The following is a 114945-nucleotide window of genomic DNA, read 5'->3' as shown; positions in this document are numbered from 1 at the left end:
CCGGGCAGGACGGCAGCAACCCGAGCCTGACACCGGAGAAGGCGAGGACCTATTCGTTCGGCGCGGTCCTGACTCCTCGCTTCGCGGGCAGCCTGTTCAGCGGCATCAACCTGTCGGTCGACTACTACCACATCACCATCAAGAACGCGATCGGGTCGCTGCTGCTGTCCGACATCCTGCCCCGTTGCTTCAATTCGGATGGCGCCAGCAATCCAAGCTACTCGGCGAGCAACGCCTTCTGCCAGCGCATCGCCCGGGATCCGCTGACCGGCCAGATAGCGCTCGGCCAGCAAGGCCTGTTCAACTTCGCGTCCTACACCGTCGCCGGGATCGACACTCAGTTCAACTGGCGGATCGGGCTGGATGACTTGGGCATGGCCGCCGGAGCCGGATCGATCGAACTGAGCTCCACCGCATCCTACCTCAAGACATATCGGGTCGCCGGTCTGCTCGGCTCACCGACGCTCAACTACGCGGGCAGCGCGGGATATGGCGGTGTCGGCGGCGGGATCACGCACCCCAAGTGGAAGATCAACACGAGCCTGAGCTATCTGGGCGATGCCTTCAGGGCCACGCTCCTGTGGCGCCACATCTCCAGCATGATCCATTCGGACCTCGTGGCCAATCCGGCCTCGACCACACCCGGGATCAAGGCCTACAACTATCTCGACTTCAACTTCGAGTTCAACGTCGACAAGCGGTTCACGCTTGGTTTCGGGGTAAACAACCTGACGGACAAGGCACCACCCTTCATCAGCGCCTCCCCCCTGACCACCGACGCGGCCACCTACGACGTCATCGGCCGGGCATTCTACGCCACGGTGAAGGCGAAATTCTGAGCGGCCGGGCGCCGTCGTCGAGCGAAGACAAGGGATGAGGATCCTCGTCCTTCCCGGCGACGGTATCGGACGCGAGATCAGCAGCGCGGCGCTGACTGTGCTGCGCGCGGCGGACGCGCGGCTATCGCTGGGTCTCGAAATCGAGATAGCGCAGATCGGACTGGCTAGCCTGGCCACAGACGGCACGACCCTACCCGACGCCGTGCTCGAGCGCGTGCCTCAGGTCGACGGCGTCATCCTCGGGCCCGTGTCGCACTATGACTATCCGGCGCCGGAACGGGGCGGGATCAACCCGTCCGCGGCGCTGCGGACGCGCTTCGCGCTGAACTCGAACATCCGGCCCTGCCGCAGTCGCCCTGGCCTTGCCCGAATTGCCCGACCCTTCGATCTGGTTATCGTGCGCGAGGCGACCGAAGGATTCTACGCCGACCGTAACATGCACGCCGGCATTCCCGAATTCATGCCCGACCCCGACACCGCGCTGTCAGTGCGCAAGATCACCGCCGGTGCATGCCGCAAGGTTGCGCGAACCGCGTTCGACCTCGCCCGCTCCCGTCGACAACGCGTGACAGCGGTGCACAAGGCGAACGTGCTCAAGATGAGCGACGGACTGTTCCTCCGCGAAGTTCGCGCGGTCGCGGCGGACTTTCCCGAGGTGACGCTCGACGAGGTCATAGTCGACGCGGCCGCGGCGCTGCTCGTCCGCGACGCCGCGCGCTTCGACGTGATCGTGACGACCAACATGTTCGGCGACATCCTGTCGGACGAGGCGTCCGAACTGGCCGGTGGGATCGGCCTGGGCGGGGCGATCAACGTCGGTGACGAGATCTGCGTCGCCCAAGCGCAGCATGGCTCGGCGCCCGACATCGCCGAGCGCGGCATCGCCAATCCGGTCTCGCTCATCGTGTCGGCTGCTATGCTGCTCGACTGGCGCGGCCGACGCGACGGCGATCCACGCCTGGTCGAGGCGGCGAGGCAGATCGAGCACGCGGTCGACATCGCTCTCGAGGATGTCGAGGCGCGCACGCCGGATGTCGGCGGCACCGGCACGACCGAAGCCTTCGCGGCCAGGGTCGCGGTGGGAATCGCCCGAGCCTAGGCCGCCGCGGTGATCATGATCAGGAGATGTCGGGCCATTACCGGACGACCGTCATGGGTCCCCCTGCTCCTTCTCGATGGCGAGCCCCACTGGTGCCGTCGATCCAGGAACGCCCTTGCGCCTATCGGTCCCGCGGCGGACGTCCGCGCCGGCGCCGATGGGGATAACGCTTGAACAGTCGCAGGACCAGCAGCACCCATGTGGCCCCGGCCGCAAAAAAGAGGAAGAGACCGACGATCATTCGGGATCTTCGAGACTGAACTGGTCGCTGCCCTCGTCATAGGCGAAGATCTCCCCATAGCGCCCCCAGAGCGTGACCGTCCGCAGGGTCTCCTCAGCGTAATCAGATGACATATGATCTTCCAGTTCATCGCGGAAGCGGCGTGCCGGCGCGGTGTGGCTGATCCGCTCGTCGAGGATCCGGCGGATATGCTGGGCAATAGGGACATGCGCGACGAGCGCCTGGGCGAACAGCGCCTTGCGCTGATCGACATCTGCCTGTGCATAGTGGCGCGCGGCGGGCGTTAGGACGAGGTCTGCCCCCTGCAACTCGGCGAAGCGCAGCAGTTGCAGGGTCTCGGCCATCGGAAACAGATCATCGACTTCCAACTGAAGCGAGTCCGCGAGTTCGGCCAAGCCGGCGCGCCCCTCGAAGGGCGTGCCGTCCACCTCCTCCATCAAGCCGGCAAGGCTGTTGGTCGAGACGCGCGGCAGCACCATCGCGATGCCCGTGCCCGGGAACAGTCCGTCGCGCGTCGGCGTGGCGGGCGCGCGCGCCGTCATTCGCGCATAGATGGCATCTACCAGCGCGCGGAACGGCGGATCGAGCCGGTTGCGCGGTTGCGGCAGGTCGACCTTGATTTCAGCCGCCACGCGGCCCGGATTGGACGAGAAGACGAGAATGCGGTCGCACATCAGCACGGCCTCCTCGATATTGTGCGTGACGATCAGGATCGACTTGATCGGCATCCGTCCTTCCGACCACAGATCGAGAAGGTCGGTGCGAAGCGTCTCGGCGGTAAGCACGTCGAGCGCGGAGAAGGGCTCGTCCATCAGCAGGAGCGAGGGATTGACGACTAGCGCGCGTGCCAAGCCGACGCGCTGGCGCATGCCACCCGACAGCTCCTTGGGATAGGCGTTCTCGAAACCGTCGAGCCCGATGAGGTCGATCGCCGCGAGTGCACGCGTGCGGCGCTCGTCGACCGGCACCCTCTTCGCTTCCAGGCCAAGCTCGACATTCTGGAGCACGGTGAGCCAAGGGAACAGCGCGAACGTCTGGAACACCATGCTGACGGTGGGCGCGCGGCCAGCGTCGTCGGGCTGGAAAACCACCCTACCCTCCCGGGGTTCGATGAGCCCCGCGATCGAACGCAACAAGGTCGACTTGCCGGATCCTGACCGCCCTAGCAGGCCGACGATCTCGTTTTCCCTGAGCGTCAGGTTTACGTCGTCCAATACCAAGTGGCCACCGGGCGCTACCCCATAATAGTGACGCAGCGCATCAACATCGACGAGCGGACGGGGCAGGAATGCGACCATGGCAGGGCTCCGAAGCAAGGGTCAGGCGAGGCGGAGGCGGCGTTCGGCGAAGGCATACATCGGCCGCCACACGAGCCGGTTGAAACTGAGCACGAACAGAGACATCACCGCGATGCCGAGCGCGACACGCGGATAATCTCCGGCAGCCGTCGCCTTGGCGATGTAGGTGCCCAGGCCGTGCGCCTCCAGCCGTTGATTGCCCCATGAAACCGCTTCGGCAACGATTGAGGCGTTCCACGATCCACCGCTCGCGGTCAGCGCGCCGGTTACGTAGAACGGAAAAATTCCCGGCAACACCACCTGCCGCCACCATTGCAACCCGCGCACGCCAAACATGCCAGCGGCCTCGCGCAGGTCGTTCGGGATCGCGCTCGCGCCGGCGATGACGTTGAACAAAATATACCACTGAGTGCCGAGGATCATCAGCGGCGAGAGCCAGATGTCCGGACTTAGATTCCAGCGGACGATCACGATCACCGCGAACGGGAACATGACGTTGGCCGGGAAGGCTGCGAGGAACTGCGCCACCGGCTGCAACCGCTCCGCCCAGACCGGGTGAAGCCCAACCCAGACCCCGATCGGCACCCACACCAGACTGGCGAGCGCGATCAGCACGATCACCCGGAGCATCGTCAGGCAGGCAAGCCCGAACGCCTCGCCGACATCGCCGATGCCGAGCGTTGTGAACAGATAGCGCGCCGACCACCAGAAGGCTGCGACGACGGCAACCAGCACGGTCAACTGCCACGCCCGCTCGATGAACGGATTAGGCTTGGCGACCCGCGGTGAGCGCAAAGTTCTTGGTCCGGGATCCAGGGCAAGCAACAGCCGCCCGATCCCCGTGACCGGAGCGAACAGGAGCGGTAGCAATCGCGTGCGGCGCATCAGGTCGTAGGCCCAGGAGCTCGGGCGCTCGTTGCTCGCCGTCTGCTCGAACCGGAAGCGGTCGGCCCAAGCCAGGATTGGACGGAAGAAGAGTTGATCGTAAATCAGGATGACGGCCGCCATCATTGCAACGGCTTCGCCAATCGCCTGGAAGTCCTGCTGCTCGATGGCAAGCGCCAGCCACGAGCCGATCCCAGGCAGCGTTACTGTGGTGTTGCCGACCGTGATTGCCTCCGAAGCGACGACGAAGAACCAGCCGCCCGACATCGACATCATCGCATTCCACACCAACGCAGGCGTCGCGAACGGCAAGTCGAGTCTCAGGAAGCTGCGGATCGGCGACAACGCAAAGCCCCGGCTCACTTCCTCCAGGTCGGTTGGGACTGAGCGCAGCGACTGGTAGAAGCTGAACGCCATGTTCCACGCCTGACTGGTGAAGATCGCGAACACCGCCGCGCATTCGACGCCGAGGATATTGCCGGGGAACAATCCCATGAAGAAGGTGACGGTGAAGGTCAGAAACCCCAGGATCGGCACAGATTGCAGGATGTCGAGCGCGGGCACGATGATCTGCCCCGCCCGGCGGCTCCGCGCGGCCAGCGTCGCCACCACCAGCGTAAAGGCAGTCGAGGCGACAAGCGCTGCGAACATGCGGATCACGGTGCGAAGAGCGTAATAGGGCAGATAGACGGGGTCGAGCGACACGGGTTCGAGGTGGAGTCTGGCAAGCGGTTCAACCGCGCCCTCAGCGCCACGTAACACCAGCAACGCCAGCGCGGCGAGAATGACGAACGCGATGCCGTCGGCCCGATTGGGCTGGGTCAGGCGTAGCATGCGCGAGAAGGGCGGCAATGCGCGCGAGGGCTGCTTGTCTGCGCTCATCCCTCACCGCGTGAAGTTGGCTGCGGACCGTGGCATGGCGTAGCGGCGGCAGGTGCGCTCATCGCCCTTTGCCTCGCCGGAAGCGACATGAAAGAAAGCCGGCGCCATACAGCCGGGACGACAATCTCAGACCAGCGAATCTCAGCGCGGGCAATCGCAGGCGGGATCGGGATCATAGCGGCTTTTCCGTTTTCACGACTCGTTGCACCGAGTCCTGAAAGTCGCCGCCCGCTAGTCAGCCCCTAGGCAAACCCTCGAACAACGGCCTTTTGAGGACCCGGTCGTTATCGACAATGGCGAGCGTCGAAGACGGGCCTCGACTGTCGCCATCGCCGGACAGGGGCTGGATCGGCTGTTCACTCTCGTTCCTGTGCTAAGCGTTCGCCGCCGCCCACGCGGCACGGCCGGCTTGCTGTAGGCGACTCAACAGAGGGCCCGATATACCTTAGGGGGCTATATTATCAAGAGGGTATGGAAGTGGAACTATGAGCCACGTCATGAAAGAGAAACAGAAGCTGCTCAACCGGCTCAAGCGGCTGCGCGGCCAGCTTGAGGCAATCGAGCGCGCGGTCGAGGCCGACACCGAATGCGCGCGCGTTCTCCAGCAGGCCACTTCATGCCGTGGGGCGCTCGACGGGTTCATCGCCGAGGTGATCGAAGACCATATTCGCGAGCACATGCTCGATCCCGACGCATCGCGCGACGATCCGCGCACCCAGGCCGCCGAGGAATTGGTAGCCATCGTCCATGCCTATCTGACTTGAACAATCCGAGAGCCGCGCACTTCACCCACATAGCGATCGGCGCACAGACCTGAGCACGGACCTCCGGGCCAGTCATCCCCGCAAACCGGCACCACCAAGGGCCTTCGCGGCCAGGGTCGCTGTGGGGATCGCCGGAGCCTAGGTTCGCGTGACGTGCATGCTATGGAGAATGCCGAACGTCACCGAGGCCGCGGTTGCCCGCCGACTGTCCGGAATAGGCTTGGCAGCTACAGCTTACGAAGCTGGAGCCAGATGTGTCGAGCGACATGACGTTTGGCACGTCGTCAACCTAAGACGCAGAGCTAACGCAACACAGCGATCGCGTCACATTCGAAAGCCGCTCGACGGCCGATCCTTCCCGCGGAAGGACGATCTGCGATAGGCCGAGCCGCTGCGCGGAGCCATAGCTCGCCCATCTCGGCGTCGAGCGTCGGCGGGTCGAACGGGTCGAGCCCCGACCCGGGATAGAAGCTGATCTCGCCAAAGAGAGGCTGGCGTTCCGGTTGATAGAAATCGACACGGACGAAATCGAAGCCCTCGGCCAGCGTCTCGGCCGCGCTCAACATGTCGGAGAGCGCGGCCGGCTGGCGCACAGCTGACGCGTCGTTGGCCAACGGGCGCCAATCCCTGTCATGCAATATCCACCGGTGGCGGTGCTCTCGGTCGATGTGGACCTGGACGTGGGTCGCCCGACCACCGAACACGAAGATCTTGTAATCGAGCGGGAGGTCCTCGCCTGAGCCGATCATTGGCTCGATGAGCAGCCCGCGCGGAATTTGGCTGTAGAGCCACTCGTCGAGCCACCAGCCGTAGTCGCGCCGCATCCACCTGGCTGATGCTGCCATCGCCTGCCGCCAGTCGCTGGCGCCCGCGCGGACGAACGCGTTCTGATTGCAGCCATGCCGGGACTTGACGACCACCGGCCGATCCCAAGGCGAATTGGCGGGCAATTCATCACCGGACCACAGCATGGGAATGATCCAGTCGCGGCCCAGCTGGGAGGCGACTAGCGCCTTGGCCGCCACCTTGTCGGCCATTGCGGGCATGCGGGGGTTGCGGTCGCGTAATTTGCGAAGCTGAACGAGCTCTGTGAACAGGGTGGGATTCGAAAGGTCGGGCAAGCGACCGTGTCGCCACAGGTAGGTCAGGCCTATCCGCAGTCGCGCGGCTTGGTCACCGCGGACGGCCTGACTATTTCGATTTTCCATGTCAGCTAAAGCAGCGGCAACGTCCGCGGTTCCACGCTCGCATCGCACAGCGCTGACGAAGGCGCCCATGCGTATCTTAAGCAGGCCGCCACCGAGGCGCCGCGGGGTCAACCCGCGAGGTCGCGCCGCTCTAGGCCTCGCCGAACAACTCTCGCTGCGCCTTCTCCAGCTCCTCGGCATAGCGGCGGCGCACGAACGACTCCGATAGGATGCCGAGCACCCTGCGGTCGCCGTCCAACACCGCCAGTTCGTCGGTGCCCGACGCATCGAAGCGGGTCATCACCGCAGAGATGTCCATGTCAGGGGCCAGCGCTGCGTCGCGGTTCACGGCCAAGCTGCCGATGGAGGCCGATGGGTCGACCCCGTCCGCGTAGGCGGTCGGGGTCTGGCAGATGCCGGCATACCGGCCGGCCTCGTCCACAATCACCACGCGGCTCGTCGCCCCCAGCGAGAAGCGATGCCGGAACTCGGCGACCGTCAACGTGGCCGGCGTCGCGCGGGTCTCGCGGCGCATCATCCGACCTGCGGTCAGCGTCTTCACCCATCCGACGTCACGGGCGCTCTTGATGGTCTCACCGCGGAGATGCAGTCGCCAGGTCGAGAAGCTGTATCCGAACGTCTCCCGGACGATCGTCGAGGAGACGAGCGACGCCGCCAGCACCGCTCCGGTCAGCGCGAAGTCGTGGGTCGCCTCCAGCACGAGCATTGCCATCGTCATGGGTCCACCGACGATGGCGACGGCGAGCGCGGCCATCCCAACCAACGCGGCATTGTGCGCATCGACGGCCGCGACACCGGTGGCCGCGGTCAAGATGCCGGCGAAGAGATGGCCGACCAGCGTGCCGAGGAAGAGCGAGGCGAAGAACAGCCCGCCCCTGAACCCGAACCCCAGCGACACGACCGACGCGACCGACTTGGCGATCAGGATGGTCGCGATGAATCCGAGTGTCGCGCCCTCGGCGAGGTCGACGTGAAGCGCGCCGTGGCCCGACGACAGCACCTGCGGCGACCAGACGGCGATGCATGCGAGCAGCGCGCCGCCGATCACCGGCCGGCTCCAGCCCGGCACGGGTATGCGACGGGTCGCCTGCTCAACCAGCGCCACGGCGCGCATCAGCCCTATGCCAAGCGCGGCGCAGATCGCGCCCAGCCCGGCGTAGATCAGATAGTGATGGGTCTCGGTCACGCCGCCCGCGGCGGCGTTTATCACGTAGGGCTGCACGCCGAACGCCTGTGACACGAACACCGCGGTGAGTGTGGCGGCCACGACCGGGGCGATGGCGGACGGCGTGTAGGCGCCGATCACGATCTCGAAAGCGTAGAAGGCGCCAGCCAGCGGTGCCCCGAATGCCGCCGCGATGGCCGCGCCGGCCCCGGCGCCGACCAGATTGCGCAGGTCGGCCCGACGCAGACGCAGAGCACCGCCGGCGAGGGATGCGATGGCGCCGCCCATCTGCGCGTAGGCGGCCTCCAGACCAACCGACGCGCCGAAGCCGTTCGAGAGGACGGTCTGCCCGGAGATGACCAGACTGTCTGTTATCGACATGCGCCCGCCGTGCAACGCGTTCGCCTCGACCGCGTCGACCAGCCGTCGCCGACGAGACCGCACCAGCCAGGAGAAGGCGGCCAACGCCACCCCGCCAAGCGGAAGCGCGAGCAGCGCCCAGACCGTAAGGCCGGGCATGGCGCTCAGCCGAACGTCGCTCGGGAGCGCGAACAGCCAGTGCTGCAGGGTCCGCGCGACCGCACCGAGCAGGATGCTCGCGAGTCCCGCTCCCGCCCCGACCAGCACCGAAAGGGCGATGAATGCCCACTCGCTCGCACGAACGCGGCGACGGGCCCACGCCCAAGGCAGGATCATTCGGCGGAAGAGTGACAAGGTTGTTCTTCTGAAAAACGAGACGGTGCAGGGTCCCGTAAGCCCAGAGCCATGCAGCTTCCAGAGGGCATTGCGATGCCGGTCCCCGGTGGCACAAACCCGGCAGACCGGCACCGCGCCCGACGCATGATACTCGCGCGCCGGGCATCCAGCACGGGAGGTCGGAGCGGCTAGGCCCTTTCCTTCCGGCCGAATTCCTCGACTCTGTTACGTCCCTCCTGCGGGGCCAGGGTGATGCCCAACTCGACACGGTGGCGCCGCCGCTGCTGACCTGCGTCCGGCATCACGCGGCGTCCGCGATCAGGTCGTGATAGCGGCTCACGGCATGGCTCCGCGCGAGCCTCGCGACCGTAGTGGTGATGCTGCGCAACACCACGCGACTGGTTACGTCGCCAGGGTGGACGGCGACGCGCACCACCCGCGGAAGCGGGACGCGCCGCGCCAGTCCCGCGACGGCGAGGGAGGACGCCATCCGGACGGGAGTCCGGGTGGCCCAGGTGATGACGGGCGACCGCGCCAGCGTCTGGTCCAACGCCGGATCCCACACCCGCCAATGGTCCTCGACCATCCCGACCCCTGTATCGGACAGTGCGGCGAGTGCGCCGGGCCCGTAGAGCCACGCCGGCGCGACGAAGCCGCTGATCGCCTTGCCCGTCACATCCTCTACCAAGGAGCGACCGTCCGCGATGCGCCGCCGCGCCTCGCGAGCCGTCAGCCCGAGGAACTCGCCCTCGCCAGCCGTCATGCCACGGGCCTTCACCCTGTCGATCCATCGCGGATGCCGGCAGTCGTCGCGATGGCGGTAGCCATGCAGGAACATCTCGACGCCCTCGTCCGCCCAGTCCCGCAGGCGTGCCGCGAACGCGGAGCCCGGGAGAATGGGGGATTCGCCCCAGAAGTCGGGCACAACCAGCATGGCGACCTCGCTAGCCCCGATCTCTATCAACGCGCACCTCAGTTCCTCGATCGCCGCGGCGTGCAGCGGTGCCACGTCGTGGATCGCCACGAGGAGCCTGCGAGGACGGCCAGTGGGCGGCGCTCCAGGCGTCGGATCGAGGTTGTTGGTCACGGTGGTGGGACGCCGACCGGCAATCTAACCGCAGTCGTGTATGGTCAGCATTAAATTATCCCAATCTCCGCGCGGCGACGGCTTTGTAACAGAAGTGTCACCTGCGATGCATAGCCTTGGCGGACTCACAGGCTTCGCGAAGAGATGAGCGCGTTGATACCTCGCACCCAGCGACGCGATATGGCTCGCTTGCGACGATACCCCCTGCGCTCGCGTCGCTCCCCCCGACCGCGCCAGCGCCGGAGGCGCCAGTGCGAGAATGGTGCGGCTTCCTCCAGTCCGCCTCGCCAGTCTCGTCCTGCAAAGTGCTCCCCGCGCCCTGACCTCGGGTGACGGGGAGCACACCTGTTGCGGCCAACTCCCATCGATCGAGGGGGGGCGACACGGTCCGCCCAAAGATGGCGATGCTAGAGGGATGGCTTGTTCGCCGTGGGCACTCCACTGAACATGAATCGTGACTGCGGTTTTGAATTTATACAATATCCCAACCATCGCACGCTGACACACAAACGTCATCGCCCGCCGCAACAGGAGAAAGCGCGGCGAACGGCGCCGCCACTCTCAAAGGCGGATAAGCCATGCGCAGCGCGTTATTGTCGGCGACGGCCATGCCGATCTCGTTTTGGGCCGGGATTGCTACTGCCCAGACCGCTCCACGCCCGTCCTCAGACATCGTCGTCACGGCCCGCCGCGCCGACAGCGCACGCAACGAACAGAAACAGGCGCCGAACCTCGTCAACATCCAGCCTGCCGAAACCATCGCCAAATATCCCGACGTCAACGCCGCCGAAGCGTTGAGCCGGATCCCTGGTGTCGCCCTGTCGATCGACACGGGCGAGGGACGGTTCGTGAACATTCGCGGGCTCGACGGAAATCTGAACGGCGCGACCTTCGGCGGCGTGGTGCTACTCAACACGCAGCCGGGCGGAACCTATTTCAACGCGACCGGCCGCGCGGTCGAATTCGACACGGTGCCTATCGGCGCGATCGACCGGATCGTAGTGACCAAGACCGGCATGCCAGACCACGATGCCGAGGGGTTGGGCGGCTCGATCGAGCTCAGCCCGCGCACCGCGATCGGGCGAAACAAACTGTTCGTGGAGGCGACGTTCGGTGGCGGTCTGGAGACGCGCCAGAAGACCGGCTTGTATCGGGACGAAATCGTGCTGGGCGGTCCGCTCGGCGGCACCAATGCGCAGGGCAAGCCGGTCTTGTCGTTCGTGCTGACCCAGTTCCTCTACAACGACCGGCGCTCGTTCGACGACATCGAGGCTGCCTATGCCGATAACCAGCCCACCACGCCCGACAAGGCGTTCGCAGGGCTCGAGCTGCGCAAATATGCATATAATCGCAAGCGCTTCGGCTATAGCGGTGAGCTCGACTTCACGCCGGACGACGAAAGTCGCGTCTATTTTCGCACCAGCATGGCAGGCTATAACGAGAGTGCACAGCGCAACCGGCTGGAGATCGACGGGCTAGACACAGTTGTTCCAGATCCGGCCAATTCCAACGGCTTCATCGCACCCGATGCCTCGACCGTGAAGACACTGCGGCACTATGACGAAACGCACCGCAATATCGTCGCGCAGTTGGGCGGCGACCATAAATTCGTCGGGGCCAGGTTCGACTGGTTCGCCGCCTTCTCGCAGGCCAGCTACCGCAAGCATTACGACTATAACACGACCTTCGACGGGCCGGCGGGCCTGACCCTCGCCTACGACAACACCACCGATCCCGACTATCCGGCATTCCGGGTCGTCTCGGGGGCGAGCATCACCGATTCGGCGAACTACACACTGAAAAAGATCGGCAACGCGCCCGAATCGGATCGCGATCGCGAGTGGTCGGCCGCGGCCAATCTGGCCGTCCCGCTGAATTTGGGGACCGACGACGAATTCAAGGTCGGCGTCAAAGTGCGGTTCCGGCACAAGGTCGCTACGCCGCTCGGGACGACGTTCGTCTATACCGGCACACCGAAGGGGCTTGGCGACTTCTCGACCGACCAGACCGTAAACGACTTCTACGGCCGCTATGCGATCGGCGCGCTGCTCGACCCCACCAAGATCGAGACATTTCTCGCGGCAAATGCCAGCGGCGGCGGCCAGCCCGGAGCCGCGCCACCGTTGTTTGACGATAACGAGGACGTAATCTCCGGCTACGGGCAGTATAAAGCGACATTCGGCGACTTGGGCATCCTTGCCGGATTGCGCGTGGAGCAAACGCGCGCAGTCTATCGCGGGACGCGAACGGTGACTGACGCGAACGGGGCCGACATCTCGACGCCGGCCTCGCGGTCCAAGACCTACACAAACCTGTTTCCGACCGTGCAGCTACGATATTCGCTGGCGCCGGATCTGGTGGCACGCGGCACTTGGTCGACCGGCATTGCCCGGCCGGGCTTCTTTCAGACGATCCAGTCGTTGAGCGTCGATGTCGGGGGTGGAACGGTCAGCACCGGCAATCCGAACTTGCGGCCGATCACCGGCAACAATTTCGATCTGTCTCTTGAATACTATCTCCCGGGCAACGGCGTCCTGTCGGTCGGCGTGTTCGACAAGGAGTTCCGCAACTATATCGTCGCGCGGACGCTGCGCGGGACCTATCCCGGGATTACGGGCATCGCCACGATCAGCACGTATTCGAACGTATCGGGTGCGCGGGCGCGGGGAATCGAGGCGGCGCTCGACTATAAATTCTCGGGCCTGCCCGGCCTGTTGTCGGGGTTCGGCGTCGAAGCGAATGGCAGCTATGTCGATAGTTCGGCTCGGATTCGCGATGGCGAGGCCACCGTCGCCCTGCCGGGCACGTTCAAATACACGGCCAACGGTGCGTTGTTCTTCGAAAAATACGGGCTGCAGATGCGGTTGTCAGGCCAGTATGAATCGGCGGTCCTGTTCGGGGTGGGCGGGAGCCGCGCAACCGACATCTTTCAGGACAAGCGCTTCACGCTCGACTTCAACGGGAGTTACAAGGTCACGCCGCGCGTGTCGCTCTACGCCAACGCGAAAAATCTGACTAACGCGCCGCTGCGATTTTACGAGGGGGCGGGCAATCGGCCGATCCAGCGCGAATACTACAACTTGAGTTTAGAGGGCGGGATTAAGATCAGCTTGTGAATTGCGTCCCGGGCGCCTCATTCCCGTTATCATTGCCCGCCCTCGTTCGGGCGTCCGCCGAAGACCAGTTCTGGCCTAAGGGCGCTTGTCGGCAATCGTGGCAGCTGAGCCTTCCGCCCGTGGGTCTGCAATCCCGTCGACACTAGGCAGCATGCGGCGCAACAGGCCGTCCCGCCAGACGTAGTGATGGACCAAGGCCGCAGCCGCATGGAACAATGCCAGACCCAGCAATATGTTGGCCGCCAAACCGTGCCAGCCCGTGATGGGCTTGCGCCAAGCGCGATCGCCGATCTGGGGGAGGTGGGCGAGGTCGAACAGGTTGTAGCCCCGAACGAATGCGTTGACGACGCCAAGGGTCAGCGTGGTCAGAAGCAACGCGTATAGCGAAAAGTGCGTCGCCTTGGCGAATGCATGGAGCGTGCCCGTATCGGCGGGTGGTAGGCGACGGCCTCTCGAACCGCGCCACGCCATCCGCCAGCCGATGACCGCAGCTAGCGCGAAGCCGAGCACGACATGCACCGACCAGTAGCGCGTGTTGACGGGACCGTTCGGGATCCAGTCGGCGGTCTGGCCGATGATCCAGAGGACTACCACAAGGATCGCGGTAACCCAATGCAAGGAGATGGTCGTGGAGTCGTAGCGCTGATCGGAAGGGGGTTCGCTCATTCTCGTCATCCTCTATTCAGCCGATGTGGCTTCCGCCCGGAAGCCGCGAAACGTCGACGGACGCGGCGCCACTCACGGCGTGGCGCCCGCCAGCTTTCCGGCGAGCGCCGTCACGGCCATCGCCAGCCCCCCAGAACAGCACGCGGACGGCGGCCTTGAACGGAGGAGCGCCACCAGCCTGCGCTCCGATGACTCTTGGAAAGATCAGGAGCAGGAGCGACATCGTAGTGACTCCGACCGCGATGTATGGTGCGGGCACGGCGACCCGTTCATTCGGCGATCCCCTTTCGCCGTCTGCTGCGAACCTTTTCGGGCTGGGGTAGCTTGCGAACGAACACAGGCGAAACCACGGCATCCCCGTAGCACAGCCTGATGTCCTGATTGAGCATCCCACGCGCCCATGGGGGCCGCTGCCCCCTGCCCGTCAACGGCACGAACATGGCCCAGCCGAGCGAGCAGGTGTCGAGCGTGGTGGGCCCGGTCTTCGTCATGACGAGGATCTGCTCGCTGGCCCAGGTCGCCCCGACCGGCATCACGATGCGACCGCCGACCCGCAGCTGATCGACCAGCGCCTGCGGCACCTTGTCGCTTCCGGCGGCGACGATGATCGCGTCGAACGGCGCGCGGTCGGGCGCCCCCGCGTAGCCGTCGCCCGCACGCACCTCCACGTTCCCGTAGCCCAGGCGGGCCAGCCGCTCTCGCGCCGACGTCGCGAGCGGCTCGACGATCTCGATCGACGTCACCCGACGCGCGATCTTCGCAAGGACGGCCGCCTGGTATCCCGACCCCGTGCCCACATCGAGGACGTTGGCGTCGTCGGGAAGGTTCGCCGCGGCCGTCATCAGGGCGACCACGTAGGGGTCGGAGATGGTCTGGTCGTATCCGATTGGGAGAGACATCTGCGATTCATAGGCATAGCGGCGGTATTCGGGCGGGACGAACTCCTCGCGCGGCACCGCCGCGAGGGCGCCAAGGGCCCGCGAGAGCTGCGCGTCGTCGGCCTTGAGCGTCTCCGCGCGGACCTGCCGCCGAATCGTGACGACCAGCGCCGCGCGACGCTGTTCCATGGACCGTGCGACCGCCGGACCGCTGGAGACGGTGGTCGCGAGCAGGATCGCGGTGACCAGCTGGCGAAACTTCACGATCGCGTCAGTCAGCCGGACGCACGACCAGGACGTGGAAGCTCCCCGGCACCGCCGACGGCCGCGCGGCGGGTGACGCTGGAGCCGAGAACCTCGCCGTCGGCAGGTAGATCGTGCCGGTGGCGGGGTCGAGGGCGCCGGTCCGCGCGCCGACCTCGGTCGTCACTCGCCCGACGCGGGCGACCCCGCCGGGCGCATCCAGCGACAGGATCTCGAGCACGCCGTCCCGACCACAGGGAATGAACGCAAGGCGGCGGCGGTAATCCATGATCACCGCGTCCGGTCCCCGGCCGATGTCGATCAGCTTCACCAATCGGCGCGACTTCGCGTCGACGATCGCCGCCTTGCCGTTCGCGCATGCGGCTATCAGGGTGTCGTGCTGCGCGTCATAGGCGATGCCGGTCGGCCCCTCGCAACCGTTCAGAGCGATCGGAGCTATAGGCCGGTTGGCCGCGAGGTCGGTCACCTCGATCTCGTTCGAATCCTCGTCGTTGACGAACAGGGTCGTGCCATCGAGCGCGGCGTATTCGAGGCCAGGCTTGAGCTTGATCGTCCGCGTGACGCGCATGGCGTCCGCGTCAACGACCGACACGGTGCCGTCGGCCGAATTCATCACCAGGACGCGATGATGGATCATGTCGGCTATCGCGGCGTCCGGCTTCCTGCCCACCGCCACGCTTCCGGTCTGCTGGCCGGACTTGACGTCGAACCACCTGACCGTCGCGTCGTTTCCGCTCGTGACCAGGATGCGTCCGTCTCGCAAGGGAACGACGGCATGCGCGCGTGCGACGCCCTTCCACGACGTCGTGATCCCCTCCTTGAGATTGAACATCGTCACGCCGTCTCCGCGCGCGACGAACAGGCGCCCCGTCTGCGGATCGACGCTCGCATAGTCCCAGGAACCGTCCGGTCCCGCGATGGTATCGACCACCTTGTAATGCGGGACGGGGGTCGCCGCCGACGCGAGACCGGCGATCCCAGCGGCGAGGACGGCGAAGATAGCTGCGCGCATGGTATTCTCCTTCGTGCTGCGGCGCGGTCTGCGCCAGACGACCGGCCATCGCCAGCGCCGACGCGGCACATTGGGAAGTTTCAATGAAACGCCTGGGCAGCCCGGAGTGCACATCCCCGGTTGCCCGCCGTCCTCACGCAAGAAGGGAATCACTGCCCGTCCGGCCGGAAGGAAAGGCCGTGCCGGTAGTTCACGACGATACGCACGACGGTGATGCCTTGGGCGACCGTCGTGCTGGCGGTGGCGGCCTTGGGTTTGCCCCACCCCAGCCGCGGGTTGCCGGCGAAACCCACGCCGTCGCTCGAGATGTTGAAGCGGTGGTTGCCGTCCCTGTCGTGGAGCAGGCTGAGCGCATATCGTCCCGGGCCGGGCGCCCTGATGCACAGCACCGCAGGGCCGTTCTGCGGTGTCCGCACCTCCACGCGGCGGAACACCTTGCCGGCGGCGATCAGCACCGTGTCGTCCGCCAGAAAGTCCTGGTCGTTCGCGGGATATAGCTCGAGCTTCAGCAGCCCGGCGCGATCATGCAGGCCCACCACCTGGACGCGGAACGCGGGGCCCGTCTCCCCCGGTCGGCAAGCGGCGTTGGCCTTGCCGAGATCAGGCGAGGGCAGGACGGTGCGGTTCGCGACGGCGAGCCCGAAAGCGAGCAGGGTCGCGATCATCGCCGCGCCCCCGACGCGATCTCGCGCATGCCCGCGACAGCGCCGACGACGGCGTTCAGCCCCAGCAAGATCCCGGCGATCAGGGCGAGGGCGCCTGGCAGCACCGTGCCGTGGGAGCCAAGTGCGAGCACCGCCCCAGCGAACAGGGCATCCTTGCCAGGGACGAACGGTAGCCGGGAGATCATCATGCGGATCGTGGCGAGGCCCAGCAGCGAGCCGAAGGCGAGCCCGGGAACCGCGCAACTCCACAGGACGGCGCTCAATCCGAGCAGCGCAACCACGCGTATTAGATGGACCGCCAGCACCAAGCCGATCTGCCGACGCGAGAGGCTGAAGGCGAACAGGCGTCCCTGCGCGAGCGCGAGCGCGATGGCCGCGCAGACGATGGTCAGCACGGCCCATGCCGCGCCGCGCGCGATCGATCCGGTGATGATCCCGGGAATCCACATCCAGGTCACGCCCATCAGCGCCAGCGTGGCGACGTTGCCGGTGAAGCCCGACAGGATCGCCATGTCCCGCAGGGTGGCGAACGGCGCATTGCCGGGATCCACGTTGCGACGAGCCCACAGGTAGAACTGAGCGTCGCCGGAATACCCTAGCAGCAATTCGTTGACCGCCTGCTTTCGCATGAGCGGCACGATCGCGCCGGCCCGCAGCCCCCAGAGCCGCCGCAGGACCAGCCACTCGCTGACGGGCATCATAAGGAAGGCCGCGACGAGGGCCATCCAGAAGACCGGTGAGCTCGACAGGCGAGGCAGGCCGCTACCGTTGCCGAGCCTTCCCGCGATCATCGCGACTCCCGCGAGCGTCGCGAGCGTGATGGCGAGGCCGGCATACGACATCGCCCGCTGCCACGAGCGCGTCGCGGGGTCGAGGTCGATCGTGAACTGACGCCCGTCGCCTGGTAGCCGTTGCGCTGCCTGGACGCAGGCGGGGGAAGAAGCCATGTGATTCCCTTGTCTGAATGGCGCGGCCGCAGCCGCGACAACCGGTCGTTACCGGTCAGACGCCGCCGCGCGGCTCGACCTCAGCCCGCAGGTGGCCATGGTCTAAAAGTCGTGGGTCACGGCGACCGTCATCGTTCGTGGCCGAAGCGGCGTGTATTGCGGCAAGGCGCGAACGGTGAACGGATTGCCGTAGGCGTAGGTATCCGCGCGCAGGCCGAGGATGTTCGCGACATCGAGGCGGACGACCAGATCCTTCAGGTCGACCATCGCGCCCGCGTGCGCGTCGACGTATGCCGGCATGCGTCGATCGAGCCCGTCGTCGAAGCTCAACCGTGTCGCCCCGACGACGTTGATGGCGAAGGAGGGTTTCAGGGTGACCCCGCCGAGGTCGAACGACCGCGCGCCCGAAAGCCTGAAGGCGAGGTCGGGTGCCAGGGGAAGGCGGCGATCCTTCGGAAGGTCCGCGCCTCCAACGGCGCGGGTGAGCCTGGCGCGCTGCGCGGTCACACCGGCCGAGAACTCGAGCCGCGAGTCCGGTCGATACGTCGCGGTCAGCTCGACGCCGGTAACGTTCGCATCCCCGGCGTTCCGCGTGGCGATCAGCCCATCGGGCTCAAGATAGTCCGACTGGACGTCGCTCCAGCGCACCACGTAGAGGCTGGCGTCCAACGCGACGCGACCGCCGGCCGACCTGATCTTCGTCCCAATGTCGAGACTGCGGACCTCGTCCGCCCGGTAGCGTCCGGTCTGCGCGTTGCCGGGGTCGAGGCCACCGGGACGGAATGCGCTGGCCAGCCGAAGATACACGATGCCCGTCTCCCCGAGGTCGTAGGACGCCGACAGGTTCGGCGTAAAACCCGTCAAGGTACGCGCGGCGCTGCCCGGTGTGGAGGGTTCCTGCCTCTCGTCGTCGGTGGAAGAGCGGAAGAGGCGGAAGCCAGCCGACACGTTCAGCCTGGGCAGCACCGGATAGGTCCCGTCGGCGAACACGGCGGTCTCGGCGACGCCGCGATGAAGGGCGAAGTAGGGCAGGCGGGCGCCGTCAGCGAATTCGACCTGGCCCGTCGCCCGCGTCGAGGCCGACAGGTAGGAGGCACCGGCGGTCCACGAGAGGCGGCTTCCCGGCAGAGACGAGAGCCGGAGCTCCTGGTCGAACACCCGATACGCCCGCCGGTCCCGCCACATGCGGGCTCCTGGAAGCTGCAAGGCGTTCTGCGACGATGACAGGTCGTAGCGATCCTCCTGATCCTGCCAGCTCTGGCTCGTCGCCGCCACGATCTCCACGCCGCCAAGGGTGCCCGCGACCCGGGCCTGCGCCAGCCTGAACGCGGTGTAGCGCGGTTCGGGCGGGCCGTCGCGCGCCAGGTCCTCCGCGATGCGGTATACGTAGCCGCCGTTGCGCGCGTCGAGCCGTTGACCGGCGATCGTCACATCCACCGTCCAGTCGTCCGCCGGCACGACCCGGAGCGACGCGCGGCCACCCATGACGCGGGTCTGGTTCGATCGCCCGCCGAACGCCCCCTGGTCGATCCATCCGCCCTCGAGCGACGAATAGGCGGTGACGCGCAGCGCCGCGAGGTCGGGCAGCAGCGGGGCGTTGACCGTGGCCTCGGCCGATCCGCCGAGTCCGCCGGCGCCGACATCGGAGACCGAGAAGGTCGCGCTTCCCTGATACTCGCCGAGCACCGGCCGGTTCGTGACGACGCGATACACGCCGCCCAGCGCTCCTGTCCCATAGAGCGGTCCCTGTGGACCCTTGAGCACCTCGACGCGCGCCACATCGACCAGCCGCAGCCCGGGCTCGGGCGCATCGTATGTGATCCGTCCCTCGTCCAACTGCACGCTCACCGTGCCCTGGCTGAACCCGTTGAACGGACTGTCCGCCAAACCTCGGATGAATGCGCGATCCGCTCCGGCTCCCCGTCCTGCCACCAGCAGGCCGTCGATGGCGCGACCCGCATCCGCCTCCCCCGTCACCGCGCCGGGCAGGCCGCCGTCGGACGGCACATAAACCGCGATCGGCGCAGCCGTGCGCGACAGCAGTTCGGGCAGCTTGCGGCCGGTTATGACGATGTCCGGCGCCGGCCGGTCAGGGTCTGGCGACGAACGCGGGGCAGGGCGCGCGACCGGCGCGCGGGCGTCGAGGACGATCCGGAAGGTCGTAGGCCCGATGCGCACGGCGCGGATCCCCGTTCCCCGCAGAAGCCGATCGAGCGCACGCTCCGGCGCCATGCGGCCACGGACCGCCTTCACCTTCCTGGCAGGGATGGGGACCGCGTAGCCCAGCGATATGCCGGTCTGGATCGCCAGCGAGCTCAGCGCATCGCTCAGGTTGCCGGGGGCGGTGCTTACGTTCTGGGGTCGGTCGCGATCCCGGGCCGTGGCGGGGACCGCATGCAATGCGGCACTACCTGCGAGGATCGGGGCCCAGAAGTATCGCATCCCCCTCCCTTCGTGTTCGAACGCCGGCGAGCTGCCGAAGAGACTCGACCATAGAATCGCGGCTGCCCCGAGCCAACACGCCGGAGAAGGTCTGCCCGCCCACCGTTGAATCCGTCCGCACCGGCTCCCCCGTGAAGCGCGAGATGTCGGCCGCGACCAGCGACAGCGGGACGCGGTCATAGATGAAGCGGCCCGAGCGCCAGCCCCCGACGGCAGTGACGTCTGTCCTGACGAGGTGGACCTGGCCGTCCGCACCCCCGGTCGCCGCGTAACCCGCATCGACACGGACGGGGCTGGCCGAGCCCGGCGCGCGCAGCGACACGGCGCCCTGGGTGACGGCGACCCGGACGGACACGCCATCGCTCGCGACCTCGAACCGCGTGCCCACGTCGCGGATCTCGTATCCGGACACGTCGACCACGACGGCGCGCGATGGGTCGTGGCGGACGTCGAAGAACGCGCTCCCCTGCAGCGACAGGCGCCCCGCGCCCCGCACGGTGAGACGGCTACCTCCCGACACCGTGGCGGACAGTCCATCGGCGACGGCAACGTTCCGGTTGACGCCCGTCGCGGCCGCGTAGGTCACAGGTTCGACGACGGGTCTCGACAACCATGCGCCGCCGACCGCCAGGATGATTCCGGCCGCCGCGGCCGCGCCGCCCCAGCGCCACAACCGGCCCCGTCCGTGCACCGCGACACCGTCCACGTCACCGTCGAGGTCGTTGGCGGCGTGGTCGCGCGCGAATTCGTCGCGCAGCCCGTCGACCCGCTCGTCGAGCAGGGCGACGTCGTCAAACGCCTCCCGATGACGCGGGTCGGCCTCCAGCCACGAGGTGAAGGCCTGCCAGTCCATGTCGTCGCGGGCCTGAGCCTGAAGCCAGACCGCGGCCATCTCGTGGATGTCGTCGTTCATCGTCTGCACCGCGCCGGGCCGAGGCCCGACTTCCCCTGTTCGACAGTAGGACGCCGCGCGGGAGTCATACCTCAGTCCCCATCGCTCTCCGCAGGTGCGCCATGGCGACCGCGATGTGCTTCTCGACCCCGCTCCTGCTTATGCCAAGCCTCGCCGCGATGTCGGAATGCGACAGCCCCTCGAGCTTGTGCAGCCTGAAGACGCGGCCGGCACCCTCCGGAAGCCCTTCGATCGCACGTGCAAGCGCCACGTCGCGCTCGCGCTCGATCATCGCGTCCAACGCGTCCGGACCGGAATCGATGACCTCGCCGTCCGCGCTCGAGGCGGCCGCGGCGTGCCAATGCGCCTCGCGGGCCTCGCGTCTGCGCCGCTCGCGCACCTGGTCGAGGACGAGGTTCTGGGCGGCCCGGTAGAGATACGCGCGGCCGTTGCCTATCGGTCCGGGCTGCACGCTCTGGATGCGCAGCCACAGTTCCTGCGCGAGATCCTCGGCGTCGGCCGGGCTACCGGTGCGGGCCGCGAGGAACCGCACCAGCTCGGCGCGCAGTTCGGCGAACAGCAGGACGAGACCTGAGGGGGAAGTCGAGGCGGCGGGCTCCATCCGGCCGCGGCATGCCGCAACCGCCGCCAGCGGGCAACCCGCACGGATCACGCCGGGCGACTGCGGATCGGCCATGCGATGGCGTCACACCGGCATGAGGATAGTCGACGTATGCGCGTTCTACACGCCCCACGGTGGAGGGGTCCGCACCTACATCGAACGCAAGCTGGCCGTCGCGAGCGCCGCCGGGCACGAGATGATCATCCTGGCGCCCGGCGCCACAAACGAGGTCGTGGTCCGGGACACGAACGCGATCGTCGCGACCATTCCGGCGCCCCGCCTGATGTTCGACCGCCGCTACCGCTACTTCGGCGACGAACGCTCTCTCCACCGCGCGCTGGACGAATGGCGGCCGGACGTGGTGGAGGTCTCGTCGCCCTGGAGCAGCGCCTCGATGGTGGCGCGGTGGCAGGGCTCCGCGCGTCGATCGCTCATCATGCATGCCGACCCGCTGTCGGCCTACGCCTACCGGTGGTTCCGCCGGTTCGCGAGCATCCGCACGATCGACAGGGGCTTCGACCGCTACTGGCAGCATCTGCGCCGGCTGGATTCCTCCTACGACCTCGTGGTCGCCGCGAGCGCCGACCTGAGCCGGCGCCTCACCGCCGGCGGTCTCACCAAGGTCGTCACCAATCCGATGGGCGTCGAGCCAGGGGTCTTCTCACCAAGCCATCGCGACGAAGGCCTTCGCAGGCGGATGCTCGCCCAATGCGGGCTGGGCCCTAACGCGCTGCTGCTGCTCGGCGTGGGACGGCTCGCACCGGAGAAGAGATGGGGAATGGTCATCGACGCCGTGGTGGCCTCGGCCACCGAGCGTCCGGTGGGACTTCTGCTGATCGGTGAAGGACGCCAGCGGGGACGGTTGGAATCGCGGGCCGCCCGCGCTCCGCAGGTCGTCCTCGGCGGACAGGTGCGCGAACGGGGGTCGCTCGCGGCGATCATGGCCAGCTCGGACGCGCTGGTCCACGGCTGCGAGGCCGAGACCTTCTGCATGGCGGCAGCCGAGGCCAAGGCCAGCGGTCTTCCTTTGATCGTGCCCGACGCGGGCGGCGCGTCCGACCACGCCAGCGGTGCGGCCGACCGCCGCTACCGGTCCGCCGACGGAGCCTCGCTGCGCGACGCGATCCTCGCCGCTTCCTATGTCGCCGGCGCGCCGCGCAGGACGCCCCGCTCGATGGACCGTCACTTCGACGAACTGTTCGGCAGCTACGAGGGGCTGCTGTCGCGCCAGCCGCTTGCAGCCTGAGACCTCACTTCGGCGGCGCACCCGTGGGCGCGGCCGAAGGATCGGGCGCCACGGCCCCGCCGCCGCCGGCCGCGGGGCGAGCGGCCTTGCGTCGCCCGTGGAGATTGTCGATCTCGGCCTGCCGCCGGTGCAGATAGAAGTCGCGCGACGCCGCGTAGGGATCGTTGGATGCCCTGATCTTGCCAAGCTGCTCGTCGAACTCGGCGCGGCGGTCGAGCAGGCGCAACGTCCCGGTGACCGCGTTGAACGCCGGCTTGTTGAACGGGCTGCCGAGATAGAAGGGGACGGCGAGGCGATCGACGGTTCCACCGATCAGGTCGCGGAGCGTCGTGGGACCGATCAGCGGCAGGAAGAAGAACGGGCCCGGCCTCACCCCGTAGAAGCCCAGCGTGTCGGAGAAGCTGTTCTTGCGGCGCGGAAGCCGGAAGGGCTTGCGCTTCGCCATGTCGACGAGTCCGGCGCCACCGATCGTGCTGTTGATGAGAAAGCGCCCCGCGGTCTCGGCGGCCTTGCCGGGCTTCAGCTGCAGCATATAGTTGAAGAAGACCACGGGCTCGTGGAGGTTGTTGAAAAAGTTGCGGATGCCGCTGCGGATCGGGTCCGGCACGTTCCGCTCATAGGCGATCGCGACAGGTCCCACGACCGCCTTGTCGATGGCCTGGGTCGCGGCAAACGTCTGGGCGTTGACGCCCCTGAGCGGGTCGTCGGGGCCGTGGAGACGCCCGGTCACGATGATGTCGTCTTGGCTCGAGGCCGATTGATCCGCGGTGGGCGCCGGTCTGGACTCGGTTGCGGCGGGAGGTGCCGCGCCGGGAAGCGAACTGACAGGCATCGAGGCGGGACCCGGCGGGACAGGCTGGACGCCGGTCGCCTGCTGGTCGGCCGACGAGAAGAAGGTCTCCCCTCGACCCTGCCGCTCCGCGAGATCGCCGCCGGCCAACAACATCGCGGCCGCCAATACCGGAATCATCACAACACGCGCCTCCAAAACAGCCCGCCAGCAGCGCTGGTCGTGGACAGGTGCCGGGCATCCCGTGAACGGGCTGCCGACGTCGACGCTGTGACGCCGCCGGTTGACGCAACCGCAGTGGCGCCGAGGGGCGGCCGCGACGCGCCGACCGAGTGCGCTCCAAGAAGGCGCGAGGGTGGCGCGGATGATCGTCATCGATTCCGTTAATGAACATTGGGAAATCTAAAGTGACGCTCAACCGTGAGCCAATCTATGGTGTGCCATCGAGGCGGCGCGGTCGATCTGGACCGCCAGTCAAGGAGTTCGAACGATGAAGGCCCTTCTCTTGGCCACCGCCGGCGCCGCATTGGCGCTGTCGGGTGGCGCCGCGGTCGCCGCCGGCAAGGCTCCGAAGCCCAAGCTGTCGATGGCATCGGCGCGTGCGATCGCGCTGAAGCGCGCACCCGGCCGCATAAAGGACGCCGAATACGAGTTCGAGAAGGGCGGCTGGCGCTATTCGTTCGACATCGCGCAGGGCAAGCGGATCCACGAGATCGGCGTCAACGCGATGAACGGCAAGATCGTCGAGGATTCGTTCGAAGCCCCCGGCGGGAAGGACTGAACGTTGCGCGTGCTCCTCGCCGAAGACGATGCCGAGGCAGCCGCGTTCATCGAACGCGGCCTGATCGAGCTCGGTCATGTCGTCACGCATGTCGGCAATGGGGAGGACGCGCTGCATCTCGGCACCACCGAGACCTTCGACGCCATCGTTCTCGACCGGATGATGCCCGGCGCCGACGGTCTCGACGTGCTCCGCCGCCTGCGCAGCGTCGGGGTGCGCACGCCCGTCATGGTGCTGACCGCCAAGGGAGGCATCGCCGACCGCGTGGACGGCCTCGACGCCGGTGCCGACGACTATCTCGTCAAGCCGTTCGCGCTCGCCGAACTGGTGGCGCGGCTCAACGCGCTCATGCGCCGACCGCCCATCTCCGACGTCCCCACCCGGATCGAGGTGGGCGACATCGCGATCGACCTGCTGCGCCGCGAGGTCACGCGCGCAGGCCACGTGGTCCACCTCCAGCCGCGGGAGTTCGCGCTCCTCGACCAGCTGATGCGCAACGCCGGCCGCGTGGTGACGCGAACGATGTTCCTCGAGAACGTCTGGGGCTTCCATTTCGACCCCCAGACCAACATCGTCGAGACGCACCTCAGCAGGCTGCGATCGAAGCTGCGCGTCGGATCGCTGGACGACCCGATCGAGACGGTGCGCGGCGCGGGCTACCGGATGCGCGCGGATGGGTAGTCTGCGGTCGAGCGCCGCCTACCGCATCGCCTTCACCTACGCATGCGCCTTCATAGGCGCGGTGCTGCTGCTGGGCGTCGCCGTCTACTTCGCCGCGGACGCGGAGTTCCGCCAGCAGCGCGACCAGGCGATATCGGCCGAGGTCGCCGACCTCCTGCGCGAAGGCGGCGGACCGGAACTGCGAAGCGAGCTCGCAGAGCGCAGGGGCACCAGAGCGACCGGCGGATTCATGTATGCCCTGTTCGATCCAGGCGGGAGCCGGGTGGCCGGCACGCTAGACACCGCGATGCCGGCGCCCGGGTTCAGCATGATCATGTTCAACGACCCCAAGGAAGGCCCCGACGTCGCGCGCGCCGACACCAGGGTGCTAGCGGACGGGACAAGGCTGGTGGTCGCGGTCGATTCCGAGTCGGTCGAGGCGATCGACGCGACGATCCTCACGCTCTTCGGGGCGGTCTTCGTGGCGATGCTGGCAATCGGGCTAGTTGGGGCGCTGCTCCTCGGCCGCTACCTTCGCCGGAGACTGGACGCTATCACCGCAACCGCGAACGACATCATGGCCGGCGACCTGGCGCAGCGGATGCCGGTCGGCGGCAACGGCGACGAGTTCGATTCGGTGGCGTCGGCACTCAACGCCATGCTGGACCGCATCGCCGGCCTGATGGAGAACCTGCGGCAGGTCTCCAGCGATGTCGCGCACGATCTCAGGACGCCGCTGCTACGACTACGCGGGCAGCTCGAGCTAGTGGGACACGTCGATGGCGCGGCGCAGAAGTCGATCGAACTGGGAGACGAGCTGATGCGCCTGTTCGCATCGATCCTGCGCATCGCGGAGGTCGAGGGCGGGGGCATCGAACGGCAGTTCCAGCCGGTCGACCTATCGCTGCTCACGGAAGACGTCGCGGAGACATTCCTGCCGGCCATGGCCGACAGCGGCAGGTCGCTCGAATGGATCATCAGTCCCAACGTTCGGGTGCTCGGCGACCGAGAGCTGCTCGCCCAGGCCATCGCCAACCTTCTCGACAACGCCCGCATCCACACCCCATCGGGCACAGCGGTCGACCTAAGGCTCTACGCCGACCAGACCAATGTGCTGCTTTCGGTCAGTGACGACGGGCCGGGCGTGCCCGCGGAGGACCGAGCCAAGATCCTGCGACGCTTCTTCCGAGGCGAAGCGAGCCGGTCGACGCCGGGAAACGGGCTAGGACTGAGCCTCGTCGGTGCCGTCGCGCGATCGCACGGCGGCGAGGTGCGGATCGGCGACTCCGCTCCGGGCCTATGCGTGACCATCGAGCTGCCGAGATTGCAATGAAGAGACATGTCACCGTCGCGGCGGCGCTGCTGCTGTCCGCTTGCCAGAGCTACGCGCCGGCACCGCTGTCGAGCAGTCCCGGCCTGCTGGCCGGACCCGACGCGGCTGCGCTGTCGCGCGCATCGTCGGAGATCGACCGCCCCTACCTCACGCCGGTAGCGATCGATCTCAGCCGTCCACTGGACGCCAACGCCGTGGCGATCCTGGCGGTGATCGCGAACCCCGACCTCAAGGCGCTCCGCACACGGGCCGGCGTCTCGGAGGCGCAGGTGTTCGCGGCCCGGCTGATGCCGGATCCCACGCTCAACCTCGGCGTCAGCAAGGTCCTGAGCGGTCCCGACACGATGCTCGACCTGCTGAGCGCGCTGGGTCTCGACATCAATTCACTCAGGACCAGGGGCGCCCGCATCGCGCAGGCGCGGTCGGCTGCCGCGCAGGTCCGGCTCGATCTGGCCTGGAACGAATGGCAGGCCGCGGGGCAGGCCCGTCTGCAGGCCGCGCGGACCGTGCTGCTGGGGCCGAACGTGGCGCTGGCGAACGCGACGCGCGACAGCGCTCGATCGCTGCTCGACCGCACGCTGCGTGCCGCCGGTCGCGGTGACATCGCGGGCGGACAGGTCCAGGCGGCGGCCACCGCGCTGGCCGACGCGGAGTCCAAGGCGAGGACCGCGGAAACCGACCTCGGCACGGCGCGCTTCGCGCTCAGCCGCCTCCTCGGCCTTCCGCCGACGTATCCGCTCGCGCTCGCCCCGCCCATCACGGTCGACACGCCGCTCGACGGCGATCGTCTGTTCGCTCTCGCCCGCGTCAACCGTTACGACATCGCGGCGCTGCTGGCGGGCTACCAGTCGCAGGAGGCAGCGCTTCGCAAGGCGATCCTGGATCAGTTCCCGACGCTGAATCTCACGTTGACCTCCAATCGAGACACCGCAGGCAACCTTATCGTGGGTCCGTCGATCGACTTCACGCTGCCGCTGTGGAACCGGAACCGTGGCGGCATCGCGGTGGAGAAGGCGACGCGCGAGGCGCTCAAGGCCGAATACGAAGCGCGCCTGTTCCAGACGCGGTCGGATATCGCAGCAGCAGTCGCGGGAATCGAGCTAGCGCGGCGCCAGCGGAACTCGGCACTGCGGGATCTGCCGTCGGCGCAGCGCTACGCGGACGCCAGCCGCCGGGCCGCCCGGCGGGGTGACCTGGCCGCCGCCACCGCGGAGTCCGCCGAGCAGGTGCTCCGCGACAAGCAGATACTGCTCGCCCAGAGCGAGCAGGCGATCGCCGAGCAGATGATCGCGCTCGAGCTACTAACCGGAACGCCAAGGGAAGCATGGACGCAATGAACCGATGGTCTATTCTCGCCCCTCTGCTGCTGCTGGGCGCCTGCTCGGGATCCGGCGACGCGGGCGACACCGCCGCGCAGCCCGTGGCCCTCGTCAAGCTAGCGCCCGCCACGCAGGGGGCGGCTCCGCGGCAGCTCACGGTCTACGGCGCCGCCGAGCCGGGCCCCGCCGGCAAGATGTCCCTGGCGGCGCCGGCAGAGTCGAAGGTAGTCGCGATCGACGCGCCGCCGGGCACGGCGGTCCGTGCGGGCCAGACGGTTGTCCGCCTGGCGCCCTCGGCTGTCACCCGCGCCGACGCGGCGAAGGCCGCCAGTGACGCCGCGGCGGCGGACAAGGCGCTCGCGCGTGCCCTCCGGCTTAGAAGCGATGGGCTGTCCAGCGACGCCGATGTCGAAGCCGCGCGCGCGGCTGCGGCTTCCGCGAACGCCCTGAAGGCGAGCTTCTCCGACCGCACCGGCGGTCTCACCCTTCGGGCACCCGCCGCGGGCATCGTGGACGCGGTCCCGGTCGTCATCGGGGACCTTCTCCAGCCGGGAGCCGCAGTCGCCTCCGTCACCAGGACAGGTGACGTGCGGGTGAAGTTCGGCATTGACCCCGACGGTGCGCGCTCGGTTCGGCCCGGGATGCGCCTGCACATCGCCGGCGTGGGAAGCCGGCCGCCGATCGACGCGCTTGTCGAATCGGTCAGCGTCGCGGTCGACGCGCAAACCAGGCTGGCATCGCTCTACGCCCGGCTGCCCGCAGGCAGCGGCATCGTCGCGGGTGAGGCTCTCACGGCGACGGTCGAGCTCCCCGACACCTCGGCGGGCATCTCCGTCCCCTACGCCGCGCTGCTGGACGATGCCGGACAGCCATACGTGTTCGCGGTGGCGGGAGGGGTCGCGCACCGGCGCAATGTCACCGTGGCGCCGTCCAGCGGCGACCGCGTCACGATCACGCAGGGCTTGCGGGCGGGCGACCGCGTCGTCGTGGAGGGGGGAACAGCCCTCGAGGACGGGATGAAGGTGCGGACGCGATGAAAGACGCGCTCCAGCGGCACGCCCGCGCCCTCTGGCTGGCTGCCGTCCTCGTCATCGTCGGCGGCGTGTTCGCCGCGACGCGGATGCCGGTCAGCCTCTTCCCGCACATCGACTTCCCGCGCGTCGTGGTCGCGGTGGACGCGGGCGACCGCGATGCTCAGCAGATGGCCGCCGAGATCACCCGGCCGATCGAGATCGCGCTCCGCGCCGTCCCGGGCGTCACGCGCGTGCGCTCGACGACCAGTCGCGGCTCGGCAGAGGTGGCGGTCGACTTCCCATGGACCCAGGACATGGTGGCGGCGACCCTCGCGACGCAGACGGCGCTCGCGACCACGCTGCCCAATCTTCCGCCGGGCACCAAGTTCGAGGTCAGGCGGTCGGATCCGACCATCTTCCCGGTCATCGGCGTCGCGCTCACCTCGAAGACGCTAGACCAAAACGCGCTGCGTCAGATCGCGGAGCTGCAGGTGCGGCCGGCGCTGACGGCGGTCCAGAGCGTCGCCGGCGTGGACATCCTCGGCGGGGCACCCCGCGAGCTGGCGGTCGATGTCGATCCCGGCAAGGCGCAGGCGCTCGGACTCTCGCTGGATGCGATCGCCACGTCGCTCGGCAAGAGCAACGCAGTCAAGGGCGTCGGCAAGCTCGAGGACCGCCACCGCCTCTACCTCGTCCTGAGCGAGAACCGGCTCGCGTCCATCGCCGATCTCGCGGCGACGCCGGTGAAGGGCGGAACCACGGGCGGTGCCGGCCTGGTCACTCTCGGCCAGATCGCCACGATCCAACCGTCCGTCGAGCCGAGCTACACGAAGGTGACATCGGGTGGGCAGGAAGCCGTGCTCGTCAACATCCGACAGTCGCTCACCGGTGACACGGTGCGCATCGTCAAGGACGTGGACGCGCGATTGAAGACGCTGGGGCTTCCGCCCAGCGTTACCGTCACGCCCTTCTACGACCAGTCGGAGCTCGTGACCGGGGCGGCCAACGCCGTGCGCGACGCCATCCTGATCGGAGCCGTCCTCGCGGGCCTGGTGCTGTTCCTGTTCCTGCGCTCGGGAAGGCTCATGCTGATCACCGGCGTCATGCTGCCCGCCGTGCTCGCCTCCACCTGCCTCATCCTCTTCGCGCTCGGCATGAGCTTCAACATGATGACGCTGGGCGGGATGGCCGCGGCGGTCGGCCTGGTGGTCGACGACGCGGTGGTCATGCTCGAGCACATCATGCGGCGGCTCCAGGAGCGAGCCGGGTCGGTCCCCGAAGCTGCGCGCGAGATGTCGAAACCGCTGTTCGGATCGACCGCCGCGACGATCGTGGTGTTTACGCCCCTAGCGTTCGTGAGTGGCGTCACCGGCGGATTCTTCAAGGCGCTCGCGCTCACGATGGTCGGAGCCCTCGGCCTGTCGCTGCTGTTCGCCCGGTTCCTGCTCCCACTGATCGCGGAGCGGTGGGTGCGCGACAAGGACGTCGAGGCGGCTGATCGCGCCGGCAACTTCCTCAAACGGCTCGAGCGGTGGAACGGAAAGGCGACCGACCGCGCGCTGGCGCGGCCGCGCCTGTTCGCGGCGCTGCTGGGGCTGGGCATGGCGGTGCTTGGGTATGCGGCCTGGAACCACGTCCCGTCTGGATTCATGCCGGCGATGGACGAAGGTGGCTTCATCCTCGACTACAAGGCGCAGCCCGGCGCGGCGCTGACCGATACCGACCGACTGCTCCAACAGGTCGAGCAGATCATCGTCGCGACGCCCGAGGTCGCCAGCTACTCGCGGCGCACCGGCGTGCAGCTCGGCGGCGGCCTGACCGAGGCCGACGAGGGCGACTTCTTCATTCGCCTCAAGGGCGGTTCCAGGCGCTCGATCGACGCCGTCATGGCCGACATCCGACAGCAGGCCGAAGCGAAGGTTCCCGGTCTCCAGATCGAGACGGCGCAGCTGATGGAGGACCTGATCGGCGACCTGACGGCCGTGCCCCAGCCGATCGAGGTGAAGCTCTTCGGGGACGATCCCAAAGTCCTCGCCGACTCGGCCAAGCGCGTCGGCGAGACGATCGGGAAGATCACCGGCATCGTCGAAGTCGTCGACGGCCTTCGCGTCGCCGGCGACGCGCTGACCATCAAGGTGGACCCGGCGGCGGCCCTTCAGCAGGGACTGGATCCCGACGCCGTCTCGACCCAGGTCGAGGCGCTGGTCGCGGGGTCGGCGGCGACGAGGCTCCGCATCGGCGAGCAGCTCGTCACCGTCCGGGTCAGGGCGCCAACGGGTCTTCGCTCACGTGCGGTCGATGTGGCGGCGCTGCCGCTCGTCGCCCCGGACGGGCATCTCGTTCGCGTCGGACAGGTCGCCACGGTCTCCGTCACGCCGGGCCAGCAACAGATCACGAGGGAGGATCTGGCCCCGTTCATCGCGGTCACGGCGAGGCTCGAGGGGCGAGACCTCGGCTCAGGCATGAAGGACGTGCGCGCGGCGGTCGCCAGGCTGAATCTGCCCGCCTCGGTGCGCGTGGACTATGGCGGACTCTACGCGCAGCAGCAGCAGAGCTTCGCCGACCTCACGGTCGTGTTTCTCGCCGCCCTGCTCCTAACCGCGCTTCTCCTCACCCTCCTGTTCGAGAACATCGTCTGGACGGCCTCGGCGATCGCCACCGTCCTGCTCTCGGCGGCGGCGGTGCTGTGCGGTCTGTGGATCACCGGCATTGAGCTCGACATATCGGCACTGATGGGCCTGACGATGGTCGTCGGCATGGTGACCGAGCTCGTCATCTTCTTCCTGGCGGAACTGCCGCCGGGACAGCTGGCGGATCTGACGTCGCTTCGCGAGGCGGGAGAGAAGCGCCTGCGGCCGATCCTGATGTCGGCACTGATCGCGGTGCTCACCCTGGCGCCGCTAGCGGTGGGCATCTCGCGCGGCGCCGGACTCCAGCGGCCGCTGGCGACCGCGATCATCTTCGGGCTCACGGCGGCGGTGCCGCTGGTCCTGCTATTCCTGCCCGCGTGCATCGTCGCGTTGACGAGGTCTGCCGCAAGAAGTGCCACCGCGGCGCGGCCAGCCGATACCGCGTCCGCCAATGGCGGGAAGTAATCGAGACGCTGGTGGTGGGTCGGCATCAAGTGGTTTGAGAGGTGTAAGCAGTCGAGCTTGGTGTTCCGGCAAATCGGGTTGATCGGCAGCTGTCAGCGTAAGAACCGCTCCGACGTTTCAGGTTCAAGGCCCGCGGGGATGGATGAGTCGTTAACCCTGTCGGCGCAATTGATCCGATGTGATCCTGACCTGGACCTACCTCATACGCCCCACGCGCGCCCAGCACCGTCTGCTGGAGGCGGCGCTCGAGCGGGAGCGGCAGCTCTACAACGCGGCGCTCGAGGAACGGATCGGTGCTTGGCGCAAGGCGGGCAAGTCCATCACCAAGTTCGACCAGATGAAGTCACTGACGGCGATCAGGTCCGATGATCCATTGGGCCCTGGTGCCGGTCCGGTTACCATGGGACGCTGGACGCTCGCCGAGCTAGACAAGGCGATGCAGAGCTTCTTCGCGCGCGTGAAGAAGGGCGGCACCGCCGGATTTCCGAGGTTCCGGTCCTACGCTCGCTGGCGCACCTTCGGCTTGGCGGAGTGGCGCGGGATCCGAATCACGGGTGACCGACTGTCGCTCAAGGGGTTCGACCGCCCGATCCGGATCAACATGCATCGCCCGCTGCCATTGGACGCGGTTCCGAAGCGGGCATCGCTGACGCGCAAGGGGCGGCGTTGGTTCCTCAACATCGCGATCGAGACCGGCGCGGTAATCGAGACCCACTCCGGCACCGGCGGCGCGGTCGGGATCGACGCCGGCGTGGAAAGCCTCGCCACTCTGTCCGACGGCATTAAGTTCCTGAATGCCCAGCCGGGCAGGCGCAATGCTGCCGCCATGACACGTGCTCAGCGCGCCCTGGCGCGCTGCAGACGCGGCTCGCGCCGGCGACTGAAGGCGCGCGCGAGGCTCGCGCGACTGAACGAACGGGTCGCTAATGCCCGGGCGACGCATCTGCACAAGGTCACGGCCGTCGCGGCACGCTTCTACTCAACCATCGTGGTCGAAAATCTGGCGCTGCGGAACATGGTGCGTAGCGCAAAGGGTAGCGTTGAAAAACCGGGGGCCAACGTTAAAGCGAAGAGCGGCCTCAACCGCTCGATCCATGACACCGGGATGGGCAAGCTCATCCAGTTGCTGACTTACAAGGCGGAGCGATCCGGAGGTCGGCTGATCAAGGTGAACGCACGCTACACGTCGCAGGACTGCTCGGGCTGCGGCGCGCGCGTGCCAAAGACGCTGAGCGTCAGAACACATAGCTGCACCGCTTGCGGACTAGTCCTCGACCGCGACTGGAACGCGGCCAGGAACGTCCTGGCGCGCGGCCTTGCGAAGGCAAGCGAGGGGGTTTAATCCCTCGGGGAGCGCAACGTGGCCGGTCACGGCGTGCGTGCTCTCGGAACCCTCGTCATCGGGATCAACCCGATGCTCGAGATCTGGCACGGATTGCGCCGCAATGCGGATCACCGAGATTTGCCGGAGAACCAAGCAGGTCCACGATCTCGTCGGTTTCGTCGGCCTCGAGCCCACGGGACCGCGGTCGGCCTCCTCCAACTCTCCGCCGAGCTCGTTCGCGCCGGGGTGCTCGACGAGGCGGCGGTCGATCGCATCAAGAACGCCATCGCGAACGACCTCGCGCTCTCGAGGCCCGGATCGATCTCGAAGGAAGAGTTCAGGCGGACCACGCGTCTGCGGCTCGATCGATTGTTCTCCGGCGAGGACAGCCTTCCCCTCCACCAATCAACCCCCGACAAGTCGGACTAAGTCGCGGCTGGCCAGACCGGTCGGAACGCGGTCAGCATCATCTCCTAGGCCGAGACTTTCGGCTTGGTGAAACGCGCCTGCCCGGGCGCAGTTGATTGCGGTCAGCCGCCGGGTTCGTCAGGCGAGGCGACGCTGACGGGGGTCCGTCGTCCCGCCGTGCCGATCAGCCAGAGCCCGGCGACGACCATCGGGACGGTCAGCCACTGGCCCATGTGCAGCCCGGTCCGCGCGGCGAACTGGACAAGCTGCGCATCGGGTTCGCGAAAGAACTCGACCGTGAAGCGGGCCAGACCGTAGCCGATCAGGAACGCGCCCACCAAGGCGCCCGGCCTGCGCCGGGCATCCGTGCGCCAGAACAGGAAGGCGAGGAGCGCGAACAGCGCGAGGCCCTCGAGGCCGGCCTCGTAGAGCTGGCTCGGATGACGTGCCAGACCGTCGCCCGACCTGGGGAAGACGATCGCCCAGGGCACGTCGGAAGGCTTTCCCCACAGCTCGCCGTTAACAAAGTTCGCGAGGCGCCCGAAGAGCAATCCCAGGGGCGCGCAGCATGCGACATAGTCGTGCACCCGGAGCCAGCTAAGGCCATGCCGCCTCGAGAAGAAGGCGATGCCGAGCGAGACGCCGAGCGCACCGCCGTGGAACGACATCCCGCCGTCCCACAGCCGAAGAAGCGCGAGTGGATGGATGAACATCCCGGGATCGTAGAAGACGGCGTAGCCCAACCGCCCACCGAGGATCACGCCCAGCGTCGCGTAGAACACGAGGTCCTCGACCTGCCGACGGACCATGGGCGCGGCAGGCTGCGCGAGCAGGCGCAGCAGATACCACCCGCCCGCGGCGATTCCGGCAATGTAGGCGATCGAATACCACCGGATGTCCAGCGGCCCGAGAGAGAGCGCGATCGGGTTCAGGTGGAGGTCCGCGAAGTTCAGATGGTTGCCTGACGGCGGCATAGGTTCTTCCATGAGCGATGGATTGGCAGTTGCGGCACGGGATCGCGCTCAGAAACGCCAACGGGCTGCCGGGTCGCATTACGGCCCCCGACCCGAACGCTCAAGTCGGTGACGGCGGGCGCACTATCCCCTTGCTCGCTCACGCGGCCTGCGCTTCTAACGACAGTCCGGCGATGGTAGATCGACCGGCCGGCACGGATGCCGGTCCCAAGGACCCGCTATGCGCAGATCATGGAGAATATGCTTGCTGGCCGGCGCCGCGTCCGCGAGCCTGTCGTTCGGCGGCTGCGCGTCGCAACGCGCTTTCCGCGGCCAGATGCTGCTCGTGCCGGGGCAGCCCGTTGTCGTCGTGAGAACCTGGGCGAGGGCCGAGACCGAAGGCCTCGTCGTCGGTGGCGACGTCAAGAGAGCGGAAGGGCAACGCGGGCGGGTTCGAGGCCATCTCCATTTGGTCGGCCGGGACTCCGAAGGCCGCATCGTGGCGAGCACCGACGCTCCGTGGGGGGACTTCATCGCCCGCCGGTTCCACCTGGCCTACTTTCGGGCGTTGCTCAGGACCGATCGCGCAACGTCGATAGCGTCCGTCACCGTCGTGGGAGTTTCAGATCCAGCGCCATAGCGGGCAGACTGTCCATGGTTATGCCGCAGCCATAACGGGACTGGGCCAATTCTTGGAGCGCCCTCGAAGGTAGCATCGAGCAAAGGCAGCGCAAACGTTAAAGGGGAAGCGTCTACGGTCGGCCGAACGACCCTCTCATCGGAACGAATTGCACGGGCCCCAACGACTCCATAGTCACATCGCCTGCTGACCTGGTTGTCACGATCAATTCCTCGGCACCAACCGAGCCGATCGGCATCACAAGTCGACCGCCAATTTTTAGCTGCGCCACCAACGGCGGGGGCGCAGCCGCCGCGCCGGCGGCGACGACAATGGCATCGAATGGTGCCATGCAGGGGCTCCCCAAACTTCCGTCGCCGGTCTCTACGCGAACTCGGTCGTAGCCCAAATCGCTCAATCTGGTTCGTGCTGAATCGGCGAGTTCCGAAATGACCTCGATTGAGACGACCGACGATGCGAGTTCAGCAAGAACGGCTGCCTGATATCCGCTGCCCGTCCCTACATCGAGCACAGATGAGCCGGCTGTAATGCCGGCCGCCGCCGTCATTGCCGCAACCACGATCGGATTTGAGATCGACTGCCCGTGGCCGATGTCGCCCGCCATCGGCAAATACGCCAATGGCGCGAACTCGATCGGGACAAATCGTTCCCTCGGCACTGACCCCATTGCCGCCAGCGCCCGCCTGAGATCCGTATGGTCCAAACTCGTATCGGCGGACAACCGGTTCCAGATCAGCTGCAATAACTGCCTCCGGCGTTCGGACGGCGAGGTCGGTTGGGCGCACGCCCACGCCAGGAGGGTCTCCCCATCGTAGCCTGGACTGAGCGGCCAACCTTCCGAGTGGGAGGGCATCGAGCCTGTTTCGAGCTCGGCCGCCATCCCCAGGTCGTGCCCCATCTCGATAAACCTTGCGAGCAACGCATCGAAACGCGCCGTCAACGATACCTCCGCAGTTTCAAGAACAGACGCGTTCCTCTCGAAGCCAGGACGCCACCAGATGGTTTGTCCGCAGGTCAATCTCGCGCGGAATCGAAAGTTAGTGCGGGCGACGACCGTGTCGGTCAGCATCGTCGTGCTGCCCCGCCACCATTGCGGTTGGTCCTCGTCAGCAGCGCATCGGATCCGAAGAAGCTAGGCGCGGCGGCCCCACAGCCACGCCCCCGTAGCCAAGGGGAAGAGTTTGCCGATCCGGGTGATCAGAGCCAACGCACACGCTAGCGCGGTCCAAGCTCCTCCCCGCTAGCTTGCCGCGGCAACGGTGCCACTGCTGCCGAGCACGTTGATGGTAAAGGCGATGACGCCGATGCTGAAGATAAAGGCCATCATCGCGTGGAGCGTTGCGACCTTGCGCACGCGCGTCGACGTTATGTCGGTGTCCGACGTCTGGAATGTCATGCCGAGGCAGAACGCGAAATACACGAATTCCCAGAAGAACGGCTCGGCCGCGCCGGGGAACGCGATGCCGCCGGCATCGCCGCCGTCAGGTCCCACCTGATAGTAGCTGTGCGCATAGTGGAGCGCGAAGATAGAATTGGTGAAGAGCCAGCTGCACAGAAGCGTGGCGATGATCAGTCCGATCGCTGGCGACGAGTGAGCTTGCTTGGCCGCAAGCTCGACTGCAAGCGCGCCGAGGACGGCAAGCATTATGAGTGCAGCGAGCAACAGCAGCACGGCCCGGTTGGCATCGTTGGCGGCCGCCTGCCGCCGCATGGCCGCGGCAGCACGGATCCGCGACAGCGGCCATAGCGAGCAGAGGAACACGACTGAGCCGAGATCGAAGCCGCCGAGCAGCGCGTGTCGGAGATCGGCGCTCTGAGCAAAGAGCGTGGTGCCCCCCGTAGCGCACGCGAAGAAGAGCAGGAAGCGCGGCGGTGCAAGCCACCGGCCGACTCCCCAGCTGCGGTCCGACGCGCGAGCGGGCGCCATGCGCCGCCAGGTCACGCGTCGGTTGGCCTTGCGTCAACCTCGGGAGCCGCGGCCGTCACGCGCGCGCAAGGTTCGGGAGGGGACGGCTTCGACTATCTGGGTCGGAGATCATTGTTCATGACCTTGTTCCACGCGATGACGAAGTCCGTCACGAATTTCTGCTGGGCGTCGTCCTGGGCATAGACCTCGGCAACAGCGCGAAGTTCGGAGTTGGACCCGAAGATCAAGTCGACGGGCGACGCTGTCCATCGCATCCGACCCGAGGCGCGATCCCTGCCTTCGTAGAGCGCCGGGCTTGTCGTCGACTTCGTCCAGACGGTCCGCATGTCGAGCAGGTTGACGAAAAAGTCGTTGCTCAGCGTGCCCGGCCGGGTCGTCAGCACCCCGACGGACGAGTTGCCCGAATTGGCGCTCAACGCGCGCATTCCGCCGACCAGCACTGTCATCTCCGGAACCGACAGGTCGAGCAAATAAGCGCGCTCGACCAAGGCATCGGTCGGTGAAAGCCTGTCGGCTGGATCGTAATAATTGCGGAAGCCGTCGGCCGTGGGTTCCATCGCCGTATATCCGCTGATGTCGGTCTGCTCTTGCGTCGCATCTACCCGCCCGGCGACGAACGGCACATCGACCTTGAAACCGCGTTCTGCGGCCGCATGTTCGATCGCGGCGTCGCCGGCGAGGACGATCAAATCCGCGAGCGACACGTCCGGCCCGCCGTCGCGGTTGAAGTCCTGTCGGATGACCGCGAGCCGTTGCAGCACAGCCACGAGTTCTTGCGGAGAATTCGCGAGCCAGTGGATTTGCGGCTCGAGCCGCACGCGCCCGCCGTTCGCGCCACCCCGCATGTCGGTCTTGCGGTAGCTCGCGGCGGAGGCCCAAGCGGTCCTGATGAGCGCCGCGTCGCTGACCCCCGAATCGAGGACCATCCTCTTGATACGCTTGACCTCGGCGTCGCCTATGACCTTGCCGGGCGCTGCGGGGAGGGGATCCTGCCAGGAAAATTCCTGCGCCGGGATCTCGTTGCCGAGATAGAAACGTCGCGGGCCCATATCGCGGTGGATCAGCTTGAACCACGCCGCCGCCCAGGCCTTGTCGAACGCCGTCGGATCGTTCTTGTAGCGCAATGCGATCGCCCGATACGTGGGGTCCATCTTGAGCGCCAGATCGGTGGTGAACATCATCAACGGATGCTTCCTGGACGGGTCCGTGGCATCTGGCGTCATCGTGCTTGCCGACAGAACCTTGGGTCGCCACTGGCTGGCCCCGGCCGGGCTCTTCGTCAACACCCAGTCGTTATCGAACAGGTTCGACAGATACTCGTGGGTGAACTTGGCTGGCTGACTGGTCCAGGCGCCTTCCAGTCCCGAGCCCACCGCGTCAGCCCCTGTTCCCGTCCCGCACCCGCTTTCCCAGCCCAGGCCCTGCTTCTCGATACCGGCCGCGCTCGGCGCATCCCCGACGCACGTCTTGGGGCGGGCGCCGTGCGCCTTGCCGAACGTGTGCCCACCCGCGATCAGGGCGACAGTCTCCTCGTCGTTCATACCCATGTTGCCAAAGGTGGCGCGAATTTCCTTCGCGGCGGCAAGCGGGTCGGGCGTCCCGTTCGGGCCTTCCGGATTGACATAGATGAGTCCCATCTGCGACGCGGCTAGCGGCTTCTTGATGACGCCGGGCGCGGTGTGGCGCCGATCGGCCAGCATCTTCGTCTCAGGACCCCAGTAGGTCTGGTCCGCCTCCCACTCGTCGCGACGGCCGAAGGCGAAGCCGAGCGTCTTGAATCCCATCTGCTCGAGGGAGACGTTCCCGGTCAGCTCCATCAGATCAGACCAGCTGATCTTCGACCCGTATTTCTGCTTTATCGGCCAAAGCAGGCGCCGCGCCTTGTCGAGATTTACATTGTCGGGCCAGCTATTGAGCGGCTCGAAACGCTGTTGCGCCCCGCCGGCGCCACCCCGGCCGTCGGCCTGCCGATAGGTCCCGGCGCTGTGCCACGCCATTCGAATGAAGAACGGCCCATAGTTGCCATAGTCTGACGGCCACCAAGGCTGCGACGTCGTCAGAACCTTCCCGATGTCCTTCTTCAACGCCGCAACATCGAGCGTCTCGACCTGCCGCCGATAATCGTAGTCGCCGCCCATTGGATCTGACTTCGCAGCATCCTGGCGGAGCGGGCTGAGATCCAGCAGGTCGGGGAACCACTGCTGGTTGGTCTTGCCTTCGACCTGGGCCGAGACCGGGCTGGTGACGGCTAGCGCCAAGACTGCGGTCGAGCAGAGGATTGCGATGGTCAAGCGAGCCCTTGGCATGTCGATATCTCCAGTAGAGTAGAGGCAGATTGCTACGCGCTGGCACCGTTGCGAGCGGTTCCGGCGCGCAGTTCGCAGGGGCTTGGCTCTAGGTGCGACCAAGACCGCCTCCGCAGGGATTTCGCGAGTGAGAGGCGCCGGCCGGCCTCGGGGGGTGAGAGGCCGACCGACGCCTGCGGCTGGCGCCCGAACGGGGAGAGGCGCCAGCGCAGCCTGATTGCCGTGTTCCTTGCGGCATGAACACATCGTCGGGCGTCTGCCGTTCGCGCAAGACCATTGCAGAACTCCCTGCCGCCCGAACAGCGACGTCCGTCCTATCGGCCTCAGTTCTGACGCGAACCTGACGAACCGCTGCAGCGCCTGTTTTTACTGGGCTCGCTCAACCGTCAGGTTTTGGTCAGATAATGCTGTCAGCGCGACAGCGGTGTGCGATCACGCCCTCGAAGGAAGCTGATGCCTAACTATCCTCGCGGCGCGAACGATCTTCACCACGGTGGCTACGGTCCTCTTGAGCCGGCCAGTGGCGTTGTGGCCGGGGGGTTGTCGCAGACGCCGCATCCCGACGCGACGACCGGAGGCCTTGCGTTGCGGGGCGGTGACGAGACGCCCAAGCCGCTCCGGATGCGGATAGGTAGTGGCGTCGCGACGACTTCGCTCGGCGTCGGCCGCACCGACCTCGACGATCAACGCCTGCACGGATCTCCCAAGTCGTCCGCCAATGGCCTACAAGCGGCCCTCCACTGGAACCCACGGTAGCCATGCGCCTGCTGCTCATTGAGGACAATGCGAGGCTTGCCAGCTTGATCCGCGAGGGACTGGATCGGCAAGGCTTCGCCGTCGATTGGTATGAAACGATCGAAGGAGCGGAACTGGCGTTGAAAATCGCCGTCTACGACCTCATGCTGCTCGATCTGGGCTTGCCCGACGGCGACGGGCTCAACTTGGTCCGCAACGTGCGACAGCAGAAAAATGCCGTCCCGATCCTTGTTCTGACGGCGCGGGGTGGCCTCGACGACCGGGTGAACGGGCTCGATGCCGGCGCCGACGACTATCTGGTCAAACCGTTCCAAATTCCCGAGCTGGCGGCGCGATGCCGCGCCTTGCTGCGCCGTCCGGGTGCCTCGCTCGGTGTCCAATTGGCCGCGGGAAACGTATTGTTCGATTCGACCGTCCGGTCGGTTGTCATCGCCGGCCGACCAGTCGAGGCCTCGCCGCGGGAAGTCGATCTGCTCGAGGCGCTGCTTCGGCGTGCGGGAATGGTCGTCGCCAAGCCGACGCTGGAAAACGCTCTCTACTCCATGGATGCCGAGGTGACGCCCAATGCGCTGGAGGCGTCAGTCTCGCGGCTGCGTAAACGGCTGGCGGCAGCGGGCGCGGACGTAAGGGTTCGCACGGTCCACGGTGTGGGTTACGCGCTCTTCGCGCCGACGCCCGCCGATGGTTGAGCCGGTCCCCAGCGCGCGTGGCGGCGGGCCGACGCTATTTCGCCAGATCGCGACTCGGCTGGCGCTCTTCACGCTGCTGTTCGCCGGGCTCGACGTGGCTATCGTCGTGGTGACCTACAGCCGCCAACCCGAGGCGCTCGCCGAGGAGCTTCTGACCCTGGAAGCGTCGAAGGCAGGGGCCGGGGCGGCACTGCCTGCGGAGCTCCACGCCGGACCGCCGGGCGCCATGCAATGGTCGGCACGCTATGTCGAGCCAGACGCCCCCGAACTCCAGCCTACGATGCCGGGAACCCCGCGCGACGGTGCGTCGCCATTGGTGGATTGGACGCGGCGAGAAACGGCACCCCGCGGCTATCGCATCTCAGGCGTGCGCGCGGTCGACGACGGGGGCAAGCGACGGTGGCTCGCAATGCAATTCGAGGCGGATGGCATCCGGCCCTACATCCCCGTCATCGTGAACGAAATCGTCCAGCACGTGCTTCTCCCGCTGATCCCGCTGTCGCTCCTTCTCCTCCTCTTCAACGTCTTCGCGGTCCGTCGCGTGCTCCAGCCATTGCGGCGCGCCGAGCTCGAGGTCGATGCGCTGGATCCCGGCAACGCCGTCATGCGGCTTTCCGAACCGCTCGCGCCCCGCGAGGTCAACACGCTCGTGCGCGCCGTGAACCGCGCGTTGGCGCGGCTGGACCGAACTCTGGCGATACTGCGCGGCTTCACCGCGAACGCCGCGCACGAGTTGCGCACCCCGCTGTCCATCATGCAATTATCGCTCGACCGGCTGCCCGCGGGCAAGGTCCGGGATGATCTGCAGGCAGACGCGCGATACTTGACCAGGCTCGTCGAACAGATGCTCGACCTGGCCCAAGCCGACGCGCTCGCCAGCGCGGGGCACAATCCGTTCGACCTGGCCGACGTCGGACGCGAGGTCGTGGCCGCCATGGCGCCCAAGGCGTTTGCGGAGCACCGCGAGCTTCGGTTCGAAAGCAGGGGCGATACGCAGACGGTCGGTCATGCCGAAGCGGTGTTCCGCATCTATCGCAACCTGATCGACAACGCCCTCAAGCACGCACCGGGCACGACGCCGGTTGACGTGACGGCCGGCCCGGGACCGCAGCTTTCGGTTCGCGACTACGGCATCGGCATCGCGGCCGAGGACATGCCGCACCTGTTCGAGCGATTCTGGCGAAGGGATCGGCGTGCGTCGGACGGCGCCGGCCTCGGTCTGGGGATCGTCCAACGGCTCGTCGAAGCACATGGCGGCACGATCTCGGTCGAGAATGCCCAGGGCGGCGGTGCGAAATTCACCGTGCGCCTTCCGTCCACAGGTGCTTGGCAATCGGGATAGCCCGACGCCCAGCGCAGGAGTGCCGGCCCTGCGCCCATCATTCTCGAAGGAAAGCTCAAAGTTGGATATGCCCACATCACATTCGGCGGCTCATGGCGAGGCGCATTTCCTGACGCGCATCGGATGGTTGCGAGCTGCAGTCCTCGGCGCAAACGATGGCCTGCTCTCCACCTCGAGCCTGATGGTTGGCGTGGCGGCGGCCGCTGCGGCACCGGGCCAGATCATTCTCACCGGTGTCGCCGGGATCGCGGCAGGCGCGATGGCGATGGCCGCCGGCGAATACGTGTCGGTCAGCTCCCAGGCGGACTCGGAGAACGCGGACATCGAGCGCGAACGTCGCGAGCATCTCGCAGATCCGGAATATGAGCGGCGCGAGCTGGTCGCGATCTACGTCGATCGCGGCTTGCCACATCCCTTGGCCGAGCAGGTCGCGGACGCCCTGTCCGAAAACGGAGCGCTCGAGGCACATCTTCGCGACGAATTGGGTATCAGCGATCACAGCATCGCTCGGCCGGCCCAAGCGGCAATCGCTTCGGCGGCGTCGTTCGTCACTGGCGGGATCGTCCCCCTTCTGACTGTCCTCCTCGTCGCAGAGGCGAGCGCAATCTGGGCAATTTCCGCCGTCGCGATCTTCGCGCTGGCACTCTTGGGTGCGGCCGGCGCCAAAGCTGGCGGCGCACCGCTTGCCGCCGCGATCGTGCGCGTCGTCCTGTTCGGCTCACTGGCGATGGCAACGACCGCAGGCGTCGGACGCATCTTTCATGTCGCCGCGGGCTAGCATCCTCCGAAAGAGCAGGACGAGAACGACGTGTTCCACGATAACCAGTTTCCGGGGCCGTCCCGTAAGCGAAGACATGCAATGCTTCGGCCGGTCTGGATCCCGATCATGGCTGCGATCCTTGGCGGAAGCCTAGTCGTCGCCGGGCTGTCCGGGGTGGATCCGCACAAGCTGTCTGCGGGGAGCATCGCGCTATCCGTCCTCGCGATTTGCTATGCGCTGTTCGTCCTCGCCCGGTCACGAGCACGCTTCGACAGAATCAGCGCAAAGCTCGATGCGATCATCGCCGACACAAGCGGCGGAACGGCGGAAGCCCTGAGAACGACGTCCGACCAGAATGATCCGGCTGCTCGATTGCCGCTGAGAAAGGGATCTACGATGAGCAGGAAGCGAGATGAGACCGGCATTGCACTGGCGCGACCAGCGGCATCGCGGCCTGACGACCGTTACACAGCAACGGCGCGCCTGTTCCACTGGACCGTCGTTGCCCTCATAGTCGCACAGTTCGCCATCGCGTGGACGATGCCGGACATAGGGCGAAATACCAGTCCGACCGGGTTGGTCGGATGGCACCTTTCAATCGGCGCAACGATTCTGGTCATCGCGTTGGCACGCCTGGGTTGGCGGATGTTGCATCCGGCACCGCCGGCCCCGAGCGACCTTCCCGTCATCCTGGCGCATACGTCCCGGCTCACGCATGCCGGCCTCTATCTGCTGCTGATCGCGCTTCCCATCATGGGCTGGGCGAATGCGAACGCGCGCGGCTGGGACGTCTCGCTGTTCGGCGCGATCCCGCTTCCGCGGCTGGTGCCGACCGGCGCAGCTTTCGGTCGTTCGATGGGCGACGTGCATGCCACGACGGCCATCATACTGCTCGTCCTGATCGGCTTGCACGTCGTGGGGGCGCTGTATCACGCGCTGATCCTTCGCGACCGGACGCTCCAGCGCATGCTGTGACGTGCCGGCGCGGCGTCGAAAACTCACCCAATCTCTTGTGTAGGAATCTGCGTTGCTCTTGCTCGATCGCCTGTTGACCAAGCTCATAAAATCCGGCCCGCTTTCGGTCATCGACAGCAAAGGGCCGCGTGCGGCGTTACGGCAACGCAAGCCCGGTCACTGTGCCGGTGACCATCCGTCTCGTGGATCGCATCACGCCCTGGCGGATCGCGGCGAACCCGGTGAAAGGGGCGGGCGAGGCCTACATGGACGGACGCCTCGTGATCGAGGACGGCGACATCCAGTCCTTCCTCGATCTGATCGGCCACAACGCCCGATGGGATGCCGACAATCCGACAAGGGTCGCGCTGTGGCGCGCCCAACGGATCGGGTCGAAGCTCGATGTCTGGAACTGGCAGCGGCGGTCTAAGCGCAACGTCGCCCATCACTATGATCTGTCGGGGTCGCTCTACGACCTCTTTCTCGACCAGGATCGTCAATATAGCTGCGCCTATTTCCAGCGTGCCGACACCTCCCTCGAGCAAGCTCAATTCGACAAGAAGGCGCATATCGCCGCGAAACTTTCGCTGGAGCCTGGGCAGCGCGTGCTGGACATCGGCTGCGGGTGGGGTGGCATGGCGCTCTACCTGCACGAGGTCGCCGATGTGGACGTTCTCGGCATCACGCTGTCCGAGGAACAGCTGAAAATCGCTCGCGCACGCGCGGCGGCAGCTGGCGTCGCGGACCGCGTGCAGTTCGAACTGATGGACTATCGGAACGTCACCGGCCGGTTCGATCGCATCGTGTCCGTCGGCATGTTCGAGCACGTCGGCCCACCCCACTACCGCACCTTCTTCAGGAAGTGCTGCGACCTCCTCACGCCGGACGGGGTCATGCTCCTCCACACGATCGGCCGTGCCGACGGACCCGGCGCAACCGATCCGTGGCTCGCGAAATACATCTTCCCCGGTGGCTACGTCCCCGCGCTCAGCCAAATCGTTCCGGAGATCGAGAGATCATACTTGTGGCTGACCGACCTCGAGGTGCTGCGGCTTCACTACGCATACACGCTGGAAGCATGGCTCGACCGTGTGAATCGCAATCGCGCGGCGATCGTCGCTCTATACGACGAGCGGTTCGTTCGGATGTGGCAGTTCTACCTCGCCGCATCGATCAGCGCGTTTCGTCACGACGGGCATTGCGTTCATCAGCTTCAGCTCACGCGGAAGCGGGACGCGGTGCCGATCGTCCGGGACTATATGCTCGCCGGCGAGCGAGCGTTGAACGCAAGCGGTCCGGAAGCGAGCACGAACGTGGCCGGCAAAGATTCGTGGCGCAACGAGGCGGCTAAGGACCCCACCCATGCTTCCTGAGCGATCATTGGGAAAATATAATGTTGGCCGCACACCGCCGCCACACCGTGGCGTGGCTGGGCCGCCGTGCCCGCCTTGCCTTGGCTCAGTGCCTTCCGGCCAGCGCAACGGTATGGCCGCCCTGTCGCGTGTTCCGAGGCTGCCATGCCGTTCACCATTGTCCTGCTGAATGACACCACCGAGTTGGGGTCGATCCCGCGCGGTGAGAGCCTGAGGGAAGCGACCGCCTATGCGCTGAGCCGTTTCGCGGTCGAACGCGTGCGTCACCAGGCAACCGAAGTCCAGGTCCGCAACGAGTTCGGCGACATCCTGTTTCGTCACAAGCCGGAATAGCTGGCCTTGATCCTAAATCCGGCCTCGCGGCGTGCGCTTGACGGGCCCGGCGTTGACGTGGGTATTGTCGACTGGCGCTCGCTCGGTTGCTCCAGCTGGTCGTGCGTCGCTGCCTTCGCTGTCGGGTTCGCATTTCCCGCAACCGCCAAGGCGCAAGACGCACCGCCCTCCCTGACCCTCGCTGTGCGGGATACTGCTGATCTGTGGATTGTGACGAGCGGCAGCGATCCCGGAACCGTGGGTCTGAACAAGCTACAGCTATCCGCAACGCTGAACGGCGACCGCGCTGGTTTCACAGGCTGGAGCCTCCATGGCCAAGTGTTTCGCGCCGATGGCGGCAGTCTGAGCGCTCGCCTTGGCGATATCCAGACCGCCGACAACATCGAGACCGCGCCGGTCACGCGGCTGTTCGAGGCCTGGCTACAAAAATCGTTAGGCACGGGCGATCGCACGCTCGCGCTCCGTGCGGGACTCCTGGATTACAACGCCGACTTCGACTCGCTTGATACGGCCAGCCTGTTCCTGAATTCATCCCACGGCATCGGCGCGGATGTCGCGCGCAGTGGTCGTAACGGGCCCTCGATCTTCCCGGTAAGCGCTTTCGGCGTGAGGGCGGCGTTCTCGCCCTCGGCGACATGGACCTTCCGGTTGGCCGTCTTCGACGGCGTGCCGGGCGACCCGGCAGACCCACGTCGGTTCGTGACCGTCCGGTTGCGGCCCGGCGATGGCGCGCTCATCTCGTCCCAGGTCGATTATCACCTTTCGGACAAGGCACGGATCGCGCTCGGCGCGTGGCAATACTCGCGCCCGCTGCCACAAGTCGCGCAACCGACAACGTCGGCGCTCGATCACGGCATCTATGCGGCGATCGAAGGGCCCTTGCCCGGACAGGACAAGATCAGCGGCTGGCTTCGTATCGGCTACGCCGCCGGGAACGTGCAACCGATCAGGAGCTATTTCGGGGCAGGCGTCGTGGTCAAGGCGCCCTTGCCCCGTCGACCTGACGATCGCCTCGGCTTCGCCTTGGCGCGCGCGAGCGTGAGCGCCGACAATGCGGGCTTGCCCCTTGTCGGCGCGGAAACCAGCCTCGAGGCGACGTATCAATTCAAGGTGAGCGACGGCTTGGCACTCCAGCCCGAAAGCCAATACATCTTCCGTCCGTCCGGCCGGTCCGACGCGCGTGGTGGGTTCGCGTTTGGACTGCGCCTCATCTTCACGGCCGGCTATCCGCGCAAGGCACCCGCCACGCAATCCAGCGATCCGACCGTTCCCCCGGACGGTCCGCAGCCGCCAGACCAGTCTTCGGACAAACCGTCGTGAAGCCAGGAACATCGAGGCGCACCCCGGCGCCTGAAGTCTTGCTAATTCTCGGAGCACAGCATGGTTGACGAAGCAGCGGCGACGGACGCGCCCGATGCGATCAAACGGCCCACGCGACCCAAGCTGCTGGAGGTCTTGGGTCCGGGACTGATCACCGGCGCTTCCGACGACGACCCGAGCGGGATTGCGACCTATTCCCAGGCAGGAGCCCAGTTCGGCTACGGCCTGGGCTGGGTGATGCTGTTCAGCTGGCCGCTGATGTGCGCGATCCAGGAAATCAGCGCGCGGATCGGCCGCGTTACGGGACGCGGAATAGCTGGCAACCTTTATCGTCACTACCCAGCGCCCATCGTATACGCGCTCGTCTTCCTGTTGGTCGTCGCGAACACCATCAACCTGGGCGCGGATCTGGGGGCGATGGCAGCCGCGCTCAAACTCCTGATCGGTGGGCCGCAGCTTCTGTATGTCGCGGCGTTCGCGGTTGTCTCACTGCTGTTGGAAGTGTTCGTCCGCTACTCGCGGTATGTGTCGGTGCTGAAATGGCTGACCATCTCGCTGTTCGCCTATGTCGGCGTCGCGTTGGTCTCGCACATTCCCTGGGGCACGGTGGCCAAGGCGCTCGTGGTCCCGACCCTGTCCTCCGACCCAAAATATTTGACGGTGATCGTCGCCATCCTGGGGACGACGATCAGTCCGTATCTGTTCTTCTGGCAATCCGAGGCGGAGGTCGAGGAGATCAAGGAAACAACGGGCGCAAGGCCGCTCGAGAAAGCGCCGGAGCAAGCGCCGACTGAACTCAAGCGCATCCGTTTTGACACGCTGATCGGCATGGGCCTCTCCAATCTCGTGGCATTGTTCATCATATTGACGACCGCAGCCACACTCCACGCCCACAATGTGACCGACATCCAGACTTCCGCGCAGGCAGCCGAGGCGCTCAGGCCAATCGCCGGACAATTCGCCTTCCTCGTATTCGCGCTCGGGATCATCGGCACCGGTCTGCTGGCGCTCCCGGTCCTCGCCGGTTCGGCGGCTTACGCGCTTGGCGAGACTTTCGGGTGGCACGTCGGGCTCTCGCGCACCTTGACGAGGGCGAAGGGGTTCTATGGCGCGATCGCCGCCGCCACCGTCATCGGCGGCCTCATCAACTTCACGCCCATCGATCCCATAAAGGCGCTGTTCTGGAGCGCCGTGATCAACGGGGTCGTTGCCGCCCCGGTCATGTTCATGATGATGCTGCTCTCCTCGAACCGCGAGGCGATGGGGGAGTTCCCACTGCCGACCGTCCTCAGGGCCATCGGATGGATTGCGACCGCGGTGATGGCTGCGGCGGCGGTCGGCATGTTCGCGACCTGGAACGCGTAGAGAGCCGGTGTCGGGTCGTAGGATCGATGGGGTCGGTGGGCGGCGGGCGGTCTCCGCAGTTCGCGTGACGCCCACCGTTCCCAAGGCGGGAGTTCGCGCCGTCACGCCCTGACCTCAACCCGACGGGATAGGCCGTGATCGGCCGGCGCGCCCGAATTTCCACCTGCCGCTCCACGGGGAGCAACTCGCCGGACCCGTTATTCTCACCCTTCCGGCGGCTCCAGCATGCGGAAACCTGACGCGGCGGCGTCATGGGATACGAATGGGGAAGGCTCCGATTGTCTGCCGCGAGATCCTAACGCGCATATCCCGATGCCGGCGGCGTCGCGGCCTCCGATTCCCCGACCTTCTGCCTGCACCGCTGCTGGACCGAGACGGGCCATTCGCGAGCTTGAGGGGCCCGACGGTGGACGGCGCCCCATCCTCGAATATCATCCGGCCGTCCTCCACAGTTTCCATCAGTGAGCCTGCTTCCGTTGGCTTCGCGGAGGCACCTTAGAAAATGGCCCCGCCATCCTCCGCTGCCAGCCGCACCCAGCCGACAAGAGCGGGGTTCGGTGCACAAAGCGGAACGCGTCGAATCATCCTCGCGACCGTCGGCACCCAGGGTGATCTTCACCCGTTCATCGCTATCGGGAAAGCCTTGCAGAGCCGTGGCTTCGTTCCGATCCTCGCCGTGGCAGACGATCAGGTCGGAAAGTGCCGCCGTGCTGGGCTGGACGCGGTCTCCATCCTGCCCGGATTCGAGGTGACGGCGAAACACATGGGGTTAAGCCATGAGGACGCGGTCCGCCGCATCATGGGAAACCAGCGTGTGATGCTCGAGCAGGTGCTGCTTCGCGACTTGTCGACATGTGCCGCCGCGCTGGACTCTGCGTCAACGGACGTCGCAGCAATCGTCGCCTCGATCTTCGTCATCGCGGCGCCGATCGTGGCCGAGAAGAGGGACGTGCCGCTGGTTTCGGTCATACTCCAGCCGATGGCCATGCTGTCGGCGTTCGACGCCCCCCGCACCCCGGATTTCTGGATGATGCTCCATCACCCCGTCGGCGCGGTTTCCGCGCGCTGGAATCGGGCGGCCTACGCGACGCTCCGCTGGCTGCTCGACCGCCTTTACGGCCGCCGGATCGATCGCGTCCGCGCAGAGCATGGCCTGCCGCCGGCCGGCGCTCGCAATCTGCTGGATCCTCCAAAGCACGCGCGGCTGCGGCTGGGATGCTATTCGGCGCAGCTAGCCCAATTGCCCCCGGATGCCGCCGCCGCGACTCGCATCGTCGGCTTCCCGCTGTTCGACAGCGAAAGCGGTGCTCCGGAGATGCTCGAACCGACGGTGAAGGAATTCCTGGCCGCCGGCGCACCGCCGTTGATCTTCACGCTCGGCACCTTCGCGGTCGACGGGGCAGGTAGTTTCTACGAAACGGCGGCTCAAATCGCACGGCATATGGGGATGCGGGCGATCCTGCTTGTCGGCGGGACCGAGCCGGTCGGCGTGCATGCCGACGTGCTACGCATTGGCTACGCTCCGCACTCGCTCCTATTCTCGCGCTCGGCGGCCATCGTCCATCACGGCGGCGTTGGAACGACGGGGCAGGCACTTAGAGCCGGCAGGCCGCAACTGATCGTGCCCCACATGGGCGATCAGCACGACCATGCACACCGCATCATGCGATTGGGGGCAGGGCTGCGGTTGCACCGGCGCCGCTTCACGCTGTCGCGGGCGGCTAAGCTGATCGAAACCCTGCTAAGCGAGCCGTCATATCGCTTCGTCGCCGAACGCATCGCCCGCGACATGACGGAGGAACACGGCGCGGAGGCCGCGGCGGATGCGATCATCCGGGCGATAGGCGAACCGCGTGCGTAGCGTCATTCCACTGCCATCTCACACTAACCACAACTGTTCCGCTGGTAACGATCGTGGGGTTTCCGCCCCGACAACCCGGTCGGTCTGGCCCAGCCAGATAGCACTTGACCCTATAGCAGCTACAGGGTGCATTGCGGCGACATGACTTCGAGACGAGCCGACCACCATGGTCTGTAGCAGTTGCCCGACCGATGCTCCCTCCCGTCCGGATCCACGCTGGCGCCGCGTGCTGTGGATCGCGCTCGGGATAAACCTTGCGATGTTCGCCGGCGAGATATTCGCCGGCATCGCGTCCGGATCGCGCTCGCTCCAGGCAGACGCGCTCGACTTCCTCGGCGATGCAGCGAACTACGCGATCAGCCTCGGCGTCGCCGGTCTGGCGCTGCGCTGGCGATCGCGAGCCGCGCTGCTGAAGGGCGGGACCATCCTCGCGTTTGGGCTCTACGTGCTGGTCACGACAGTCATCGCCGCGTTCGGGACCCGAGTGCCGCAGGGCGAGACAATGGGCGTCGTCGGCATTTTGGCCCTCGCTGCCAACGGCGTCGTCGCGCTGATGTTGTTCCGCTACCGCACGGGCGACGCGAACATGCGCTCGGTCTGGATCTGCTCGCGCAACGACGCGATCGGCAACCTCGCCGTGGTCGCGGCGGCCGCCGGGGTGCTGGGCACCGGCACGCAGTGGCCCGATCTCGCCGTCGCAGCGATCATGGCTGCGCTTGGCGTGTCGGGTGGACTGCAGATCCTCCTGCAGGCGAACGAGGAACTGAGGTCGGAGAGGGAAAAGTGCGATCTCGGCGCGACTTCCACGCTGCCGAATATCGTGACCGAATAGCGGTTCCGGCATGCTGGCACTGACCTACACCGTATTTCCCCTACTTGCGGTCCTCATAGGGGCGGTCGTCGCGGTGCTCCAACCACCGGGCCCGAAGCTGTCGAGCGCGATCCAGCATCTCGCGGCCGGGGGTGGTCTTCGCCGCCGCTGCAGCCGAGATCCTGCCGCAGGTCGTCCACGGTGGATCGCCGGCCGCGACGCTGATCGGGGGCGCCGCCGGCGTGGCGGCGATGCTGTCGCTGAAGTCGCTCGAGGGCCGCTTCGAAGGACCGCTCGGCATGCTCGGCGCGGTCGGCACCGACATCCTGATCGACGGACTGGTGCTCGGGCTGGCGTTCATCGCGGGGGCCAAGGCCGGCATCCTCCTGACGGTCGCGCTGACGCTCGAGGTGCTGTTCCTCGGCGTGACCGTGACCGAGGAACTGGGGGAGACGGTTCGCTCTAAGGCCCGGATCGTCGCCACCACCGCAGGCCTCGGGCTGCTTCTGCCGGCCGGCGTGCTGCTGGCGACGCCCATCGCAGGCTTCCCGCCCGCGGTCATCGCCGGGTTTCTCAGCTTCGGGTTGATCGCGCTGCTCAACTGGTGACCGAGGAGCTGCTGGTCGAGGCGCACGCCAAGCCCGACAGCCCCCTCATCAGCGCTATGTTCTTCGTCGGCTTCCTCGGCCTGCTCCTGCTTGAGGAAGTGATGGGCTGAGATCATAACGCCTGCGAATAGCATCCGCGACCCGATCATGCCTGTAACCGGCCGGGGTCGTCGCGCGAACGACTAAGCAGGGTCCGATTGACAGCCCTGACCGAACACCACAGGATGATGACGTGAAGCGCATCGCCACCCTGCTTCTCCTGCTGGGAGTGATCGTCGGTCTCGCCGGCCGGCCGGTGCAGGCGGCGACACCGCCCATGGCCGCGATGAGCATGGCGAAGATGTCGCAGGCCGACATGGCGGCGATGCCCGACTGCATGGCCAAGATGTCGAAGGACGCCGAGCACAAGCCGTGCAAGTGCGGCATGGGTGGATGCATCGCGATGATGGCCTCGGGCGTCAGCTTCATGCTCGCTGACGGAATGTCAGCGATCGCGCCTACCGCCTCGAGTAAGCGGACGGATCGTCCATCACCCATAGCGGCGCTGCGAGGCAGATCGACCGCACCGGAACCCGAGCCGCCCACACTCCTTGGTTGAACCGAACGGCGCCGGAATGCGCCCCGCCGCGTCGTGCCCAGCACGCGCCGCGGGGTGACCGTCCGACGCCCCACCGCGTCAAAACCAAGGAAATCACCATGAACATCTACCTCCGCGCCGCCGCGATGGCGGCCGCGCTCGCCTCGTCCGCCTCGGCCATTCCGGCCTTCGCCGACACGACCTCCGCTTCGCAGACCCGCCACTTCGAGTGGCGAACCCAACCGTCCTACGGTCCCCGCGCGCCCACGCGAGCGCCGGTCCGTGTGTGGGTCGATGGCGACCGGCCGATGGCCGCAGGTTGCGACTGCCCGATGATGCGCGGCACCCAAGCGCCGGCGTCCGCCTGCATGGGCATGTCCGCGAATGATCGCGCCGACCCAAGAGGCTGAACGGGCCGCCGACGCGGGGGTGCTGCCGGTGGTCGATCCATCGCCCGCACCTCCGCGCGGAGGACGCCCGTGCACTTCCCATCCACCGGGAGACCGTGATGAAGGCACTATGCATACTACTGCTCGGCGCGGCGCTACCCTCGGCAGCGCTGGCCGGTCCGTTGACGTTCGACGACGCGCTGGCCAAGGCGAAGGCGGGCGCGCCATCGGTGAAGGCCAAGGCGCTGAGCGCCGACGCGACGCGCTCCGCCCGGATCGCAGCCGGCCAGCTTCCCGATCCGAAGCTCGCGCTCGGGATCGACAGCTTCCCGATCTCGGGGCCGCTGGCGTTCCAACCCTCGCGCGACAATTTCACCTGGGCGAGGGTCGGGGTATCGCAGGACATCCCCAACCTCGCCAAGCGCCGGGCGCAGCGCGGCCGGGCCGACGCAGAAATCGCGGTCGCCGACGCCGGGACGCTCGTCGAGATCCGCACGGTTGAGGTGCAGACCGCGATCGCCTGGATCAACCTCGCCTATGCCGAACGCCGGCTCGTCGCGCTCGACGAGGTGCTCGCCAGGCTCGGCCGCATCGTGCGGACGACGCCCAGCGCGGTCGCTTCGGGCAACGCCCGTCCGGCGCAGACGCTTGCGGGGCGCGCCGCGCTCGCCCGGCTGCAGGACCGCCGCGACGAGCTCGTGTCGGCGGTCGCGCGCGCCAAGGCGGACCTCACGCGGTGGACCGGCGAAGCCGATCCCGAGATCGCCGGCGCGGTTCCAGACCTGACCGTCGATCCGGCAAGGCTCCGAGCGGGACTGGAGCGGCATCCCTCGCTCGCCCTGCTGACGGCGCAGGCCGGCCGGGCGGACGCCGACCTGCGGCTCGCGCAGGCCGACCGCCGGCCGGACCTCGGCGTCGACCTCTCCTACCAGCGCCGCGACCCCCGCTTCGGCGACTACGTATCGGCGGGCGTCACGATCGGCCTTCCGCTATTCAAGAAGCGACGGCAGGATCCACTGATCGCCGCACGCACAGCCGATGCCGGCAGCGCACGCGCCGACGCAGACGCCGCCCTACGGGCGCTGACTGCCGACCTCGAGGCCGGCCTCGCCGACCACGTCATGCACCACGACCAATGGATGCGCGCGCGAGACGTGCTCCAGCCGCTCGCGCAGGAGCGGGTGACGCTGGAACTGGCCAGCTATGCCGCAGGGCGTGCCAGCCTGGTCGACCTAGTCGACGCGCATAGCGCGCTCGCCGACGCGATCCTCGAGACGCTCGGCCGCGAGGCAACTGATGCCGCCGATGGCATCCGGCTCAACCTCCTGTTCGGGAATACCGACCGATGACCCTCAACTCGCTTCAGCGTTCGCAGCTTGCAGCCGCCTTCGCCGCCGTCGCGCTCGCGGCGGGCGCGGGCGGCTTCTATCTGGCGGGATCGAAGGACGCAGCGCCCGGTGCCAGCGTGCCGACGGCCCGCAAGCCGCTCTATTGGTATGACCCGATGGTTCCGGGGGAGCATTACGACAATCCGGATTCGCTCTCGTCGATGGGCATGAAGACGGTCCCGAAATACGCCGATAACAGCGGCGGTCCGGCCGCCGCTTCGGGTGTCAGGATCGATCCGTCGTCTATGCAGAGCCTCGGCATCCGGCTCGCGACCGCGACCAACGGCGCGCTGGCCGGCTCGCTCGAGGTCACCGGGTCGATCGACTTCAACCAGCGCGACGTCGCCGTCATCCAGGCGCGCGCCGCCGGTTTCATCCAGCGCGTCTATGGCCGCGCGCCCGGCGACGTTATCCGCGCGGGGGCGCCGATCGCCGACGTGCTGGTCCCCGAATGGGGCGGTGCGCAAGGCGAATACGCGGCGGTGGCGAAGACCGGGGATCCGGCGCTGATCGCGGCGGCGCGGCAGCGGCTCCGGCTGCTCGGCGCGCCCGGCGGCGCGACAAGCGGGCGCGGCATGACCACCATCCGCAGCCCGATCAGCGGGGTGATCACCACGCTCGACGCGCGTGCCGGCGTGACGCTCGCGGCCGGGCAGACGCTCGCCCAGGTCAACGGACTTGGCACCGTGTGGCTCAATGCCGCCGTGCCCGAAGTCCGCGCCGCCGATGTGCGCATCGGCCAGCCGGCAAACGCCGAGCTCGCAGGATTCCCCGGCGAGCGCTTCACCGGGCGCGTCATCGCCGTGCTGCCGACCGCGCAGGCCGACAGCCGGACGCTGACCGTGCGGATCGAACTCGCCAACCGCGACGGTCGGCTGCGTCCCGGCATGTTCGCGACCGTGCATCTCGGTGATACGTCCCGTTCTGCGCTGCTCGTGCCGAGCGAGGCGGTTATCCGCACCGGAAAGCGCACGCTCGTCATGCTCGCCGACGGCAAGGGAAAATTCCGGCCAGCCGAAGTGCGCATAGGCCGCGAGGCCGGCGGCCAGACCGAGATCCTCGCCGGGCTTTCAGCTGGCGAGAAGGTTGTCGCCTCGGGCCAGTTCCTGCTCGACAGCGAGGCGAGCCTGACCGGCATCGCGGCCCGTCCCATCGCAGGCGACGCCAAGTGATCGCCCGGATCATCGAGGCGTCGGTCCGGCTACGCATTCTCGTCCTGCTGGCAGCACTGACGCTCGTCGTCATCGGCGTCGGCGCGCTCCGCTCGACCCCGGTCGACGCGCTGCCCGACCTGTCCGACGTGCAGGTCATCATCCGCACGACCTATCCGGGGCAGGCGCCGCGCATCGTCGAGGACCAGGTCACCTATCCGATCGCCACCACCATGCTCTCGGTGCCGGGGGCCCGCGTTGTGCGCGGCTATTCGTTCGTCGGCGACAGCTTCGTCTATGTGCTGTTCGACGAGGGCACCGACCTCTATTGGGCGCGAAGCCGCGTGCTCGAATATCTGAGTCAGGTGCAGGGCCGGCTACCCGATGGGGCAAAGGCGTCGCTCGGTCCCGACGCGACCGGGGTGGGATGGATCTACGAATATGCCCTGGTCGACCGCAGCGGGCGTCACGACCTCGCCCAGCTGCGCAGCATCCAGGACTGGTTCCTGCGCTACGAGCTGAAGACGGTGCCGGGCGTCGCCGAGGTCGCCAGCATCGGCGGGATGGTCAAGCAGTATCAGGTCGTCCTCGATCCCCAGAAGCTCGCCTCCTACGGCATCACACATGAGGCGGTGATCGAGGCGCTGAAGCGCGGCAATCAGGAAAGCGGCGGCTCGGTGCTGGAGATGGCCGAGGCCGAATACATCGTCCGCTCGACCGGCTATCTCGCCTCGCTCGACGACTTTCGAGCGATCCCCTTGAAGACCGTTGGCGGCACGCCGGTGACGCTCGGCGACGTCGCGACGGTCCAGGTCGGACCCGACATGCGGCGCGGCGTCGCCGAACTGAACGGCGAGGGCGAGGTCGCCGGCGGCGTCATCGTTATGCGGCAGGGCAAGAACGCGCGCGAGATCATCGACGGTGTGCGGACGAGGCTCGCCGAACTCAAGAAAAGCCTGCCACCGGGCGTCGAGGTGGTGACGACCTACGACCGTTCCGGGCTGATCGACCGCGCGGTCGACAACCTCACCGGCAAGCTGATCGAGGAGTTCATCGTCGTCGCGCTCGTCTGCGCGCTGTTCCTGTGGCACGCGCGCTCGGCGCTGGTCGCGATCCTGACGCTGCCACTCGGTATCCTGGCGGCCTTCATCGCGATGCGCGTCCAGGGGCTGAACGCCAACATCCTGTCACTCGGCGGCATCGCGATCGCGATCGGCGCGATGGTCGATGCAGCGGTGGTGATGATCGAGAACGCGCACAAGCATCTGGAACATTGGACACGCGACCATCCGGACGAGACGCTGTCGCAGCTGGAACGCTGGCGCGTCATCACGGCCGCGGCGGTCGAGGTCGGGCCAGCGCTGTTCCTCTCGCTGCTGATCATCACCTTCTCGTTCGTGCCGATCTTCTCGCTGCAGGGTCAGGAAGGACGGCTGTTCGCGCCGCTCGCCTTCACCAAGACCTATGCGATGGGGGGCGCCGCGCTCCTGTCGATCACCCTGATCCCGGTGCTGATGGGATACCTGATCCGCGGACGCATCCCTTCGGAGGGCGCCAATCCGATCAACCGCGCGCTCACCCGCGTCTACCGCCCCGCACTCGACTGGGTGCTGGCGCGGCCAAAGCAGGCGCTGGTCATCGCCGGGCTGGTGTTCGCCACCAGCATCTGGCCGATCAGCCAGCTCGGCGGCGAGTTCATACCGCAGATGAACGAGGGCGACCTGCTCTACATGCCCTCGGCACTGCCGGGCATCTCGACCGCGAAGGCCGGACAGCTGCTGCAACTGACCGACCGAATGATCAAGACCGTGCCCGAGGTCGAGAGCGTGTTCGGCAAGGCCGGCCGCGCCGACACCGCGACCGATCCCGCGCCGCTCGAGATGTTCGAGACGACCATCCGGTTCAAGCCGAACGACCAGTGGCGGCCCGGAATGACCCAGGCGAAGCTGATCGACGAGCTCGATCGCGCGGTCAGGGTGCCGGGGCTCGCCAACTTCTGGATCCCCCCGATCCGCAACCGCATCGACATGCTGTCGACGGGCATCAAGAGTCCGATCGGCATTAAGGTCGCGGGCTCGAATCTGGCCGAGATCGACGCCACGGCGCGCGAGATCGAACAGGTCGCGAAGACGGTGCCCGGGGTGAGTTCGGCGCTCGCCGAGCGCCTCACCGGCGGGCGCTACATTGATGTCAACATCAACCGGGCGGCGGCGGCGCGCTACGGACTCAACATCGCCGACGTCCAGTCGGTTGTGTCGAGCGCGATCGGCGGCGAGACGGTCGGTCAGACGGTCGAGGGGCTCGCGCGCTATCCGATCAGCGTGCGCTACGCGCGAGAGCTCCGCGACAGCGTGGATGCCTTGCGCAACCTACCGGTCCTGACGCCGTCACTGCTGCAGGTCACGCTCGGCACGGTCGCCGACATCAGCGTCAGCGACGGCCCGCCGATGCTACGCACCGAGAACGGGCGACCTGTGACCTGGATTTACGTCGACGGTCGCGGCGCTCCGCTGACGACGATCGTCGGCAATCTCCAGCAGGCCATCGCCGCCAAGGTGAAGCTGCCGCCTGGCATCAGCGTCAGCTACACCGGCCAGTTCGAGTTCCTCCGACGCGCCATCGAACGTCTGAAGATCGTCGTGCCCGCGACGCTGCTGATCATCTTCCTGCTGCTCTACGCGACGTTCCGGCGGCTCGACGAGGCGGCACTCGTGATGGGCACGCTGCCGTTCGCGCTGACGGGAGGCGTCTGGCTGCTCTACCTGCTCGGCTACAACCAGTCGGTCGCGACTGGGGTCGGGTTCATCGCGCTTGCCGGGGTGTCGGCCGAGTTCGGAGTGGTGATGCTGATCTACCTGAAGCACGCACTCGCCGATCGCGGGCCGGCACCGGATGGCGATGAGGTCAAAGCGGCGGTCCGCGAAGGCGCGCTGCTGCGGGTGCGCCCCAAAGCGATGACGGTCGCGGTGATCCTCGCCGGACTCCTGCCGATCCTGGTTGGCACCGGCACGGGCTCGGAGGTGATGAGCCGCATTGCCGCACCGATGATCGGCGGCATGCTGACGGCGCCGCTGCTCTCGATGCTGGTCATTCCTGCGGCCTATCTGCTCATGCGTCGCCGCCAGCTTTAGGTCCTACGACGCCTGCGGCCGGGCGGATACCCTCTTCTCGCCGACGCTCCTCGCTTATGTGGTGGAGATAGAGCGCTGATCCTCCCCGGAGACGAGTCCCAGCTTCGCAGCCTTTGGCAGCTGTCCCTCCAGTTCATCGCGGGCATGATCTGTCGAACCGGCCAACGTCTCGCGAAGGGTCGGCGTGCGAAATACCCGCGCGCGCCTTCGTGCGCACGCACGATCTGCGGTGTCTATCCGTGAATCATTCGGCATTTCTTAGAGTGTTTCTGAAAAAAAATGGCGGGCGCGAGCGCCACGCAGGGTGCCCAAGCGCCTTTACGCAGGGGGGCGGCAGCGGCCGCCGTCGAACCGCGAAAGCGGTTTCAGCGATCCCATCAGGAGAGAGGAAAAGAGATGCAGCCCTGAGCCAGCCGCCCCAGCGACCTCACAATCGACAACTTAACATCCGTGCGCGCCGACCGCGCCAGCGACGAGATTTCCACATCACCACAGCGCCGACGCCTCCGCGCCGAAAGGACAATCATGAACACCGCATTCGACCTTAGAACCATGAACCACATGGTCACCGCGATCAGCCACGAGATGAGCACACCCACGCGCAAGCCGCGCCCGGAGTGCGATACGCTGTTCATAGGAGGTCCGGTCCCCAACGACCGAGACCAGCACGAACTCGCGCAGTTCGGCCTGCGCAAGAACTGGAAGATCGTCTACCCGTCGTTCGACGCGGCGAACCCTCTACGCGGTCCGGTGACCTATCACGTCGTCGTGACCGACGGACTCAACGAGACGATGGTCCTGCCGGACGGCCGCCTCTGGAAGAGGGACCGCCGCAGCCAGGCGGTCATCGTGTTCGCCAAGCTCGGCATCACGATCAAGGTAAGCTCGAAGGGCCGTCTCGTCGCCCGCGGGATGGCCGGACAATACCACGACCACGGCTACGACCTCGCCCTGGAGGCCGTGACGGCGCGGGCGGCGCGCGAGCCGGGCCACATCCCCGTCGTCTCCACCATCGGGATGCTCCCCGCGGTGCTCGACATCCACACGATTAACCAGGTGTTCGCGAACGCGGAGTGAGCGAAGGGAGGGTCCGTCACGCGGACCCTTCACCCTTTCTGCGCGCACGCGCGCGATTCACCAGAAGTTATTGAAGTGAATCAGCAGTTAGAGGGGAAAAGGTATTCAGCTTCGGGCAACCGCCCCAGCGGAGCTTACACACTCAAGCTCCTAAGATTCTCTTAACGCGGCGCCCGCAGGCGGCGCTTTTTCCCCTCATCAATTCAACCCGAAACAAAATCCGAGCCACCGAAAACCGCTCGCTGCACAGCCGCGCGCGTGCTCGCGAAAGGAGAGAACATGATCGCCACACTGCCACACGATCCCCGGATCGACAATCGCAACGCCCACATCTTCGCGGTCAAGGCAATGCTCGCGAAGCCGCCCCATCCAGCCGAAGACACCGAAAGCGTGATGTGGGTGGGCGCCAACCGCGCACCCGGCGACACCCAGGACCTGGTCCTCGGAGAGATGGCGGCATCCGTCTGCCGCGACGCGATCCTGCTTGTGTTCGACAACCTGCGTGGCAGCGACGCTCCGCGCGGCTTCACGGTGATAACGATCGGCGACCACCCCAAGATCTGGCCTGGCTGCCGCCTCTGGGCGCCAGTCAACGGCGGACCCGCGCTGCTCATCGCGAAGGATGGCTGCAGCTTTGGCTGGGACGGCAGGTTGCTCGTCCGGGGCGCCCGCCGGCCGCGGGCCGCCATCGACCGGGGACTTGCGCGGGCGCGTTCGATCCTGCACCGCGAAGTCCAGGCGGTGACTGCCGAGCAGGCCGGGATATACGTCCGTGTCGGGATCGGAGACGTCAGTTAAGAGCTCGTCTGAGCCTTTCCGGCAGGTTGTCCCAGTCAATCTCGTCCATCGGCACCCACCTCGCAGCCTCGACATAGAAGGCGATCGGATAGTCCGTCTCCAGCCGGTCGGACCTTCCAATTGGATGCATCGCGGAAGAATTGACGTTGCCCGCCGTCGATGACCACAGGGTCGGCGGTGCGTCGGCGCTAGAGCCTTCGCGTCACCAGGCGCTCGCCGAGGCAGAGCGAGCAGATGTCGCGGCGGCGCTCGAAACCGGCGCTCCCGGCGACTTCCCTAACCTTGATGTTCGCCGCCTGGGTGCTCCCCAAGCCGAGCCTCTCGGCCACGCACATGTCGCAGACCGGAGCCGGCGACAGGCGGGATATAAAGGCATGGACGCGGTCAATCACGACGACGACAAAGCAGATCGGTCCCTGCCGCACAAGGCGGCGGTCGATGTAGGGATGTGTCGTCGGACGCGTCCGGCGCCGCAAGCCCACAGGGCTGCGCACCTATCGACCAGGTGCCGATCGATCAGCCGCTTCCGCGGCTGGGCATCCCGACAGCCCACCGGCTCCAGCGGCGCGGCAAAAGGCGCTCAGCGGGGGCGGCCAACGCCCAGACGGACGTCGCGACAACGTTGCTCTTGCTGCTCTAGCAACTTGTCGATGCTTCGCCGACGCGCGGGACCCGTCATGTGCGGGTGGCTGGCATTGGGCGAGCAAATCAGCAATTCGGGGCCGCATGGCGAGCTTCTGGGGCAGTTCCGCCGACAGCCGCTGCCGGCAGGCTGGTGTAGAGACACTGGCAGTCGCAGTAGCAGACCCCACGAAACACACGGTGAACCACCGATGTCGGACATGACGCGCCTCGGATCAAAGTGACGCAGCTGTGACGTAGGTCCCCACCGCGATGACGACGCTGGCGAACGCGCGCTCAAGCATTCCCTTCCGCGAGCTGAGCAACCGGCCGAGCGACATGCCTGCTAGAGTTCCCGCCACTCCGCCGATGATCAGCAGCGACGTCATCGTCCAGTCCACAAAGCCCGACGCAGCATAAGAGGTCGCGGTGGTCAGCCCCAGGGCGGTGACGATCACGAGCGATGTTCCTACCGCATAGGACAGCGGCATGGACGTAGCGAGGATCAAGCCTGGGACGATCAGGAACCCTCCCCCGATGCCGAAGAAGCCAGCGGCAAACCCGACGCCAAAACCAATCGGCAGGAGCCGGGGCAGCAGCGTCGCGGCGCTGTCACGGGTCAGCCGAACGTCGGGCACATCGAGGGCGCGCCGCTTGCGCAGCATTGACAGCCCGACCCCGATCATCAGCAGACCAAAAAATACCAGTAGGCGCTTTCCATCGATCGACTTGCCGAGTTCCGCACCGAGGGCGGCACCGGCCACGCCCGAAAGCGCGAATACACCGGCGCATCGCCATTTCACACGGCCAGCCCGGGCGTGGCCGACCAGGCTAGCGAGCGCGTTTGCGGTCACCGCGACCGAAGCCGTGCCAATCGCGGCGTGCGGCGAGGCGACGCCGACCACATAGATTAAGAGTGGCACGGCCAGTATCGACCCGCCGCCGCCGACCAAGCCGAGAACGAGGCCGATTAGACAGCCCGACGCAAGCGCCGCGATGATGGTGATGACCGCCATGTCGGCCTCACGCAGCCGCGCGCCGGTTCCACGGCATCACCCGGAGCAGGCTGCCCATCCCGCACCAGCCGGTCACTCCGGAGAATACCAACCCGGCGCCAACAAACGCGGATAGTCCAAAGAACGGTGGCGCGACGAAAAGGCCCAGCAGCAGACCCGCTAGAACCAGTGAACCCGCCGTGATCTGCACCTGACGCATGATCTCGAGCGGCTGGGAGCGATCGGCGACCGTCGCGAACCCGGCGTCGCGCCACGCATCGATGCCGCCGTCGAGGATAAAGGTGGGCACATCGCCCACAGCTTCGTCGAGTAGAATTGCGTTGGCCGCTGTGCGCATCCCGGAGCGGCAATGGAATACTACCGTCCTCCCGTCGCGGGGTAGCGCGGAGATGCGTTCGAGCGGCAGGTTGATCGCACCGGGGATGCGCTCCCGCGCATGTTCGTCGGCACCGCGAATATCGACGAGGCGTGCGCCGGCATCGATCGCTGTGCGGGCCTCGGCGGGAGTGAGGGTTCTGATCGTCATCGCATCAATCCTTGCAGTAAAGCTGGTAAAGGGTGGCGAGGAGTGTTTCGACGCGAGGATCGGCAATCCGATACCAAAGCGTCTGACTTTGACGCCGGAAGCCGATAAGGCCCTCTTCGCGCATTCTCGCGAGATGCTGCGAACAGGCCGATTGAGACAGGCCGACCTCGCGGGCGAGGTCGCTGACGGTCATCTCGCCATGCTCCACTAGCTTGCACAGCAGCATCAGTCGGCGCGCGTTGCCGATCGCTTTCAGTGTGTCCGCGACCTCCCCCGCCTTCGCCTCGAAGGTCGCGAGGTCCATCGTCGGCGGCTTTAGCATCCAAGAAACTCCATAAGGCATTGCTTAAATAGCAATCGCTAATATATAGTCAAGGCATTCGCGGAGGACGATCATGACCCAGCCAGCTATCGAAGCCTTCTTCGACGAGCCCACCAACACGATAAGCTACCTCGTCGGCGATCCGGCCACCCGCGCCGCAGCCATTATCGACCCCGTGTTGGACTTCGATCTCGCCAGCGGCATAGCCGACACCCGATCGGCGGAACGGATCATCGCCTTTGCCCGAGAGCATGACTGGCGGATCGAGATGGTGCTGGAGACGCATGCTCACGCGGATCATCTGTCGGCAGCGCCGTTCATCAAGGCGCATACCGGGGCTTGGATCGGCATCGGCGCGCATATCCGCGACGTCCAGCGTCTCTTTCGCCCGGTTTTCGCGATGACAGACTTAAACACCGATGGATCCGACTTCGACCGCCTATTCGACGACGGCGAGCGCTTCGCGATTGGCGGCTTGGAAGTCGAAGCGCTGCACGTTCCTGGCCACACACCGGCGGACCTCGCCTATTTAATCGGACACTCTGCGTTCGTCGGTGATACGTTGTTCATGCCAGACTACGGCACCGCGCGCGCCGACTTCCCCGGAGGCGATGCGCGCACGCTGTATCGTTCGATCCGTCGCCTGCTATCGCTTCCAGACCAGACGAGGCTGTTCCTATGTCACGACTACAAGGCGCCGGGGCGTGACGAATATCGCTGGGAGACGACTGTGGGAGAGCAGCGTCGTTCGAGCGTGCACGTCCATGACGGCGTCACTGAAGATGAGTTCGTGGCCATGCGCGAGCGTCGCGATGCCGGACTGTCCGTTCCGAAATTATTGCTGCCATCGATCCAGGTGAATATCCGGGCTGGCCACTTCGCCGAGGCGGAGGCGAATGGCGTCGCATACCTGCGAATACCGGTGAAATGGAGAGGGCCGAAAAGCGAAATGTGAGTGGGGCTATCTCTACCACACTGGGTTCGTCAGACATGGTCGTGACTAGCGCGGGCTTGCGACAGAAGCTAGAAAAGGCATGCATCTGAAAAGGTCGATAACGCGCAAGGAGTTCGCCCAACTACTGGTCGTTGTCCTGGTTGGGTGGTTCATTGGCGCGCTGCTGAGAGACGTTGCCCCGGTGGGTCGCGATGTCGGCGCAAATCCGATAGCGCGCGCGATGCTTGAGGACGAAGTCTCGCCCTCTTGGACGGTCGGCGCGCCAACGCTCTCCGTAGTGGTGTTCACAGACTATCAGTGTCCCGCATGCAAGCTGGCGAGCCCGGCGTTTCATGCGGCCGTCGCACGGGATGGCCACACGCGCGTAATATATCGCGATTGGCCGATCTTCGGCCTACGGTCGGAACGCGCTGCCCGTGTCGCCATCGCTGCCGCCCGCCAAGGCATCTACCCCGCGCTACATGACCGGCTCATGGCGGAACGGCGCGTTATCGACGAAATGGTGCTGCGCGAAGACTTGGAGGCAGCCGGCGGCAATTGGGCGATGACGCAGCGTGATCTTCGGGCGCATGCGAACGATATCGACGCACAACTGGAGCGGAACAGCCGGGATGCCGCGTCGTTGAAGGTCGCTGGGACGCCGGCTTACCTGATAGGCCCGCTGCTCGTCACCGGCGCACTCGACGAATCCGGGTTTACCAAGGCCATCGTCGCCGCGCGCGCCCAAGTCCGATAGTGTCGCCAACAAGCGTCGTGCCAAAATGTCGGAGACGAGCGTCCCAGTGGGACCCGCCAGCTTAATCGAGTCCAACAACAGTCTAATTGAGGCCAAGGGGAGCCTATTTGGGTCCGTTAAGAACAGTCAGATCACACATCCAGGTTCGCGACGCTCAGCGCATTTTCCTGGATGAATTCGCGGCGCGGCTCGACGACGTCGCCCATCAGGCGGGTGAAGATGTCGTCCGCCAGGTCGGCCTGGTCGATCGCCACGCGCAGCATCGACCGGTTGGTCGGATCGAGCGTGGTTTCCCAGAGCTGTTCGGCGTTCATTTCGCCCAGCCCCTTGTAGCGCTGGATCGCGAGGCCCTTGCGCCCCGCCGCCAGCACCGCGTCGAGCAGTTGCGACGGGCGTGCAACCAGCATCTCGCCCTTGCCGATGATGAGCGCCTCTTCCTCGGGCTCCTCGCCCTCGACATCCGCCGATTCGGTCGCGGCTTCCTCGACGGCGGTCGTTCCCTTGATCGACACGAGCTTGCGCGCGCCGACGTAAAGCTCGGCTTCCTCGGCGGCGAGACCGTGAAGCTTGCGCGCCTCCGCCGAAGTAACGAACGCCGCCTCGACGATGTGGTGGTCGGTGACGCCGCGCCACAGCCGCTCGAAATGGAAGCCGCCCCCAAGACCATTAGATTCCTCGATCATGCGCGCGGTCCAGCGCGCCTCGGGGTCGCCCTGATCGAGCCGCCGCGTGACTTCCGCCAGCCGCGAAGCGCGGTCCCCGCTCGTGATATCGGGATCGAGCGCCCCGCCCAGCGCCAGCGTCTCGATTATTACGGGGTCGTAACGACGTGGCACGTATCGCATCAGCGTGCGCATGCGCCGGGCGTGTTCGACGAGCTTGAACAACGGCTCGCCCGATCCGATCCCGTCCAGCGAGGTCGATTGCGTGCCGTTGCGCACCAGATAATCGTCCAGCGCGCTTTCGTCCTTCAGATATTCGACCGCCTTGCCGCGCGTCGCCTTGTACAACGGTGGCTGCGCAATCAGCAGGTGCCCGGCCTCGATCAGTTCGGGCATCTGGCGGTAGAAGAAGGTCAGCAGCAGCGTGCGGATATGCGCGCCGTCGACATCGGCGTCAGTCATGATGACGATCTTGTGGTAGCGCAGCTTTTCCAGGTTGAACTCGTCGCGTCCGATGCCGGTGCCCATCGCCTGGATCAGCGAGATGATTTCCTTCGACGACAGCATGCGGTCGGTGCGCGCGCGTTCGACGTTCAGGATCTTGCCGCGGATCGGCAGGATCGCCTGATATTCGCTGTTGCGGCCCGACTTGGCGGAGCCGCCGGCGGAGTCGCCTTCCACGATGAACAGTTCGGATTTGGCCGGGTCGCGTTCGCGGCAATCGTGCAGCTTGCCGGGCAAGCCGCTGACCCCCATCACCGACTTGCGGCTGGCATCGCGGGCCTTGCGCGCGGCCTCGCGCGCGGCGGCGGCGTCGATCACCTTCTGGACGATCGCGCGCGCGTTCTGCGGGTTTTCCTCCAACCATTCGGCGATCTTGTCGGCGAGCAGGCTTTCGAGCGGCTGGCGCACTTCGGACGAAACCAGCTTGTCCTTGGTCTGCGAGCTGAACTTGGGGTCGGGCAATTTGACCGACACGATCGCGGTCAGCCCTTCGCGCATGTCGTCGCCGGTCAGGCTGACCTTTTCCTTCTTCAGCAGCCCTGACTTGTCGGCATAGGCGTTGAGCGTGCGCGTCAGCGCCGACCGGAACGCCGCCAGGTGCGTGCCGCCATCACGCTGCGGGATGTTGTTGGTGAAGCAGAGGACGTTTTCGTAATAGCTGTCGTTCCACTCGAGCGCGACGTCGATGCCGATATCGTCTCGCTGTCCGTTCACCGAAATCGGCTCCGGGAACAGCGGCGTCTTGGTGCGGTCGAGCCACTTCACGAACGCCGCGATCCCGCCTTCGTAATAGAGTTCGACGGTCTTCGGCTCCTCATGCCGCGCGTCGGTCAGGAACAGCCGCACGCCCGAATTGAGGAAGGCGAGTTCACGGTAACGATGCTCGAGCTTTTCGAAGTCGAACTCGGTGATCTTGAACGTCGCGGGACTCGGCAGGAAGGTCACGCGCGTGCCCTTCTTGCCCTCTGCGGGGCCGACGACCTTGAGCGGAGCGACCGCGTCGCCATGGGCGAAGCGCATGTAATGCTCCTCGCCGTCGCGCCAGATCGTCAGGTCGAGCCATTCGCTGAGCGCGTTGACCACCGACACGCCGACGCCATGCAAGCCGCCCGATACCTTGTAGGCGTTGTCGTCGGACGTGTTCTCGAACTTACCGCCGGCGTGGAGCTGAGTCATGATGACCTCGGCCGCGCTGACGCCTTCCTCGGCATGGATACCGGTCGGGATGCCGCGGCCATTGTCGGTCACGCTGACCGATCCGTCCGGGTTCAGCGCGATGTCGATGCGGTCGCAATGCCCGGCCAGCGCCTCGTCGATCGCGTTGTCGCTGACCTCGAACACCATGTGGTGCAGGCCCGATCCGTCGTCCGTGTCGCCGATATACATGCCAGGGCGCTTGCGGACGGCGTCGAGGCCTTTCAGCACCTTGATGGAATCGGCGCCGTATTCGTTCTTGTTGGGGTCTTCGCTCATGCCAAGCATATAGGGATGAGGGGGGCAATAAGGAAGCGAAATGGGTGCTTTCGGCCCAGCAAAACGCCGCCGGGATCGCCCCGGCGGCGTCTGGTTTTTCGCTGGTCAGGTCAGAACAGCAATTTGCGGATTCCGATCCTGATCGTGCGGCCCAGCGGGTCGAGATAATCGGGCTGGTAACTGACCGGCGTGTCGCCCGCCGCGTCGCGCACGCGCTGACGCGAATTGAACACATTGTCGACGCTGACCACGAACCGCGTGCCGATCAGCCATTTGTGCTTGGCGATCAGATCGGGCCGTGTCGTCGGATCGAAGAACAGCCGCAGATTGGCGGTCGCCAGGCTCGAGAAATCAAGCGTCGTCGGTGTGGCGGCGGTGCCGCCGATCACGCGCGTCCCGCTTTGCCAGTTGACCGAGACGCGCGCGCCGAGGCCGTTGTTCGAATAGCCCGCCTGCGCTTCAAGTTCGTGGCGCGACTGGCCGCCCGATCCGATCGCCCCGCCGTTGAGCAGGTCGATCGACGGTACGCCCGGCGCGATGTCGACGCGGTCGACGAAGTGCCAGGTGTGGTAGAAGGCGAAGTTGATCCGCCCGCCGCCGCCGCCCGGGCCGCCACCGAATCGTCCGCCACCGCCACCGCCGCCACCGCGGAACCCGCCGCCTCCACCGCCCGGCCCACCGGGGCCACCGGGACTACCGGCGGCGTTGGGCGGCGGAGGAGAGCCGTCAGCCGGGGGCGGTGGCGGGTTGGTCTGTCCGCCCTGGCCGCCCTGGCCGCGGTTTCCACCCCCGAACCCCTGCGCCAGCGTCCCGCCGAACACGCTCGGCTGGTTGGCCAGGCTGCGCAGTCCGGCGAGCGCGGGCCGCGGGTCCGGTCCGGTGCCCGCGCGGAACGCCTCGATCTGCTTCTGCAGTTTCGACTTGAGCGGCTTCGAGAAGTTGATGCCCCAGCGCAGTTCGGAGCTTTCCGTGCGCGCGAAATTGACTGGGCGCGCGTCGATCGCGGTCAGATTGCCGAACGCATCGCGCGTGAAGCGGCTCGGGAAAGCCGCCTCGATCGCGGCGGTCGCCGCAGGGAAGCTCGCGCTGGCGTTGCGCACCGACGTGTTCACGTAATTGGCGGTCAGCGTCAGGTCGGTCTTGTCGAGCGGCTTGATCGTCACGCCCAGCTTGAAGCTGTGCTTGGTGTCGGCGACCAGGAGCGGGTTGCCGCCCGAGGTGCGCGACACGGTAACCGTCTGGCCGGTGACATAGTCGAAGATGCGCACGTTCGGCGTCACGATCACCGGATCGCCGAGCTGGTTCGCCGTCGGCGCCTCGTCCTGGTCGATCATCGATGCGATGACGCGCACTTGCTTGATCGGCGCCCAGTTGACGCCGTAGCCGATCGTCTTGAGCGTGCTGAAGTCCGACACGCTGTCGAGCGCGAAATTGCCGTTGATCGACAAGTCGCCGAGGAACGCCAGCACGTCCTTCGACTTGCTCGCGATCGGCACGTCGACGTTGATCTGGCCGTTGGCGACGTTGCGCGTGATACTGCCGCGCTGGGTGATGCCGAACCGCTGCGAGCGGCTGTCGAGTTGCGACAGCGACCCGCCGACGCGGATCGCGGTCGACACGTCGCCCGCCGGCAGCTTGAACAGCTTGCCGTTGACCAGCGCGTTGACGTTGCCGGTGTTCGACGTCGAAAAACCGCGATTGGCGGCCGGCACGCCCGGCGTATCGACCCCGGCGTCGGTGAAGGTCTGGCTGTCGACGCGGTCGTAATTGCTGGTCAGGTTCCAGCGCCAGTTGCCGCCGAAATCGCCGTTCGCGGTGCCGCCCAGGTGATAGGTCATCGACGTGTTGCGCTGGCCGATCACGAACCCCGACGAAGGGTTGCCGGGAGCGAAACCCTGCAGGCCGTTCGATTCGCTGTAGGCGACGGTGCCGTTGAGCGTCGTCGACACCTTGCCGATCGGCCGCGCATAGACGGTGCCGAAGTCGAGTGAGCGCGTGAACGGCAGGAGCGAGCGGTACGCCCGGTCATCCAGCGTGTTGCCGGCGATCGGCGCGATGTCGCGTTCGCTTTCGAGCAGCACGGACGACTGCGTATAGCCGGTGTGAAAGCTCAGCCGCGTGTCGCGGTTGATGTCGAGAATGTCGAGCTTCGCGCCCGGCGTGTTGCGCCCGCCGTCGGTCGCCAGCTGATCGCCCAATTCGGTGGTGATCGCGCGGAAGCGGCGGCGCAGGACGAAGTTCACCACCTTCTGGTCGGCGCGATAGCCATATTTGAGCGCGACTTCCTCGGGCAGGATATCGACGCGCGCGATCGCCTCGGTCGGCAAGTCGCGGATTTCGGCGAAGCTGGAGATGCGGCGGCCGTTGAGCAGCACGACCGGCATGCCGCCACGCCCGCTGGTGGTCTGCGGCGCGAGTTCGGTGAGCAGGTCGGCGACGCTGCTGACACCGTAGGAGCGGATGTCGGCCGGGCCGAGCTGCTGGTCGGGCGGAATGTCGCCGATCACCGACCCGGGCAGGTTGCGCGTGCCGGTGACGATGATGTCGGGCTCGTCGCTCATCGACCCCTCGTCGGGCTGCGGCGCGGGGGCGGGAGTGGGCGCCGGCGCGGGCTGGGTCTGCGCGTGAAGCGCGGTGGGCGCGATGCCGCTGAGCAACAGGGCAATGGAAAACGATCGACGCATTGTTGTGTTGGTTTCCGCTGATGGGGATGCGATCCCCCTAAAGTCCAAATGTCGCAAAAATGTGCCCGTTCTGGCCGATTTGGTGGGCGAAATGCCACACCGATACCGATATCGATGCTTGGGATCTGCGTCCGACCGCCTAGTTCACCCGGTCGAAATGCAGCTCCCACTGCACCGGATCGACCGAGGTCAACCGCACGCGCATCGTGTCGCCCGGGGTCACGTTCTTGGCGTCGACGCGCGCCACGACGGGCAGGTCGGTCAGCTGCATCCGCGCGCCGCGTTCGTCCAGATCAGTGATGACCGCGGGAAAGATCTTGCCGACATCCGCGCGCAACAGCACCGTCTCGGCCAGATCGACCACCGCGCGCTCGACGCGCCCGGACAAGGCGTCGGCCCGCGCCATCACTTGCGGCAGCTTGGCGAACGCGTCGGTGAGAAGCGCCGTAACAGGTTGCCCATTGGCGATCGCGAGCGTCGCCATCACCACATAGCGGTCGGCAAGGCGGCGAAGTGGCGCGGTCGCGTGCGCATAGGTCGCCGCCATCGCCGCATGCCATGGCGTGACGCCCTCCTGGTACGGAACGTAGGACGCGCCGCGCCCGGCCCGGCGGATCGCCAGCATGAACGCGGCCTGTTTCGGGTCGGCGGGATCGAGTGTGCGTTCGAACGGTTCGAGGTCGACATTTCCCGGCCAGGTCAGCCCGAACGCCGCAGCGGTGTGGCGCAGCCGCCGGATGGCGCCCGCGTCCGGCTCGGCCATGACGCGGAACAGCCCCGTATGATGCGCCTGCAGCGCGTCGGCGATCGCCATGTTGGTCGCCAGCGACAATGCGGCGTTGCGATCCTCGAACGGCGTATAGGGGCGGAAGGCGAGTTCGAAGCCGCCGCCCGGCACCGCCTCGACCTCCTGCTGCGGCGGATCGACGCGGGCCGCGCCGCGCGCGTCCTCGGCTGCGGCGATGCGCGCGGCGAGGTCGGCGAAGCCGGAGGGCAGATCGGCGTCGGTGACGGTTTCGTAGCCGAGCTTGGCCTGGCTGCGGATCACCGCGCGCTCGGCACCGTCGAGCTTCACCCCGCCGTCGGACACGACGCGGACGGTGAAGACCACGGCGGGGCGCGGACCATCGGGCAACAGGCTGGCGGCTCCCTGGCTCAGCACCCGCGGATAGAGCGGCGCCTTGTCGTCGGGCAGGTAGATCGTTTCGCCCCGCGTCCAGGCCTCGGCGTCGATCGAACCGCCATCGTCGACGAACCACGCCACGTCGGCGATCGCATAGTGCAGCAGCAGGTCGCTGCCCGCCGTCTCGATCGCGAATGCCTGGTCGAGGTCGGTCGATCCTGCCGGGTCGAGTGTGACGAAGCGCGTCGCAGTGCGGTCGGCATGCGCGGTCGGCGCGCGCTTCGCCGCTTGCTCGGCGGCGGCGAGCACGGCGGGTGGAAATTCCCCCGGCACCTTGAACTGCTCGCGGATCGTGGCCAGCCCGCGGCCCAGCGCATTGTCGGGATCGGCGATCGCTTTCATCTCGGTCGCTATAGAGTCCGTGGCCTTGCTGTCGAGCGATGCTAGAGCGCCATCCATGCGGCGAACCCTGTTCTTGCTGGCGACGGTTTGGTGCGGCGCGGCGCGGGCGCAGGACGCGCCGGGCGACGACATCGTGGTGTTGGGTCGCGGCCTCGACGTGCCGCCGGGCACGCCCGCTTACGGTTCGGTGGTGATCGACCGCGACCGGCTGACCAACGACGCCTCGGGCCGGGTCGAGGATGTGCTGAGCGACGTCGCCGGGTTCCAGCAATTCCGCCGGTCCGACAGCCGTTCCGCCAACCCCTCGGCGCAGGGCGCGACGCTCCGCGCGCTCGGCGGCAATGCGTCGAGCCGGACCCTGGTGCTGCTCGATGGCGTGCCGGTCGCCGATCCGTTCTTCGGCTATATCCCGTTCACCGCGCTGGTCCCCGATCGGCTGGCGGCGATTCGCGTGACGCGGGGCGGCGGGTCGGGGCCGTTCGGGGCGGGCTCGGTGGCGGGCACGATCGAGTTGATCAGCGGCGATCGCGGCGACTTGCCGCCGGTTGCGGGCGAAGCATTCTACGGCAGCCGCAATTCGGAAAGCATTGCCGCCAGCCTGTCGCCGACGCTCGGGCGCGGGTTCGCGAGCGTGTCGGGCCGGTTCGAACGCGGTGACGGGTTCATGACCACGCCGCCGGACCAGCGCGTCGCGGCGAGCGTGCCGGCGCGCTACCGCGACTGGTCGGCCAATGCGCGCGCGGTGTTTCCGGTCGGCGGCGATGCCGAGCTTCAGGTGCGGGGGACCGCGTTCGGCGACAACCGCACGCTGCGTTTTCGCGGCGCCGATTCGAGTTCGGAAGGGGAGGATGCCAGCGTCCGGCTGGTGGCGCGCGGGCGGTGGCAGATCGATGCGATCGCCTATCTTCAAGTGCGCAACTTCACCAACAAGGTGATCAGCGCGACCAATTTCCGCCTGACGCTCGACCAGCGCGATACGCCCTCGACCGGGATCGGCGGCAAGATCGAGCTGAGACCCCCGGTCGGAGGCGGGCATGTGCTGCGGATCGGCGGCGACGTGCGGCGCGCCGACGGCGAATTGTTCGAGGACGCCTATAGCGCCGCGGGCCTCGTCACCGCGCGGCGCAATGCGGGCGGGCAGGCGACCGTCGCCGGGCTGTTCGCGGAGGACGACTGGACGATCGGTCGGCTGGTGCTGACCGGTGGCGCGCGCGTCGATCGCTGGACGATCGCGAACGGTTTCTTCCGTGAACGCGACGCCGCCGGCGCGCCGACTGTGACCAACGCCTTCGCCGATCGCAGCGGCACCGAAGCGACCGGGCGCGCCGGGCTGCTGTTCCATGCCGCGCCCTGGGCCGATCTGCGCGCGGCGGCCTATGCGGGGTTCCGCTTGCCGACGCTCAACGAACTCTATCGCCCGTTCGTGGTCTTCCCGATTACGACGCAAGCCAATGCCAATCTGAAGCCCGAACGGCTGCGCGGGATCGAGGGCGGGGTCGATTTCCGACCCGCCAGCGGCATGCAGGTCAGTCTGACCGGCTTCTACAATCGGCTGGGCGACGCGATCGCCAACGTCACGATCACCCCGACGCTGCGCCGCCGCGACAATGTCGATTCGATCGACGCGACCGGGATCGAGGCGAGCCTGGCGTGGCGGCGCGGCCCGTTTTCGCTGAGCGCGTCCTACGCCTATAGCCTCAGCCGAGTGCGCGCGCCGGGCACGCCGCTCGACCGCCTCGCACCCGCGCAAAGCCCGCGCCACGCGGCCAGCGCGACCGTCGCCTGGGCGCTGCAGTCGGGCGCTTTGCTGTCGCTGACCGCGCGATACGTCGGCGATCAGTATGAGGACGACCTCCAGACCAACGTCCTGCCCGCCGCAACGACCGTAGACGCGGTTGCAAAGGTGCCGATCGGACGCCGCGTATCGGTGATTCTGCGCGGCGAGAACCTGTTCGACGAGAAGGTAGTGACGCGCAATCAGGCGGGATCGATCGACCTCGGCACGCCGCGCACGCTCTGGATCGGGCTGCGTATCGCCGGATGACCGCAAAGGGGCTATAGCCGCTCCCATGGCGGAATTCTTCGATCGGCTATCGGACCAGCATATCGCGTTCGTCGAGCGCCAGCCGGTGTTCTTCGTCGCCACCGCCGCGGCCGACGCGCGGATCAACCTCAGCCCCAAGGGCATGGACAGTTTCCGCGTGCTGTCGCCGGCCCGCGTCGCCTATCTCGACGTGGCGGGATCGGGCAACGAGACCAACGCGCACCTGATCGCCGACGGGCGCATCACCATCATGTTCTGCGCGTTCGACAATCCGGCCCTGATCTTCCGCGTCTATGGCCGTGGCGTCCCCGTCCTGCCGCAGGACGCCGGTTGGGGCGATCTCGCGACGCACTTCACGCTGCTGCCGGGCACACGGCAGATCTTCGACGTCGCGGTCGAGCAGGTCCAGACCAGCTGCGGCTGGGGCGTCCCGCACATGACCTTCGACAGCGAGCGCGAGACGCTGAGCAAATATCACCGCCAGCACGACGAGGCGGCGCGCTTCGCCAAATATGCCGTGCGCACGCAAAGCATCGACGGCCTGCCGGTGCGCAACCCGACCCAGGCCCCGCAGCAGCAGCAATGAGGCCGACGAATTGAGCCTGGTGGAACTCGGCCGCTACAACCGCAACGAAGCGATGATCATCGTCGGGCGGCTCGACAGCGAGGGGATCGACGCGGTCAGCTTCGACGGCAACGCCTCGATCGCCGACGGCAGCTATTTCCTGATTCCGGTGCGCGTGATGGTCGACGAAGACGATCTCGAGAAGGCGCAGCGCGTGCTGGATATATCGGCAGGATAGCTGCCCATTTCTTGGGCACCTGTTCGCAGCTGCACAAATTTTAACGCTCCCGTAACATTTGATTGCGCGATTCTGCCTGAAATCACGCGGATTCGACTCTGGCACGCCCCTTGCGACGCAACATTTCGGTACAAAAGCAAGAAGGGGGTTCGATGAAGCTCGTCATAGCCATCATCAAACCGTTCAAGCTCGACGAAGTGCGGGAAGCACTGTCGGGCGTGGGCGTCGCCGGCATGACCGTGACCGAGGTGAAGGGGTTCGGCCGTCAGAAGGGCCAGACCGAGATTTACCGCGGCGCGGAATATTCCACCAACATGGTGCCGAAGATCAAGATCGAGGTCGTGTGCGGATCCGACCTGGTCGGCGCGGTCGTCGAGGCGATCCAGGCGTCGGCGAACACCGGCGCGATCGGCGACGGCAAGATTTTCGTGCTCGACGTCGGGCAGGCGGTGCGCATCCGCACCGGCGAAACCGACGAAACAGCGCTGTGAGGGGGGTAGCAATGAAGCACACCAACAAGATTCTGGGCTTTGCGGCGCTCGGCGCGGCTGGTCTGCTCGCCGCGCATCCGGCGTGGGCACAAGCCGCTGGGCCGATCAAGGCACCCGATGCCAAGGCGATGGCCGGCATGGTCAACAAGGGCGACACGACCTGGATGCTGATCTCGTCGGCTTTAGTGCTGATGATGTCGGTGCCGGGCCTCGCGCTGTTCTATGGCGGCCTTGTTCGCACCAAGAATATGCTTAGTGTGCTGATGCAGGTGCTGATGATCGTTTGCGTCGCATCACTTGTCTGGGTGTGCTGGGGTTATTCCGAGGCGTTTACCAGTAACAACCAGTTCGTCGGCGGCCTGAGCAAGGCATTCCTGAAAGGTGTTGACGGCACGACGTTCGCGGCGACGTTCTCGAACAACGTCTATATTCCTGAATTCGCGTTTGTCTGCTTTCAGATGACTTTCGCGTGCATCACGCCGGCGCTGATCGTCGGCGCGTTCGCGGAACGCGTGAAGTTCACCCCGCTTATCCTCTTCGTGGTCGCGTGGCTGACGCTCGTCTATTTCCCGATCGCGCACATGGTATGGTACTGGGCGGGCCCGGACTTCCTGCCTGACACGCCGACCGACTATGGCTTCCTGTGGGGCAAGGGCGCGCTCGACTTCGCGGGCGGCACCGTAGTGCACATCAACGCAGGTATCGCTGGCCTGGTCGGTTGCCTTGTGATCGGGCCGCGGCTCGGCTTCAACAAGGAACCGATGCCGCCGCACTCGCTGACTATGACGATGATCGGAGCCAGCCTGCTGTGGGTCGGCTGGTTCGGGTTCAACGCGGGGTCCAACCTCGAATCGAATGGTGTGACGGGGGTTGCCTTCATCAACACCTATGTCGCCACCGCCGCTGCGGCGGTCGCCTGGGCCATTATCGAACAGATCGTCCACAAGAAGCCGTCGCTGCTGGGTGCCGCGACCGGTGCGGTCGCTGGTCTTGTCGCGATTACGCCAGCGTCGGGTTTCGCCACGCCGATCACGTCCATCATCCTTGGCTTCGTCGTGTCGATTGTCTGCTTCTTCTTTGTCACGACGGTGAAGAGCAAGCTCAAGTATGACGACTCGCTGGACGTGTTCGGCGTCCACTGCGTTGGTGGTATCGTCGGCGCGCTCGGCACCGCCATCGTGGCTGACCCGAAGCTCGGCGGGCAGGGGTACTTCGATTACACGAAGTTCCCCGCCGTCGCCGTGACCCCCGAAGCGTACAGCATCTCGACACAGCTCTGGACCCAGCTCCAGGCGGTGCTCTTGACCCTAATCTGGTCGGGCGCGGTGTCAGCGGTGCTGTTCTTGGCGCTCAAGTACACGATCGGCCTTCGCCCGACGGCGGATGTCGAACAGGAAGGCCTCGACCTCGCCGAGCATGGCGAGCGGGCCTACAACTACTGACGAAATTGGGGACCGGCCGCTTCCGGGGGGAAGGCCGGTCCCCAGACGATGTTCCTCCTGCGGACACACTGGCCGGTGGCGAAAGTCACCGGCCATTTTTTCAAGCATCAAATGTCGGAGACATTTGATGCGCAGCCCCCGCGAAAGCGGGAGTCTCGCGCCATCTAGCTCACGCTAGGCGAGGTCGGCCCGCACGAAGTCCGCGCAGCGCTCGCCGATCATGATCGACGGCGCGTTGGTGTTGCCGCTGACCAGCTTCGGCATGATCGAGGCGTCGGCGACGTAAAGCCCCTCGACCCCGCGCACGCGCAGCTTCGGGTCGCACACCGCTTCCGCGTCGCTGCCCATCCGCGCCGTCCCGACCGGGTGATAGACCGTGTCCGCCCGGTTGCGGATCAGGTGGTCGAGCGCCGCGTCGTCGTCGAGATTGACCGGATAGCGGTCCTTCGCGCCGTGGCGGTTGAGCGGCGGGCTGTTGAGGATGCGATACATCGTGCGCACCCCGGCCTTCAGCACCGCCATGTCGCGGTCGTCGGTCAGGAAAGCGGGGTCGATCAGCGGCGCGTCGCGCACGTCGTTCGACGCCAGCCGCACCGTGCCATGGCTTTCGGGACGCAGCACGCAGACATGGCACGAAAAACCGTGCGCCTTCACCGCGGTGCGGCCATGATCCTCAAGCGGGATCGGCACGAAGTGGAACTGCACATCGGGGGCCGGCGCGCCGGGCGTCACGGTCAGGAACCCGCCAGCCTCGGCGAAGGGCGAGGTCAGCGCGCCTTCACGCTTGCGCATCCAACGCAGCAATTGCCCGAGCATGTGCAGATTGCCTGCGAACGACTGGCCGAGGAAATAGCGCCCCGGCACCTCGAACGCCGCGACATAGTCGATATGGTCCTGCAGGTTGGCGCCCACCGCCGCCCGGTCGACGACCGGCGTGACGCCGTGTTCGGCGAGGTGCGCGGCGGGGCCGATCCCCGACAGCATCAGCAATTGCGCGGTGCCGAACACGCCGCCCGCCAGCACCACCTTCCTGGCGCGGATCACGCGTTGCTCGCGGCCCCGAAGATAGGCGACGCCCGACACCTTGCCGTCCTCGAACAGCACGCGCTCGACGGTCGCGTCGGTGATGATCGAGAAGTTGGATCGCGCGCGCGCCGGTTCGACATAGCCGCGCGCCGCCGTCCAGCGTTCGCCGCCCGATTGCGTGACTTGATAGAGTCCGACGCCTTCCTGCCGCGCGCCGTTGAAGTCGTCGTTGCGCGGCATTTGCAGGTTCGCGCCGGCTTCGACGAACTCGATGCTGCCGGGGTGCGGGTTGACCTGGTCCGATACCCGAAGCGGCCCGTCGGCGCCGTGATACTCGCTCGCCCCGCGCACGTTCGCCTCGGCGCGCTTGAACACGGGCAGCACGTCTTCATACGACCAGCCGTCACAGCCCAAAGCCGCCCAATTGTCGTAATCCCACGCCGCGCCGCGGATGTAGAGCATCGCGTTGATCGCGCTCGACCCGCCCAGGCCTTTTCCGCGCGGTTGATACCCGCGCCGGCCGTTCAGCCCTTTCTGCGGGACCGTCTCATACGCCCAGTTGGTCTTCGGCGTCTGCTTGCCCATGAAGCCGGGGACGCGCGTGATCAGCCCGGTGTTGCGCCCGCCCGCTTCCAGCAACGCTACGGTGTAGCGGCCGCCTTCGCTGAGCCGGCCTGCGGCGGCGGCCCCGCCCGATCCGCCCCCGATGACGACGATGTCGGCTTGTTCCACGTATTCCTCTCCCGCTCGCGCTGTTCCCACAGCTCTTTTATGCTTTCCGATGTCTCGCGGCTGCCGTCGTGGCTCCAGCCCGGCGGCTTGATCATATAGTTGATCTTCGCGCGCAGCGTCGGCGCCGACCACACGTCCTTCGCGATCCCAACCCACTCGTGGAACGCCGCCCAGATCAGGTTGAAGCTGCCCAGGTTCTTGACGATGCCGTAGCGCGGCTTTTCCTCGTCGAGTTCGGGCGTGAAGGTGCCGAACATCTTGTCCCACACGATGAACACGCCCGCATAATTCATGTCGAGATAGCGCGGGTTGGTCGCGTGGTGGACGCGGTGGTGGCCCGGCGTGTTCATCACCGCCTCGAACCAGCGCGGCATGCGGCCGATCACCTCGGTGTGGATCCAGAACTGGTAGATCAGATTGATGCCGCCGACGAACAGGATCATCGGCACCGGAAAGCCGATCAGGAACAGCGGCAGCTTGAGGATGAAGGTCGCGCCGAAAAAGCCGGTCCAGGTCTGCCGCAGCGCGGTCGACAGATTATAGTGCTGGCTCGAATGATGGATGACGTGCGCCGCCCACGCCCAGCGGATGCGATGCCCCGCGCGATGCACCCAGTAATAGCCGAGGTCGTCGAGCACGAAGGCGAGTGCGAACGCCCACCAGGTGTAGCCGATCTCGAACAGCCGGAACTGGTAGACCCACAGTGCGATCGCGACGAACATCCCGCCGGTCAGGATGCCCGCGATCGTGCTGCCGAACCCCAGCGCCAGGCTGGTCAGCGTATCCCTGGGTTCGTAGCGGCTGCGGTCGCGGAGCCGCGCGACGATGATTTCCGCGAGCACGAGCAGGACGAAGCCCGGCACGGCATAGTCGACGGGGCTCAGATCGGCGAGGTGACGCAGGTCCATGACGGCGCTTGCTTACACTAATGTCAGTGGCGCTTCCAGCCCATGAACCTGATCGGCGGTGATCCCGAACAGCACGACCGGGCCGAACAGCCGCTCGCCGGTCTCGACCGTCGCGCCCTCGACCGCTTCGCGCACGCGCAACGGGGGTATCAATCGCCGCACCGCGACTTGCGCACCGTGCCGTTTCAGTACCGCGATCGCGCCGCTTCCCGCGACCAGTGCCGCGCCGCCGTCGCCCGACACCAGCGCCCGTCCGCCCTCGAACCCGACCAGCGCTTCCTCCGCGAAGCGCCGGGCATCGTCCTCGTTGGCGATCCGGCTCTGGCCGAGCTTGAGCATCCGCGCGACCCCGGCGAGCGCGAGGATCGCGACGACCGATCCGACGAGCTGGACGATCAAATCGTGGCTCATGCCTGCGCCGCCAGCTGATCGAGCAACGGCCGAAGCCCGGACAGATCATATCCCGCCCCGGCGCCCTTCGCGATCAGGGCGTCGGGCGAATCGCCCATCCGCGCGCGGGCCAGCGCCCATAGATTGCACGACCGCGTGCCTGATCGGCAGAACGCGAGCACCGGACCCCCCGCGCCGTCGAGCAGATCGACCATCGCCTCGATCTGCGGATGGCTGAAGCCGGCATGCCCGATCGGGATCGCGGCATAGGTCAGCCCCGCCGCCAGCGCGGCCGCGCGGATCGTATCGCCCGCGGGCTGGCCATCCTGCTCGTCGTCAGGCCGGTTGTTGACCACCGCGACAAACCCCGCCGCCTTGATCGCGGCGATGTCGTCGGCGGTGATCTGCGGCGCCACCGAAATGCTGTCGTCGACTTTACGGATATCGGCCATATTCTGTCTTCCCCGGCGTGAAAACTATGCGGCGTCGCGTATCACCCGCAAGAAGGCGTCACCATAGGCCTCCAGCTTGCGTTCGCCCACGCCCGAAATCGTGCCGAGCGCGCTCAGGCTGTCGGGCTTCATCGCCGCCATCTCGCGCAGTACCGAATCGTGGAAGACGACATAGGGCGGCACGCTGGCCTCTTTCGCCAGCTCGCGGCGCTTGTCGCGCAACGCCTCGAACAGGGGATCGCCGATCGGGTTCGCGCCACCCGCCGTACCCCCGCGCCGTCGCCGTTCGCGCTTGGGCGGGACGATCAGCGACAGTTCGGCCTCGCCCTTCAGCAGCGCCTTGGCCGCCGGGCCGAACTCCAGCCCGCCGAAATCATTGGCCCGCAACGCATCCTTGAGCAGCAACGCGCGCGCGACCGGCTTGATCAGCGCGGCTTCCTCCGCGCCGTCGACGATCCCGAACACGCTCAGCGCCTCGTGCCCGTTCATCAGGCTGCGCTCGCTCGACTGGCCGGTCAGGATGCTCTCGATATAACCCATGCCGAAGCTCTGACCCGTGCGGAACACCGCCGACAGGAATTTCTGCGCGACTTGCGTGGCGTCGGTCGCAGCGGGCGGGTTGAGGCAATTGTCGCAATTGCCGCAATTGTCGGGCGACTCGTCGCCGAAATGCGCGAGCAGCAATTTGCGGCGGCATCCGGACGTTTCGACCAGCGCGCCAAGGGCATTCAACCGCGCGCGCTCTCCCGGCTGGCGCTCGGGTTCGACCTCGCCGATACGCTGGCGCGCCTTGGCGAAATCCTCCGCGCCCCAGAACAGATGCGCCACCGCCGGGTCGCCGTCGCGGCCCGCGCGGCCGGTTTCCTGGTAATAGGCCTCGATCGACTTGGGCAGCCCGGCGTGGGCCACAAACCGCACGTCGGGCTTGTCGATCCCCATCCCGAACGCGACCGTCGCGACGATCACCATGTCCTCGCTCGCGACGAAATCGGCCTGGTTCTTCGCGCGGATATGGGGTTCGAGGCCCGCATGATAGGCGCGCGTCGGGCGACCCGTCTTGGCCAGCGCCTCCGCCAGCTTCTCGGTGCCGCTACGCGTCTGGGCATAGACGATGCCAGGCCCCGGCTGCTCGGCGATCAGGTCGGCGATCTGGCGTGTCGTATTGTCCTTGGGACTGATCGAATAGCGGATGTTGGGCCGGTCGAACCCGGCGACGATCAGGCCGTCTTGCGGGATGCCAAGCTGGTCGAGGATGTCGGCCCGCGTATGCGCATCGGCGGTCGCGGTCAGCGCGAGCCGCGGGACGTCGGGAAAGCGATCGAGCAATGGCCGCAGCAGGCGATAGTCGGGCCGGAAATCATGCCCCCATTCGCTGACACAATGCGCTTCGTCGATCGCGAACAGGCTGAGCCTGCCGCGTTCGAGCAAGTCGCGGAAATCGCTCCCCGACGCCCGCTCCGGCGCGACATAGAGCAGGTCGAGTTCGCCATCGAGAAACCGCCCGCGCGTCTCCGCGCGGTTCTCGTCGACCGAGGTCAGCGTCGCGGCGCGGATGCCGACCGCTTCCGCCGCGCGCAACTGGTCGTGCATCAGTGCGATCAGGGGCGAGACGACGACGCACGTCCCCTCCAGCATCACCGCCGGCAATTGATAGCACAGCGACTTGCCCGCCCCGGTCGGCATCACCGCCAGCGTCCGCTCTCCGCTGAGCACGCGCGACACGACGCTCTCCTGCACGCCGCGAAAGCCTGCGAAGCCGAAGGTCGAATGAAGCACGGACGCGGGATCGATCATCGCGGGGCATGTAGCCATGCGCGGCTCAGACTTCCATCAGGTCGTGCCGCCCGATTTGGGGGCACCGCGCGACATCGTCGTCTCGAGTATTGTGACGATCTCGGCGATGCCGATCGTGAAGACGCCGCCGTTCGCCGCGCGCCATTCGGCAATGCCGGCGGTCATGTCGGGCCAGTCGCGCTGGACGTCGCTGCGCTTCGTGACGCTGGCGTCGAGTGTCTGGCGCGACACCGGACAGTGCACGAGCAGGCTCTTGCCCGGCGATGCCCCCGCAAAGCTCAGCCCGATGATGCTGACATGATAGATCCGGCCGATCTTGCCGCCATCCTCGATGCGCTGGATCTTGATCAGCGATCCGGCGTCCTGCGGCCGGGTGCGATATTCCCAGACCTGACCCTCGGCATAGCGATCCGGCTCGGCGGCGGGCGTCGCACCTGTTGGCACTGCGAGCATCAGCAGCAGCAACACGCCGAGCCACCGCATCATCTTACCTCCTCGCGCACGATCGGACGCCAGATAGCCGACGCGCCGGGGATTTGTCTGCGCCGCGCTTGCATGGCGCCACGCTATCGCCGATTGGCGACGCCTGCCAGCGGAGACCGAGCATGCCCGACACCGTCACCGACAATCGCGCCGAACACGAATTCGAACTCGACGTCGACGGCCATCGCGCGATCGCCGCCTATCAACTGGAAGGCGATACGATCGTCTTCACGCACACGCTGGTGCCCAAGAAGCTCGAAGGCCGCGGCGTGGGATCGAAACTGATCCGCGGCGCGCTCGACGCCGCGCGCGACCGGGGACTCAAGGTCATCCCGCAATGCCCGTTCGTGAAGGCGTATATCGAACGGCACGCGGAATATCGGGATCTGCTCGCCTAGTCCTGCATCAATGATTCGGTAAGCACGCACGTGCGATAGCTATCGCTGTGCAATCGCTCCCTAATTTCTTTTTTGCTTTGCTCGTTCTCGGCCTGATAGCCGCGTCGGTATTGCAGCCCGCCAAGGGAAGACGTGGTGGTGCGCGACGCAGCGGCCCGCCCATGGCGTATAGTCGGGACGACCGCTTGGCACAGCCCCATGGCGTTCCGGATGCCGCCGATCAGTTGCGCACGGTCGAACGTGTCAATTACGGCAAACAGCGGTTGCTGCGGCATCAGGAAAGCCAGGTCTTCGCGGCCGTGGAGGCGGCGGTGCAGGAAGCGGGCCTGCCGTGGCGCGTGTTCGCGCAAGTTTCACTGGGTGAAGTGCTAACCTGCCCTGATCGCGAGGGGTTCAGCGCGATCAATGCGAAGCGCGTCGATTTTCTGATCGCCGATGCCGGCTTCGCGCCCGTCGCCGCGATCGAATATCAAGGCTCGGGGCACCATCTCGGCAAGGCGGCGGCGCGCGACGCAGTAAAGAAAGAGGCGCTGCGCAAGGCGGGCATTGGCTATATCGAAATCACGCACCATGACGGTCCGCAGGACGTCCGGCGGGCGATCAGCCGCCTCGCCTTTACGCGGACCCTGACGGAAACCGGAACCGAGCGACGCGCCACCGGCGGATGACAGCTCATTCCGCGGCCAGCGCTTCCTCGCGTTCGCGCGCCTGACGCGCCCACATCTCCGCATACAAACCGCGCTTGCGCAACAGCTCGGCATGCGTGCCGCGTTCGGCGACCTGGCCCGCCTCCAGCACGACGATCTGATCGGCATGGACCACCGTGGACAGCCGGTGCGCGATGACGATCGTGGTGCGTCCGCGCTCGATCGCCTCCAGCGTTTCCATGATCTCGGCCTCGGTGCGGCTGTCGAGCGCGCTGGTCGCTTCGTCGAGGATCAGGATCGGCGGGTCCTTCAACAGCGTGCGCGCGATCGCGACGCGCTGCTTCTCGCCGCCCGACAATTTCAGCCCACGTTCGCCGACGCGCGTCTCGTACTGGTCGGGCTGGCGTTCGATGAATCCGGCGATCGCCGCGCCCTGCGCCGCGCGGACGATGTCCGCCTCGCTCGCGCCCTCGCGGCCATAGGCGATGTTGTAGCCGATCGTGTCGTTGAACAGCACGGTGTCCTGCGGCACGATACCGATCGCGGCGCGCAACGACGCTTGCGTGACACCCGCAATATCCTGCCCGTCGATCGTGATCCGCCCGCCGGTCAAATCGTAGAAGCGGTACATCAACCGCGCGAGCGTCGACTTGCCTGCCCCCGACGGCCCGACCACCGCCAGCGTCGTGCCCGGCGCGATGTCGAGGTCGATGCCCTTCAGGATCGGCATGCCGGGGTCGTAGCCAAACTGCACGTCCTCGAACCGGACGTGGCCCGTCGTGACCGCCAGCGGCTGGGCGCCCGGCGCATCGACCACTTCCGCCCCGGTATCGAGCAGGTCGAACATCGCGCCCATGTCGATCACGCCCTGGCGGATCGTGCGATAGACCATGCCGAGCAAGTCGAGCGGGCGGAACAGCTGGCTGAGCAGGGTCGACACGAACACTGCGTCGCCCGCCGAAAAGCGCCCCTGGCTCCACCCCCACACCACGAACGCCATCCCGCCGCCCAGCATCACATTGGTGATCGCCGCCTGGCCGATGTTGAGCCACGCCAGGCTGTTCTCGCTCTTCACCGCGGCATTGGCATAAGCGTTGATCGCGTCGTCATAGCGCCGCGCCTCGCGCTCCTCCGCGCCGAAATATTTGACCGTCTCGAAGTTGAGCAGCGAATCGACCGCATGCGCGACCGCGCCGGTGTCGAGGTCGTTCATCCGGTTGCGCAAAGCGTTGCGCCAATCGGTCACTGCGCGCGTGAACCAGATGTACAGCGCTACCATCACGACGGTCGCGACGACCAGCCACAGCCCGAAATTGACCCAGAAGATGCCGAGCACCAGCGCCAGTTCGAGCACGGTCGGGGCGATGTTGAACAGCATGAAGTACAGCATCGTGTCGATGCTCTTGGTCCCGCGCTCGACGACCTTGGTGACGGCACCGGTGCGGCGTTCCAGGTGGAAGCGCAAGCTCAGCTTGTGGAGATGCCGGAACACGCTTGCCGCCAGCCGCCGCGTCGCTTCCTGCCCGACGCGCTCGAACACGACGTTGCGCAGATTGTCGAACAAGGTCGTCGACAGCCGCGACCCGGCGTACCCCAGCACCAGCGCAACCACGATCCACACCGCGCCGCGATCGCCCCCGGCCATCCGGTCGACCGCATATTTCAGCGTATAGGCCGCGCCGAACACCTGGACGAGCTTCGACGCGAGCACCAGGCTCATCGCGCCGATAATCCGCGCCTTCAGCGCGGGCGCGTCGGCGGGCCAGAGATAGGGCAGGAACCGCCGGAGCGTCGGGATCAGCGGGCGATCCCGAGTCGGCGATGAGGCTAAGGGCGGCATTGCCCACTCATGTGGGCGATGCCGCCGTCAGCGCAAGTTACTTCGCCGCCGCGGCGCCCAATCCCTTCACGTACCCGTCGTCGGCCTTGACCATCGCCGTCGACGCCTTGATCGCGCCGCCGATCGGTTCGGCCCGCCCGCCAAGGCATGAGGACAGGAAATTCTCGGCGACCGCATTGAAGGCGATGTTGTTCTGCGGCCGGGCGAAGCCATGTCCTTCGTCGGGGAAGACGATGTAGGTCACCGGGATGTTCTTCGCCTTCATCGCGGCAACGATCTGGTCGCTTTCGCGCACGTTGACGCGCGGGTCGTTGGCGCCCTGGCCGATCAAGAGCGGCACCTTGATGCGGTCGGCGAAGGTCAGCGGCGAACGCTCCTTGAGCAGCGCGCGGCCCGCTTCGGTCGTCGGGTCGCCCATTCGCTTGTAGAATTGCTGCTTGCCCGCCTCCCAGTAAGGCGGGATCGTCTGGAGTAGCGTGAACAGGTTCGACGGACCTACGATGTCGACGCCGCACCGGAACGTATCCGGCGTGAAGGTCAGCCCGGCAAGCGTCGCATAGCCACCATACGACCCGCCCATGATCGCGACCTTGTCCTTGGTCGTGACGCCCGCCTTGATCGCCCAGTCGACCGCGTCGAGCAGGTCATCGTGCATCTTGCGGCCCCATTGCAGGTCGCCGGCGGAGATGAACTTCTTCCCGAAGCCCGTAGAGCCGCGATAGTTGACGCTGAGCACCGCATAGCCGCGATTGGCGAGCCATTGGTGGTAGCTGAAATAGCCATAGCCGTCGCGGCTCCACGGCCCGCCATGGACGAACAGCACCATCGGCACTGGCCGGTCGGGCTTGCCGTCGCCGTTCGCATCGGCGTCCTTCGGCAACGACAGGTACGACACCAACGTCAGCCCGTCGCGCGACTTGATCTCCTCCGGCCACATCTTGACCATCGGCGCGCCCTCGAGCGCGGGGCGATTGGTGTAGAGCTTGGTCAGCTTCTTCGCGGTGCGGTCGTAGAGCCAGGTCGAAACGGGTTGGTCGACCGGATCGAAGCTGACCAGCCACTTGCTGTTGTCGGCGGTCTGCGAGGTGATCGCGAACTCGCCCTGGTTCTGTGCCGCCAGGAAAGCGAGGTCGCCCTTCACCGCGGCGCCGACCGGCACGTAATCGTTCTTGAGGTACTCGATCGTATAGGCATCGACCATGCCGGTGCGCGGATCGACCAGGATGTTGCCGATATCGGCCTTGGCGCTTTCCGCGACGATCCGCGTCTTGCCGGTGGCGACGTCCTGCGCCGTCAGTGCGGCGGTGTCGCGCCCGCGCGAATCGACCCAGTAGAGCGTCTTGCCGTCGTTAGTGAAGCCGAGCGGCTGGGTCGTCAGCGAATCGTCGAGGCCCCAGCTCGCGATCGGCGTCGCACCGACCTTGCCGCCATCGACCTTGTAGTAATCGCTGCCGCCGTCGTCGCGCGACTTGGTGGCGAGGCGGATGACCAGCCCGTCATCGGCGACGTACCCGGCATAGCCGCCGTCGTTGCGCATCACTTCGGTCAATTTGCCGCTGGCGAGATCGAGGCTGTAGATGTCGTGCCACTTCGCATCGCGGTTGTTGATGCCGATCAGGATGCGGTCCTTGATCGTGTTGCTGATCCCGACGATCTGGACGCGCGTTTTCGGGAAATCGGTGAAGCTCTTTTGCGCCCCGCTCGCGGCGTCGACGCCGTAAAGCTGGAAGTTCTCGTCACCGCCCTTGTCGTTGATGAACAGCACCATCTTCGAATCGGGCGACCAGAAGCTCTGGCGGATCGGCCGTACCGTCTCGCCGGTCAGCGGGCGCGCCTTCGCCATGTCGCCGATCGGCGCGACCCACACGTTCATCACGCCGTCGCGCGGCGCCAGCCAGGACAGCCATTTGCCGTCGGGGCTGATCTGTGCGCCGGCCTTGTCGGGATTGCCGAACAGCTTCGCGCGCTCGATCAGCGGCGGCGGAGCGTCGGCGGCGAGGATCGGAGTGGTGAGCGCCAAAGCGGCGGTGGCGAGCAGGACGCGGCGTAACGGCATGTCGAATATCTCCCCATTTCGATGGGTCGATCCTGACTCTGTTCGTGCGCCGGGGCAAGCACGGGAACCCGACCCGCGGCCTTTCCGTTATTGCCGCGACGGGAGAGTGTCATGAATTCAGTATTCTACGTCATCGCGATCATGGGCTGCGGCGACGGCCAGGCGCAATGCGCGCAACAACGGGTCGAGACGGCCCGGTACGCCAGCGCGGCGCAATGCCAGGCGGCGATGCCGGCGGCGCTGATGCGCAACACCGATCTCGATTTCCCGACGATCACCGCCGCCTGCCGCCAGATCGGCACGTCGATGGCTGGCCGCCCGGGCCGGGATCGCCGCGGTTGATCGCGCCCCGCTGAACCGTCTACTTGGGATGGCATGCGGAAAGTCATCGCCATCATCGTCGGACTGGTCGTCGCCATCGCGCTGATCGACCTTAGCTGGGAAATGGCGGCGCGCTGGTTTCCGTCGCCGGTCGATCCTGTTTCGGACGCCGATATGCTTGCGAACTATGTGGTGCGCATGCCAGTTGCCGGGCAGGTGCTGGTGACCGCGGGCTGGCTGGTCGCGGGCGTGGCCGCCGCGTTCGTCGCCTTGCGCATCGCGCAATGGCGCCCGGCCGGGTGGATCGTCGGCGGGCTGATCGTCGCGCTTGGCATCTGGAACCTGACGCAACTGGCGCAGCCGTTGTGGATGCAGGCGATGAGCGTCGCCGCGCCCTTGCTCGGCTGTTTCCTCGCCGAGCGTCACTTTCACCGGGCGCGGCCCGGCGACCCCTTAATCAACTGACGCTGGTTCCTCGGGCGTCGCCATCGGCAGCGCCCAGCGGATCTGGTCGCGCAACATCGCCTCGAGTTCCTCGGCGCCGGTGTTGTGCGCGGCGGCGCGCTTGCGTAGCAGCGTGACCAGCAACGATGCGCGATCCGCCGGGGGCGGCGGCTCGGCGCGTCCACCGGACAGGGCGCGCGACAATTTGAGAGAAAGCATCGTCATACGAATGATTTAGCGGCGTTGTTCTTGTCGCTTCGACAAGGGCTGTGGTTAGCGGCGCGTCAACCGCGTGGCCGCGTCCACAAATCCGGATCGCGCGGGGCGGGCGGATAGAGGCGCTTGCGCTGCATCGCCTGTCCCCCGGCACGCATGATCCAGCGGAGCTTGGCGGCGGCGGAGGTGGTGACGCGATGGTCCCAGGCATGCTCGCCGCCCGCCACCACCGCGCGGCCGATGTCGCCGTAAATCCCCGCCGCCGCCAGCACCGCCCAGGCTGCGCGGAACGGGAGTTTCGGCGTGCCGATCCGTGCGCTCGCCTCATAATCGGCGGCATAGTCGACCAGCCATTTCGCCAGCACCGCGAGGCGATGGCGGAACGGCGGCTTCATGTGCTGGCCGGGCGGGAAATCCATTTCGACCAGCCATTCCTCGGGCAGATAGCAGCGCCCGCCGCGATCATCCTCCTCCACGTCGCGCGCGATATTGGCGAGCTGGAACGCGATTCCCAGGTCGCACGCGCGATCGAGCGTATCCTCGTCCCGGGGATCGACGCCCATCACCACCGCCATCATGCACCCGACGACGCCCGCGACATGGTAGCAATAACGATAAAGATCCTTCTCCGACCGCGGCCGCCAATCCTCGAGGTCGAGCCGGAACCCTTCGACCAGGTCGTGCGCGAAACGGTGCGGCAGGCCGGTCTCGGCCGCGACGATCCTGAGTGCGTCGAACGCCGGGTCGCCGACCAGTTCGCCCGCCAGCGCCGCGTCGGTCATCGCCCGCATCCGCGCGAGGCGCGCGGCGGGATCGGGCACCGCGCTCAACGCATGACCGTGATCCTGCCCGTCGGCGAGGTCGTCGCACCGCCGGCACCAGGCGTAGAGCAGCCACGCGCGTTCCCGCGTGCGGCGGTCGAACAGCAGGGAGGCAGCGTAGAAACTCTTCGAGCCCCTGGCGATCGACTCCCGCGCCGTCGCGACGATCGCGGCGCGGCTGGGGAGGTCGCCGCTATTCACTTTCGTGCTCCGGCGCAGGCCGGAGCGCCGGCCTCATCGGCTGCGTTCGCGATTGCCAACGCTCCGGCCTGCGCCGGAGCACGGCGATAGTATTGCTCCCTCACAAATCCTTCGCGCCGATCTGGCCGACCGTGACCGTGGGCTTGGCCGTCGCCATCTTGTCGAGCAAATCCTCCAGCGTATCGGCGACGATCAGCAGCCCGACATGCTGCGGCCGCACGAACCCGACCTCCGCCATCTTCTCCCAGAATTCGATCAGCCCGTCATAATAGCCGTCGAGGTTGAGCAGCCCGACCGGCTTGGCGTGATAGCCGATCTGCGCCCAGCTCAGCGCTTCCCACAATTCGTCCATCGTGCCCGTCCCGCCGGGCAGCGTGACGAAGCCGTCCGAAAGATCGGTGAAGGCCTGCTTGCGCTGGTGCATGGTGCCGACGACCCGGAGCTCGGTCAGACCCTTGTGCGCGACTTCGGCGGCGACCAGCGCCTCGGGGATGATCCCGATCACCTCGCCCCCCGCGGCGAGCGCGCTGTCGGCCACCGCCCCCATCAGCCCGAGCCGCCCGCCGCCGTAAACGACACCGATTCCCCGTTCCGCAAGGCTACGTCCGACATGGCGGGCATTGTCGATGTAACGCGGTTCGCTCGGGCTGGCCGATCCGCAATAAACGGCGAGGCGTTTCATGGTCACCAGGGGCAAGAGTTGAGTGTGTCGAGGTTGAACGTGATCGTTGGCTCGAAACCGATACTGAGTTCGGCGGTGCCCGTCAGCCCCGCTGGCAGATCCGCGCGGTAGCGGACATTGTCCAGAAAATGCCCTGGCTCGATCCAGCGCACAGGACCACGCGTCTTGAAGGTGGGTTTGAGGATGCGGCCGTCGACACGGAGCTCCGTGTTCCAAATATCTGGGTTGCCGGGAACCCAGATCCTGGAATCGTTGATCAGCGTGACGACTAGGACCAGCCCATCTCGACCGCCACAGACCGACCGTACAGCGGCGGAGGCCGTCGGCGGCAGGGCTGGCATGGTCGGGTAGCAGTCGGGTGGCACGCACTGAGCATTGGCCGAAGTGATTGATGCCAGCGCAGCGATAACGGCGCACTTGACGGCGGCGGAGGTCATTTCTTCTCCAGCATCAGCCGCGCCGTGGCCTTCGCGCTCCCCACCACGCCCGGAATCCCCGCGCCGGGATGCGTGCCGGCGCCGACGAAATACAGGTTGGCGATGTGCGGGTCGCGGTTGTGGACGCGGAAATAGGCGCTCTGCATCAGCGTCGGCTCGAGGCTGAACGCACTGCCCAGATGCGCGTTCAGGTCGTGCGCGAAATCGTTCGGGGCGTAGCTGAACTTGGTGACGATCCGCTCGTGGATGTCGGGGATCAGCCGCTGCCCGATCTCGTCGAGGATGCGCTTTTCAAGCACTGGCGCGATCTCGTCCCAGTCGACCGGGAACTTGCCCATGTGCGGCACCGGGGCCAGCACGTAAAAGGTTGAATGCCCCTCCGGCGCCATCGATGGGTCGGTGACGGTCGGGTGGTGGAGATAGAGCGAGAAATCCTCCGCCAGCACGCCGTGATCGTAAATGTCGGCGAGCAGTTCCTTATAGCGCGGGCCGAACAGGATCATGTGGTGCGGAATGCCCGGCCACGTCCCCTTGACCCCGAAATGAACGAGGAACAACGAGGGCGACCAGCTTTTCTTCTTTAGCCCGCGCACGGTCCGCTGTGCGCTTCGCGACGTGCCGAGCAAGTCGCGATACGAGTGCATCACGTCGGCGTTGGTCGCGACCGCCTCTGCCTCGCCGCGCCAGCCGCTTTGCGTGACGACGCCGGTCGCGTGGTCACCTAGAGTCTCGATACTCGCGACCGGATCCCCGAGCCGGATCGTCCCGCCGAGCCGCTCGAACAACGCGACCATCCCCGCCACCAGCCGGTTGGTGCCGCCTTTCGCGAACCACACGCCGCCGTCCTTCTCCAGCTTGTGGATAAGCGCATAGACCGAGCTTGTCGTGAACGGATTGCCGCCGACCAGCAGCGTATGGAAGCTCAGCGCCTGGCGGAGCTTCTCGTTCTTCACGTAACTGGAGACGATCGAATAGACCGATCGCCACGCCTGGTATCGCATCAAGGCGGGCGCGGCCTTCACCATCTGGCCGAAATCGAGGAACGCGGTGGTGCCGAGCTTCTCGTACCCCTCGTGATAGACGCCCGCCGAATAATCGAGGAAGCGCTGGTATCCGGCGACGTCGTCGGTGCTGAGCCGCGCGATTTCGGCGCGCAACTGCGCCTCGTCGTTCGAATAGTCGAAGTTCGTCCCGTCGCGCCAATTGAGCCGGTAGAACGGCATCACCGGCATCAGCTCGACGTCCTCGGATATGTCGCGTCCCGACAGCTTCCACAATTCGTTGAGCGCGTTCGGGTCGGTGATGACCGTCGGTCCGGCGTCGAACGTGAAGCCGTCCTTCTCCCAGAAATAGCCGCGCCCGCCGGGCTTGTCGCGCGCCTCGACGATCGTGGTCGCGACCCCCGCCGATTGCAGCCTGATGCCGAGCGCCAGCCCGCCGAAGCCGGCACCGACGATGATCGCCGACTTCATCGTGATGCCTCTCTGGCAACAAAGCACTGTGCTCCGGCGCAGGCCGGAGCGTTGGCAACCTTGCGCGCCGCCTGTGGCCAGAGCTCCGGCCTGCGCCGGAGCACAGCAGGTTTGACTATCATCGTGCGCCTCGAATGGCGGCGATCGCGCGGCCGATCGGAATTGGCGGCTTGCCCGTCAGAATTCGCGCCTTGTCTCTCATCGTCGATCGTCCGGCATAGAAGCGGCCTATAAGCGCGGGGTTGAGGCGATAAAAGCGCTCAAAGATCCGGTAACGCTCCTCGGGCTCGGCGGCGTGGAACAGCATGGCGTCGAGCATGCGATAGAAACCGCGGTCGTCCCAGGCGCGCTTCGCCATGCGGTAGGTCAAATCGTGGAGCGCGGCGGACGACAGGTCGCTTGCCTCGGCAACCGCGACCGCTAGCCGGATCGCGTCGGGCAACGAATAGCCGGTGGTCGGGTGGAACAGCCCGGCGCGCAGCCCCGCTTTGGCGATCTTGGCCCCGCCGACGCCCCAAAGGGCGTCGAAATCCCCGCCGATCGCGACCGGCAGCGCGCCCGACTCTTCGCGCCCGATGCTCTCTACGTGCCAACCCCGGCTGGCGGCATAGGCCAGAATCCGCTCGTTGAGCACAGCGCGGTCGATGTCGGGCGTATCGCTGTAATAGGTGTCCTCGACGAACATTCGCCGCTCGCCGAACGGCAGGCAATAGACGAAGCGATAGCCGTCGATCTGGTCGACCGTCGCGTCCATTACGATCGGTCGCTCGATCCCATGCGGTTCGACCAGCACCAGCTCGCGGCCGGCGAATTTCTGCCAGCCGAGCTCGAGGGCACTCATGTCGGCCGCGCCGCGCGCGTCGATCACCCCACGCGCCTCGATCCGATCGCCATTGGCGAGCACGACCGCCCCAGCACCGACGCCGACCGCCTTCGCTGCGATCCGTTGATCGGGCGTCAGTGCTGCGCCGACCACCCCGGCGAACCGTTCGGATTCGATGGAATAATAGCTTTGGTCGAGCGTCTGGCGATGTCCAGGAAACGCCACGTCATAGGCAGGCCAGCGATAGGAAACGAGCGGGGCTGCGAGCCAGCGGTCGGCCTCGACGACGTCGCCCGAAAAGAACGACCAGACGTGATCGCCGCCGATTGGCCCCGGTTCGATCAGCCGGACGTCGATATCGGGCCGCTTCTTGCGCAGCGCGAGCGCGATCAGCCCGCCGGCGAGTCCGCCACCGACGATCGCCACGTCGCACTGGATGATCGCGGGCATAGGTCCCGCTACCCGAATGCGCGCGCGGGGCAAACCCCTTGGCGGTCGCCGGCCCGCTCGCTAGCATCCCCGCCATGACGAGGGGGCCCATTACCGTCGATCGCCGCGCGACGATCGCCGCGATCGCGCTTGTCGCGATCTATTGCGCGATCGAGTTCAGCTGGCATCGCCCGCCGATCTGCCCATGCGGGACGGTCAAGCTGTGGACCGGCGCCGTATGGTCCGCCGAAAACAGCCAGCAGATTTCTGACTGGTATTCGCTCAGCCACATCATCCACGGCTTCCTTTTTTATGCTTTGGCATGGCTCGTCCTGCCGGGCCGCGCGCGGCTCTGGGCGTTGCCGTTCGCCGTCGCGATCGAGGGAAGCTGGGAATTGCTCGAAAACTCGCCGATCATCATCGACCGCTATCGCGCGGCGACCGCGGCGGTCGGCTATTCGGGCGATTCGATCCTCAATTCGATGGCAGACATCGGCATGATGGTGATCGGCTTCGCGCTCGCGCGGCGCTTTCCGGTGTGGTGGACGGTCGGGATCGCGATCTTCTTCGAACTGCTCGCACTCGCGGTGATCCGCGACAATCTGACGCTCAACGTGCTGATGCTCACTTACCCGGTCGAATCGATCCGCGCCTGGCAGGCTGGCGGTGCATAGGGGGATAGTTAGCGTGCCGGATCGGGACAGGGTCGGGCGCAACGCTGACAGCGCGGGCGATTGATGCTAACGCGCGATTAACAGGATACGAGTCGCCTTCGGGCGAGGGGATATGATGAAGTCTATTGTCTGGGGGGCGGCGCTGTTCGCCGCGATGGTTGTCGGCGCGCCCGCTTATGCGGCGGTGTCGGTCGATGGCGCGTGCGCGACCGACCTCTCGCTTGGCGTCGGCTCGACCCTGACCGGCTGCGCCGATCGCGACAATAGCGGCGTGCTCGACTCGGTGCGCGATCCCGAACTCAATGCGGCGCTGGCGAAGCTCGGCTATGACGGACCCGCCGTCACCTATCGCGGGTTGCCCAGCAATGCCTTTCTCGGCTCGCTCAATGGGTCGCACACGGTCAATTTCCCCGGCGTGCTCAACGGTACGGTCTATGTCGGCGTCCAGTACGACGACGATAAGGGCGCGCCCGGCAAATCGATGCGGATCTACAAGATTTCGGCGTCGGATCTCGACCGCATCACGCTGAACCACAAGGCGGGGTCCGCCGTGGTCCTCGCCGCCGTGCCGTCGCGGCTTCCCGAAGCGGCGACCTGGGGCATGCTGCTCGTCGGGTTCGGCGCGGTCGGCTTCGCGCTCCGCAAGGCCAAGGCGCTGTCGGACGCCCGGTTCGAGGAAAAGATCAAGCGCCTCGCCGCCGGCGAGAACGCCTGACCGTCATCGCGTCGTAGGGTTAGTCACCATTGCGGCTTGGGGCCGCAATAGCGGTAGGACGTGCCGTCCATGCTGAACTGCGTCGGGCTGGCGATCTTCAGCACCCGCGGTTCGCCATCGATGGCGTAGCCGCTCTGCAAGTCTTTGCACAAATCCGTGACGGTGTAGGTCGTGCCCGCCTTGACCAGTTTCTTGATCGTGCAGGTGGCTTGCGCGACGCCGATCGAGCTTTTGCCGCCCCAGTAATTGACCATCTCCGCGTTCGACGCGCCCTTGCACGCGCTGCCGACGGGTACGAAGATGCCCTGTTTCAACGGCAGCATGTCGGCGGGCGCCGCCCCCACCGACAGGATCGATGCCCCCACGATCGCCAGACGCGCCTTGATCATCCCGAATCTCCCCGTTTTGCCGACTCGCGGCCATCCGGCGCACAGGTTGGCACATCGATGCGCGCGCGGGGAGTCGCCTTGAACGGGACGGAGCGATAGGGTGTCCTAGTGACGGCTGTCCTCGCCATTCTCGTTTCGGCCGCAGCGATGACGCTGATCGTAGGCTTGCGCTATCTCGCGAGTTCGGGCGCGTTCGCGCTGGCGACGCGCGCCGTGCGGCCTGGCCTCTATGCCGGGCTCGACAAACAGATCCGGCGCGAGATCGGGTGGAGCCTCGCCTCCGCCGCGATCTACGGCGCGCCGGCGGGGATCGTCGCCTGGGGGTGGCGCGATCGCGGCTGGACGCAGATCTACACCGACGTCCACGCTTGGCCGCTCTGGTATCTGCCGCTGTCGGTGCTGTTCTATCTCGCCGCACACGACACCTGGTTCTACTGGACGCATCGCTGGATGCATCGCCCCGGACCGTTCAAGCTCGCCCACGCCGTCCATCACGCCAGCCGTCCGCCGACCGCTTGGGCGGCGATGGCGTTCCACCCGGTCGAGGCGCTGACCGGCGCCGTGGTCATTCCGCTGCTGGTATTCGTTATTCCGATCCATGTCGGCGCGCTTGGCTTGGTGCTGGGAATCATGACGGTTATGGGGGTGACCAATCATATGGGCTGGGAGATTTTCCCGCGGTTCATGTGGCGCGGCGCAATCGGGGAATGGCTGATCACGGCCAGCCATCATCAGCGGCATCACGCCGAGTACAGGTGTAACTATGGGCTCTATTTTCGATTCTGGGATCGATTGTGCGGGACCGACAGGGGAGTCGGGGCGTTCGACCCTGCGGCTCGCCGCGTTGGGCGTGCTGGTGGCGATCCTGCCCGCGAACGGCGCCCCGGCGGCGAGCCTTGACCTGTCGATCACGGGGCTGCGGTCCGGCAAGGGCATGATCCGCGTCTGCCTGACTGCCGATCCCGCCAACTTTCCCGGCTGTATCGATGACAAGCGTGCGATCACGCGATCGGTCCCTGCCACCCAGCACGACATCCGCATCGCCGGCCTCGCCCCCGGCAACTACGCCGCCGCAGTGATCCACGACGAAAATTCGAACGCCCGGCTCGACACGTTCGCCGGCATCCCGCGTGAAGGGTTCGGCTTCTCGCGCAATCCCGCCATCCGCTTCGGCCCGCCGCGTTTTTCCTCGGCGGCGTTCGCGGTCGATGGCGTTGCCCAGACGCAACAGGTCACGATGCGCTACATGTTCTGACGGAGCGAAACGCGCGCATGGGGCGTTGCCGCCTCGTCACGACCTTGTTTTTTTGCCGGAGTTTGCCTGTGCGTCTTGTTTCTTGCCTGACCGCCATTGCTCTTGCCGCGGCGGCCGGCCCGGTCTTCGCGCAGGACGCGTCCACCACGCCGCCCACCGCCCCCGCGACGCTCGACGTGGGCGGCGATTCGGTGACGATCGGCGCGGGGGGCATCTACCTCAACGACTATGAAGGGTCGGACCATTACGTCTGGCGCGTCGGACCCGGGGCGATCGGCTCGGTCGGCGGGTTCAACTTCATCGTGGCGGGCAACCGCGCGTCGGTGGACCTGATTCCCGACAAGCCCGGGCCGGGCTGGGATATTCAGGCGGGTCCGGTCGGGGTGCTCAACTTCAACCGCTCGATCCTCAAGAACATCGACGACCCGCGCGTCCGGGCGCTCGGCAAGCGGTCCACCGCGCTGGAGGTCGGCGGGTACGTCGGCATCGGCAGGACCGGCGTCGTTACCAGCGACTATGACCGGCTGTCGCTGTCGGTCAGCTACCGCAAGGGCGTAACCGGGGCGCACCGGGCCGGCATCTGGACGCCGACGATCAACTATTTCACGCCCCTGTCGCGCAAGACGGCGGTCGGACTGTTCGCCTCGGCCGATTATGCCGAGCGGGGATATGGCAAGGCCTATTTCGACGTCGACGCGGCGCAGAGCCTGGCGAGCGGCCTGCCGGTCTTCACGACGCGAAAGGGGTGGAAGGACTGGTCGGCCGGCGCGATCGGCACGGTGGCGTTGACCGGCGACTTGCTCCACGGATTCAAGATCGTCGGCGGCGCGACCTATACCCGTCTGCTCAACGATTTCGCCCGCTCGCCGGTCGTCTCGATTGCCGGCGACCGCAACCAGTGGATCGGTATGCTGGGGCTGGCCTACACCTTCTGAACGCGCCGATCGGGGAGCGTCTGCGACATTTAGCGGGTTGCCGTGTGCCCAAACGCGGGGCTAGCACGAATCTGCCTTGATGCCGTCCAATTCCGGCACAAGAGAATGTCTGCCCCCAAGGATTGCGGAAGAAGAGGAAAACGGCATGGCCGAAGACCAGTTGCTCGAAGCGTTCGATTCGAGAGTCAGGCAGCGTTCGGAACGGCGCGAATTTTTCAAGGTGGCGATCGGCGCCGCGGCGATCGGCGCGACGGCGCTTGCCATATCCGAACGCGCATTCGCGCAGACCGTGACCGACGCCGACATCCTCAACTTCGCGCTGAACATCAAATATCTGAAGGCGCAGTTCTACGCTTATGCGGCCGGCGGTGCGGGCATCGACACCACGCTGCTCGGGACCAGCCCGGGCGCGGTGACCGCGACCAATGCGCGGCGCGTCGACAATCTCGATTCGGATGCGCTGGTGCGCGACTATGCCCGCGAAATGGCCGCCGACGAGCTCGCCCACGTCAAGTTCCTGCGCACGCAGCTCGGGACGTCGGCGGTGGTGCAGCCCGCGATCGACATCAGCGCGACCGCGACCAGCGCCTTTTCGACCATCGCCCGTTCGGCCGGGCTGGTCGGCGCGGGCGTGGCGTTCGATCCCTATGCGTCGCCCCAGAACTTCCTGCTCGGTGCTTTCGTCTTCGAGGATCTCGGCGTGACGGCGTACAAGAGCGCGGCGCCGATGATCCTCAACCGCACCTATGTCGAGGCGCTGGCAGGGATCATGGCGGTCGAGGCCTATCATGCCGCGATCATCCGCACCACGCTCTATGACCGGGGCGCGACGACGCCGAGCTTGCGAACCTCGGCAGGCGCGCTGTCCGATGCCCGCGACAGCCTCGATGGCACGACCACCGATCTCGATCAGGGGATCGGCCCGGTGACGCTCAATGGCGGTGCCGCGTCGAACGTCGCGCCGCTCGATGGCGACGGACTGGCCTTTGCGCGCAGCACCGGCCAAGTGCTGAATGTCCTCTATCTGAACAGCGCGGCGGTTTCGACCGGCGGGTTCTTCCCGGCCGGCATGAACGGCAACATCAAGACCAGCGCGGCAAACTGAACGGCGAGCGAACGGAGACCATCATGACCGACAACGATTCCGCGCTCGCCATGCTCGACGCGACCGAACGCAAGCGCGCCGAACGCCGGCGCTTCCTCACCCTCGCGGGCAGCGGGGCGGCCACCATCGGCGGGCTCGGCCTGTTGAGTGCGTGCGGCGGGGGCGGCGGCTCACCCACGCCAACGCCAACGTCCAGCCCGACTCCCACGCCGACCTCGACCGCTACCGGACCGTCGCAATCGGACATTGACGCGGTCAACCTGGTGCTCAATTTCGAATATCTGTTCGCCCAATATTACTCGTATGCGGTCTATGGCACGGGTCTGCCGGGGACGCTGACCGCCAGCGGCGCGGGCGCGGCGGGCGGCACGGTAACGGGTGGGCGCGCGGTCGCCTTCGCGGATCCGCTGGTCGCGCAATATGCCCGCGAAATCGCGTTCGAAAAGGCGGCGCACGTCAACTACCTGCGCACTCAGCTCGGCACCGCGGCGGTGGCGATGCCCAACATAAATATCGATGGCAGCGCGACCGGCGCGTTCGCGACCGCGGCGCAGGCCGCCGGCGTCGTCGGGGCGGGCGCGGCGTTCGACCCCTACGCCAGCGACGAGAATTTCCTGCTCGGCGCGTTCATCTTCGAAGACGTCGCGGTCACCGGCTATAAGGGCGCGACGCCGATCGTCATCAACGCGACCCTGCTGGCGGGGCTGACCGGGATGCTGGCGGCGACGGCATACCATGCTGGGCTGGTCCGCACGGTGCTCTACGCCAAGGGGGCGGCGAACGCGAACCTGCGCACGCTGGCGGGCAAGTTCAGCGACTGGCGCGACACGCTCGACGGCAGCGGCGACGACGATCAGGGCATCACCGGCGACGCGACGACGTCGAACATCGTCCCCGCGGACGCCAACGGCATCGCCTACAGCCGCACCACCGGCGCGCTGCTCAACATCGCGTACCAGACCAAGGCCGCGGCGACGGCCGGCGGGTTCTTCCCCAACGGCGCGAACGGCAACGTCAAGACGAGCACGGCGCAACCGTAAGCGGGCGCACCGGGATTGCTGTGGCAATCCCGGAGACGCCGCGGCGGCCGGCGGGTCGCGCAGCGAACCCGTCCGACGGCGCGGATTTACGCCGCGCCGCCTTTCATTCCGTGTAGAACGCGCCTACCATCGGCCATCCCCGGGGGACCGCTCAGTCGCGGTTGAGAGGGAGGCCGCAGCCTCCGACCCGCTGAACCTGATCCGGTTGAGACCGGCGGAGGGAGTGGGCGGTTTTCATCCGAAATCCGTGTCCTCGCTCCGACAACGGAGTGAACACGCATGGCCGACGCCCCCGCCCGCACCGAAATCGGCGTGACCACCGGCCCGATCCGCGGATCGCGCAAGATCAGCGTCGGCCCCTTGGGCGTGAAGATGCGCGCGATCGACCTCGAACCGTCGTCGGGCGAACCCCCGCTCAACGTCTATGACACCAGCGGCCCCTACACCGACCCGACCGCGAAGATCGACATCCATGCCGGCCTGCCCAACCTTCGCCGCCAATGGATCGAGGCGCGCGGCGACGTCGAGAGCTACGACGCCCGCGAAATCCGCCCCGAGGACAACGGCCAGCTCGGCCCCGACCGCTCGGGCGGCGTCCCGCAATTCCCCAACCCCGTGCGCCGCCCGCTGCGCGCCAAGTCGGGCATGAACGTCAGCCAGATGCACTATGCCCGCCGCGGCATCATCACCCCCGAAATGGAGTATGTCGCTACCCGCGAGAATCTCGGCCGCGAAATGCTCGCGAACTACGCCCGCGACGGCGAAAGCTTCGGCGCCGCCATCCCCGATTACGTCACACCGGAGTTCGTCCGCGACGAGGTCGCGCGCGGCCGCGCGATCATCCCCAGCAACATCAACCACCCCGAATCCGAACCGATGGCGATCGGCCGCAACTTCCTGGTCAAGATCAACGCCAACATTGGCAACTCCGCGGTCGCCAGCGACGTCGCGAGCGAAGTCGACAAGATGGTCTGGTCGATCCGCTGGGGTGCCGACACGGTGATGGACCTGTCGACCGGGCGCAACATCCACGACACGCGCGAATGGATCATCCGCAATTCGCCCGTGCCGATCGGCACCGTCCCCATCTATCAGGCGCTGGAGAAGGTCGGCGGCATTGCCGAGGACCTGACCTGGGAAATCTTCCGCGACACGCTGATCGAACAGGCCGAACAGGGCGTCGATTACTTCACGATCCACGCCGGCGTCCGCCTGCCCTACGTCCCGCTCACCGCCAAGCGCGTCACCGGCATCGTCTCGCGCGGCGGGTCGATCATGGCGAAATGGTGCCTGGCGCACCACAAGGAGAGCTTCCTATACGAACGCTTCGACGAAATCACCGAGATCATGAAGGCGTACGACATCGCCTATTCGCTCGGCGACGGCCTGCGCCCCGGCAGCATCGCCGACGCCAATGACGAGGCGCAGTTCGCCGAGCTCTACACGCTGGGCGAGCTCACCCACCGCGCCTGGGCGCAGGACGTGCAGGTGATGATCGAGGGCCCCGGCCACGTGCCGATGCACAAGATCAAGGAGAATATGGACAAGCAGCTGGAGGTGTGCGGCGAGGCGCCCTTCTACACGCTCGGCCCGCTCACGACCGACATCGCGCCCGGCTACGATCACATCACCAGCGGCATCGGCGCGGCGATGATCGGGTGGTACGGCACGGCGATGCTCTGTTACGTGACGCCGAAGGAGCATCTCGGCCTGCCCGACCGCGACGACGTGAAGGTAGGCGTGGTGACCTACAAGCTCGCCGCCCACGCCGCCGATCTGGCGAAGGGGCATCCGGCGGCGAAGCTGCGCGACGACGCGCTCAGCCGCGCGCGCTTCGAATTCCGCTGGCGCGACCAGTTCAACCTGTCGCTCGACCCCGACACGGCGGAGCAATATCACGACCAGACGCTGCCCGCGGAAGGCGCCAAGACCGCGCATTTCTGTTCGATGTGCGGGCCGAAATTCTGCTCGATGAAGATCACGCAGGAGGTGCGCGACTTCGCGGCCAAGCAGAATGCGAGCGCCGAAACCTTCATCGCCGCCGAGGACGCGGAAAAAGGCATGGCCGCGATGAGCGAGCTCTACAATGAAACCGGCCGCGAACTGTACATGGGCGCGGGCGGGCGGGAGCACGATTGACCAAGGGCTGACCTGTGATAGCCTCCCGTCACCCCGCGCCACACCCGCGCGGGGCGGGAGAGGGGGCTTTTCCGATGAAGAAATCCACACGCGCGCTGGTCGGCATGCTGGTGATCGACTTGCTGATCCTGGCCGGCACCGCCTGGTTCGTGATGTACATCCGAAACGGCGCATCGCTCACCGTCCCTCCCGCCGAGGCGATCGGCACCGTCACGACGATCGGCGGCGGCGCGATCGGGATCGTGACGGGAATATTGCTGGTGGCGTTCTTCGTGCACCGGAAGCGGGGGAATTGAGGGGCGATTGGATTAGCTTGATCGGCGACGCTGAAACACGAACCATTTGTATTTAAGCAGAAATCAATTTACCGTTCCCCACTTGTTCCTCGGAGGGGCCGATGGTTGCGCAAGCATTTGGCGATGAACATACACGACGCAAACTGGAAATCGTTGAGAAGTACCTGTCGACCTACACGACTGCTCTAAAGAAGCAGGATTTCGAGTTACTGTACGTTGATGTGTGCGCAGGCTCAGGCTCTTCAATTCCAAAGTCTGTCCTGGCGGAACGCCAAACCGAAGATCATCAGATTCACCTACTCGGCAGCCCCAAGCCAGTGGCGGACGCTGATCAAATCATTGTCGGGTCAGCCCTCCGGGCTCTCAAGGTCGAACCGCATTTCGATCGCTATCTGCTGAACGACGTGAAGAAATCCAACGTTGAGGCGCTGAGGAGCGCGATCAACGCCGATTTTTCGCATCTCAAAGATCGGATTCAACTGACTCGGTTCGATGCCAATCAGATGCTCATCGACTTATGCAAAGCAACGAATTGGCGAGCGACTAGGGCTGTTGTTTTTATCGATCCCTTCGGCCTGCAGATAAAATATTCTACCCTCGAAGTGCTGGCAAAAACTGCCGCTGTAGATGTCTGGTACCTTGTACCCGTGTTCGCCATGTATCGCCAAGTTCGCCAAGACGGGGGTGTTTTGGAGGACGGTGGACGTAGCGTTGATGAGGCGCTGGGCACCACCGAATGGCGAAACGTGGTTGCAACCGAAGAGAAGGGCCAGATCGATTTATGGGGGAATAGCCAAGCCGTTTCGAAGCGCGCAGTCGACGTAAAGTGGTTTGAAAATGTTGCGAAGGAACGTCTGAAGGCGGCGTTTCATGGGCGGGTTGTTGACCAAGTCCTGCCGCTAGGGCGTAACGGGCTTCACGAATTTTCGTTAATGTTTGCGTGGGCAAATCCGAGCGACCGAGCTAGATTGGCGTCCAAGCTTGCAAGTGCGGTTTTGAAGTAATGTCTGGAACGTCCGAGATTGAATGGACCGATGTCACTTGGAACCCGGTAGCGGGCTGCAATGTCGCGTCTGCGGGCTGCACTAATTGTTATGCTATGCGAATGGCAGCCCGGTTGCAGGCGATGGGGCATCCCAAGTACGAAGGAACGACGCGAAAAAGCGGTAAGCGGACCGTTTGGACCGGGCGCGTCAACGTTGATTCTTCCACGCTGAACGATCCGATTAATTGGAAGCGCGGCAAACGAATTTTCGTGAATTCGATGGCTGACCTGTTTCACGAAGACGTGCCGACGGCCTTTATTCAGGCCGTTTGGGCTACAATGGCGCAGTGCCCGCAGCATCAGTTTCAAGTCCTGACAAAACGCCCCGAGCGTATGGCTGCGATGTTCGCGTTGGGGGAACTCCCGCGTCTCTCGCAGGTGTGGATTGGTACTTCAGTGGAAGATGAAGCCGTCGTAAATCGGATCACGCATCTCGTTGCGATCTCCGGCATGACTCGATTTGTGTCTTTTGAGCCACTGATTGGCCCAGTGGGATCAATAAACTTGCACGGAATTGATTGGGCGATCGTTGGCGGGGAATCTGGCCCAGCTTCACGCCCAATGGAAATTGAATGGGTCGAACAAATAGAGAAGGCATGCCGCAGAACAGGAACAGCCTTCTTCTTTAAGCAATGGGGAGGTCGCAACAAGAAGGCGGCTGGGCGCGAACTTCGAGGTCGAACCTACGACGAATATCCCCACGAACTAGCCGCCTGACTGCCCCGCCGCGGCAAAGCCGCGTCGTCGGTCGTCGCTCGAGCGACGCCGGCCGGCACTCGGCTATTCCGTGATTAGCTTCGCTACTCCCGGCCTCGTGCTGATCCACAATCCCGGATGACCGACTCATCCGATCCTCGCCAGCCAGCGCCGGGCAACGCGCTGGCCGCCACCGATTTCGCCGACACCGATCTCGACGCGCCCGAACCCTACGACCCCGCCGACTATCGCTGGGTGCCGGTCCGCCGCACGCCGCGCTACGACGGCTGGACCGAGGAGAAGCAGCGGCGCTTTATCGAGGTGCTTGCTGACACCGGCCTCGTCGGCGCGGCGGCCAAGGCGGTCGGCATGTCGCGCGAAACCGCCTATCGCTTGCGCCGCTCGCCGCACGGGGCGGCCTTCGCGCGCGCCTGGGACGCGGCGCGGCGCCACGCCGCCGGGCTGATCGAGGACATCGCGTTCGAGCGTGCGATCCAGAGCGTCGAACACGAAGTCTATAACGATTGCGGCGAAGTCGTCAGCGCGCGGCTGGTGCATGACAACCGCTTGCTCCAATGGCTGCTCGCCCACCTCAATCCCGAACGCTATGGCGATGGCGCGCGCGGCCGCGATGCGCGGGTGGGCGGCCGCGATGCGCGCGCGGGCGGCGCGGTGGTCGACGCCATCCCGACCCCGGCTTCCATCCCCACCCTGGAAGACACCCTGCGTGAAATGGAACCGGCGCTTCCCGCGCCGCCCGAAACGCTGCTCACGCCCGAGGAATTCGAGGACGCGCTGGAGGACGCCGCCGCCGCGGACGGCGTGCTGCCGCATTATGATCGCGAACAGCGCCGACCCAAGTCGGAACGGCAGCTTGTGATGGAGGAGCATGAGGCCCGCATGGCGCGCGGCGCGGCGGCGATCGCCAAGGAAGATGCTGGCGGGACGCTGACCGACGAGGAGTTTGCGGACGAATGCTATTATCTCGATCCGGCCAGCAATCAGCGGCGGCGGCGACGATCGCGTTAGTGTGACCCTGGTGTGACCTTCGCCGCGCCGCCGGCCGGTCGCTATACCGCGCGTGGCACTCGCGGCCGGCCCAGCGGACATTCGAGCGCCGCGCGGTCCCAATTGGCCAGATCGGCCGCGGCGTCATAGGTCGACTGGCAGAAATCGAGCAGCATCGCCGCCGGGTCGGGCGCCGTGCGGACCGCGTCGTAGTCGAGCAGGAACTCGCCCATTTCCGCGTTCCACGCTGCTTGCGCCGGTTGGACCTTGGCATCGACATACCCATCGGGTGACGGGTAGGCATAGGCGTAGAAGGCCGCGTGCGGATAGGCGTCGCTGCCGGGCCAGAAGCCGACGCTCGCTTCCTCATGGCTGTACGCTTCGCACGTCACCGCGTCGGGCAGTCCGGGCATGCCGCCGGGATGACGCGGCGCGACGCGGCCCGAAAAGCGCGTCACGGCGAGATCGAAGCTTCCCCAGAACAGGTGGATCGGACTTGCCTTGCCAAGGAAGCCGGTGCGGAACTGGTAGAAGACGCGCTCGACCTGGATCAGCGAGCGCCAGAACGTGCGGGCGGCATCGGCATCGTAGGGCCGTAGGGCGCGATCCTCGGCGAAGGGAACAGCATCCGGCATTTCGCTCGGACTGCCGTCGAAATTGGTATCGCTCCCCAACGCGTCGAGCGCGGCGATGGTCGCGGCGTGGAAGTCGGCGATGGTCCCCGCCGTCAGCGCGATCGTGCGCCTCGCGCCATCGCTGGTGATGAAGATCAGGTCGTCGCCGATCAGGTCGAAATCGATCTGCAGGATGCGATCGCCGCACGGGATCGCCGACGTGCTCCAGCCGCGTGCGGTCAGATAGAACGGCACATGCCAGCTATGGTTGAGCCACGGCGTCAGCGCGAGCCGGACCTTGCCGATGATCTGACAGCGCAATTGCAGCGCGATCGCCGTCTCGCGCCACGCGGCCCAATCGAGCACGGGCCAGGCGTCGCTCATACCGCCGTCCCGCCGACTGTCAGCCCTTCGAGAAGCAGAGTCGGCTGGCCGACGCCGGCCGGCACCGACTGCCCGCCCTTGCCGCACATGCCGATGCCTTCGTCGAGCGCGAAGTCGTTGCCGATGCCGGTGACCTTGGTCAGGCTGGTCGGGCCGTCGCCGATCAAGGTCGCGCCCTTGATCGGGGCGCCGAGCTTGCCGTCCTCGATCAGATAAGCCTCGGTACAGCTGAACACGAACTTGCCGCTGACGATGTCGACCTGGCCACCGCCGAACGCCTTGGCGAAGATGCCGCGCTTGACGCGCGCCATCAGCTCGGCGGGATCGTCCCTGCCAGCCTTCATGAAGGTATTGGTCATCCGCGGCATCGGCGCATGCGCGAACGACTCGCGGCGGCCGTTGCCGGTCGGCGTGACGCCCATCAGCCGGGCATTGAGCCGATCCTGCATATAGCCCTTCAGGATGCCGTCCTCGATCAGCACGGTTTCGCTGGTCGGCGTGCCCTCGTCGTCGATCGATAGCGAGCCGCGGCGATCAGTGATCGAGCCGTCGTCGACCACGGTAACGCCCGGCGCGGCGACACGCTGACCGACCCTGCCGGAGAAGGCGCTGGTGCCCTTGCGATTGAAGTCGCCCTCCAGCCCGTGCCCGATCGCTTCGTGCAACAGGATGCCCGGCCAGCCCGGGCCGAGCAGTACCGTCATCTCACCCGCGGGTGCGGCCACCGACTCGAGATTGACGAGCGCCTGCGCCAGCGCCTCGTCGATCGCGCGTTGCCACGTCGCTTCCTCGAACAATGATCCGTAGAGGTAGCGTCCGCCGATCCCGAACGTGCCCGTCTCGCGCCGCCCGTTGACCTCGGCGACGATCGAGACGTTGAGGCGCACCAGCGGCCGCACGTCGGTCGCGACGAAGCCATCGGCGCGGACGATCTCGACCACGTTCCACGATCCGGAGAGACTGACCGACACCTGCGCCACGCGCGGATCGCGAGCGCGCGCGGCGGCGTCGATCGTCTGGCACAGGTTCACCTTGTCGGCGAACGGCACCAGGTCGAGCGGGTCGGTGTCGGTATAGAGGTGGCGGTTGGTGCGGCCCGGGGGCGCGGCCTTCGGGCCGGTCGCGGGGTCGATCAGCGCCATCGTATCGGCGGCGCGCTTGATCGCCGGGGCGCTGATTTCGTTGGCGTGCGCGAAAGCAGTGGTCTCGCCCGACACCGCGCGCAGGCCGAAGCCCGAATGCGTATCGTAGCTTGCGGTCTTCAGCCGCCCGTCGTCGAACCCGAACGCCTCGGATCGCGCATATTGCAAGTAGAGCTCGCCATCGTCGGCCTTGCCGAGTGCTTGCGCGGTCAGCCTTTGCGCTTCGTCGGGCGACAATTGGTCGCGATAGAGGAACTGGCGGGGGTCGGTCGGGCTGGTCATGCCCGACGATATAAGGCGTTTAGAGCGACGCGCCAGCCGGGTGGTCGGGCAACTGGCTCTGGTCCACGCCGTCCGCCGGCTCGCCGATCAGCACGAAACGGCGGTCGCAATAACCGCAATCGACATAGCCTTGCTCGTCGATCTGCAGGAACACGCGCGGATGGCCGAGCGCCGCGCCGCCGGGAATGTCGGTCGCCCCGTCGCAAGCGACACGGGCATGGGAGACGCGGATGACTTCGGGCGGCGGCAGCATGCGCTCGCGATAGCAAGCGCGGGCGGGCGCATCAATCTCCTCCCGCGACTTGCCAAGCGGCACGCGTCGCCGCACCATGACGGCCATGACCATCTTGTATCGCTTGGCCCTCGCCGCGCTGCTCCTCGCCAGCCCGGCCGTCGCCCAGAAGACGGCCAAACCGGCCCCGAAACCCAAACCGCCCGCCGCGAAGCCGAAGCCCAAGACCCCGCTCATCGCGATCTCCCCGCTCAGCCACGATGAAAAGGACGGCTTCAGCATCCTCCAGGTCGCCGTGCCCGATTCGGCCAAGTTCATCGCCGGGTGGAAGCTCGGCGCGGGCGGCGGCAGCGCGACGACCAGGACCGTCGCCAACCAGCCGCTGTTCACCTTCCTGATCTTCCGCGGCTGCAAGGCGAATGCGCAAGGGAATTGTGACGTCGTTGCTGACTATGTGATCCATCGGCCCGATGGCACGACGAACGAGGAGAACAAGGATTTCGTCGTGTGGAACAAGACCGCGCCGACCGACCCGAAGAAGCCGTATCTGAGCGACGGTGCGCTCGGCTACGGTGTCGATGACGAGGGGCCGTTCGGCGACTATCGCGTCGTCGCGACGGTGACCGACCGCGTCGCCGGGATCACGCTGACCACCGAACAGACGCTGACGATCAAACCGGCGAAGGCGACGCCGCCGGCAAAGGCGAACGACCCCAAACCCGCCGACCCCGCGCCCGCCAAGCCGATGGGGCCTGACTTGCCCGCCGAACCGCCCGCGAAGTGACTTGCGCTCCGCGTCGGCGAGCCTAAGTCCGCAAATATGGATGCCGCAATCGCGATCGACCAGCTCTCCAAGGTTTACGCTGGAGGCAAGCAAGCGCTCGACAACGTCTCGTTCGACGTGCCGCGCGGCAGCATCTTTGGGCTGCTCGGCCCCAACGGCGCCGGCAAATCGACGCTGATCAACATCCTGGCGGGGCTGGTCAACAAAACGTCGGGCAAGGCTGCGATCTGGGGCTTCGACATCGACGAGCACCCCCGCAACGCGAAGGCGTCGATCGGGATCGTCAATCAGGAGATCACGTTCGACCCGTTCTTCACGCCGGTCGAAACGCTCGAAATCCAGGCCGGGCTCTACGGCGTGCCCAAAGCGAAGCGCATCTCGATGGAGTTGCTCCGCGCCGTTCACCTCGAGGACAAGGCGAAGGCTTATTCGCGAACGCTGTCGGGCGGGATGAAGCGGCGGCTGATGGTGGCGAAGGCGATGGTCCATTCGCCGCCCGTTCTCGTGCTCGACGAACCGACCGCCGGGGTCGACGTCGAACTGCGCCAGCAGCTCTGGACCTATGTAAAGGAACTCAACCGGCGCGGCGTGACGATCGTGTTGACCACGCACTATCTCGAGGAAGCCGAGGAATTGTGCGACCGCATTGCGATCATCAACCACGGCCGCGTGATCGCCAACGAGCCGACTCGCGATCTGGTCGGGATGGCGCAGGAAAAGGTCGTCGCTTTGACCGTCGATCGCGACGTGACCGCGCCGCCGACGGCCGCGTGCTTCCAGAAGGTCGAGCTGAAGGGCGAGCGCGTGCTGGAGATCACGTATCGCAAGGACCAGGCGAATGCCGGTCAAGTGCTCGCGGCGGTGCAGGGCGACGGCTACGGCATCGTCGACGTCTCGACCAAAGAGCCGGATCTCGAAGACGTGTTCCTGAACCTGACTCGCGCGGCAAACGCAGGCTGACGCTTACCGCCGCCGGTGCGCGGCGAAAAAGGCCCACATCGCGTCGTTGTCGACCACCCAGTCGTGCGGGCCGCCGATCGTCACGCGGGCGCGGACGTCGGCGCCCTTGCGGCAGGCGGTGTAGCCTTCCTCGTAGATCTTGGCGGAGACCTCTCGCCGGGCAAGCGGCTTGCGGCAGCCGTTGAGGTCGGCCCAGCGCGCTTCGGCGGCGGTCATCGGATATTGCCAGTAAGGCGCGCCGCCGCCCGCGATCGGGTTGGTCGTGTCGGCGTCGCCGGCGAAGGCGAGGACCGGCATCGGGCGGCTCGGGCGGCACGTCGCGGGGTCGGGGTGAGTCTTGTCGGCGGCCAGCGGATTGCCCGCGCGCAGGCCCACGACGGGCGCGATCGCGGCGAAGCGGTCGGCGGCGACGCACCCCAGCCACGAACTCAACCGCCCGCCGCCCGAAATGCCGGTGGCATAGACGCGCGTGCGGTCGGCGCAGCGCTGCGCCGTCAGCCAGTCGATCGTCGCCAGGACGAACGCGACATCGTCGGCATCGGTCGCGGTCGGCATCCGTCCGGTGACTGCCGGCACGCCGGGGATGTTCCACACGAAATTGCGGCTGGTTATCGGAATGCCGCCGTCGGGCGCGACGACGATGAAGCCGTACCGGTCGGCGGTCGTGGCGAGCTTTGCGTGTTCGAGCGCGCCTAGTCCGTTGCCGCCGCTGCCGTGGAACAGGAAGACGAGCGGCGCGGGGCGATCCGCGCGTCCGGCGGGCATATGGATCACCACCGATCGTTCGGTGCCGGGGACTGCGACGCGCACGGTCTCCCCCGGTTTGCCGATTGCGCATCCGGCGGCCTGCGCGGCGGGACTCCAACTCGCGGCGAGAAGGAGGAGGATGGCGGCGGTCAGGCGCTGGATCATCGGCATGGGGGCGAGCCTATCGCTCGCGGGGGCGCAGGTCCACTTAAGGCTGTCCCTTCCGACCCCGAATGTGCCACGATGCCCGCATGAGCGTACCCCATCAGTCCGACGTCCTGATCATCGGTTCCGGCGCAGCGGGCCTCACCGCCGCGCTGAACCTGGCCGAGCGGTTCAAGGTCACGGTGCTCGCCAAGGGCGGGCTCGCCGAAGGATCGACCGCCTGGGCGCAGGGCGGGATCGCCGCGGTGCTCGAGCCCGGCGATACGTTCGAAAGCCATATCGAGGACACGATGATCGCCGGGGCGGGACTCAACGACCGCAAGACGGTCGAGTTCGTCGTCGAGGGCGCGCCGCGCGCGATCGAGCGGCTGATCGAACTCGGCGTGCCGTTCAACAAGGAGGCCGGCGACCTCCATCTGACGCGCGAGGGCGGGCACAGCCACCGCCGCATCGTCCACGTCAACGACGCGACCGGCTGGGCGGTGCAGGAGGCGCTGCTCCACGCCGCGCAGTCGCATTCGAACATCACGCTGGTCCCCGACATGGTGGTGATCGACCTCGCGACCTCGAAGCATGAGGAGCGTTATTCGGGGGCGGGCAATGTCTGGGGCGTCTATGCGGTCAACCGCGCGACGGGGCGCGTCGAACTGTTCACCGCGAACGCTACCATTCTCGCGACCGGCGGAGCGGGGCGCACCTATCTGTTCTCGACCGCGCCGCGCGGCGCGACCGGCGACGGCATCGCGATGGCGTGGCGCGCCGGATGCCGCATCTCCAACATGGAGATGATGCAGTTCCACCCGACCTGCCTCTACAATCTCGAGGTCAAGAACTTCCTGATTACAGAGGCGGTCCGGGGCGAGGGCGGGCATCTGCTGCTCCCCGACAACGGGTACCGCTTCATGCCCGATTTCGATCCGCGCGCCGAACTCGCGCCGCGCGACGTCGTGGCGCGCGCGATTGACCATGAGATCAAGCGGCTCGGTCTCGATTACGTCCATCTCGACATCAGCCATATGGGCGCGGAGTTTGTCACCCATCACTTCCCGACGATCTACGAAAAGCTGATCGGCCTCGGCATCGACATGACCAGGGAACCGATCCCGGTCGTCCCCGCGCAGCATTACACCTGCGGCGGGATCGTGATCGATCTCGACGGCCGCACCGATCTGCCCGGCCTCTATGCCGCGGGCGAATGCACCCAGTCCGGCTTGCACGGCGCCAATCGCCTGGCGTCCAATTCGCTGCTCGAATGTTTCGTGTTCGGTGAGGCCTGCGCAAATCATATCAACGAGCATTGGGACGACCTGCCGCCGCCGCCCGCGATCCGGCCATGGGACGAAAGCCGAGTCACCGATTCGGACGAGGAGGTGGTGATCAAGCAGAACTGGACCGAGATCCGCCGCTTCATGTGGAATTATGTCGGTATCGTGCGGACCACCAAACGCCTCGAACGCGCCGCGCACCGCATCAAGATGCTGACCGACGAGATCGGCGATTATTACGGCCATTTCCGCGTGACGCCCGACCTGATCGAACTGCGGAACCTGCTCCAGACCGCCGATTTGATCGTGCGGTCGGCGCTGCATCGCCACGAATCGCGTGGGCTGCACTACACGCTCGATTACCCCGAAACGCTGGCGGTTGCGGTCGATACCGTCCTCGTCCCTTGATTCTGGCGCCTTTCCAGCCGGTTGATCGACTCGATCCACCGCTTTTCAGGCGCGGTTCATCGCGCGCGGGGTAAGAAAAGGGATTCCTCAACCAAAGCCGGGCGATACAGTATCTCTCGGTCAGTAGTGGCGGGGGCTGTATGGCGTTTACGGTGCGGCGTTTCGGCAAGGTGATGATGGGCGGTCTGGCGGGGTTCGCGATCGCCGGCTGCGTATCGGACAGCCGGATGGTGCGGGCGGACGCGCCCCCGTCTGTGGTGTTCGCCCCGCCCCGGCCCGTGGTCCAACCGCTGCCGCCGAAACCAAAGCTGCCGCCAGAGGCTCTCGTCTCCCTCGTTCAGATGCTGACGCGCGATTTCGGCGGGAAAGTGGGGATCGCGGTCAAGAGCCTCGATGACGGCTGGACGGTCGAATCGAACGGCGACCTGAAGCTGCCTCAGCAAAGCGTGTCGAAGCTGTGGGTGGCAATGACCGTGCTCGACGCGCGCGACCAGGGTAAGCTGACGCTCGACGATCCGATCACGGTCAAGAAGGAAGATTTGACCCTGTTCAACCAGCCGATCGCGGCGCTGGTGAAGGATGCGGGATACCAGACGACGGTCGGCGAACTGCTTCAGCGCGCGATGACGCAAAGCGACAACACCGCCAACGACCGGCTGCTGCAATATGTCGGCGGACCGAGCGTGGTGCGCGCGTTTCTGGCGAAGAAGGCGATCGCCGACATCCGCTTCGGCCCCGGCGAGCGCGCGCTACAAAGCCTGACCGCCGGGATGGACTGGAAGCCCGAATATTCGAAGGGCAATGCGTTCGAGCGCGCGCGGTCGCAAATCCCGGCCTCGACCCGGATGGATGCGTTCGAACGCTATATCGCCGATCCCCCCGACGGTGCCGCGCCGCGTGCGATCGCGACCGCGCTGGGCCGGCTCAAGCGCGGCGAATTGCTGTCGCCCTCGTCGACGCAATATCTGATCAGCACAATGGAATCGTCGCGCACCGGCAAGCAACGGATGCGCGGCGCGGTGCCGGAAGGCTGGACGTTCGGGCACAAGACCGGGACCGGCCAGAATTTCAGCGGTCGCACGGCGGGCTATAACGATGTCGGTTTCCTCGTGTCGCCCAACGGCAAGACCTTCACGATCGCGGTGATGATCGGCGACACCAACAAGACGATCCCCGAACGCCAGGCGCTGATGCAGGCGGTGGTGATGGGCGTCGTGACCAACTATCGCTGGTAGGGTTACGCGCCTTGACAACCGGGGAGGCGGCGGGCACAGGCGCGCCTCCCGTCCGCTGGCCCTAGGCCCGACGCGAGTGCTGCCGTAGCTCAGTGGTAGAGCGCATCCTTGGTAAGGCTGAGGTCGTGAGTTCAATCCTCACCGGCAGCACCATTTTCCGTTAGATCATTGCCGTCAGCAGGTCGTCCACCTTGCACGACGCAAACGCGGCGAAATTGTCGGCGATGCCATAGGGCAGCAGCAACGTGCGATCGTGGACCATCGCCCCGCAGCTATAGACGACGTTAGGGACGTAACCGTCGCGTTCGTTGGGGCTCGGGCTGAGGATCGGTTCGGCAGTGCGCGCCAGCACCTTTGACGGATCGCCTTTGTCGAGCAGCGCCGCGCCGATAGAATAGTTGCGCACCATTCCGACGCCGTGAGTGATCACCAGCCAGCCCTCGTCCAACTCGATCGGAGACCCGCAATTGCCCATCTGGCAAAGGTCCCACGGGAATTTCGGTTGGATCAGGATGTCGCCGCCATCCCAGGTGTAGAGATCGTCCGAGCGGAGCAGCCAGATGTTCTCGTTGTCCTGCCGCCCCAGCATCACGTAGCGCCCGTCGATCCGGCGGGGGAACAAGGCCATGCCCTTTGCCTCCGCCGCCGACCCCGACATAGGGTGCATTTCGAATTCATTATGCGCGAACCCGCGCAGCAGTTCGGACCGCGCGCTCCGCCCGTCGAAGGCGGTGTAGGTGCCGAGATACTCGACTGCGCCGTCATCGTCGACGAAGCGGCACATGCGTAGATCCTCGATCCCCTGTCGCTGGCTTGGCGTGACGGGAAAGAGCACGCTTTCGGAAGGATTTCTGCTGCCGCCGCACAGGATGCGCGTCACGCCGTCGACGGAGACGTCGGCATCCTCGATCCGCGGAGAAATGGCGGTCTCGCTCGCCTTGTCGACGGTGAAACCGTGTTTCGGACTCCAAGAGCCCGTGCGAAACGTCACCGACGAGATATGCCCCTCGCCGATCCCGCGCAGCGACAGGAGAAAGCGCACACCGCCGTCGGGCGCGCCGTTCTGGTCGGGATCGAGCACCATGCTGGGGTTGAAGAGCGCGGCCGCTTCGAACGAATATTCTTCGCTGAAATACGCGCCGATGATCGGCTTGGCCGCGTTCGACGCGCTCGCCGCGGCAGGGACGCGCTGTGCGACTTCCTCATAGCGGCGCAACAGCAATTGCTCGAGGTTGCGGTGTCGATGGTCGAGCGACTCGACCATGTCGTGCCGGCGGGCGGCGAGCTGCGCCGAATCCATCCCCAGCACCGCATCGACGATCCGCTCCATCCTGCTGGGCGCATTGTCTTTGAAGGCGTCGGGATATTGCGGGTCGAAGGGACGGATCACCGTCCGCCCGGCATCGGGCGCGAGGTGCAGTTTGGAATGCTTGAACAGGCTCATGCCCGCCATACGCGCGAAACTGGGTTTTGAGCCATCAAGCGCTGTTGCGATCGACCAATGGCGCGAAGCGGGCGACCTGTTTGCCGACCAGACATAGCTGTTCCATCACCGCCGGGTCGGTGACGCCGCCCTGGTCGTCGAACTTGGTGATCTGGGTATTGATCGCTGCGGCAAACGGCGTCGGCCAGCCGCGCAGCGCATGGACGATCGATCGCAGGGCGGCGATCGTGCTCCCCGTCGCCTGCCATCCATAAGCGGTTGCGATCAGCCCCACCGGCATGTCGGCGAGATAGGGGCGATCATCCTTCGCCGTTTCCTCGAGCAGGTCGAGCGCGTTCTTGACCACGCCGGAAATGCTGCCGTGATAGCCCGGGCTGGCGATGATCAGCGCGGACGCGCTGCGCACCGCATCGACGAAATCCTGCTCGTGGTGGGTCCGCGCGGCGCTGCGCGGGTCGTAGAGGGGCAGGCGCGCCATGTCCTCGCCACCGAACAGCCGGGTGCGGAAGCCTTCGCGCCCCGCGGCCTCCAGCGCGATCCGCAGGGCGCGTTCGGTCGACGACACCGCGCCGATCGTACCGCCAATTCCCACTACCAGCGGCACATCGGCCATATTCGCGATTCCCCGCCGCGAGGTGCGGCCGACTCAGCGATAGCGGCCCGCGCGCCCGTGCTCAATGTGGAGACTGTGCGGCGCGCTTCGTTTCGGATAGATGGCGACCGACGTGGGCGACTTGCATCATCTGTGTTACATGAGTAATACGCTCATCGGCTATCTGGCCGTGTGGACCATGCGATAATGCCCAACGATATTGTGGACGCCGGTAAGCCAGACCCTCGCTGGGGCGCGCATGTCGCCTATCCGGCAGAGGCGGAGCCGCCCAATCCGTTCGAGAATATCCCGCCGCTCGATTATCCGGGCGGGGAAAAGCCGCCGAAGAAGAAGCGCCGCTGGGGCCGCATCCTGGTCCGCACGCTGGCGGCGTTCATCATCCTGTTCGTGGTGCTGGTCGGCTGGCTCGCGGTGACGGCACCGCTGTCCAAGTCGCTCCAGCCGCCGACCCCGCCGTCGATCACGCTGCTCGCGAGCGACGGCTCGCCGATCGCCAAACGCGGGGCGCTGGTCGGCAAGCCCGTCGATGCGTCGAAACTGCCCAAATATGTGACGGGCGCGTTCATTTCGGTCGAGGATCGACGCTTCTATTCGCACTGGGGCGTCGATCCCTGGGGGATGGGCCGCGCCTTGTTTCGCAATATCGGCGCGGGCGGCGTGCGCGAGGGCGCGAGCACGATCACGCAACAGCTCGCGAAGAACGCCTTCCTCGATTCGGACCGCACCGCCGGGCGCAAGCTGCGCGAGATATTCATCGCCTTCTGGCTCGAAGCGTGGCTGTCAAAGAACGAGATTCTGTCGCGCTACCTGTCGAACGTCTATTTCGGCGATAACGTCTATGGACTGACCGC

107 protein-coding genes, 1 tRNA gene, 1 pseudogene and 1 riboswitch (2 of these 110 only partly in view) are annotated in these 114945 nt (G+C 66.3%); of the genes and pseudogenes, 62 read left to right on the top strand and 47 right to left on the bottom strand.

Going from position 1 to position 114945, the window contains the following annotated elements; genetic code table 11:
* A protein-coding gene (locus J0J06_RS10930) for a TonB-dependent receptor (RefSeq protein ID WP_294041854.1) crosses the window boundary here: on the top strand, nt 1–839 show its end. It extends 2266 nt beyond the left edge of the window; 839 of the gene's 3105 nt are visible here — the last part of the coding sequence; the start codon falls outside the window, past its left edge; it ends in the stop codon at nt 837–839.
* Nucleotides 840–873: 34 nt separating this feature from the next.
* Nucleotides 874–1938: an isocitrate/isopropylmalate family dehydrogenase gene (locus J0J06_RS10925; protein WP_294041852.1), complete on the top strand. Its 1065-nt coding sequence runs from the start codon at nt 874–876 to the stop codon at nt 1936–1938.
* A gap of 237 nt (nt 1939–2175) precedes the next feature.
* On the opposite strand, the gene J0J06_RS10920 is transcribed toward J0J06_RS10925, so the two are convergent.
* Both J0J06_RS10920 and J0J06_RS10915 read right to left on the bottom strand, forming a co-directional pair.
* Nucleotides 2176–3477 (bottom strand): nitrate/sulfonate/bicarbonate ABC transporter ATP-binding protein, encoded by a 1302-nt coding sequence (locus J0J06_RS10920; protein WP_294041850.1) that lies wholly within the window; start codon nt 3475–3477, stop codon nt 2176–2178.
* A gap of 21 nt (nt 3478–3498) precedes the next feature.
* Nucleotides 3499–5244, bottom strand: a complete 1746-nt coding sequence (locus tag J0J06_RS10915; protein ID WP_294041848.1) for an ABC transporter permease subunit — start codon at nt 5242–5244, stop codon at nt 3499–3501.
* Between the two features lie 485 nt (nt 5245–5729).
* Here J0J06_RS10915 and J0J06_RS10910 point away from each other — a divergent pair, with 485 nt between their 5' ends.
* Nucleotides 5730–6008 carry a metal/formaldehyde-sensitive transcriptional repressor gene (locus tag J0J06_RS10910; RefSeq protein ID WP_366931213.1) on the top strand — a complete coding sequence of 93 codons (279 nt, stop codon included), beginning with the start codon at nt 5730–5732 and terminating at the stop codon, nt 6006–6008.
* Nucleotides 6009–6310: 302 nt separating this feature from the next.
* On the opposite strand, the gene J0J06_RS10905 is transcribed toward J0J06_RS10910, so the two are convergent.
* The 4 genes from J0J06_RS10905 to J0J06_RS10890 form a co-directional block, all read right to left on the bottom strand.
* Nucleotides 6311–7216 carry an ATP-grasp fold amidoligase family protein gene (locus J0J06_RS10905; protein WP_294042486.1) on the bottom strand — a complete coding sequence of 302 codons (906 nt, stop codon included), beginning with the start codon at nt 7214–7216 and terminating at the stop codon, nt 6311–6313.
* Between the two features lie 130 nt (nt 7217–7346).
* On the bottom strand, nt 7347–9077 hold the full coding sequence (locus J0J06_RS10900) for a chloride channel protein (protein ID WP_294041845.1): 1731 nt from the start codon (nt 9075–9077) through the stop codon (nt 7347–7349).
* Nucleotides 9078–9378: 301 nt separating this feature from the next.
* A complete protein-coding gene (locus tag J0J06_RS10895; RefSeq protein ID WP_294041843.1) occupies nt 9379–10101 on the bottom strand; it encodes a polysaccharide deacetylase family protein in 723 nt (240 codons plus the stop codon).
* A 535-nt stretch (nt 10102–10636) separates the two neighbouring features.
* Complete coding sequence (locus J0J06_RS10890; protein ID WP_294041841.1) at nt 10637–10774, bottom strand: hypothetical protein; 138 nt, start codon at nt 10772–10774, stop codon at nt 10637–10639.
* Between J0J06_RS10890 and J0J06_RS10885 the strand changes: the two genes are divergently transcribed.
* A complete protein-coding gene (locus J0J06_RS10885) occupies nt 10773–13280 on the top strand; it encodes a TonB-dependent receptor (protein ID WP_294041839.1) in 2508 nt (835 codons plus the stop codon). The two genes, J0J06_RS10890 and J0J06_RS10885, sit on opposite strands and share 2 nt — an antisense overlap.
* A 75-nt stretch (nt 13281–13355) precedes the next feature.
* On the opposite strand, the gene J0J06_RS10880 is transcribed toward J0J06_RS10885, so the two are convergent.
* The 8 genes from J0J06_RS10880 to J0J06_RS10845 form a co-directional block, all read right to left on the bottom strand.
* A complete protein-coding gene (locus J0J06_RS10880) occupies nt 13356–13946 on the bottom strand; it encodes a cytochrome b/b6 domain-containing protein (protein WP_294041838.1) in 591 nt (196 codons plus the stop codon).
* Between the two features lie 269 nt (nt 13947–14215).
* Nucleotides 14216–15088 (bottom strand): protein-L-isoaspartate(D-aspartate) O-methyltransferase, encoded by an 873-nt coding sequence (locus tag J0J06_RS10875; protein WP_294041836.1) that lies wholly within the window; start codon nt 15086–15088, stop codon nt 14216–14218.
* A 7-nt stretch (nt 15089–15095) separates the two neighbouring features.
* Entirely contained in the window at nt 15096–16100 is a 1005-nt protein-coding gene (locus J0J06_RS10870) for a gluconolactonase (RefSeq protein WP_294041834.1), read from the bottom strand.
* 149 nt (nt 16101–16249) lie between these two features.
* Complete coding sequence (locus tag J0J06_RS10865) at nt 16250–16765, bottom strand: DUF2141 domain-containing protein (protein WP_294041832.1); 516 nt, start codon at nt 16763–16765, stop codon at nt 16250–16252.
* Complete coding sequence (locus J0J06_RS10860; protein WP_294041830.1) at nt 16762–17712, bottom strand: hypothetical protein; 951 nt, start codon at nt 17710–17712, stop codon at nt 16762–16764. Before J0J06_RS10860 ends, J0J06_RS10865 begins: the two co-directional genes overlap by 4 nt.
* A 102-nt stretch (nt 17713–17814) precedes the next feature.
* Complete coding sequence (locus J0J06_RS10855) at nt 17815–20154, bottom strand: TonB-dependent receptor (RefSeq protein WP_294041828.1); 2340 nt, start codon at nt 20152–20154, stop codon at nt 17815–17817.
* Nucleotides 20120–21067 carry a FecR domain-containing protein gene (locus J0J06_RS10850; RefSeq protein ID WP_294041826.1) on the bottom strand — a complete coding sequence of 316 codons (948 nt, stop codon included), beginning with the start codon at nt 21065–21067 and terminating at the stop codon, nt 20120–20122. Before J0J06_RS10850 ends, J0J06_RS10855 begins: the two co-directional genes overlap by 35 nt.
* A 64-nt stretch (nt 21068–21131) precedes the next feature.
* On the bottom strand, nt 21132–21743 hold the full coding sequence (locus tag J0J06_RS10845) for an RNA polymerase sigma factor (RefSeq protein ID WP_294041824.1): 612 nt from the start codon (nt 21741–21743) through the stop codon (nt 21132–21134).
* 19 nt (nt 21744–21762) lie between these two features.
* On the opposite strand from J0J06_RS10845, the gene J0J06_RS10840 reads away from it, so the two are divergent.
* Complete coding sequence (locus tag J0J06_RS10840) at nt 21763–22914, top strand: glycosyltransferase (RefSeq protein ID WP_294041822.1); 1152 nt, start codon at nt 21763–21765, stop codon at nt 22912–22914.
* A gap of 4 nt (nt 22915–22918) precedes the next feature.
* On the opposite strand, the gene J0J06_RS10835 is transcribed toward J0J06_RS10840, so the two are convergent.
* Entirely contained in the window at nt 22919–24079 is a 1161-nt protein-coding gene (locus tag J0J06_RS10835; protein ID WP_294041820.1) for a VacJ family lipoprotein, read from the bottom strand.
* Nucleotides 24080–24194: 115 nt separating this feature from the next.
* On the opposite strand from J0J06_RS10835, the gene J0J06_RS10830 reads away from it, so the two are divergent.
* The 8 genes from J0J06_RS10830 (at nt 24195) to J0J06_RS10795 (ending at nt 33658) form a co-directional block, all read left to right on the top strand.
* Nucleotides 24195–24485, top strand: coding sequence for a PepSY domain-containing protein (locus J0J06_RS10830; RefSeq protein ID WP_294041818.1), 291 nt, complete (start codon nt 24195–24197; stop codon nt 24483–24485).
* 3 nt (nt 24486–24488) lie between these two features.
* Nucleotides 24489–25166, top strand: coding sequence for a response regulator transcription factor (locus tag J0J06_RS10825; RefSeq protein ID WP_294041816.1), 678 nt, complete (start codon nt 24489–24491; stop codon nt 25164–25166).
* 61 nt (nt 25167–25227) lie between these two features.
* The gene (locus tag J0J06_RS10820) at nt 25228–26478 is read left to right on the top strand and encodes a HAMP domain-containing sensor histidine kinase (RefSeq protein WP_366931212.1); all 1251 of its coding nucleotides are present in this window, start codon (nt 25228–25230) and stop codon (nt 26476–26478) included.
* Nucleotides 26475–27815 carry a TolC family protein gene (locus J0J06_RS10815; protein ID WP_294041814.1) on the top strand — a complete coding sequence of 447 codons (1341 nt, stop codon included), beginning with the start codon at nt 26475–26477 and terminating at the stop codon, nt 27813–27815. The genes J0J06_RS10820 and J0J06_RS10815 overlap by 4 nt, the downstream gene beginning before the upstream one ends.
* A complete protein-coding gene (locus tag J0J06_RS10810) occupies nt 27803–28834 on the top strand; it encodes an efflux RND transporter periplasmic adaptor subunit (protein WP_294041812.1) in 1032 nt (343 codons plus the stop codon). Before J0J06_RS10815 ends, J0J06_RS10810 begins: the two co-directional genes overlap by 13 nt.
* On the top strand, nt 28831–31905 hold the full coding sequence (locus J0J06_RS10805; protein WP_294041811.1) for an efflux RND transporter permease subunit: 3075 nt from the start codon (nt 28831–28833) through the stop codon (nt 31903–31905). The genes J0J06_RS10810 and J0J06_RS10805 overlap by 4 nt, the downstream gene beginning before the upstream one ends.
* A 178-nt stretch (nt 31906–32083) precedes the next feature.
* The gene (locus J0J06_RS10800) at nt 32084–33247 is read left to right on the top strand and encodes a transposase (protein WP_294041809.1); all 1164 of its coding nucleotides are present in this window, start codon (nt 32084–32086) and stop codon (nt 33245–33247) included.
* Between the two features lie 18 nt (nt 33248–33265).
* Nucleotides 33266–33658 (top strand): hypothetical protein, encoded by a 393-nt coding sequence (locus J0J06_RS10795; protein WP_294041807.1) that lies wholly within the window; start codon nt 33266–33268, stop codon nt 33656–33658.
* 101 nt (nt 33659–33759) lie between these two features.
* On the opposite strand, the gene lgt is transcribed toward J0J06_RS10795, so the two are convergent.
* A complete protein-coding gene (gene lgt / locus J0J06_RS10790; RefSeq protein WP_294041806.1) occupies nt 33760–34623 on the bottom strand; it encodes a prolipoprotein diacylglyceryl transferase in 864 nt (287 codons plus the stop codon).
* 232 nt (nt 34624–34855) lie between these two features.
* On the opposite strand from lgt, the gene J0J06_RS10785 reads away from it, so the two are divergent.
* On the top strand, nt 34856–35230 hold the full coding sequence (locus tag J0J06_RS10785) for a hypothetical protein (RefSeq protein WP_294041804.1): 375 nt from the start codon (nt 34856–34858) through the stop codon (nt 35228–35230).
* Between the two features lie 112 nt (nt 35231–35342).
* On the opposite strand, the gene J0J06_RS10780 is transcribed toward J0J06_RS10785, so the two are convergent.
* The 3 genes from J0J06_RS10780 to katG all read right to left on the bottom strand — a co-directional run bounded on the left by J0J06_RS10780 (nt 35343) and on the right by katG (nt 39463).
* Nucleotides 35343–36299 (bottom strand): protein-L-isoaspartate(D-aspartate) O-methyltransferase, encoded by a 957-nt coding sequence (locus tag J0J06_RS10780; RefSeq protein ID WP_294041802.1) that lies wholly within the window; start codon nt 36297–36299, stop codon nt 35343–35345.
* 171 nt (nt 36300–36470) lie between these two features.
* The gene (locus J0J06_RS10775; protein ID WP_294041801.1) at nt 36471–37157 is read right to left on the bottom strand and encodes a DUF1345 domain-containing protein; all 687 of its coding nucleotides are present in this window, start codon (nt 37155–37157) and stop codon (nt 36471–36473) included.
* 92 nt (nt 37158–37249) lie between these two features.
* Nucleotides 37250–39463 carry a catalase/peroxidase HPI gene (katG, locus tag J0J06_RS10770; protein ID WP_294041799.1) on the bottom strand — a complete coding sequence of 738 codons (2214 nt, stop codon included), beginning with the start codon at nt 39461–39463 and terminating at the stop codon, nt 37250–37252.
* Between the two features lie 453 nt (nt 39464–39916).
* Here katG and J0J06_RS10765 point away from each other — a divergent pair, with 453 nt between their 5' ends.
* The 19 genes and pseudogenes from J0J06_RS10765 (at nt 39917) to J0J06_RS10675 (ending at nt 60146) form a co-directional block, all read left to right on the top strand.
* The gene (locus J0J06_RS10765; protein WP_294041797.1) at nt 39917–40219 is read left to right on the top strand and encodes a hypothetical protein; all 303 of its coding nucleotides are present in this window, start codon (nt 39917–39919) and stop codon (nt 40217–40219) included.
* Between the two features lie 2 nt (nt 40220–40221).
* Nucleotides 40222–40908 (top strand): response regulator transcription factor, encoded by a 687-nt coding sequence (locus J0J06_RS10760; RefSeq protein WP_294041794.1) that lies wholly within the window; start codon nt 40222–40224, stop codon nt 40906–40908.
* Nucleotides 40901–42250 (top strand): HAMP domain-containing sensor histidine kinase, encoded by a 1350-nt coding sequence (locus tag J0J06_RS10755; protein WP_294041792.1) that lies wholly within the window; start codon nt 40901–40903, stop codon nt 42248–42250. The genes J0J06_RS10760 and J0J06_RS10755 overlap by 8 nt, the downstream gene beginning before the upstream one ends.
* A gap of 67 nt (nt 42251–42317) precedes the next feature.
* The gene (locus J0J06_RS10750; protein WP_294042484.1) at nt 42318–43028 is read left to right on the top strand and encodes a VIT1/CCC1 transporter family protein; all 711 of its coding nucleotides are present in this window, start codon (nt 42318–42320) and stop codon (nt 43026–43028) included.
* Nucleotides 43029–43136: 108 nt separating this feature from the next.
* Nucleotides 43137–43985 (top strand): cytochrome b, encoded by an 849-nt coding sequence (locus J0J06_RS10745; protein ID WP_294041790.1) that lies wholly within the window; start codon nt 43137–43139, stop codon nt 43983–43985.
* Nucleotides 43986–44152: 167 nt separating this feature from the next.
* Nucleotides 44153–45337, top strand: coding sequence for a cyclopropane-fatty-acyl-phospholipid synthase family protein (locus tag J0J06_RS10740; RefSeq protein WP_366931211.1), 1185 nt, complete (start codon nt 44153–44155; stop codon nt 45335–45337).
* Between the two features lie 144 nt (nt 45338–45481).
* On the top strand, nt 45482–45670 hold the full coding sequence (locus J0J06_RS10735; protein WP_294041788.1) for a hypothetical protein: 189 nt from the start codon (nt 45482–45484) through the stop codon (nt 45668–45670).
* 237 nt (nt 45671–45907) lie between these two features.
* A complete protein-coding gene (locus J0J06_RS10730) occupies nt 45908–46990 on the top strand; it encodes a carbohydrate porin (RefSeq protein WP_294041786.1) in 1083 nt (360 codons plus the stop codon).
* A gap of 60 nt (nt 46991–47050) precedes the next feature.
* A complete protein-coding gene (locus J0J06_RS10725; RefSeq protein WP_294041784.1) occupies nt 47051–48355 on the top strand; it encodes an NRAMP family divalent metal transporter in 1305 nt (434 codons plus the stop codon).
* Nucleotides 48356–48935: 580 nt separating this feature from the next.
* Nucleotides 48936–50216 (top strand): glycosyltransferase, encoded by a 1281-nt coding sequence (locus J0J06_RS10720; protein ID WP_294042483.1) that lies wholly within the window; start codon nt 48936–48938, stop codon nt 50214–50216.
* Between the two features lie 166 nt (nt 50217–50382).
* Nucleotides 50383–51048, top strand: a complete 666-nt coding sequence (locus J0J06_RS10715; protein ID WP_294041782.1) for a cation transporter — start codon at nt 50383–50385, stop codon at nt 51046–51048.
* 10 nt (nt 51049–51058) lie between these two features.
* Nucleotides 51059–51745: pseudogene (locus tag J0J06_RS10710) on the top strand (transporter).
* Between the two features lie 122 nt (nt 51746–51867).
* Nucleotides 51868–52233, top strand: a complete 366-nt coding sequence (locus J0J06_RS10705; protein WP_294041780.1) for a hypothetical protein — start codon at nt 51868–51870, stop codon at nt 52231–52233.
* A 98-nt stretch (nt 52234–52331) separates the two neighbouring features.
* Nucleotides 52332–52622 carry a hypothetical protein gene (locus J0J06_RS10700; RefSeq protein ID WP_294041779.1) on the top strand — a complete coding sequence of 97 codons (291 nt, stop codon included), beginning with the start codon at nt 52332–52334 and terminating at the stop codon, nt 52620–52622.
* 98 nt (nt 52623–52720) lie between these two features.
* Nucleotides 52721–53950: a TolC family protein gene (locus J0J06_RS10695; protein WP_294041777.1), complete on the top strand. Its 1230-nt coding sequence runs from the start codon at nt 52721–52723 to the stop codon at nt 53948–53950.
* Nucleotides 53947–55161: an efflux RND transporter periplasmic adaptor subunit gene (locus J0J06_RS10690; protein ID WP_294041775.1), complete on the top strand. Its 1215-nt coding sequence runs from the start codon at nt 53947–53949 to the stop codon at nt 55159–55161. Before J0J06_RS10695 ends, J0J06_RS10690 begins: the two co-directional genes overlap by 4 nt.
* Nucleotides 55158–58271, top strand: a complete 3114-nt coding sequence (locus J0J06_RS10685) for an efflux RND transporter permease subunit (protein WP_294041773.1) — start codon at nt 55158–55160, stop codon at nt 58269–58271. The genes J0J06_RS10690 and J0J06_RS10685 overlap by 4 nt, the downstream gene beginning before the upstream one ends.
* Before the next feature lie 525 nt (nt 58272–58796).
* Nucleotides 58797–59348: a hypothetical protein gene (locus J0J06_RS10680; protein WP_294041771.1), complete on the top strand. Its 552-nt coding sequence runs from the start codon at nt 58797–58799 to the stop codon at nt 59346–59348.
* Nucleotides 59349–59627: 279 nt separating this feature from the next.
* Nucleotides 59628–60146 (top strand): hypothetical protein, encoded by a 519-nt coding sequence (locus tag J0J06_RS10675; RefSeq protein WP_294041769.1) that lies wholly within the window; start codon nt 59628–59630, stop codon nt 60144–60146.
* Nucleotides 60147–60334: 188 nt separating this feature from the next.
* Here the strand turns inward: J0J06_RS10675 and J0J06_RS10670 are convergent, their stop codons facing one another.
* The 4 genes from J0J06_RS10670 to J0J06_RS10655 form a co-directional block, all read right to left on the bottom strand.
* Nucleotides 60335–60571 carry a hypothetical protein gene (locus J0J06_RS10670; protein WP_294041767.1) on the bottom strand — a complete coding sequence of 79 codons (237 nt, stop codon included), beginning with the start codon at nt 60569–60571 and terminating at the stop codon, nt 60335–60337.
* A 432-nt stretch (nt 60572–61003) separates the two neighbouring features.
* Nucleotides 61004–61783: a sulfite exporter TauE/SafE family protein gene (locus J0J06_RS10665; RefSeq protein ID WP_294041765.1), complete on the bottom strand. Its 780-nt coding sequence runs from the start codon at nt 61781–61783 to the stop codon at nt 61004–61006.
* Nucleotides 61784–61790: 7 nt separating this feature from the next.
* Nucleotides 61791–62309 carry a rhodanese family protein gene (locus J0J06_RS10660; RefSeq protein ID WP_294041764.1) on the bottom strand — a complete coding sequence of 173 codons (519 nt, stop codon included), beginning with the start codon at nt 62307–62309 and terminating at the stop codon, nt 61791–61793.
* Nucleotides 62310–62313: 4 nt separating this feature from the next.
* The gene (locus J0J06_RS10655; protein WP_294041762.1) at nt 62314–62613 is read right to left on the bottom strand and encodes a metalloregulator ArsR/SmtB family transcription factor; all 300 of its coding nucleotides are present in this window, start codon (nt 62611–62613) and stop codon (nt 62314–62316) included.
* 91 nt (nt 62614–62704) lie between these two features.
* Here J0J06_RS10655 and J0J06_RS10650 point away from each other — a divergent pair, with 91 nt between their 5' ends.
* Complete coding sequence (locus J0J06_RS10650; RefSeq protein ID WP_294041760.1) at nt 62705–63586, top strand: MBL fold metallo-hydrolase; 882 nt, start codon at nt 62705–62707, stop codon at nt 63584–63586.
* Between the two features lie 220 nt (nt 63587–63806).
* Entirely contained in the window at nt 63807–64322 is a 516-nt protein-coding gene (locus J0J06_RS10645) for a DsbA family protein (protein WP_294041758.1), read from the top strand.
* Nucleotides 64323–64453: 131 nt separating this feature from the next.
* Here J0J06_RS10645 and gyrB read toward each other — a convergent pair whose 3' ends face one another.
* The 3 genes from gyrB to J0J06_RS10630 form a co-directional block, all read right to left on the bottom strand.
* A complete protein-coding gene (gyrB, locus tag J0J06_RS10640) occupies nt 64454–66961 on the bottom strand; it encodes a DNA topoisomerase (ATP-hydrolyzing) subunit B (protein WP_294041757.1) in 2508 nt (835 codons plus the stop codon).
* Between the two features lie 110 nt (nt 66962–67071).
* Nucleotides 67072–69645: a TonB-dependent receptor gene (locus J0J06_RS10635; protein WP_294041755.1), complete on the bottom strand. Its 2574-nt coding sequence runs from the start codon at nt 69643–69645 to the stop codon at nt 67072–67074.
* A 139-nt stretch (nt 69646–69784) separates the two neighbouring features.
* A complete protein-coding gene (locus J0J06_RS10630; RefSeq protein WP_294041753.1) occupies nt 69785–71170 on the bottom strand; it encodes an RNB domain-containing ribonuclease in 1386 nt (461 codons plus the stop codon).
* Nucleotides 71171–71225: 55 nt separating this feature from the next.
* Between J0J06_RS10630 and J0J06_RS10625 the strand changes: the two genes are divergently transcribed.
* The 5 genes from J0J06_RS10625 (at nt 71226) to J0J06_RS10605 (ending at nt 75950) form a co-directional block, all read left to right on the top strand.
* Nucleotides 71226–73214 (top strand): TonB-dependent siderophore receptor, encoded by a 1989-nt coding sequence (locus tag J0J06_RS10625; protein ID WP_294041751.1) that lies wholly within the window; start codon nt 71226–71228, stop codon nt 73212–73214.
* A gap of 25 nt (nt 73215–73239) precedes the next feature.
* Nucleotides 73240–73800: a pyridoxamine 5'-phosphate oxidase family protein gene (locus tag J0J06_RS10620; RefSeq protein WP_294041749.1), complete on the top strand. Its 561-nt coding sequence runs from the start codon at nt 73240–73242 to the stop codon at nt 73798–73800.
* A gap of 10 nt (nt 73801–73810) precedes the next feature.
* Nucleotides 73811–74017, top strand: a complete 207-nt coding sequence (locus tag J0J06_RS10615) for a DUF2007 domain-containing protein (RefSeq protein WP_294041747.1) — start codon at nt 73811–73813, stop codon at nt 74015–74017.
* A gap of 152 nt (nt 74018–74169) precedes the next feature.
* Nucleotides 74170–74508, top strand: a complete 339-nt coding sequence (locus J0J06_RS10610) for a P-II family nitrogen regulator (protein WP_294041746.1) — start codon at nt 74170–74172, stop codon at nt 74506–74508.
* An 11-nt stretch (nt 74509–74519) separates the two neighbouring features.
* Nucleotides 74520–75950 carry an ammonium transporter gene (locus J0J06_RS10605; RefSeq protein ID WP_294041744.1) on the top strand — a complete coding sequence of 477 codons (1431 nt, stop codon included), beginning with the start codon at nt 74520–74522 and terminating at the stop codon, nt 75948–75950.
* A gap of 174 nt (nt 75951–76124) precedes the next feature.
* Here the strand turns inward: J0J06_RS10605 and J0J06_RS10600 are convergent, their stop codons facing one another.
* The 6 genes from J0J06_RS10600 to J0J06_RS10575 are packed head-to-tail and all read right to left on the bottom strand — an operon-like array spanning nt 76125 to nt 81738.
* On the bottom strand, nt 76125–77708 hold the full coding sequence (locus tag J0J06_RS10600; RefSeq protein WP_294041742.1) for a GMC family oxidoreductase N-terminal domain-containing protein: 1584 nt from the start codon (nt 77706–77708) through the stop codon (nt 76125–76127).
* Entirely contained in the window at nt 77618–78616 is a 999-nt protein-coding gene (locus J0J06_RS10595; RefSeq protein ID WP_294041739.1) for a sterol desaturase family protein, read from the bottom strand. The genes J0J06_RS10600 and J0J06_RS10595 overlap by 91 nt, the downstream gene beginning before the upstream one ends.
* Before the next feature lie 12 nt (nt 78617–78628).
* Nucleotides 78629–79027: a hypothetical protein gene (locus tag J0J06_RS10590; RefSeq protein WP_294041737.1), complete on the bottom strand. Its 399-nt coding sequence runs from the start codon at nt 79025–79027 to the stop codon at nt 78629–78631.
* Nucleotides 79024–79458, bottom strand: coding sequence for a TIGR01244 family sulfur transferase (locus tag J0J06_RS10585; protein ID WP_294041735.1), 435 nt, complete (start codon nt 79456–79458; stop codon nt 79024–79026). Before J0J06_RS10585 ends, J0J06_RS10590 begins: the two co-directional genes overlap by 4 nt.
* A gap of 24 nt (nt 79459–79482) precedes the next feature.
* Nucleotides 79483–81252 carry a DNA helicase RecQ gene (gene recQ / locus J0J06_RS10580; protein ID WP_294041733.1) on the bottom strand — a complete coding sequence of 590 codons (1770 nt, stop codon included), beginning with the start codon at nt 81250–81252 and terminating at the stop codon, nt 79483–79485.
* Between the two features lie 36 nt (nt 81253–81288).
* Nucleotides 81289–81738, bottom strand: coding sequence for a hypothetical protein (locus J0J06_RS10575; protein WP_294041732.1), 450 nt, complete (start codon nt 81736–81738; stop codon nt 81289–81291).
* 119 nt (nt 81739–81857) lie between these two features.
* Between J0J06_RS10575 and J0J06_RS10570 the strand changes: the two genes are divergently transcribed.
* Nucleotides 81858–82133, top strand: a complete 276-nt coding sequence (locus J0J06_RS10570) for a GNAT family N-acetyltransferase (RefSeq protein ID WP_294041730.1) — start codon at nt 81858–81860, stop codon at nt 82131–82133.
* A gap of 185 nt (nt 82134–82318) precedes the next feature.
* Nucleotides 82319–82801 carry a DUF2726 domain-containing protein gene (locus J0J06_RS10565; protein WP_294041728.1) on the top strand — a complete coding sequence of 161 codons (483 nt, stop codon included), beginning with the start codon at nt 82319–82321 and terminating at the stop codon, nt 82799–82801.
* A 4-nt stretch (nt 82802–82805) separates the two neighbouring features.
* Here the strand turns inward: J0J06_RS10565 and J0J06_RS10560 are convergent, their stop codons facing one another.
* Nucleotides 82806–84620, bottom strand: a complete 1815-nt coding sequence (locus tag J0J06_RS10560; protein ID WP_294041726.1) for an ABC transporter ATP-binding protein/permease — start codon at nt 84618–84620, stop codon at nt 82806–82808.
* A gap of 37 nt (nt 84621–84657) precedes the next feature.
* The gene (locus J0J06_RS10555) at nt 84658–86676 is read right to left on the bottom strand and encodes a S9 family peptidase (RefSeq protein WP_294041725.1); all 2019 of its coding nucleotides are present in this window, start codon (nt 86674–86676) and stop codon (nt 84658–84660) included.
* Nucleotides 86677–86787: 111 nt separating this feature from the next.
* Between J0J06_RS10555 and J0J06_RS10550 the strand changes: the two genes are divergently transcribed.
* Entirely contained in the window at nt 86788–87018 is a 231-nt protein-coding gene (locus J0J06_RS10550) for a hypothetical protein (RefSeq protein ID WP_294041723.1), read from the top strand.
* A 33-nt stretch (nt 87019–87051) separates the two neighbouring features.
* Nucleotides 87052–87462: a hypothetical protein gene (locus tag J0J06_RS10545; protein ID WP_294041721.1), complete on the top strand. Its 411-nt coding sequence runs from the start codon at nt 87052–87054 to the stop codon at nt 87460–87462.
* Here J0J06_RS10545 and J0J06_RS10540 read toward each other — a convergent pair.
* From J0J06_RS10540 to crtY, 6 genes are all read right to left on the bottom strand, one after another.
* On the bottom strand, nt 87451–87666 hold the full coding sequence (locus J0J06_RS10540; protein WP_294041719.1) for a hypothetical protein: 216 nt from the start codon (nt 87664–87666) through the stop codon (nt 87451–87453). The two genes, J0J06_RS10545 and J0J06_RS10540, sit on opposite strands and share 12 nt — an antisense overlap.
* 59 nt (nt 87667–87725) lie before the next feature.
* Entirely contained in the window at nt 87726–88679 is a 954-nt protein-coding gene (locus tag J0J06_RS10535; RefSeq protein WP_294041718.1) for a phytoene/squalene synthase family protein, read from the bottom strand.
* A gap of 100 nt (nt 88680–88779) precedes the next feature.
* The gene (locus J0J06_RS10530; RefSeq protein ID WP_294042482.1) at nt 88780–89361 is read right to left on the bottom strand and encodes a TIGR00730 family Rossman fold protein; all 582 of its coding nucleotides are present in this window, start codon (nt 89359–89361) and stop codon (nt 88780–88782) included.
* 2 nt (nt 89362–89363) lie between these two features.
* The gene (locus J0J06_RS10525) at nt 89364–89798 is read right to left on the bottom strand and encodes a hypothetical protein (RefSeq protein ID WP_294041716.1); all 435 of its coding nucleotides are present in this window, start codon (nt 89796–89798) and stop codon (nt 89364–89366) included.
* Nucleotides 89795–91270, bottom strand: a complete 1476-nt coding sequence (locus J0J06_RS10520) for a phytoene desaturase (RefSeq protein WP_294041714.1) — start codon at nt 91268–91270, stop codon at nt 89795–89797. Before J0J06_RS10520 ends, J0J06_RS10525 begins: the two co-directional genes overlap by 4 nt.
* A 118-nt stretch (nt 91271–91388) precedes the next feature.
* Nucleotides 91389–92543: a lycopene beta-cyclase CrtY gene (crtY, locus tag J0J06_RS10515; protein WP_294041712.1), complete on the bottom strand. Its 1155-nt coding sequence runs from the start codon at nt 92541–92543 to the stop codon at nt 91389–91391.
* Between the two features lie 74 nt (nt 92544–92617).
* Between crtY and J0J06_RS10510 the strand changes: the two genes are divergently transcribed.
* Entirely contained in the window at nt 92618–93196 is a 579-nt protein-coding gene (locus J0J06_RS10510; protein ID WP_294041710.1) for a DUF2585 domain-containing protein, read from the top strand.
* A 112-nt stretch (nt 93197–93308) separates the two neighbouring features.
* Nucleotides 93309–93911, top strand: coding sequence for a PEP-CTERM sorting domain-containing protein (locus J0J06_RS10505; protein ID WP_294041708.1), 603 nt, complete (start codon nt 93309–93311; stop codon nt 93909–93911).
* A 23-nt stretch (nt 93912–93934) separates the two neighbouring features.
* On the opposite strand, the gene J0J06_RS10500 is transcribed toward J0J06_RS10505, so the two are convergent.
* On the bottom strand, nt 93935–94300 hold the full coding sequence (locus tag J0J06_RS10500) for a hypothetical protein (protein WP_294041706.1): 366 nt from the start codon (nt 94298–94300) through the stop codon (nt 93935–93937).
* 147 nt (nt 94301–94447) lie between these two features.
* On the opposite strand from J0J06_RS10500, the gene J0J06_RS10495 reads away from it, so the two are divergent.
* From J0J06_RS10495 to J0J06_RS10450, 10 genes are all read left to right on the top strand, one after another.
* On the top strand, nt 94448–95200 hold the full coding sequence (locus J0J06_RS10495) for a sterol desaturase family protein (RefSeq protein WP_294042480.1): 753 nt from the start codon (nt 94448–94450) through the stop codon (nt 95198–95200).
* Nucleotides 95157–95555: a DUF2141 domain-containing protein gene (locus J0J06_RS10490; RefSeq protein ID WP_294041705.1), complete on the top strand. Its 399-nt coding sequence runs from the start codon at nt 95157–95159 to the stop codon at nt 95553–95555. Before J0J06_RS10495 ends, J0J06_RS10490 begins: the two co-directional genes overlap by 44 nt.
* Before the next feature lie 68 nt (nt 95556–95623).
* A complete protein-coding gene (locus J0J06_RS10485; protein WP_294041703.1) occupies nt 95624–96490 on the top strand; it encodes a MipA/OmpV family protein in 867 nt (288 codons plus the stop codon).
* 145 nt (nt 96491–96635) lie between these two features.
* On the top strand, nt 96636–97595 hold the full coding sequence (locus J0J06_RS10480) for a ferritin-like domain-containing protein (protein WP_294041701.1): 960 nt from the start codon (nt 96636–96638) through the stop codon (nt 97593–97595).
* A 23-nt stretch (nt 97596–97618) separates the two neighbouring features.
* Nucleotides 97619–98635: a ferritin-like domain-containing protein gene (locus tag J0J06_RS10475; RefSeq protein WP_294041699.1), complete on the top strand. Its 1017-nt coding sequence runs from the start codon at nt 97619–97621 to the stop codon at nt 98633–98635.
* A gap of 130 nt (nt 98636–98765) precedes the next feature.
* Nucleotides 98766–98876: riboswitch (TPP riboswitch) on the top strand.
* A gap of 38 nt (nt 98877–98914) precedes the next feature.
* Entirely contained in the window at nt 98915–100774 is a 1860-nt protein-coding gene (gene thiC, locus J0J06_RS10470) for a phosphomethylpyrimidine synthase ThiC (protein WP_294041697.1), read from the top strand.
* A 74-nt stretch (nt 100775–100848) separates the two neighbouring features.
* Nucleotides 100849–101070: a hypothetical protein gene (locus J0J06_RS10465; RefSeq protein WP_294041695.1), complete on the top strand. Its 222-nt coding sequence runs from the start codon at nt 100849–100851 to the stop codon at nt 101068–101070.
* 101 nt (nt 101071–101171) lie between these two features.
* Entirely contained in the window at nt 101172–102074 is a 903-nt protein-coding gene (tcmP, locus tag J0J06_RS10460) for a three-Cys-motif partner protein TcmP (protein ID WP_294041693.1), read from the top strand.
* Nucleotides 102074–102832 carry a DUF5131 family protein gene (locus tag J0J06_RS10455; protein WP_294041691.1) on the top strand — a complete coding sequence of 253 codons (759 nt, stop codon included), beginning with the start codon at nt 102074–102076 and terminating at the stop codon, nt 102830–102832. Before tcmP ends, J0J06_RS10455 begins: the two co-directional genes overlap by 1 nt.
* A 117-nt stretch (nt 102833–102949) precedes the next feature.
* Nucleotides 102950–103840: a hypothetical protein gene (locus tag J0J06_RS10450; protein ID WP_294041689.1), complete on the top strand. Its 891-nt coding sequence runs from the start codon at nt 102950–102952 to the stop codon at nt 103838–103840.
* 41 nt (nt 103841–103881) lie between these two features.
* Here J0J06_RS10450 and J0J06_RS10445 read toward each other — a convergent pair whose 3' ends face one another.
* From J0J06_RS10445 to J0J06_RS10435, 3 genes are read right to left on the bottom strand one after another with little or no spacing between them, the layout of a single operon-like run.
* Complete coding sequence (locus J0J06_RS10445) at nt 103882–104817, bottom strand: DUF5996 family protein (protein ID WP_294041687.1); 936 nt, start codon at nt 104815–104817, stop codon at nt 103882–103884.
* On the bottom strand, nt 104814–106241 hold the full coding sequence (gene tldD, locus J0J06_RS10440) for a metalloprotease TldD (RefSeq protein ID WP_294041685.1): 1428 nt from the start codon (nt 106239–106241) through the stop codon (nt 104814–104816). Before tldD ends, J0J06_RS10445 begins: the two co-directional genes overlap by 4 nt.
* A gap of 19 nt (nt 106242–106260) precedes the next feature.
* On the bottom strand, nt 106261–106494 hold the full coding sequence (locus J0J06_RS10435; RefSeq protein ID WP_294042478.1) for a zinc-finger domain-containing protein: 234 nt from the start codon (nt 106492–106494) through the stop codon (nt 106261–106263).
* An 85-nt stretch (nt 106495–106579) separates the two neighbouring features.
* Between J0J06_RS10435 and J0J06_RS10430 the strand changes: the two genes are divergently transcribed.
* Together J0J06_RS10430 and J0J06_RS10425 are read left to right on the top strand one after the other, a co-directional pair.
* Nucleotides 106580–107257, top strand: a complete 678-nt coding sequence (locus tag J0J06_RS10430; RefSeq protein ID WP_294041683.1) for a hypothetical protein — start codon at nt 106580–106582, stop codon at nt 107255–107257.
* Between the two features lie 36 nt (nt 107258–107293).
* On the top strand, nt 107294–108217 hold the full coding sequence (locus tag J0J06_RS10425; RefSeq protein ID WP_294041681.1) for an ABC transporter ATP-binding protein: 924 nt from the start codon (nt 107294–107296) through the stop codon (nt 108215–108217).
* A 3-nt stretch (nt 108218–108220) separates the two neighbouring features.
* On the opposite strand, the gene J0J06_RS10420 is transcribed toward J0J06_RS10425, so the two are convergent.
* Nucleotides 108221–109135: a PHB depolymerase family esterase gene (locus J0J06_RS10420; protein WP_294041679.1), complete on the bottom strand. Its 915-nt coding sequence runs from the start codon at nt 109133–109135 to the stop codon at nt 108221–108223.
* A gap of 80 nt (nt 109136–109215) precedes the next feature.
* On the opposite strand from J0J06_RS10420, the gene nadB reads away from it, so the two are divergent.
* From nadB to J0J06_RS10405, 3 genes are all read left to right on the top strand, one after another.
* Entirely contained in the window at nt 109216–110802 is a 1587-nt protein-coding gene (gene nadB / locus J0J06_RS10415) for an L-aspartate oxidase (protein WP_294041677.1), read from the top strand.
* 140 nt (nt 110803–110942) lie between these two features.
* Entirely contained in the window at nt 110943–112037 is a 1095-nt protein-coding gene (gene bla / locus J0J06_RS10410) for a class A beta-lactamase (protein WP_294041675.1), read from the top strand.
* Between the two features lie 78 nt (nt 112038–112115).
* A tRNA-Thr gene (locus J0J06_RS10405) sits at nt 112116–112190 on the top strand.
* A gap of 7 nt (nt 112191–112197) precedes the next feature.
* Here the strand turns inward: J0J06_RS10405 and J0J06_RS10400 are convergent.
* Nucleotides 112198–113481: a glycoside hydrolase family 130 protein gene (locus tag J0J06_RS10400; protein ID WP_366931210.1), complete on the bottom strand. Its 1284-nt coding sequence runs from the start codon at nt 113479–113481 to the stop codon at nt 112198–112200.
* Between the two features lie 34 nt (nt 113482–113515).
* On the bottom strand, nt 113516–114094 hold the full coding sequence (locus tag J0J06_RS10395; protein ID WP_294041671.1) for an NADPH-dependent FMN reductase: 579 nt from the start codon (nt 114092–114094) through the stop codon (nt 113516–113518).
* Nucleotides 114095–114280: 186 nt separating this feature from the next.
* Between J0J06_RS10395 and J0J06_RS10390 the strand changes: the two genes are divergently transcribed.
* Nucleotides 114281–114945, top strand: the beginning of a protein-coding gene (locus J0J06_RS10390; RefSeq protein ID WP_294041670.1) for a transglycosylase domain-containing protein. It continues 1399 nt past the right edge of the window; the window shows 665 of its 2064 coding nt (coding positions 1–665); its start codon is at nt 114281–114283; its stop codon lies beyond the right edge, outside the window.

It is taken from the genome of Sphingomonas sp. (genome assembly GCF_017304615.1).
In the GTDB taxonomy this organism is placed as follows: Bacteria; Pseudomonadota; Alphaproteobacteria; order Sphingomonadales; family Sphingomonadaceae; genus Sphingomonas.
This window is presented reverse-complemented; position numbering and strand designations above follow the sequence as displayed.

Bases quoted from the DNA above. Each gene is read 5' to 3' on its own strand.
- J0J06_RS10700 (WP_294041779.1), top strand. From the start codon at position 52,332: ATGAACATCTACCTCCGCGCCGCCGCGATGGCGGCCGCGCTCGCCTCG.
- J0J06_RS10630 (WP_294041753.1), bottom strand. From the start codon at position 71,170: ATGAAAGCGATCGCCGATCCCGACAATGCGCTGGGCCGCGGGCTGGCC.
- J0J06_RS10560 (WP_294041726.1), bottom strand. From the start codon at position 84,620: ATGCCGCCCTTAGCCTCATCGCCGACTCGGGATCGCCCGCTGATCCCG.
- J0J06_RS10755 (WP_294041792.1), top strand. From the start codon at position 40,901: ATGGTTGAGCCGGTCCCCAGCGCGCGTGGCGGCGGGCCGACGCTATTT.
- J0J06_RS10750 (WP_294042484.1), top strand. From the start codon at position 42,318: ATGCCCACATCACATTCGGCGGCTCATGGCGAGGCGCATTTCCTGACG.
- J0J06_RS10695 (WP_294041777.1), top strand. From the start codon at position 52,721: ATGAAGGCACTATGCATACTACTGCTCGGCGCGGCGCTACCCTCGGCA.
- J0J06_RS10920 (WP_294041850.1), bottom strand. From the start codon at position 3,477: ATGGTCGCATTCCTGCCCCGTCCGCTCGTCGATGTTGATGCGCTGCGT.
- J0J06_RS10650 (WP_294041760.1), top strand. From the start codon at position 62,705: ATGACCCAGCCAGCTATCGAAGCCTTCTTCGACGAGCCCACCAACACG.
- tcmP (WP_294041693.1), top strand. From the start codon at position 101,172: ATGGTTGCGCAAGCATTTGGCGATGAACATACACGACGCAAACTGGAA.
- J0J06_RS10505 (WP_294041708.1), top strand. From the start codon at position 93,309: ATGATGAAGTCTATTGTCTGGGGGGCGGCGCTGTTCGCCGCGATGGTT.
- J0J06_RS10550 (WP_294041723.1), top strand. From the start codon at position 86,788: ATGAATTCAGTATTCTACGTCATCGCGATCATGGGCTGCGGCGACGGC.
- J0J06_RS10655 (WP_294041762.1), bottom strand. From the start codon at position 62,613: ATGGACCTCGCGACCTTCGAGGCGAAGGCGGGGGAGGTCGCGGACACA.
- J0J06_RS10570 (WP_294041730.1), top strand. From the start codon at position 81,858: ATGCCCGACACCGTCACCGACAATCGCGCCGAACACGAATTCGAACTC.
- J0J06_RS10890 (WP_294041841.1), bottom strand. From the start codon at position 10,774: ATGGCCGTCGCCGACAATAACGCGCTGCGCATGGCTTATCCGCCTTTG.
- J0J06_RS10530 (WP_294042482.1), bottom strand. From the start codon at position 89,361: ATGAAACGCCTCGCCGTTTATTGCGGATCGGCCAGCCCGAGCGAACCG.
- J0J06_RS10855 (WP_294041828.1), bottom strand. From the start codon at position 20,154: ATGCGATACTTCTGGGCCCCGATCCTCGCAGGTAGTGCCGCATTGCAT.
- lgt (WP_294041806.1), bottom strand. From the start codon at position 34,623: ATGGAAGAACCTATGCCGCCGTCAGGCAACCATCTGAACTTCGCGGAC.
- J0J06_RS10420 (WP_294041679.1), bottom strand. From the start codon at position 109,135: ATGCCGATGATCCAGCGCCTGACCGCCGCCATCCTCCTCCTTCTCGCC.
- J0J06_RS10645 (WP_294041758.1), top strand. From the start codon at position 63,807: ATGCTTGAGGACGAAGTCTCGCCCTCTTGGACGGTCGGCGCGCCAACG.
- J0J06_RS10690 (WP_294041775.1), top strand. From the start codon at position 53,947: ATGACCCTCAACTCGCTTCAGCGTTCGCAGCTTGCAGCCGCCTTCGCC.
- J0J06_RS10555 (WP_294041725.1), bottom strand. From the start codon at position 86,676: ATGCCGTTACGCCGCGTCCTGCTCGCCACCGCCGCTTTGGCGCTCACC.
- tldD (WP_294041685.1), bottom strand. From the start codon at position 106,241: ATGACCAGCCCGACCGACCCCCGCCAGTTCCTCTATCGCGACCAATTG.
- katG (WP_294041799.1), bottom strand. From the start codon at position 39,463: ATGCCAAGGGCTCGCTTGACCATCGCAATCCTCTGCTCGACCGCAGTC.
- J0J06_RS10430 (WP_294041683.1), top strand. From the start codon at position 106,580: ATGACCATCTTGTATCGCTTGGCCCTCGCCGCGCTGCTCCTCGCCAGC.
- J0J06_RS10435 (WP_294042478.1), bottom strand. From the start codon at position 106,494: ATGCTGCCGCCGCCCGAAGTCATCCGCGTCTCCCATGCCCGTGTCGCT.
- J0J06_RS10725 (WP_294041784.1), top strand. From the start codon at position 47,051: ATGGTTGACGAAGCAGCGGCGACGGACGCGCCCGATGCGATCAAACGG.
- J0J06_RS10425 (WP_294041681.1), top strand. From the start codon at position 107,294: ATGGATGCCGCAATCGCGATCGACCAGCTCTCCAAGGTTTACGCTGGA.
- J0J06_RS10595 (WP_294041739.1), bottom strand. From the start codon at position 78,616: ATGGACCTGCGTCACCTCGCCGATCTGAGCCCCGTCGACTATGCCGTG.
- J0J06_RS10775 (WP_294041801.1), bottom strand. From the start codon at position 37,157: ATGGCGCCCGCTCGCGCGTCGGACCGCAGCTGGGGAGTCGGCCGGTGG.
- J0J06_RS10680 (WP_294041771.1), top strand. From the start codon at position 58,797: ATGAACACCGCATTCGACCTTAGAACCATGAACCACATGGTCACCGCG.
- J0J06_RS10925 (WP_294041852.1), top strand. From the start codon at position 874: ATGAGGATCCTCGTCCTTCCCGGCGACGGTATCGGACGCGAGATCAGC.
- J0J06_RS10465 (WP_294041695.1), top strand. From the start codon at position 100,849: ATGAAGAAATCCACACGCGCGCTGGTCGGCATGCTGGTGATCGACTTG.
- J0J06_RS10510 (WP_294041710.1), top strand. From the start codon at position 92,618: ATGACGAGGGGGCCCATTACCGTCGATCGCCGCGCGACGATCGCCGCG.
- J0J06_RS10915 (WP_294041848.1), bottom strand. From the start codon at position 5,244: ATGAGCGCAGACAAGCAGCCCTCGCGCGCATTGCCGCCCTTCTCGCGC.
- J0J06_RS10885 (WP_294041839.1), top strand. From the start codon at position 10,773: ATGCCGATCTCGTTTTGGGCCGGGATTGCTACTGCCCAGACCGCTCCA.
- J0J06_RS10400 (WP_366931210.1), bottom strand. From the start codon at position 113,481: ATGAGCCTGTTCAAGCATTCCAAACTGCACCTCGCGCCCGATGCCGGG.
- crtY (WP_294041712.1), bottom strand. From the start codon at position 92,543: ATGCCCGCGATCATCCAGTGCGACGTGGCGATCGTCGGTGGCGGACTC.
- J0J06_RS10840 (WP_294041822.1), top strand. From the start codon at position 21,763: ATGAGGATAGTCGACGTATGCGCGTTCTACACGCCCCACGGTGGAGGG.
- J0J06_RS10455 (WP_294041691.1), top strand. From the start codon at position 102,074: ATGTCTGGAACGTCCGAGATTGAATGGACCGATGTCACTTGGAACCCG.
- J0J06_RS10765 (WP_294041797.1), top strand. From the start codon at position 39,917: ATGCCTAACTATCCTCGCGGCGCGAACGATCTTCACCACGGTGGCTAC.
- J0J06_RS10805 (WP_294041811.1), top strand. From the start codon at position 28,831: ATGAAAGACGCGCTCCAGCGGCACGCCCGCGCCCTCTGGCTGGCTGCC.
- J0J06_RS10525 (WP_294041716.1), bottom strand. From the start codon at position 89,798: ATGACCTCCGCCGCCGTCAAGTGCGCCGTTATCGCTGCGCTGGCATCA.
- J0J06_RS10905 (WP_294042486.1), bottom strand. From the start codon at position 7,216: ATGGAAAATCGAAATAGTCAGGCCGTCCGCGGTGACCAAGCCGCGCGA.
- J0J06_RS10545 (WP_294041721.1), top strand. From the start codon at position 87,052: ATGCGGAAAGTCATCGCCATCATCGTCGGACTGGTCGTCGCCATCGCG.
- J0J06_RS10585 (WP_294041735.1), bottom strand. From the start codon at position 79,458: ATGGCCGATATCCGTAAAGTCGACGACAGCATTTCGGTGGCGCCGCAG.
- nadB (WP_294041677.1), top strand. From the start codon at position 109,216: ATGAGCGTACCCCATCAGTCCGACGTCCTGATCATCGGTTCCGGCGCA.
- J0J06_RS10480 (WP_294041701.1), top strand. From the start codon at position 96,636: ATGGCCGAAGACCAGTTGCTCGAAGCGTTCGATTCGAGAGTCAGGCAG.
- J0J06_RS10760 (WP_294041794.1), top strand. From the start codon at position 40,222: ATGCGCCTGCTGCTCATTGAGGACAATGCGAGGCTTGCCAGCTTGATC.
- J0J06_RS10900 (WP_294041845.1), bottom strand. From the start codon at position 9,077: ATGATCCTGCCTTGGGCGTGGGCCCGTCGCCGCGTTCGTGCGAGCGAG.
- J0J06_RS10870 (WP_294041834.1), bottom strand. From the start codon at position 16,100: ATGCGCGCAGCTATCTTCGCCGTCCTCGCCGCTGGGATCGCCGGTCTC.
- J0J06_RS10610 (WP_294041746.1), top strand. From the start codon at position 74,170: ATGAAGCTCGTCATAGCCATCATCAAACCGTTCAAGCTCGACGAAGTG.
- gyrB (WP_294041757.1), bottom strand. From the start codon at position 66,961: ATGAGCGAAGACCCCAACAAGAACGAATACGGCGCCGATTCCATCAAG.
- J0J06_RS10665 (WP_294041765.1), bottom strand. From the start codon at position 61,783: ATGGCGGTCATCACCATCATCGCGGCGCTTGCGTCGGGCTGTCTAATC.
- J0J06_RS10835 (WP_294041820.1), bottom strand. From the start codon at position 24,079: ATGACGATCATCCGCGCCACCCTCGCGCCTTCTTGGAGCGCACTCGGT.
- J0J06_RS10865 (WP_294041832.1), bottom strand. From the start codon at position 16,765: ATGATCGCGACCCTGCTCGCTTTCGGGCTCGCCGTCGCGAACCGCACC.
- J0J06_RS10745 (WP_294041790.1), top strand. From the start codon at position 43,137: ATGGCTGCGATCCTTGGCGGAAGCCTAGTCGTCGCCGGGCTGTCCGGG.
- J0J06_RS10450 (WP_294041689.1), top strand. From the start codon at position 102,950: ATGACCGACTCATCCGATCCTCGCCAGCCAGCGCCGGGCAACGCGCTG.
- J0J06_RS10475 (WP_294041699.1), top strand. From the start codon at position 97,619: ATGACCGACAACGATTCCGCGCTCGCCATGCTCGACGCGACCGAACGC.
- thiC (WP_294041697.1), top strand. From the start codon at position 98,915: ATGGCCGACGCCCCCGCCCGCACCGAAATCGGCGTGACCACCGGCCCG.
- J0J06_RS10780 (WP_294041802.1), bottom strand. From the start codon at position 36,299: ATGCTGACCGACACGGTCGTCGCCCGCACTAACTTTCGATTCCGCGCG.
- J0J06_RS10575 (WP_294041732.1), bottom strand. From the start codon at position 81,738: ATGATGCGGTGGCTCGGCGTGTTGCTGCTGCTGATGCTCGCAGTGCCA.
- J0J06_RS10850 (WP_294041826.1), bottom strand. From the start codon at position 21,067: ATGAACGACGACATCCACGAGATGGCCGCGGTCTGGCTTCAGGCTCAG.
- J0J06_RS10810 (WP_294041812.1), top strand. From the start codon at position 27,803: ATGGACGCAATGAACCGATGGTCTATTCTCGCCCCTCTGCTGCTGCTG.
- J0J06_RS10540 (WP_294041719.1), bottom strand. From the start codon at position 87,666: ATGACGATGCTTTCTCTCAAATTGTCGCGCGCCCTGTCCGGTGGACGC.
- J0J06_RS10675 (WP_294041769.1), top strand. From the start codon at position 59,628: ATGATCGCCACACTGCCACACGATCCCCGGATCGACAATCGCAACGCC.
- J0J06_RS10715 (WP_294041782.1), top strand. From the start codon at position 50,383: ATGGTCTGTAGCAGTTGCCCGACCGATGCTCCCTCCCGTCCGGATCCA.
- J0J06_RS10395 (WP_294041671.1), bottom strand. From the start codon at position 114,094: ATGGCCGATGTGCCGCTGGTAGTGGGAATTGGCGGTACGATCGGCGCG.
- J0J06_RS10735 (WP_294041788.1), top strand. From the start codon at position 45,482: ATGCCGTTCACCATTGTCCTGCTGAATGACACCACCGAGTTGGGGTCG.
- J0J06_RS10590 (WP_294041737.1), bottom strand. From the start codon at position 79,027: ATGAGCCACGATTTGATCGTCCAGCTCGTCGGATCGGTCGTCGCGATC.
- J0J06_RS10635 (WP_294041755.1), bottom strand. From the start codon at position 69,645: ATGCGTCGATCGTTTTCCATTGCCCTGTTGCTCAGCGGCATCGCGCCC.
- J0J06_RS10495 (WP_294042480.1), top strand. From the start codon at position 94,448: ATGACGCTGATCGTAGGCTTGCGCTATCTCGCGAGTTCGGGCGCGTTC.
- J0J06_RS10445 (WP_294041687.1), bottom strand. From the start codon at position 104,817: ATGAGCGACGCCTGGCCCGTGCTCGATTGGGCCGCGTGGCGCGAGACG.
- J0J06_RS10860 (WP_294041830.1), bottom strand. From the start codon at position 17,712: ATGGCTTCTTCCCCCGCCTGCGTCCAGGCAGCGCAACGGCTACCAGGC.
- J0J06_RS10625 (WP_294041751.1), top strand. From the start codon at position 71,226: ATGCGGCGAACCCTGTTCTTGCTGGCGACGGTTTGGTGCGGCGCGGCG.
- J0J06_RS10500 (WP_294041706.1), bottom strand. From the start codon at position 94,300: ATGATCAAGGCGCGTCTGGCGATCGTGGGGGCATCGATCCTGTCGGTG.
- J0J06_RS10830 (WP_294041818.1), top strand. From the start codon at position 24,195: ATGAAGGCCCTTCTCTTGGCCACCGCCGGCGCCGCATTGGCGCTGTCG.
- J0J06_RS10910 (WP_366931213.1), top strand. From the start codon at position 5,730: ATGAGCCACGTCATGAAAGAGAAACAGAAGCTGCTCAACCGGCTCAAG.
- J0J06_RS10880 (WP_294041838.1), bottom strand. From the start codon at position 13,946: ATGAGCGAACCCCCTTCCGATCAGCGCTACGACTCCACGACCATCTCC.
- J0J06_RS10520 (WP_294041714.1), bottom strand. From the start codon at position 91,270: ATGAAGTCGGCGATCATCGTCGGTGCCGGCTTCGGCGGGCTGGCGCTC.
- recQ (WP_294041733.1), bottom strand. From the start codon at position 81,252: ATGATCGATCCCGCGTCCGTGCTTCATTCGACCTTCGGCTTCGCAGGC.
- J0J06_RS10605 (WP_294041744.1), top strand. From the start codon at position 74,520: ATGAAGCACACCAACAAGATTCTGGGCTTTGCGGCGCTCGGCGCGGCT.
- bla (WP_294041675.1), top strand. From the start codon at position 110,943: ATGGCGTTTACGGTGCGGCGTTTCGGCAAGGTGATGATGGGCGGTCTG.
- J0J06_RS10620 (WP_294041749.1), top strand. From the start codon at position 73,240: ATGGCGGAATTCTTCGATCGGCTATCGGACCAGCATATCGCGTTCGTC.
- J0J06_RS10660 (WP_294041764.1), bottom strand. From the start codon at position 62,309: ATGACGATCAGAACCCTCACTCCCGCCGAGGCCCGCACAGCGATCGAT.
- J0J06_RS10815 (WP_294041814.1), top strand. From the start codon at position 26,475: ATGAAGAGACATGTCACCGTCGCGGCGGCGCTGCTGCTGTCCGCTTGC.
- J0J06_RS10845 (WP_294041824.1), bottom strand. From the start codon at position 21,743: ATGGCCGATCCGCAGTCGCCCGGCGTGATCCGTGCGGGTTGCCCGCTG.